This is a genomic window from Sphingomonas flavida, from assembly GCF_036663655.1.
Taxonomy (GTDB): Bacteria; Pseudomonadota; Alphaproteobacteria; order Sphingomonadales; family Sphingomonadaceae; genus Sphingomonas.
Genome location: NZ_JAXOJH010000002.1, coordinates 336,488 through 445,452 on the forward strand (window position 1 = coordinate 336,488; position 108,965 = coordinate 445,452).

Annotated in this window: 95 protein-coding genes, 2 tRNA genes, 1 pseudogene and 1 riboswitch (1 of these 99 cut by a window edge); of the genes and pseudogenes, 54 read left to right on the forward strand and 44 right to left on the reverse strand. The window is 66.4% G+C overall.

Going from position 1 to position 108,965, the window contains the following annotated elements; all coding sequences use genetic code 11:
• The 4 genes in view from U1703_RS03800 to U1703_RS03815 are tightly spaced (each overlapping or abutting the next) and all read left to right on the forward strand, a layout consistent with a single transcriptional unit that may run on beyond the window.
• Window positions 1-138, forward strand: partial view of an amidohydrolase family protein gene (locus U1703_RS03800; RefSeq protein ID WP_332784634.1) — the end only. The gene continues 750 nt to the left of window position 1, outside the view; 138 of the gene's 888 nt are visible here — the last part of the coding sequence; its start codon lies off the left edge, out of view; it ends in the stop codon at window positions 136-138.
• The gene (locus tag U1703_RS03805; RefSeq protein ID WP_332784635.1) at window positions 135-1,163 is read left to right on the forward strand and encodes an aldo/keto reductase; all 1,029 of its coding nucleotides are present in this window, start codon (window positions 135-137) and stop codon (window positions 1,161-1,163) included. The genes U1703_RS03800 and U1703_RS03805 overlap by 4 nt, the downstream gene beginning before the upstream one ends.
• Window positions 1,160-1,459: a UxaA family hydrolase gene (locus U1703_RS03810; protein WP_332784636.1), complete on the forward strand. Its 300-nt coding sequence runs from the start codon at window positions 1,160-1,162 to the stop codon at window positions 1,457-1,459. Before U1703_RS03805 ends, U1703_RS03810 begins: the two co-directional genes overlap by 4 nt.
• On the forward strand, window positions 1,456-2,667 hold the full coding sequence (locus U1703_RS03815) for a UxaA family hydrolase (protein ID WP_332784637.1): 1,212 nt from the start codon (window positions 1,456-1,458) through the stop codon (window positions 2,665-2,667). The genes U1703_RS03810 and U1703_RS03815 overlap by 4 nt, the downstream gene beginning before the upstream one ends.
• Window positions 2,668-2,974: 307 nt before the next feature.
• Here U1703_RS03815 and U1703_RS03820 read toward each other — a convergent pair whose 3' ends face one another.
• Both U1703_RS03820 and U1703_RS03825 read right to left on the reverse strand, forming a co-directional pair.
• Window positions 2,975-4,102, reverse strand: a complete 1,128-nt coding sequence (locus tag U1703_RS03820; RefSeq protein ID WP_332784638.1) for a mannitol dehydrogenase family protein — start codon at window positions 4,100-4,102, stop codon at window positions 2,975-2,977.
• A complete protein-coding gene (locus U1703_RS03825) occupies window positions 4,099-4,437 on the reverse strand; it encodes an L-rhamnose mutarotase (protein WP_332784639.1) in 339 nt (112 codons plus the stop codon). The genes U1703_RS03820 and U1703_RS03825 overlap by 4 nt, the downstream gene beginning before the upstream one ends.
• A 136-nt stretch (window positions 4,438-4,573) precedes the next feature.
• Here U1703_RS03825 and U1703_RS03830 point away from each other — a divergent pair, with 136 nt between their 5' ends.
• Both U1703_RS03830 and U1703_RS03835 read left to right on the forward strand, forming a co-directional pair.
• Window positions 4,574-5,590 carry a zinc-binding alcohol dehydrogenase family protein gene (locus U1703_RS03830; protein WP_332784640.1) on the forward strand — a complete coding sequence of 339 codons (1,017 nt, stop codon included), beginning with the start codon at window positions 4,574-4,576 and terminating at the stop codon, window positions 5,588-5,590.
• A gap of 84 nt (window positions 5,591-5,674) precedes the next feature.
• A complete protein-coding gene (locus U1703_RS03835; protein WP_332784641.1) occupies window positions 5,675-6,499 on the forward strand; it encodes an IclR family transcriptional regulator in 825 nt (274 codons plus the stop codon).
• A 15-nt stretch (window positions 6,500-6,514) separates the two neighbouring features.
• On the opposite strand, the gene U1703_RS03840 is transcribed toward U1703_RS03835, so the two are convergent.
• The 6 genes from U1703_RS03840 to U1703_RS03865 all read right to left on the reverse strand — a co-directional run bounded on the left by U1703_RS03840 (window position 6,515) and on the right by U1703_RS03865 (window position 22,717).
• Window positions 6,515-6,970 carry a winged helix DNA-binding protein gene (locus tag U1703_RS03840; RefSeq protein WP_332784642.1) on the reverse strand — a complete coding sequence of 152 codons (456 nt, stop codon included), beginning with the start codon at window positions 6,968-6,970 and terminating at the stop codon, window positions 6,515-6,517.
• Window positions 6,971-7,037: 67 nt separating this feature from the next.
• Window positions 7,038-8,225, reverse strand: coding sequence for a beta-barrel domain-containing protein (locus tag U1703_RS03845; protein WP_332784643.1), 1,188 nt, complete (start codon window positions 8,223-8,225; stop codon window positions 7,038-7,040).
• Entirely contained in the window at window positions 8,222-10,363 is a 2,142-nt protein-coding gene (locus U1703_RS03850) for a type I secretion system permease/ATPase (protein ID WP_332784644.1), read from the reverse strand. Before U1703_RS03850 ends, U1703_RS03845 begins: the two co-directional genes overlap by 4 nt.
• The gene (locus tag U1703_RS03855; RefSeq protein ID WP_332784645.1) at window positions 10,360-11,655 is read right to left on the reverse strand and encodes a TolC family protein; all 1,296 of its coding nucleotides are present in this window, start codon (window positions 11,653-11,655) and stop codon (window positions 10,360-10,362) included. Before U1703_RS03855 ends, U1703_RS03850 begins: the two co-directional genes overlap by 4 nt.
• Window positions 11,656-11,838: 183 nt before the next feature.
• Window positions 11,839-21,522: a BapA/Bap/LapF family large adhesin gene (locus U1703_RS03860; protein WP_332784646.1), complete on the reverse strand. Its 9,684-nt coding sequence runs from the start codon at window positions 21,520-21,522 to the stop codon at window positions 11,839-11,841.
• A 217-nt stretch (window positions 21,523-21,739) separates the two neighbouring features.
• Window positions 21,740-22,717: a family 43 glycosylhydrolase gene (locus U1703_RS03865; protein WP_332784647.1), complete on the reverse strand. Its 978-nt coding sequence runs from the start codon at window positions 22,715-22,717 to the stop codon at window positions 21,740-21,742.
• A gap of 151 nt (window positions 22,718-22,868) precedes the next feature.
• On the opposite strand from U1703_RS03865, the gene U1703_RS03870 reads away from it, so the two are divergent.
• Window positions 22,869-24,002, forward strand: coding sequence for a glycoside hydrolase 5 family protein (locus U1703_RS03870; RefSeq protein ID WP_332784648.1), 1,134 nt, complete (start codon window positions 22,869-22,871; stop codon window positions 24,000-24,002).
• 10 nt (window positions 24,003-24,012) lie between these two features.
• On the opposite strand, the gene U1703_RS03875 is transcribed toward U1703_RS03870, so the two are convergent.
• The gene (locus tag U1703_RS03875) at window positions 24,013-25,386 is read right to left on the reverse strand and encodes a glycoside hydrolase family 27 protein (protein ID WP_443025753.1); all 1,374 of its coding nucleotides are present in this window, start codon (window positions 25,384-25,386) and stop codon (window positions 24,013-24,015) included.
• A 158-nt stretch (window positions 25,387-25,544) separates the two neighbouring features.
• On the opposite strand from U1703_RS03875, the gene U1703_RS03880 reads away from it, so the two are divergent.
• Window positions 25,545-27,086 (forward strand): sensor histidine kinase, encoded by a 1,542-nt coding sequence (locus U1703_RS03880; RefSeq protein ID WP_332784649.1) that lies wholly within the window; start codon window positions 25,545-25,547, stop codon window positions 27,084-27,086.
• Between the two features lie 23 nt (window positions 27,087-27,109).
• Here the strand turns inward: U1703_RS03880 and U1703_RS03885 are convergent, their stop codons facing one another.
• Window positions 27,110-28,117, reverse strand: coding sequence for an SMP-30/gluconolactonase/LRE family protein (locus U1703_RS03885; protein WP_332784650.1), 1,008 nt, complete (start codon window positions 28,115-28,117; stop codon window positions 27,110-27,112).
• A 126-nt stretch (window positions 28,118-28,243) separates the two neighbouring features.
• Here U1703_RS03885 and U1703_RS03890 point away from each other — a divergent pair, with 126 nt between their 5' ends.
• On the forward strand, window positions 28,244-28,510 hold the full coding sequence (locus tag U1703_RS03890) for a glutaredoxin domain-containing protein (protein ID WP_332784651.1): 267 nt from the start codon (window positions 28,244-28,246) through the stop codon (window positions 28,508-28,510).
• 215 nt (window positions 28,511-28,725) lie between these two features.
• Here the strand turns inward: U1703_RS03890 and U1703_RS03895 are convergent, their stop codons facing one another.
• Window positions 28,726-29,643, reverse strand: a complete 918-nt coding sequence (locus tag U1703_RS03895) for a Gfo/Idh/MocA family protein (RefSeq protein ID WP_332784652.1) — start codon at window positions 29,641-29,643, stop codon at window positions 28,726-28,728.
• A gap of 173 nt (window positions 29,644-29,816) precedes the next feature.
• Window positions 29,817-30,041, forward strand: a riboswitch (cobalamin riboswitch).
• A gap of 175 nt (window positions 30,042-30,216) precedes the next feature.
• Between U1703_RS03895 and U1703_RS03900 the strand changes: the two genes are divergently transcribed.
• Window positions 30,217-32,376 (forward strand): TonB-dependent receptor, encoded by a 2,160-nt coding sequence (locus tag U1703_RS03900; RefSeq protein ID WP_332784653.1) that lies wholly within the window; start codon window positions 30,217-30,219, stop codon window positions 32,374-32,376.
• Between the two features lie 19 nt (window positions 32,377-32,395).
• The gene (locus tag U1703_RS03905) at window positions 32,396-33,796 is read left to right on the forward strand and encodes a PepSY-associated transmembrane domain-containing protein (protein WP_332784654.1); all 1,401 of its coding nucleotides are present in this window, start codon (window positions 32,396-32,398) and stop codon (window positions 33,794-33,796) included.
• Here the strand turns inward: U1703_RS03905 and U1703_RS03910 are convergent.
• Window positions 33,769-34,266, reverse strand: coding sequence for an Lrp/AsnC family transcriptional regulator (locus tag U1703_RS03910; RefSeq protein WP_332784655.1), 498 nt, complete (start codon window positions 34,264-34,266; stop codon window positions 33,769-33,771). The genes U1703_RS03905 and U1703_RS03910 overlap by 28 nt on opposite strands.
• A 105-nt stretch (window positions 34,267-34,371) precedes the next feature.
• Here U1703_RS03910 and U1703_RS03915 point away from each other — a divergent pair, with 105 nt between their 5' ends.
• From U1703_RS03915 to U1703_RS03925, 3 genes are read left to right on the forward strand one after another with little or no spacing between them, the layout of a single operon-like run.
• Window positions 34,372-35,181, forward strand: coding sequence for a tryptophan 2,3-dioxygenase (locus tag U1703_RS03915; RefSeq protein ID WP_332784656.1), 810 nt, complete (start codon window positions 34,372-34,374; stop codon window positions 35,179-35,181).
• A gap of 11 nt (window positions 35,182-35,192) precedes the next feature.
• Complete coding sequence (gene kynU, locus U1703_RS03920) at window positions 35,193-36,431, forward strand: kynureninase (protein ID WP_332784657.1); 1,239 nt, start codon at window positions 35,193-35,195, stop codon at window positions 36,429-36,431.
• A complete protein-coding gene (locus tag U1703_RS03925) occupies window positions 36,428-37,285 on the forward strand; it encodes an alpha/beta hydrolase family protein (protein WP_332784658.1) in 858 nt (285 codons plus the stop codon). The genes kynU and U1703_RS03925 overlap by 4 nt, the downstream gene beginning before the upstream one ends.
• 1,486 nt (window positions 37,286-38,771) lie before the next feature.
• On the opposite strand, the gene U1703_RS03930 is transcribed toward U1703_RS03925, so the two are convergent.
• The gene (locus tag U1703_RS03930; RefSeq protein ID WP_332784659.1) at window positions 38,772-39,374 is read right to left on the reverse strand and encodes a tyrosine-type recombinase/integrase; all 603 of its coding nucleotides are present in this window, start codon (window positions 39,372-39,374) and stop codon (window positions 38,772-38,774) included.
• Between the two features lie 153 nt (window positions 39,375-39,527).
• Here U1703_RS03930 and U1703_RS03935 point away from each other — a divergent pair, with 153 nt between their 5' ends.
• The 18 genes and pseudogenes from U1703_RS03935 to U1703_RS04020 all read left to right on the forward strand — a co-directional run.
• Complete coding sequence (locus tag U1703_RS03935; RefSeq protein WP_332784660.1) at window positions 39,528-40,850, forward strand: EAL domain-containing protein; 1,323 nt, start codon at window positions 39,528-39,530, stop codon at window positions 40,848-40,850.
• A 100-nt stretch (window positions 40,851-40,950) separates the two neighbouring features.
• Window positions 40,951-41,121 (forward strand): hypothetical protein, encoded by a 171-nt coding sequence (locus U1703_RS03940; RefSeq protein WP_332784661.1) that lies wholly within the window; start codon window positions 40,951-40,953, stop codon window positions 41,119-41,121.
• Window positions 41,122-41,185: 64 nt separating this feature from the next.
• A complete protein-coding gene (locus U1703_RS03945; protein ID WP_320452550.1) occupies window positions 41,186-41,464 on the forward strand; it encodes a hypothetical protein in 279 nt (92 codons plus the stop codon).
• A 107-nt stretch (window positions 41,465-41,571) separates the two neighbouring features.
• Window positions 41,572-42,975 (forward strand): sugar transferase, encoded by a 1,404-nt coding sequence (locus U1703_RS03950; RefSeq protein ID WP_332784662.1) that lies wholly within the window; start codon window positions 41,572-41,574, stop codon window positions 42,973-42,975.
• Between the two features lie 73 nt (window positions 42,976-43,048).
• Window positions 43,049-44,314: a nucleotide sugar dehydrogenase gene (locus U1703_RS03955; protein ID WP_320452548.1), complete on the forward strand. Its 1,266-nt coding sequence runs from the start codon at window positions 43,049-43,051 to the stop codon at window positions 44,312-44,314.
• The gene (locus tag U1703_RS03960) at window positions 44,314-45,654 is read left to right on the forward strand and encodes a glycosyltransferase (RefSeq protein ID WP_332784663.1); all 1,341 of its coding nucleotides are present in this window, start codon (window positions 44,314-44,316) and stop codon (window positions 45,652-45,654) included. The genes U1703_RS03955 and U1703_RS03960 overlap by 1 nt, the downstream gene beginning before the upstream one ends.
• Window positions 45,654-46,973: a hypothetical protein gene (locus tag U1703_RS03965; RefSeq protein WP_332784664.1), complete on the forward strand. Its 1,320-nt coding sequence runs from the start codon at window positions 45,654-45,656 to the stop codon at window positions 46,971-46,973. The genes U1703_RS03960 and U1703_RS03965 overlap by 1 nt, the downstream gene beginning before the upstream one ends.
• A complete protein-coding gene (locus tag U1703_RS03970) occupies window positions 46,970-48,049 on the forward strand; it encodes an acyltransferase family protein (RefSeq protein WP_332784665.1) in 1,080 nt (359 codons plus the stop codon). Before U1703_RS03965 ends, U1703_RS03970 begins: the two co-directional genes overlap by 4 nt.
• Before the next feature lie 79 nt (window positions 48,050-48,128).
• Window positions 48,129-48,779: a polysaccharide biosynthesis/export family protein gene (locus U1703_RS03975; protein ID WP_332784666.1), complete on the forward strand. Its 651-nt coding sequence runs from the start codon at window positions 48,129-48,131 to the stop codon at window positions 48,777-48,779.
• Window positions 48,780-48,887: 108 nt separating this feature from the next.
• Entirely contained in the window at window positions 48,888-51,044 is a 2,157-nt protein-coding gene (locus U1703_RS03980; RefSeq protein WP_332784667.1) for a GumC family protein, read from the forward strand.
• On the forward strand, window positions 51,041-52,165 hold the full coding sequence (locus U1703_RS03985; protein WP_332784668.1) for a hypothetical protein: 1,125 nt from the start codon (window positions 51,041-51,043) through the stop codon (window positions 52,163-52,165). Before U1703_RS03980 ends, U1703_RS03985 begins: the two co-directional genes overlap by 4 nt.
• On the forward strand, window positions 52,162-53,529 hold the full coding sequence (locus U1703_RS03990; protein WP_332784669.1) for an O-antigen ligase family protein: 1,368 nt from the start codon (window positions 52,162-52,164) through the stop codon (window positions 53,527-53,529). The genes U1703_RS03985 and U1703_RS03990 overlap by 4 nt, the downstream gene beginning before the upstream one ends.
• Window positions 53,526-55,313: a heparinase II/III domain-containing protein gene (locus U1703_RS03995; RefSeq protein WP_332784670.1), complete on the forward strand. Its 1,788-nt coding sequence runs from the start codon at window positions 53,526-53,528 to the stop codon at window positions 55,311-55,313. The genes U1703_RS03990 and U1703_RS03995 overlap by 4 nt, the downstream gene beginning before the upstream one ends.
• Window positions 55,310-55,690, forward strand: a complete 381-nt coding sequence (locus U1703_RS04000; protein WP_320452539.1) for a hypothetical protein — start codon at window positions 55,310-55,312, stop codon at window positions 55,688-55,690. Before U1703_RS03995 ends, U1703_RS04000 begins: the two co-directional genes overlap by 4 nt.
• On the forward strand, window positions 55,690-56,928 hold the full coding sequence (locus U1703_RS04005; RefSeq protein ID WP_332784671.1) for a lipopolysaccharide biosynthesis protein: 1,239 nt from the start codon (window positions 55,690-55,692) through the stop codon (window positions 56,926-56,928). Before U1703_RS04000 ends, U1703_RS04005 begins: the two co-directional genes overlap by 1 nt.
• A 4-nt stretch (window positions 56,929-56,932) precedes the next feature.
• A complete protein-coding gene (locus U1703_RS04010) occupies window positions 56,933-57,895 on the forward strand; it encodes a glycosyltransferase family 2 protein (protein WP_332784672.1) in 963 nt (320 codons plus the stop codon).
• A gap of 104 nt (window positions 57,896-57,999) precedes the next feature.
• A complete protein-coding gene (locus tag U1703_RS04015) occupies window positions 58,000-58,125 on the forward strand; it encodes a hypothetical protein (RefSeq protein ID WP_332784673.1) in 126 nt (41 codons plus the stop codon).
• 32 nt (window positions 58,126-58,157) lie between these two features.
• A pseudogene (locus tag U1703_RS04020) lies at window positions 58,158-58,358 on the forward strand (integrase core domain-containing protein); the annotation flags it as partial.
• Between the two features lie 184 nt (window positions 58,359-58,542).
• Here the strand turns inward: U1703_RS04020 and U1703_RS04025 are convergent.
• Both U1703_RS04025 and U1703_RS04030 read right to left on the reverse strand, forming a co-directional pair.
• A tRNA-Glu gene (locus U1703_RS04025) sits at window positions 58,543-58,617 on the reverse strand.
• Window positions 58,618-58,742: 125 nt separating this feature from the next.
• Entirely contained in the window at window positions 58,743-60,116 is a 1,374-nt protein-coding gene (locus U1703_RS04030; protein WP_320452535.1) for a class II 3-deoxy-7-phosphoheptulonate synthase, read from the reverse strand.
• A 195-nt stretch (window positions 60,117-60,311) separates the two neighbouring features.
• Between U1703_RS04030 and U1703_RS04035 the strand changes: the two genes are divergently transcribed.
• The 3 genes from U1703_RS04035 (at window position 60,312) to U1703_RS04045 (ending at window position 63,770) form a co-directional block, all read left to right on the forward strand.
• Entirely contained in the window at window positions 60,312-61,343 is a 1,032-nt protein-coding gene (locus tag U1703_RS04035) for a M48 family metalloprotease (RefSeq protein ID WP_332784674.1), read from the forward strand.
• A 151-nt stretch (window positions 61,344-61,494) separates the two neighbouring features.
• Entirely contained in the window at window positions 61,495-63,297 is a 1,803-nt protein-coding gene (locus U1703_RS04040; RefSeq protein WP_332784675.1) for a methyl-accepting chemotaxis protein, read from the forward strand.
• Window positions 63,298-63,455: 158 nt separating this feature from the next.
• On the forward strand, window positions 63,456-63,770 hold the full coding sequence (locus U1703_RS04045; RefSeq protein WP_320452532.1) for a hypothetical protein: 315 nt from the start codon (window positions 63,456-63,458) through the stop codon (window positions 63,768-63,770).
• Between the two features lie 179 nt (window positions 63,771-63,949).
• On the opposite strand, the gene cysS is transcribed toward U1703_RS04045, so the two are convergent.
• On the reverse strand, window positions 63,950-65,407 hold the full coding sequence (gene cysS, locus U1703_RS04050) for a cysteine--tRNA ligase (protein WP_332784676.1): 1,458 nt from the start codon (window positions 65,405-65,407) through the stop codon (window positions 63,950-63,952).
• 422 nt (window positions 65,408-65,829) lie between these two features.
• Here cysS and rpsU point away from each other — a divergent pair, with 422 nt between their 5' ends.
• A complete protein-coding gene (gene rpsU, locus U1703_RS04055) occupies window positions 65,830-66,036 on the forward strand; it encodes a 30S ribosomal protein S21 (protein WP_007404630.1) in 207 nt (68 codons plus the stop codon).
• A 163-nt stretch (window positions 66,037-66,199) separates the two neighbouring features.
• Window positions 66,200-66,769: an FKBP-type peptidyl-prolyl cis-trans isomerase gene (locus U1703_RS04060; RefSeq protein ID WP_332784677.1), complete on the forward strand. Its 570-nt coding sequence runs from the start codon at window positions 66,200-66,202 to the stop codon at window positions 66,767-66,769.
• Between the two features lie 817 nt (window positions 66,770-67,586).
• Here the strand turns inward: U1703_RS04060 and U1703_RS04065 are convergent.
• The 4 genes from U1703_RS04065 to wecB all read right to left on the reverse strand — a co-directional run bounded on the left by U1703_RS04065 (window position 67,587) and on the right by wecB (window position 71,229).
• Window positions 67,587-67,826 carry a hypothetical protein gene (locus U1703_RS04065; RefSeq protein WP_320452529.1) on the reverse strand — a complete coding sequence of 80 codons (240 nt, stop codon included), beginning with the start codon at window positions 67,824-67,826 and terminating at the stop codon, window positions 67,587-67,589.
• A 195-nt stretch (window positions 67,827-68,021) separates the two neighbouring features.
• Window positions 68,022-68,780, reverse strand: a complete 759-nt coding sequence (locus U1703_RS04070) for a metallophosphoesterase family protein (protein WP_332784678.1) — start codon at window positions 68,778-68,780, stop codon at window positions 68,022-68,024.
• A gap of 72 nt (window positions 68,781-68,852) precedes the next feature.
• Window positions 68,853-70,115 carry a UDP-N-acetyl-D-mannosamine dehydrogenase gene (gene wecC / locus U1703_RS04075; protein ID WP_332784679.1) on the reverse strand — a complete coding sequence of 421 codons (1,263 nt, stop codon included), beginning with the start codon at window positions 70,113-70,115 and terminating at the stop codon, window positions 68,853-68,855.
• Window positions 70,099-71,229, reverse strand: a complete 1,131-nt coding sequence (gene wecB, locus U1703_RS04080; RefSeq protein WP_332784680.1) for a non-hydrolyzing UDP-N-acetylglucosamine 2-epimerase — start codon at window positions 71,227-71,229, stop codon at window positions 70,099-70,101. Before wecB ends, wecC begins: the two co-directional genes overlap by 17 nt.
• A gap of 112 nt (window positions 71,230-71,341) precedes the next feature.
• On the opposite strand from wecB, the gene galU reads away from it, so the two are divergent.
• Entirely contained in the window at window positions 71,342-72,202 is an 861-nt protein-coding gene (gene galU / locus U1703_RS04085; RefSeq protein ID WP_320452525.1) for a UTP--glucose-1-phosphate uridylyltransferase GalU, read from the forward strand.
• Between the two features lie 228 nt (window positions 72,203-72,430).
• Here the strand turns inward: galU and U1703_RS04090 are convergent, their stop codons facing one another.
• The 8 genes from U1703_RS04090 to U1703_RS04125 are packed head-to-tail and all read right to left on the reverse strand — an operon-like array spanning window position 72,431 to window position 78,985.
• Entirely contained in the window at window positions 72,431-72,781 is a 351-nt protein-coding gene (locus tag U1703_RS04090; protein WP_332784681.1) for a hypothetical protein, read from the reverse strand.
• Window positions 72,778-73,545: a HesA/MoeB/ThiF family protein gene (locus tag U1703_RS04095; RefSeq protein ID WP_332784723.1), complete on the reverse strand. Its 768-nt coding sequence runs from the start codon at window positions 73,543-73,545 to the stop codon at window positions 72,778-72,780. Before U1703_RS04095 ends, U1703_RS04090 begins: the two co-directional genes overlap by 4 nt.
• The gene (locus U1703_RS04100; RefSeq protein ID WP_332784682.1) at window positions 73,542-73,940 is read right to left on the reverse strand and encodes a hypothetical protein; all 399 of its coding nucleotides are present in this window, start codon (window positions 73,938-73,940) and stop codon (window positions 73,542-73,544) included. The genes U1703_RS04095 and U1703_RS04100 overlap by 4 nt, the downstream gene beginning before the upstream one ends.
• Window positions 73,937-74,386 (reverse strand): dUTP diphosphatase, encoded by a 450-nt coding sequence (gene dut / locus U1703_RS04105; RefSeq protein ID WP_320452522.1) that lies wholly within the window; start codon window positions 74,384-74,386, stop codon window positions 73,937-73,939. The genes U1703_RS04100 and dut overlap by 4 nt, the downstream gene beginning before the upstream one ends.
• Window positions 74,383-75,570 carry a bifunctional phosphopantothenoylcysteine decarboxylase/phosphopantothenate--cysteine ligase CoaBC gene (gene coaBC, locus U1703_RS04110; protein WP_332784683.1) on the reverse strand — a complete coding sequence of 396 codons (1,188 nt, stop codon included), beginning with the start codon at window positions 75,568-75,570 and terminating at the stop codon, window positions 74,383-74,385. Before coaBC ends, dut begins: the two co-directional genes overlap by 4 nt.
• The gene (locus U1703_RS04115; RefSeq protein ID WP_332784684.1) at window positions 75,567-76,673 is read right to left on the reverse strand and encodes a hypothetical protein; all 1,107 of its coding nucleotides are present in this window, start codon (window positions 76,671-76,673) and stop codon (window positions 75,567-75,569) included. Before U1703_RS04115 ends, coaBC begins: the two co-directional genes overlap by 4 nt.
• 16 nt (window positions 76,674-76,689) lie before the next feature.
• Window positions 76,690-78,225 carry a 2-polyprenylphenol 6-hydroxylase gene (gene ubiB, locus U1703_RS04120; protein ID WP_332784685.1) on the reverse strand — a complete coding sequence of 512 codons (1,536 nt, stop codon included), beginning with the start codon at window positions 78,223-78,225 and terminating at the stop codon, window positions 76,690-76,692.
• A 28-nt stretch (window positions 78,226-78,253) separates the two neighbouring features.
• The gene (locus tag U1703_RS04125) at window positions 78,254-78,985 is read right to left on the reverse strand and encodes a class I SAM-dependent methyltransferase (RefSeq protein ID WP_332784686.1); all 732 of its coding nucleotides are present in this window, start codon (window positions 78,983-78,985) and stop codon (window positions 78,254-78,256) included.
• Between the two features lie 79 nt (window positions 78,986-79,064).
• On the opposite strand from U1703_RS04125, the gene mutM reads away from it, so the two are divergent.
• The 3 genes from mutM (at window position 79,065) to dnaA (ending at window position 82,234) form a co-directional block, all read left to right on the forward strand.
• Complete coding sequence (gene mutM, locus U1703_RS04130; RefSeq protein WP_332784687.1) at window positions 79,065-79,880, forward strand: bifunctional DNA-formamidopyrimidine glycosylase/DNA-(apurinic or apyrimidinic site) lyase; 816 nt, start codon at window positions 79,065-79,067, stop codon at window positions 79,878-79,880.
• Window positions 79,881-79,967: 87 nt separating this feature from the next.
• Entirely contained in the window at window positions 79,968-80,231 is a 264-nt protein-coding gene (gene rpsT, locus U1703_RS04135; protein ID WP_042490304.1) for a 30S ribosomal protein S20, read from the forward strand.
• A 479-nt stretch (window positions 80,232-80,710) separates the two neighbouring features.
• Entirely contained in the window at window positions 80,711-82,234 is a 1,524-nt protein-coding gene (gene dnaA / locus U1703_RS04140; protein ID WP_332784688.1) for a chromosomal replication initiator protein DnaA, read from the forward strand.
• 87 nt (window positions 82,235-82,321) lie between these two features.
• Here dnaA and U1703_RS04145 read toward each other — a convergent pair whose 3' ends face one another.
• From U1703_RS04145 to secB, 4 genes are read right to left on the reverse strand one after another with little or no spacing between them, the layout of a single operon-like run.
• Window positions 82,322-82,879 carry a P-loop NTPase family protein gene (locus U1703_RS04145; RefSeq protein WP_332784689.1) on the reverse strand — a complete coding sequence of 186 codons (558 nt, stop codon included), beginning with the start codon at window positions 82,877-82,879 and terminating at the stop codon, window positions 82,322-82,324.
• Window positions 82,879-83,886 (reverse strand): tryptophan--tRNA ligase, encoded by a 1,008-nt coding sequence (gene trpS / locus U1703_RS04150; protein ID WP_332784690.1) that lies wholly within the window; start codon window positions 83,884-83,886, stop codon window positions 82,879-82,881. The genes U1703_RS04145 and trpS overlap by 1 nt, the downstream gene beginning before the upstream one ends.
• Before the next feature lie 8 nt (window positions 83,887-83,894).
• Window positions 83,895-85,472, reverse strand: a complete 1,578-nt coding sequence (gene murJ / locus U1703_RS04155) for a murein biosynthesis integral membrane protein MurJ (RefSeq protein WP_332784691.1) — start codon at window positions 85,470-85,472, stop codon at window positions 83,895-83,897.
• A 13-nt stretch (window positions 85,473-85,485) separates the two neighbouring features.
• Window positions 85,486-86,001 (reverse strand): protein-export chaperone SecB, encoded by a 516-nt coding sequence (secB, locus tag U1703_RS04160; RefSeq protein WP_320452512.1) that lies wholly within the window; start codon window positions 85,999-86,001, stop codon window positions 85,486-85,488.
• A 464-nt stretch (window positions 86,002-86,465) separates the two neighbouring features.
• Here secB and U1703_RS04165 point away from each other — a divergent pair, with 464 nt between their 5' ends.
• Genes U1703_RS04165 through U1703_RS04175 form a run of 3 tightly spaced genes read left to right on the forward strand, consistent with a single transcriptional unit; the run spans window position 86,466 to window position 89,066 of the window.
• Window positions 86,466-87,116 carry a Tim44/TimA family putative adaptor protein gene (locus U1703_RS04165; RefSeq protein WP_320452780.1) on the forward strand — a complete coding sequence of 217 codons (651 nt, stop codon included), beginning with the start codon at window positions 86,466-86,468 and terminating at the stop codon, window positions 87,114-87,116.
• Window positions 87,117-87,133: 17 nt separating this feature from the next.
• Window positions 87,134-88,513: a murein transglycosylase A gene (gene mltA / locus U1703_RS04170; RefSeq protein WP_443025754.1), complete on the forward strand. Its 1,380-nt coding sequence runs from the start codon at window positions 87,134-87,136 to the stop codon at window positions 88,511-88,513.
• Window positions 88,514-88,538: 25 nt separating this feature from the next.
• Window positions 88,539-89,066, forward strand: coding sequence for a Smr/MutS family protein (locus U1703_RS04175; RefSeq protein ID WP_332784725.1), 528 nt, complete (start codon window positions 88,539-88,541; stop codon window positions 89,064-89,066).
• On the opposite strand, the gene dapE is transcribed toward U1703_RS04175, so the two are convergent.
• Entirely contained in the window at window positions 89,044-90,159 is a 1,116-nt protein-coding gene (gene dapE / locus U1703_RS04180) for a succinyl-diaminopimelate desuccinylase (RefSeq protein ID WP_332784692.1), read from the reverse strand. The genes U1703_RS04175 and dapE overlap by 23 nt on opposite strands.
• A 111-nt stretch (window positions 90,160-90,270) precedes the next feature.
• Between dapE and U1703_RS04185 the strand changes: the two genes are divergently transcribed.
• A complete protein-coding gene (locus U1703_RS04185; RefSeq protein ID WP_332784693.1) occupies window positions 90,271-90,441 on the forward strand; it encodes a hypothetical protein in 171 nt (56 codons plus the stop codon).
• Window positions 90,442-90,457: 16 nt separating this feature from the next.
• Here U1703_RS04185 and U1703_RS04190 read toward each other — a convergent pair whose 3' ends face one another.
• The 8 genes from U1703_RS04190 to rpmH all read right to left on the reverse strand — a co-directional run bounded on the left by U1703_RS04190 (window position 90,458) and on the right by rpmH (window position 97,842).
• Window positions 90,458-91,120 carry a glutathione S-transferase gene (locus U1703_RS04190; protein WP_332784694.1) on the reverse strand — a complete coding sequence of 221 codons (663 nt, stop codon included), beginning with the start codon at window positions 91,118-91,120 and terminating at the stop codon, window positions 90,458-90,460.
• Window positions 91,121-91,220: 100 nt separating this feature from the next.
• Window positions 91,221-93,110, reverse strand: coding sequence for a TonB-dependent receptor domain-containing protein (locus U1703_RS04195; RefSeq protein WP_332784695.1), 1,890 nt, complete (start codon window positions 93,108-93,110; stop codon window positions 91,221-91,223).
• Between the two features lie 87 nt (window positions 93,111-93,197).
• Entirely contained in the window at window positions 93,198-94,283 is a 1,086-nt protein-coding gene (locus tag U1703_RS04200) for a TonB-dependent receptor plug domain-containing protein (protein WP_332784696.1), read from the reverse strand.
• A gap of 337 nt (window positions 94,284-94,620) precedes the next feature.
• Complete coding sequence (gene yihA / locus U1703_RS04205) at window positions 94,621-95,238, reverse strand: ribosome biogenesis GTP-binding protein YihA/YsxC (protein WP_332784726.1); 618 nt, start codon at window positions 95,236-95,238, stop codon at window positions 94,621-94,623.
• A 68-nt stretch (window positions 95,239-95,306) separates the two neighbouring features.
• The gene (gene yidC, locus U1703_RS04210) at window positions 95,307-97,004 is read right to left on the reverse strand and encodes a membrane protein insertase YidC (RefSeq protein ID WP_332784697.1); all 1,698 of its coding nucleotides are present in this window, start codon (window positions 97,002-97,004) and stop codon (window positions 95,307-95,309) included.
• Between the two features lie 42 nt (window positions 97,005-97,046).
• Window positions 97,047-97,259 carry a membrane protein insertion efficiency factor YidD gene (gene yidD / locus U1703_RS04215; protein ID WP_332784727.1) on the reverse strand — a complete coding sequence of 71 codons (213 nt, stop codon included), beginning with the start codon at window positions 97,257-97,259 and terminating at the stop codon, window positions 97,047-97,049.
• Window positions 97,260-97,261: 2 nt separating this feature from the next.
• Window positions 97,262-97,648, reverse strand: coding sequence for a ribonuclease P protein component (gene rnpA, locus U1703_RS04220; protein ID WP_414712044.1), 387 nt, complete (start codon window positions 97,646-97,648; stop codon window positions 97,262-97,264).
• 59 nt (window positions 97,649-97,707) lie between these two features.
• Window positions 97,708-97,842: a 50S ribosomal protein L34 gene (gene rpmH / locus U1703_RS04225; protein WP_320452776.1), complete on the reverse strand. Its 135-nt coding sequence runs from the start codon at window positions 97,840-97,842 to the stop codon at window positions 97,708-97,710.
• A gap of 196 nt (window positions 97,843-98,038) precedes the next feature.
• Between rpmH and U1703_RS04230 the strand changes: the two genes are divergently transcribed.
• The 3 genes from U1703_RS04230 (at window position 98,039) to U1703_RS04240 (ending at window position 99,972) form a co-directional block, all read left to right on the forward strand.
• Window positions 98,039-99,553: a YifB family Mg chelatase-like AAA ATPase gene (locus U1703_RS04230; protein WP_332784698.1), complete on the forward strand. Its 1,515-nt coding sequence runs from the start codon at window positions 98,039-98,041 to the stop codon at window positions 99,551-99,553.
• A 3-nt stretch (window positions 99,554-99,556) separates the two neighbouring features.
• On the forward strand, window positions 99,557-99,796 hold the full coding sequence (locus U1703_RS04235) for a hypothetical protein (RefSeq protein ID WP_332784699.1): 240 nt from the start codon (window positions 99,557-99,559) through the stop codon (window positions 99,794-99,796).
• Between the two features lie 91 nt (window positions 99,797-99,887).
• Window positions 99,888-99,972 (forward strand) — tRNA-Leu (locus tag U1703_RS04240).
• Between the two features lie 206 nt (window positions 99,973-100,178).
• Here the strand turns inward: U1703_RS04240 and U1703_RS04245 are convergent.
• The 3 genes from U1703_RS04245 to U1703_RS04255 form a co-directional block, all read right to left on the reverse strand.
• On the reverse strand, window positions 100,179-102,164 hold the full coding sequence (locus tag U1703_RS04245) for a TonB-dependent receptor domain-containing protein (protein WP_332784700.1): 1,986 nt from the start codon (window positions 102,162-102,164) through the stop codon (window positions 100,179-100,181).
• Window positions 102,165-102,260: 96 nt separating this feature from the next.
• Window positions 102,261-103,193, reverse strand: a complete 933-nt coding sequence (locus U1703_RS04250) for a LysR family transcriptional regulator (RefSeq protein WP_332784729.1) — start codon at window positions 103,191-103,193, stop codon at window positions 102,261-102,263.
• Between the two features lie 235 nt (window positions 103,194-103,428).
• A complete protein-coding gene (locus U1703_RS04255; RefSeq protein WP_332784701.1) occupies window positions 103,429-104,334 on the reverse strand; it encodes a substrate binding domain-containing protein in 906 nt (301 codons plus the stop codon).
• Between the two features lie 92 nt (window positions 104,335-104,426).
• On the opposite strand from U1703_RS04255, the gene U1703_RS04260 reads away from it, so the two are divergent.
• The 6 genes from U1703_RS04260 to U1703_RS04285 all read left to right on the forward strand — a co-directional run bounded on the left by U1703_RS04260 (window position 104,427) and on the right by U1703_RS04285 (window position 108,768).
• Window positions 104,427-105,215: a DODA-type extradiol aromatic ring-opening family dioxygenase gene (locus tag U1703_RS04260; protein WP_332784702.1), complete on the forward strand. Its 789-nt coding sequence runs from the start codon at window positions 104,427-104,429 to the stop codon at window positions 105,213-105,215.
• Window positions 105,216-105,333: 118 nt separating this feature from the next.
• The gene (locus U1703_RS04265) at window positions 105,334-106,179 is read left to right on the forward strand and encodes an SDR family oxidoreductase (protein WP_332784703.1); all 846 of its coding nucleotides are present in this window, start codon (window positions 105,334-105,336) and stop codon (window positions 106,177-106,179) included.
• Window positions 106,180-106,245: 66 nt separating this feature from the next.
• Window positions 106,246-106,548 carry a DUF3861 domain-containing protein gene (locus U1703_RS04270; RefSeq protein WP_332784704.1) on the forward strand — a complete coding sequence of 101 codons (303 nt, stop codon included), beginning with the start codon at window positions 106,246-106,248 and terminating at the stop codon, window positions 106,546-106,548.
• A gap of 35 nt (window positions 106,549-106,583) precedes the next feature.
• Entirely contained in the window at window positions 106,584-107,111 is a 528-nt protein-coding gene (locus U1703_RS04275; RefSeq protein WP_309658643.1) for a phenolic acid decarboxylase, read from the forward strand.
• A gap of 11 nt (window positions 107,112-107,122) precedes the next feature.
• The gene (locus U1703_RS04280) at window positions 107,123-107,884 is read left to right on the forward strand and encodes a glucose 1-dehydrogenase (protein WP_332784705.1); all 762 of its coding nucleotides are present in this window, start codon (window positions 107,123-107,125) and stop codon (window positions 107,882-107,884) included.
• 20 nt (window positions 107,885-107,904) lie between these two features.
• Window positions 107,905-108,768 carry an MBL fold metallo-hydrolase gene (locus U1703_RS04285; RefSeq protein ID WP_332784706.1) on the forward strand — a complete coding sequence of 288 codons (864 nt, stop codon included), beginning with the start codon at window positions 107,905-107,907 and terminating at the stop codon, window positions 108,766-108,768.
• Window positions 108,769-108,965 lie beyond the last annotated feature (197 nt).

Sequence of the window (108,965 nt, forward strand, 5' to 3'; positions counted from 1 at the left end):
ACCGACCGGCTCGCCGCCGATCTCGACCGGACGCTGGGGGCCTATGAGGATCTGCTGACCGGCTTTTCTGACGATGAACGGCGCGACCTGTGGGGGCGCAACGCCAATCGTATCTATCGACTGGGGCTGAAGCTGTGACCGATATTCCACGACGCCGGGTCCGTGCGAGCGACTGGACGCTGCCCGAACTGGGTTTCGGGGCGGCGGCGATGGGCAATCTCTATGCCGCGATCGACGACACCCGTGCCGCCGCGACGCTGGACGCCGCGCTGGTCGCGGGTTTTCGCTATTTCGACACCGCGCCACATTATGGCCGGGGGCTGAGCGAGCGGCGGTTGGGCGATGCGCTGCGCGGGCGCGGGGACGTGATCGTCTCGACCAAGGTCGGGCGGCTGATGGACCCGGACGCGAGCATCACCGACGACCGAGAACGCGATGGCTTCCACACCGCCATGCCGTTCCGTGCGCGCTACGACTATACCCATGACGCTATCCTGCGCAGCCACGAGCATAGCCTGCAACGGCTGGGGCTGGCGCGGGTCGACCTGCTGTTCGTCCACGATATCGGCCGGGCCACGCATGGCGAGGCGGACGCGACGTACCGCGAGCAGTTGATCCAGGGCGGCGGGCTAAAGGCGCTGGAGCGGTTGCGCGACGAGGGGGCCATTCGGGGTTTCGGCCTGGGCGTGAACGAGGTCGAAGTCTGCCTGGACTTGATGGCGGTTGCGCGGTTCGATGTCATCCTGCTGGCCGGGCGCTATACGCTGCTGGAGCAGGAGGCGCTCGATGCGTTCTTCCCCGCCTGTGCGGCGGCGGATACGGCGGTCATCGTCGGGGGGCCGTATAACAGCGGCATACTGGCCACCGGCAGCGCCGCTGCCGGACATTATAACTACGCCCCCGCGCCAGAGGAGGTGCGTGGCAAGGTCCGCGCGCTGGAGGCGGTGACGGCGCGGCACGGCGTATCGCTGCCTGCCGCCGCGCTCGCCTTCGTTCTGGCCCATCCCCAGGTGGCCAGCGTCATTCCCGGTATCGCCGATCCGCAACAGGTATCCGACACGATGCGACTTTATGCCGAGCCTATTCCGCCCGCTTTCTGGGCAGACCTGCGCGCCGCAGGGCTGGTCCGCCCCGACGCGCCTTTGCCCGGAGAAGACGCATGAGCGTCGCCGCGATCCGGCTGACGCCGACCGACAATGTCGCCGTCTGTTGCCGCACGGTCGAGCCCGGCGAGGAGATCATGGTCGACGGCCACGCCCTGACCATCACCGAGCAGGTGGCGCTGGGCCACAAGCTGGCGGTGGTGCCGCTGGCGAGCGGGGACAAGGTCGTCAAATACGGCATGCCCATCGGTTCGATGACGCGATCCGCACCCGCCGGAGGCTGGGTCCATATGCACAATATGCAAAGCGACTATATCCCCGCGCATCTGCGCGACGCGCACGGAGATCATGCATGACCGGGCGGACGTGGCAGGCCTGGGCCCGGCCGGACGGGCGCAAGGGCATTCGCGATGCGATCGTCGTCGTCTATCTGGTCGAATGCGCGCATCATGTCGCGCGGCGCATCGTCGACAGGATGGACGACCCGCGCGTGCAGTTGATCGGCTTTCCCGGCTGCTACCCCAATGACTATGCGCTGGCGATGATGAAGGCGCTGACCACGCATCCCAATGTCGGCGGCGTGGTCCTGCTGTCGCTGGGGTGCGAGAGCTTCAACCGCGAGGCGCTGGCCGCCCATGCGCGCGAGCAGGGCCGCCCGGTCGAGACGATCGTCATCCAGCAGTCGGGCGGCACGCGCGGCGCGATGGAGGCGGGGATCGCCGCGGTCGGGCGCGTCCGTGCGGCGGCGGATGCGCAGGCCGTGCGCGTGCCGATGACCGTATCGGAATTGGTGATCGGCACGATCTGCGGCGGATCGGACGGGACCAGCGGCATCACCGGCAACCCGGCGGTCGGCCGCGCCTTCGACGCGCTGTATGATGCGGGCGCGATCTGCATCTTCGAGGAAACGGGCGAGATGATCGGGTGCGAGGGGCATATGGCGGAGCGCGCCGCGACGCCGGAAGTGGCGCAGGACCTGATCGCCTCGGTCGCGCAGGCCGAGCGTTATTACCGGGCGATGGGCTATGGCAGCTTCGCGCCCGGCAATGCGGAAGGCGGCCTGTCGAGCCAGGAGGAAAAGTCGGCGGGCGCCTATGCCAAGTCGGGCAGCCGTCCGATCACCGGCGTGATCCTGCCCGCCGAACAGGCGCCGGGTCCGGGATTATACCTGCTCGACGTGGTGCCTGCGGGCGACCCCAAGTTCGGCTTTCCCAATATCGTCGACAATGCCGAGATTGGGGAGTTGATCGCGTGCGGCGCGCATATCAACCTTTTCGTCACCGGGCGCGGCTCGGTCGTCGGCTCCGCCATCTCGCCGGTGATCAAGGTCGCCGCCAACCCGGAAATGTATGCCCGGATGGAAGGCGATATGGACGTGAATGCGGGCCGTATCCTGTACGGCGATGCGACGCTGGATGAGGTCGGGGCCGAGATCGTCGACCTGATCGTCGCGGTGTCGGCGGGCGCGGAAACCAAGTCCGAGGCGCTGGGGCACCAAGAGTTCATCCTGACCTACAAGGCGGCGGGCGCGAAGGGGCCTGCGTGCCTGCCGCAGGTGGCGTGACGGCGGGGCGTAGGGTTCGGCTTCTCCCAGCGTGAAAGGCGGCGGGACAGTGTTGCCGGGCCTGACTCGGCCTAAGTCACTCCATCCCTACCTTCGTTCAGCCTGAGTCCAGAGTTTGATCCAGCCAAGCTGAAGCACCACCCCGGCGGAGGCCGGGGTCGAGTTGGGGGTGCGGTTGTGATGATCCAGTGCGCTTCATCGCTGAAGCCTTCGCAACTGGACCCCGGCCTTCGCCGGGGTGGTGGGGCAAGAGTTCAGGGCAGGCGGATCACATTCTAGGCGAAGGCCACGCCCAGCGCTTGCCCCATCAGGCCACACCTGCCGCCAAGGCCCGTAGTTCTGGCATCGCCACCGTCACACCCGAACCATCCACCCAGCGCACGAAGCCGCCGATCCGCTTGTCGATCTTGGCCGGGTGGCCGCCGAAGATGTCCGCCAGCCGGTGGTCGAGGAACGGGTTGGCGAAGCGCTCCAGGGTAGTGGCGATATAGTCCTGCGCCGCTTCGGCCATGTCCCGCGCGGCAAAGCCCGGTAGCACTTCCTGCGCCATCACCCAGTCCAGCGCGGTGCGTGTCGCGGGATCGGCCAGCGCCGCGCGGACGGTTCGGTCCTTGGGCTCGCCATCGGCGGCCCAGCGGGCGGCCAGCCAGCTATGCCCGAGATTGAGGATGTGGAGCTTCAACCGCTCGAAGCGCTCCAGATCGTCGGTCAGAACGATGTCCGGATGGGTGAAGGGCAGGGTCAGGCCCGGCTGCCGCTCGATCGCCCAGAGCGCATAGGGCTCGGCGATCGCGCCTGCGGGGGCGAGCGGCTCGCTGACGATCCGGTCGACCAGCGTATTGGCCCAGACGCATTCGCGCTCCAGCCATGCGACGAACCCGGCGTCGCGGTGCTGATCGCGTGCCAGTCCGACGATCGCGGTGCGCAGGGTGTCGCCGTTGCGGGCGACCAGCTCGCACGGCAGCAGGGTGACGCCCGGACGATCCGCACGCCAACGTCGATGGAGCAGTTCGGTCAGCATCCCGCAAAAGCTGGCAGGCACCATGCCGTCACCGGGCGCGGCGCGATCCGGCTCGGCAATAGCGTAACCCATGTCGCCGGTATTGGAGACGATGTGCGTCACGGCGGTCGTCGCCAGCGTCACCAGCCGGTCCCAGTCGACAGCGGCGTTCAGCCCTTCGAGGACGCTGCGCACCTGCACCGTGCGTTCGTCGCGCTGGCCATTGCGCAGGCCGCGCAGGATGACCGGGAACCCCGCCGGGTTGGCAAAGCCCGCCAGGCGGAGGGCGCGCTCCGCGTTGTCGGTCGTCTGGACGATCACGATCGGCGGTACGTCCTGCCCGGCGGCACGCGCTTCATGGGCGAACAGGTCGACATGCGCCTGGAGAAAACGACTGGTGCCGAATTGCAGGATGACCGGCGCAGTCACGGTCATTTCGAGTCCAGCGTGAAGATACGGTCCATCGCGACCCATTTCTCACCCGGAGCGCCGTGCGGCAGCGGTTTCTGGAAACAGTCCATCGCCGCTTCCCATTTCGCATCCGTCGCGGCCAGGTAGGCCGGGATGGCGCGGGGCCAGTCGTCGGCGACTTCGGCCATCATGAACAGCCGGTCGCCGGTCCGCCATATCTCCATCGCGGTAAAGCCTTTCGCGCGGATGGCCTCCGTCACCTCGGGCCAGGCGGCACCGGGGGCGTGGGCGCGTTCATACTCGGCGATCAGCGCGGCATCGGCGACCAGATCCAGGGCGAAACAGACGCGGCGGGCCATGACGGGCCTCCTCTCTCATAACGGTTCGGCGGGTCTTCGGCCCGCTCGTTCGCTGGTCGTTTTAACGTTCCCTGCCAGGAGCATCAATGGCATATGTGAGAGTAAGATCGCATATAAGAATCTGGAGAGGGCAAGTATGAAGGCGCTGGTCTGTGTGCAGCCGGGGGAGATCCGGGTCGAGGAGCGCCCCCGGCCGGTGCGGGGCGCGGGCGAGGTGCTGCTGCGGATGCGCCGCGCCGGAATCTGCGGCACCGACTATCATATCTATGGCGGCAAGCATCCGTTCCTCGAATATCCCCGGCTGATCGGCCACGAACTGGCGGGTGAGGTCGCCGAGGCACCCGAGGACTCTGGGCTGGCGGTGGGGCAGGTGGTGACGGTGAACCCCTACATCGCCTGCGGAACGTGCCGGGCCTGTCGCCGGGGCAAGCCGAATTGCTGTGCGCGGATCAGCGTGCTGGGCGTCCATGCCGATGGCGGCATGAGCGAATGGCTGTCCGTCCCCGTCGGCGCGGTGGTCGATGCGACCGGCCTGTCGCTCGATCAGGCCGCGATGGTCGAGTTTCTGGCGATAGGCGCCCATGCCGTTCGGCGCTCCGGCCTGTCGGCGGGGGACGAGGCGGTGATCGTCGGGGCCGGGCCGATCGGCATCGCGGTCGCCCTGTTCGCGCGGATCGCGGGCGCCGGGCGCATCGTCCTGGCCGACACGCGCGGCCCGCGCCTGGCCTATGCGCGCGATCATCTGGGGCTGGGCGAGGCCGTGATGGCCGACGATGCGCTGGGCGAGACGCTGGCCGCGATGACCGGGGGGGAGATGTTCGACCACGTCTTCGACGCCACCGGCAACATCCATGCGATGCGCGCCGGGCTGAACTGGGTGGCGCATGGCGGCACCTATACGCTGGTCGGCGTATGCAAGGACGAGCTGGTCTTCGCCGATCCCGAATTCCACAAGCGCGAGACCACGCTGATCGCCAGCCGCAACGCGCTGTCGGTCGATTTCGACCATGTCATCGCCAGTATCCGATCGGGCGCCATCCCGACCGATGCGATCGCGACGCACCGCCTGCCGCTGGACGACGCGCCCCGGCGCCTGCCCGAATTGATCGCGCAAGCGGATTCGGTGCTGAAGGCGATCGTCACCATCGCCTGAGCGATCCTCATGGTTTGGGGCGTGGCGCAGCTTGCCCGATGTCCGGCGGCGTCCTAATCCGAGGGACGTGAACAGAGGGGCGATATGACGGCAGAGGGCGGCAAGACGGGCGAGGGGCGGGTCCGCAAGGGAAGTTACGCCGCGCCCGCGCTCGACAAGGCGTTCCTGATCATCGAACTGCTGGCCGGCCATCCCGAAGGTATGCTGGTCAGCGAGATGGCGACCGCGCTCGGCCGCTCGCTGGGCGAGTTGTTCCGCATCGTCGTCGTGATGGAGGAAGCGCGCTATCTGGAAAAGTCGCCGATCGACGACCGCTATCGCGTCACCTACAAATTCCTGGACATCGCCTATCGCGCGACGCCCGCGCGCCAGCTGACCGCCGCCGCGCTCCCCGAGATGCAGTCGCTGGCGCTGACCGTCGGCCAGTCCTGCCATCTGGTGGTGATCGAGGGCGGCGCGGGTCTGGTCATCGCGCGTGAGGAAAATCCAGGTACGCGTGGCTTCGCGCTGCGCATGGGGGCCTCGATCGACATCGTGACCAGTTGTTCGGGCAAGGTGCTGCTGGCGTTCACGGCGCCCGCGCAAATGGGGCGGATCGTCGACCGGGTCGAACTGGCGCAGGGGCGGCCGATCGGTCGGGCCCGCCTGGCCGAGGATCTGGAGCGGGTGCGGGCGCAAGGCTATGAACTGCGCGAAAGTCCGGTCACGCGCGGGGTGACCGATGTCAGTTATCCGGTGTTCGGCTTTGGCGGCGAATGCCTGGCGGCACTGACGATCCCGTTCCTGGAGACGATCGACGGCTCGCAATCGGTGACGATCGCCGAGGCGCGGTTGATCCTGGCCGAGGCCACCGCCCGCATCTCGCAGGCGCTGGGCTATCGCCCGGACGACGCCCGGGCGTTTTCGTAAGCCGCACCGCTCCGCTCAGGCGAGGCGTCCCTGTGTCGACCGGCCACCGCCCCGATCGTCACCGATGGTCAGGTACAGGTGGCGCAGCATCGCGGTCATCGCGTCGGTGCCCCGATGCGTCAGGGTGACGGCCAGCCGCCGATGGTCCGCCGGATCGGTCGCGCGCCGCAACAGCCCGGCGCTCTCCAACCGATCGATCCGCCTGAGCGCGCTGGTCGAGCTTTCGCCCGAGACCAGGATCAGCTCCTTCACGCACAGCGCCCGATCCAGCTGTTCGCAGATGAACAGCTCCAGCATCATGTCCCAGGCGGAATCGCGAAAAATGTCGCGTGGAAAGAACTGGGCAGTATTGGCGCGCATCGTCTTGGTCTGGCGCGCCAGGTCGAGCAGGCTGGGTTCGCGGTCGGTCCCGCGTGGTGCCAGGCTACTTCGAATTGCGGGTGGGTGATAGGCGGTGAGGTCCTTCGGCATCGATCTTATCCTTCGGCGTGGGGCGGCAGGGGATGGTCCAGGACCGGGGGGAGCAGGAAAGGGGGCATCATCGCTCTCGCATCGCTTCGCGCGCGCGGTTGAGCGGCTTGAGCAGATATTGCAGCACGGTCTTGCTGCCGGTGTGGATGTCGGCGGTGGCGATCATGCCGGGCACGATGGGAAAGCGCTTGCCCGCCTTGTTTACCAGCGAGTCCGCCGTCGTGCGCACGAAGACACGGTAATAATAGACGTCCGGATTCACCTCGTCGCGAATGGTGTCGGGCGAGATGCTGCTGACCTTGCCCTCCAGCCCGCCGAAGATCGCATAGTCATAGGCGGTGATCTTGACGCTGGCGCGCTGGCCGGGGCTGATGAAGGCGATGTCGCGCGGTGATATCCGCGCTTCGACCAGCAGGCGTTCGTCGAGCGGCACGATCTCCATGATCTTGCCGTTGGGGGGAACGACGCCGCCGATGGTCGACACCTCGATATTCTTGACCACGCCGCGCACCGGCGAGCGCAGGGTCAGGCGGCTCAGCGTATCCGATCGCCCGCGAACCACGGGGGCGAGCGCCTCGACCTCCTCGCTGACCTTGGCCAGATCTTGCCGCGCCTCGACGATATATTGCGAGCGCAGGTCGGATTTCTTCAGGTCCAGATCGGCGCGCTGGCGCTTCAGGCGCAGCACCTCGACATTGCTCGCCGCGCCGACCTGGATCAGCGATTCGCCGATGCTGACCTCGCGGCCGATCAGCGCGAGCGACTCGTCGATCAGCCCGATCGAACTGCCCAGGCTCTGGCGGCGTGCGGCGTAGAGCCGCTGCTGCTCGGCCCTCAGCGCGGGAAACGCGTTCAACTCGAGCGAGAAGGTCAGGGGCGTGCCGTTCACCTCCGCCTGCAACCGTCCCTGCGCGGCGAGCGCGGCGCGGTATTTGGCGGCGCTTTCCTCGACGGTCGATCCGGCCTGGGTCGGATCTAGCTGGGCGAGGATCTGGCCCGGCTTCACGATATCGTCCTGGCGGACCAGCATCCTGGTGAGGATGCCGCCCTCCAGCGATTGCAGAACCTGTTCGCGGCTGGTGGGCACGACCCGACCGGTGCCCGTCGCCACCTCGTCCAGCCTGGCGAAGAATGCCCAGACCAGCAGGGTGACGAACAGGGCGGTCAGTGCCCAGGTCATGCGTTTGGCCGCCAGCAAAGTCGCGGCGCCCTCGTCGGCGAAGGGCAGGTCGGCCGGGTGGGTCAGCGCGGTCATGCCGCCTGGCTCCGGCCCGCGCCCTGCATCGTGGCCAGCGCCGCCGCCTTGGGCTGGTCGAGCAATATCTGGCCCTGGTCGATGACGATGATCCGGTCGACCATCTCCAGAACCCGCATCCGGTGCGTCGCGACTACGACGGTGCGCCCCTGGCCCCAGGCGCGGATGCGGTCGATGAACAGCCGCTCGGACGATTCATCCATCGCGGCGGTGGGTTCGTCGAGCAGCAGGACCTGCGGCTGGCGGATCAGCAGCCGGGCGAGCAGCAGCGCCTGTTGCTGTCCGCCCGACAGGCCGAGCCCGCCCTCCAGCACCACATGCTCCAGCCCGTCGCGCAACCGCCGGATGAAGTCGACCGCGCCGACCATGTCGAGTGCGGCAAGGATCGTCTCGTTGCTCGCCGTCACCGCGCCCATGGTCAGGTTCTCGCGCAGCGTACCGTGGAAGAGGCGGCTGTTCTGGGTCAGCAGCGCGACGTCGCGGCGGACATCGGCGGGATCGATCTGGTGCAGCGTCAGGTCGTCGAGCAGGACTTCGCCCGACACCGGCTGCAACATGCCCGACATGCCTTGCAGCAGCGTCGACTTGCCCGCGCCGTTGCGGCCCAGCAGCGCGATCTTCTCGCCCGCCGCGATCTCCAGCCGGGGGACGGTCAATGCGGGCGGGGCGTTGGGATCGGCATAGGTGAACACCGCGCTGCGCAGGGCAAAGCGGCCATCGACCGAGGGCAGGGGGATGCGATGCTCGGTCTCGGGATTGTCGACGGGCAGCGCCATGATCTGGTCCAGGCTGTTCGCCGCGACCTTGGCATGTTGATAGCGGCCAAGCAGGTGCGAGACCTGTCCCATCGGGGCCATCATCCGGCTGGCCAGCATCGAGGTCGCGACCAGCGCACCGGTCGTGATGCTGCCGGCGATCACCATCGGCGCGCCGACGAAGATGACGGTGGCATAGACCGCGTTCTGCACGCTCTGCGCCCAGGTCGACAGGCTGGCGGTCAGGCCGCGCAGGCGCAACTGCGCCTCGCCCGCCACCGCGTTGCAGTGGTTCCACTGGCGCTGGAAGCGTTCCTCGGCCTGCAGCGTCTTGATGTCCTCGATCCCCTGCACCGCCTCGACCAGCAGGGCATTGCGCAGCGAGGTTTCGCGCATCGACTCGGTCGCATAGCCCCGCAAGCGACGCTGGGCGAGCAGGCTGGGCAGGAGCAGCGCGACCAGCGCCACCACCGGCACCAGCACCAGCCATCCGCCGATGAAGCCCAGGATGACGAGGAACAGCAGGAAGAAGGGCAGGTCCGCCACCGCCGCCACTGTGGTGGAGGTCAGCATGTCGCGCACCTGATCCAGATCGCGAAGCTGCGCGATGAAGGTGCCGGTCGAGGTCGGCCGCGCGCGGTTGCGCACGCGCAGCGCATGGCCAAACACCACGTCCGACAGGCGCAAATCGGCGCGCTTGCCCAGGATGTCAGTGATCCCGACGCGCAGGCGGCGGAGGACGAAGTCGAACCCCGTCGCCAGGATCACGCCGATGAACAGGATGTAGAGCGTCGGCATCGACTGGGCGGGGATGACGCGGTCATAGACCTGCATCGAGAACAGCACGCCCGCCAGCCCCAACAGGTTGGTGACGGCCGAGGCGGTGGCGACATGGCCATAGCCCTTCATGTCCTGCAACAGCAGGCGGCGGAGCCAATGGTCCTCGAACGGGCGGATATAGCTGTCGACGCGGATATCCGCCGCCGATCGCGCGGGGCGGGGGACGACGAACAACCGCGTCTGGTCGACCAGCATGGCCAGCGGCCGCTGCACACCCTGTTCTTCCTCCCCCGCGACCGAGAACAGCGCCTGGCCATCGGCGTCGATGCCGGTGATCAGCGCCAGCTCGCCATCGTTCAGCCAGGCGATGACCGGCAGCCGCCAGCTGGTCAGGCGGATCGCCCCCGGCGCGACGAAGCGTACCGTCAGGCCGCTCGCCCGCGCCAGGGCGCGCACCCGTGCCTCGTCATCGCCGCCGCCCTGCCACAGAGTGGTCAGGCGCGCGCGCTGCTCGGCGAAGGGCATGCGGTAATGCCGTGCGACCTGACCCATCATGTCGATCCAGGCGAGCGGATCGGGGGCGGTGGGGGCGCTTGCCGTCATAGCGTCACGCCCCCGACATCGGTGCCGGTCAGGCCGAAATCGTCGCGCGCCCGACCGGAATAATAAAGGCATTCGATCGCCAGCCGCCGCAGGTCGTGCGTGGTGTTCACCGCATCGAAGCGCGCCTGCTGCAACTCCTGTTCGGCGTTGAGCAGGTCGACCAGCGTGCGGGTCCCCATGTCGAGATATTGCAGGCGATAGAGCTTGCCCGTCTCGACCATATTGTCCTGGCGCGCCGCCAGTGTGTCGAGCAACTGCGACAGACCCGCCATCTGCGTCTGGGCGGCGGCCAGTTCCTGTCCGACCTCGTTGCGTGCGGCGCGCTCGGCCGCCTCGGCGGCACGGACGCCGTAATCGGCGCTGCGGATCCGGGCGCGCACCGCATTGCCGCCGAACACGTCGCTGCTGACGTTCAGCCCGAAATTATAGAGGCTGCGGTTCGAAAAGGGCGACGTGACGTCGGCCGATGCATCCCCCGCCAGCGCAACGGTGGGCAGGCGCGCGGCATGGACGCGGCGGCTTTCGGCGGTCGCCTGGTCGGACTGGGCGCGGGCGCGCATGATCGCGGGAATGTCGGTCCACTCGACGGTCGCGGCGCGGGTGCAGCTGGTCATCAGCCAGTCGGGAACGCCGGGATCGACCATGGGCGGCGTGTCGCGCCCCAGCAGATAGGTCAGGCCGGTGGTCCAGCGGCGCTGCTCCGCCTCGATCCGGGTCAGCGTGGCCTCGGCGGCGGCGACGCGCGACTGTGCCTGAAGCGCGTCGGAGCGGGTGGTCGCCCCCTTGGCGAAGCGTTTGTCGACCAGCGCGCTGATCTCGCGAATGCGTTCCAACTGTTCGCTGGCGATGGCGCGCAGCGCGGCGTTGCGCTGCACCTCTATCAGGGCATTGCCGGTATCACGGACCAGCCCGTCGACCGCGAGCAAAAGGTCGGCGCGGCCGATCCGCGTACCCGCGCGGGCGGACTCGACGGCCCCGGCGACCTTGCCGAAATCATACAGCATCTGCGACGCCGAAAGCTGCGGCCGGGGCCGCCAGACATTGCCGATCCGATTGTCATAGCCGCTGCCGACGCCCGCGCTGATCCGGGGCAGATATCCGGCGCGGGCGATCGACACATCCTCGCCGCGCGCCGACACCGTCGCGCTGGCCTGCGTGACCGAGGGGTGCCAGGCCAGCAGCTCGCGCATGGCGCTCTGCATCGTGACGGGAGCGCCGGGGATCGCCGACGCCGCCGCCTGGGGCGGGTTCACCGCCGCCGTCGCCAGCAGGCTCCCTAACGAGGCCGTCATGATCCCCATCCTCCCGTGCCGCCAATGGTAGCGTTCACGCCACTCTCGATACATTGCCGGCCTCTTTTCATCCGATATGGGAGAGCGTCTGGCTAAACTACGCCAGGAAAAGGAAAACGGCGCCGAAGGAAAACCCTTCGACGCCGTAAATCAACTCCGTTTCCGGATGGCTGCGCAAGATGGTCACATGATGTGCATGGTGACCGGCTTTTCATGCTCAGGATCGACCGAAACGGTCAGGTAGCCCAGCGGATCCTGTGGCAGGTCCGGCGTCGCGACCGGCTCCGAAGCGGTCGGTATGGCATGGAGGTCGTTGGCAACCGTGACAGAGTCGCTGGTCGGCGCATGGGCTTCCAGATAGCGCGACAGCACATCCTCGACGCTGCCCTGACCCTCCATCATCGACAGCGCCATCCGCGCGTCGCCGTGATCCGCCGTCGTCACAGCTTGGTGCTGCTCGGCGGTCGTCAGCATCATCGGCACCACATCGGCGGTAAACGACACCGAATGGTCCACCGACAGTGCGGCGACCGCCGCGCTCGGGAAGACCGGTGCCACGCCGTTGTTGGCGATGTCGATCGCGACATCCAGCCGCGCCGTCGAAACCTGCCCGTCGGGCTGCACGATCTGGTAGGTGAAGCTGTCGATCGGATCGGCGGCGGCATAGGCGACCGGGGTCGTCGGCTGGTAGGTGTAACGCCCCACCTCGTCGATGGTTAGCGAGCCATGTGCACCGGCCAGGGTCAGGCCCGCATCGCCGACATCGACGAAGCTGCCGCCGACCAGCAGCTTGATGCCTAGGAACGGCGTGCCCAGCGTGTCATTGGCCAGCACGTTGCCGCTGACCGGCGTCGCACCGGTGAAGGTGAACTGGTCGAGCCGGGTCACCGTCTCCCCGACAAAGACACTGGTCGTATAGGCGCCGCCCAGAGGGTTGGTGCTGCTGACGGTGTAGTTGTACGTGCCTGCCGCCAGGTTGGGGATCGTCACGCTGTAGCTTGCGCCGACCAGGCCACCGACCCCGGCGACCGCCGTCCCGTTGGCCGTGCCGACGACCGCCCCCGCCGAATTGGTGACGGTGAAGGCGACGCTGGGCAGGACCGACAGTCCGGGTGCGATTTCGGCACGTAGCGTGACGTTGGCCAGGCTGTTGGCATCGACCGTGAAGCTGTCGACGGTCTGCCCCGTCTGCGGTCCGCTGAGCAGGCTTGCAGTGGGGGTGCCGAAGGTCGTGTCGAGCACGGGCGGCAATGTCTGGACGACATTGACGAAGGTCGCGCTCGCCGTCGCCACGTCGTTCACCGCGACCGGCGAGCCCGTGACGTCCGGGCTGCCGATATTGATGGTCAGCGTGGCGCTTTCCCGCTCGTTATCGCTGGCGTCGAGCAGCGTGTAGGTGAAGCGGTCCGTCTGGCCCACCACATTGGCAAGGGCGTTCGGCGTATAGTTGTAGGTGCCGTCCCGGTCGATGATCAGCGTCCCCCACTGACCGGTGACGACCGTGTCGTCGGCCGTCACACTGGTGGTGACGCCGTTGACGGTGACGCTTTCGACGCGAGTCTGCGGGCTGACGACGTCGACCTGGCCGCCCGGGCCCGGATCGGAGATGACGTTGCCGTTCGTCACCGCCGGAACAACCTGGCCGACATCAGTGAAGTCGGAGTCGACCCCGGTGACGCGCAAGCCCCCGACCAGCCCGACCCCCGCCGTATTATCGAAGGTGACGAACGCCCGGTACTGGCCCGGATCCAGATCGGCGGCGGCGACCAGGTCGCCACCCAGCAGGCCGACCTGCAACAGCGTGGTGTTGCCGCCGCCATTGACCGCGACCCAGTTGGTCCCGTCGAAGCGCTGGAGCACCACCGAATAGCCGCTGGCGGCGCCCAGCGACAAGGTGGCGTCATAGGTGAAGGTGGTGGCCAGCGTATGACCCGGATCGACCGTGAACTGGACGTTCGGGATGGCCAGCACCTGCGCGTCCACATTGACCAGGCCCAGCGAGGCGAGCGCGGTATAGTTGGCGTTGCCCAGCGTCTCGTTGGTCTGGACGGGGACCAGGTCGACCGTGGCGGAGGCGACATTGTCGAACGCGCTGATGTCGAACGGCGCGGTGATCGCCACGCTGGTCGAGACGTTGCCCGCCCCGTCGCGAAGGCCGATAGCCAGCGTCTGGCCCGCCACCTGCGGGCTGAGCAAGGTGACGGCATAGACCCCGCCCGCCGCGACCGTGCCGGTGCCGATGACCGTGCCACCAGCGTTGCGAACCTCGACCGTCGTCCCGATTTCGCCGGTGCCGGTGACGATCGTTCCCGTGCCGTTGATCGCCGCAGTCGGGGCGGGGGGCTGCGTGATGTCGGGCGCGTTCGCGACGATCTGGGGCGAGGGGTTCCCCGCCGGATCGACCTGGGTCACGCTCAGCACCTGGCCATTGGCCTGCGCAGTGGTCAGCGCGGCGGTATAGGCACCGTTCGCGTCGATGACTGCGGTGCCGACAAGCTGACCCTGCGGATCGAGGATGCGCACCGTCGCGCCCGCCTCACCCGTGCCGGTCACCACCGTCCCGACGCCGTTGACCAGGGCGGTCGGCACGGCGGGCGGAGTGATGTCAGGCGCCGCCAGCGGGATGGGGGTGGATGTGTTGCCGGTCGCATCCGCCTGCACCACGCTCAGCGCCTGGCCATTGGCCTGCGGCGTGGTCAGCGTGACCGCATAGGTGCCATCGGTCGCCACCGTGCCCGTGCCGATGGCGTTGCCCAGCGTATCGCGGACCGTGACGGTCGCGCCAGCCTCGCCGGTGCCGCTGACGATCGTGCCGACGCCGTTGATGACGGTGGTCAGCCCGACCGGTGCGGTGATGTCGGGGGCCGGTGCTTGCGCCGCGGGCGAGACATTGCCTGTCGGATCGGCCTGGGTCAGGGTCAGGAGCTGCCCGTTGGCCTGGGCGGGGTTGAGCGGCGCGGTAAAGCTGCCGTCACCCGCCACCAATACGGTGGCGATGATCGTGCCTTCGGGCGCGCGGATGGTGACGGTGGCCCCCGCCTCGCCGGTGCCGGTCAGCGTCGTGCCGTCGCCCGACACGATGCCCGCCGGGGCAAGCGGTGCGGTGATATCCGGCGCGGTCAGCGGGATGGCGGGCGAAGTGTTGCCCGTCGCATCCGCCTGCGCGACGCTCAGGGCCTCGCCATTGGCCTGCGGGGTGGTCAGCGTGACCGCATAGGTCCCGCCCGCCGCGACGACGACGGTGCCGAGCGGATTGCCCAGCGCATCGCGGACCGTGACGGTCGCGCCCGCCTCGCCGGTGCCGCTGACGATGGTCCCCGCACCGTTGATCGCGGCGGTAAGGCCGGTCGGGGCGGTGATGTCGGGTGCCGGTGCCTGCGCAACGGGCGAGACATTGCCCGTCGGATCCGCCTGGGTCAGGGTCAGCAACTGGCCGTTCGCCTGGGCGGGGTTGAGTGGTGCGGTAAAGCTGCCGTCACCCGCCACCAATACGGTGGCGATGATCGTGCCGTCGGGCGCGCGGATGGTCACCGTGGCCCCCGCCTCGCCGGTGCCGGTCAGCGTCGTGCCGTCACCCGACACGGTGCCCGCCGGGGCAAGCGGTGCGGTCAGGTCCGGTGCGGTGACGGTGGCCGGGGCGGCGACATTGCCTGCCGCATCCGCCTGCGTCACCTGAAGTAACTGGGCGTTGAGCTGCGGCGTCGTCAGGATGGCGGTGTAGGTGCCATTCGCCGCAACGGTTGCGGTGCCGATGACGGCGGCGTTCGGATCGCGGATGGTGACGGTTGCCCCCGCTTCGCCCTGGCCGGTGACGATCGTGCCTGCGCCGTCGATCGCGGCGGTCAGGCCGACCGGTGCGGTGATGTCGGGCGCGGGTGCCTGTGCGACGGGCGAGACATTGCCGGTTGGATCGGCCTGGGTCAGGGTCAGGACTTGGCCGTTCGCCTGCGCCGGGGTGAGCGGTGCGGTAAAGCTGCCGTCCGCCGCGACCAGCGCGGTGCCGATGACCGCGCCGCCGGGCGCGCGGATGGTAACCGTGGCGCCTGCTTCGCCGGTGCCGGTCAGGGTCGTGCCGTCACCCGATACGATGCCCGCCGGAGCGAGCGGGGCGGTGATATCGGGCGCGGTCAACGCGATGGGGGCCGAGCCGTTGCCCGCCGCATCCGCCTGGACCGCCTGCAGCAACTGGCCATTGGCCTGCGGCGGGGTCAGAATCGCGGCATAGGTGCCGTCGGTCGCCACGGTCGCGGTGCCGACGATCGTGTTGGTCGCATCGCGGATGGTCACGGTCGTCCCCGCTTCGCCCTGGCCGGTAACGAGCGTTCCGGCGCTGTCGATCGCTGCGGTCAGGCCGACGGGCGCGGTGATGTCGGGTGCGGCGACGGCTGTCACCGGCGAGGTGTTGCCCGCCGGATCGGCCTGGGTCAGGGTGAGCGCCTGGCCATTGGCCTGGACGGGGGAGAGGGGGGCGGTGAAGCTGCCGTCACCGGCCACCTGCGCGGTGCCGATCACGGTGCCGACGGCATCGCGGATGGTGACGGTCGCGCCCGCCTCGCCGGTGCCGGTCACGCTCGTCCCGTCACCCGCCACCTGGCCGGTGGGGGCGAGCGGGGCGGTGATATCGGGCGCGGTCAGCGCCGCGCCGGGCGAGACATTGCCCGTCGCATCCGCCTGCACCACGGTCAGGGCCTGGTTGTTGACCTGGGGCGTGACCAGGACGACCGCATAGGCGCCCGTCGCACCGACCGTCGCCGTGCCCAGCACCGCGCCATTGGTGTCGAGGACCCGCACCGTCGCGCCGATCTCGCCGGTGCCGCTGACGACGGCGCCGGTGGCATTGATCGCCGCCACCGGAATGGCGGGCGGCGTCAGGTCGGGCGCGATCGCAACGGCGGGGGGTGAGACGTCGCCCTCGGCATCGGTCTGGGTCACGCGCACCGTTTCGCCATTCAACTGCGGCGTGGTCAGCGTCGCGCTGTAGCTGCCATCGGCGGCGACGGTGCCGGTGCCGATGACCGCGCCGCTGGCGTCGCGCACGGTGATCGCGGTGCCCGCCTGGCCGGTGCCGCTGACGCTGGCGCCGTCACCGGCGAACGTCGCGGTCGGGGCCAGCGGCGTGTCGTTGGGGATGAGGTCGGGCGCGGTGGCGTTGCCTGCTTGCGAGACATTGCCCGCCGCATCCGCCTGGGTCAGCGACAGGATCTGGCCGTTGGTCAGCGGCGGCGACAGCGTCACGCCGAAGCTGCCGTCCGCGCCGACCGGCACCGTGGCGATGACCTGGCCGACCGGGTCGGTGATCGTGACGACCGCGCCGACCTCGCCGGTGCCGGTCAGGGTCGCGCCATCGGCCGACACGCTGGCGACCGGCGGCGCGGGCGGGATGCGATCGAGCGCGGTGACAGTGGTCGAGGGCGACGAATTGCCCGCCGCATCGGCCTGGACGACGTTCAGCACCTGGCTGTTCAGCTGTGCGGCGGACAGGGCGACGGCATAGGCCCCCTGGCTGCCGACCACGCCGGTGCCTAGGATGGTGCCGTCGGCGGCCCGCACGGTCACGGTCGCGCCGACCTCGCCGGTGCCCGACACGATTCCTCCGGTTGCATCCAGCGCGGCGGCCGGCGCGGCGGGGGCCGTGATGTCGGGAGCCGGAGCATTGGCGACCGGCGAGACATTGCCCGCCGCATCGGTCAGCGTCGCGCCGACCGTCCCGCCATTGGCCTGGGCCGGGCTGAGGGCGACGGTGAAGCGGCCGTCCGCACCGATCGTGCCGGTGCCGATCACCGTTCCGCCCGCATCGCGCAGCGTGACCGCCGCACCGACCTCACCGGAGCCGCTGGCATTGGCGCCGTTCGCATCCAGGGCAAAGACGGGGGCTGCGGGTGCGGTGATGTCGGGCGCCGTCGCCGGCGTGGGGGGAGCGGTGTTTCCGGTCGTATCGGCCTGCGTCACCTGAAGCTGCTCGCCATCGACCTGCGGGGTGGTCAGCGCCACCGCATAGGCTCCGGTCGTGCCCGCCGTGCCGGTGCCGATCACCTGTCCCGCCGGATCGCGCACGGTCACGGTCGCGCCCGCCTCCGCCTGGCCGCTGACGACCGTGCCTGTGCCGTCGACCGAGGCGGTCAGCCCGATCGGCGCGGTCGTATCGGTGGCGGTCAGGGACAGGGCGGGCGAGACATTGCCAGCCGCATCCGCCTGCACGACGGCCAGCGTCTGGCCATTCGCCTGCGGCGCGGACAGCGCGACGGTGAAGGCCCCGCCCGCGTCGACGACGGCGGTGCCCAGCACGGTGCCGTCGGCGGCGCGGACGGAGACGGTTGCGCCCGCCTCACCGGTGCCGGTGACCTGCGCGCCGTCCGCCGACAGCGTGCCCACCGGGGCAAGCGGTGCGGTCAGGTCCGGTGCGGTGGTCGCGGCGGGGGCGGAGACATTGTTGGCCGCATCCGCCTGTGTCACCTGCAACACCTCGCCATTGCGCTGCGGCGTGGTGAGGATCGCGGCATAGCTGCCATTCTGGTCCACCGTGGCGGTGCCGATGATCGCGCCGCCGGGGTTGCGGATGGTGACGGTCGCCCCCGCTTCGCCCAGGCCGGTGACGATCGCGCCGTCGCCACTGATCGCGGCGGTCAGGCCGATCGGCGCGGTGATGTCGGGCGCGAGGACGCTGACGCTTGGCGAGGCATTGCCCGCCGCATCGCTCTGCGCGATCTGGAGGGTCTGGCCATTGGCCTGCACCGGGTTCAGCGTGACGGAGAAGTTGCCGTTGGCATCGACCAGTCCGCTGCCCAGCACGGTGCCGTCGGCGGCGCGTACGGTCAGCGTCGCGCCCGCCTCGCCGGTGCCCGCCAGCGTGGCGCCACTGTCGACGACCGATCCGGTCGGGGCGAGCGGCGCGGTGGTGTCGGGGGCAAGGACATTGGCGGGGGCCGAGACGTTGCCCGCGGCATCCGCCTGTGTCGCCTGGAGCGTCTGGCCATTGGTCTGCGCGGGGGTAAGCGCCGCCGAATAGCTGCCATTGGCGGTCACGGTGGCAGTGCCGATGATGGTCCCTGCGGGATCACGGATGGTGACGCTGGCGCCAGCCTCACCAGTGCCCGAGACGATCGCACCGTCGCCACTGATCGCGGCAGTCAGGCCGATGGGGGCGGTGATGTCGGGGGCGAGCACGGTGACGGACGCCGAAGTGTTGCCCGCCGCATCGCTCTGCGCGATCTGGACGGGCTCGCCGTTGGCTTGGGCCGGGTTCAGCGTGACCGCGAAATTGCCGTTGGCATCGACCAGTCCGCTGCCCAGCACGGTGCCGTCGGCGGCGCGCACGATCAGCGTCGCGCCCGCCTCGCCGGTGCCGACCAGTGTCGCGCCATTGTCGATGACCGATCCGGTCGGGGCAAGCGGCGGCGTGATATCGGGTGCGATGACGTTGGCGGGGGCCGAAACATTGCCCGCCGCGTCGGCCTGTGTCGCTTGTAGCGTCTGTCCATTGGCCTGTGCGGGGGTAAGCGTTGCCGAATAGCTGCCATTGGCGGCCACGGTGGCGGTGCCGATGATGGTGCCCGCGGGATCGCGGATCGTGACGCTGGCGCCAGCCTCGCCAGTGCCCGAGACGATCGCGCCGTCACCGCTGATCGCGGCGGTCAGGCCGGTGGGTGCGGTGATATCCGGCGCGAGCAGCCCGGTGTCGGGTGAGGCGTTGCCGCCACGGTCGGTCTGGTTCAGCGTCAGCGCCTCGCCATTGGCCTGGGTCGGGGTGAGGGTCGTCGAGAAGCTGCCGTCGGCCGCCACGGTCGCGGTGCCGATCACCGCGCCGCCGGGGTCGCGCACGGCGACCGTGGCGACGGGTTCGCCGGTGCCGGTGACGATGCTGCCATCCGCAGAGATCGTCGCGACGGGGGCACCCGGCGCGGTGACATCGGGTGCCGCGACATTGCTGGGAAGCGAGATGTTGCCCGCCGGGTCGGTCTGATTGGCGGACAGTTGCTGCCCATTGGTCTGCGGCGTGGCCAGTGTCACGGCATAGCTGCTGTCGGCGGCGACCACGGCCGTGCCCAGCAACGTGCCGTTGCCATCGACGATACGCACGGTCGCACCGGGCTCGCCATTCCCATAGACGGATGCGCCGTCGCTTGACAGCGTGGCGAGCGGAGGGGCGGGGGGCGTGATGTCGGGAGCGGTCAGCGCGACCGGGGGCGAGACATTGCCCGCCGCGTCGCTTTGCGTGACGCTCAGCGCCTGTCCATTGGCCTGCGCGGTGGCCAGCGGCGCGGTGTATCCGCTCTGGGCATCGACCGTGGCGGTGCCGATGACGGTGCCTGCCCCGTCGCGGACCTGGACGGTGGCGCCCGGCTCACCGGTGCCGGTGATGCTGGCGCCGTCGCTCGCGACGCTCGCGGTGGGCGCGCCTGGGGCGACCAGATCGGGGGTCGGCGCGGTCGCGGAGGGTGAGGTGTTGCCCGCCGCATCGCTCTGCGCGACGGACAGGGTCTGGCCGTTGGAGGTTCCGGCGGGCAGCGCGACGCTGAAGCTGCCATCGGCCGCCACCGTGGCGGTTCCGATCGGCTGGCCCGCCGCGTCACGGACCTGGACCGTCGCCCCTGCTTCACCGGTGCCGGTCAGCGTCGCCCCATCCGCGCTGACCACCACCACCGGGGCGGCGGGGGCGGTGGTGTCGGCGGCGGCAATAGTGGTCGCTGGCGAGGTGTTGCCCGCCGGGTCCGCCTGGGTGACGGTCAGCGTGCCGCCATTGGCCTGTGGCGTGGTCAGCGTCACGCTATAGCCGCCGTCGGCAGCGACCGGCGTCGTACCCAGGACCTGCCCGCCCGCATCGCGGACCGTGACGGTCGCCCCGGGCTCACCGGTGCCGGTGACGGTCGCACCGTTGCCCGTGATCGTCGCGGTTGGGGCGACCGGCGGCGTGGTGTCGGGGGCGTTGAAGGTGGCGGCCGGGGACACATTGCCCGCCGGGTCGGCCTGCGTCACCGTCACGGTGCCGCCATTGGCCTGCGGCGTGGTCAGCTGCAGCGTGTAGTTGCCGTTCGAGCCCACCGTCGTGGAACCCAGTGGTTGCCCGCTGGCGTCGCGAACTGTGACGGTCGCGCCGGGCTCGCCGGTGCCGGTGATCGTCGTGCCCTGGCCATTCACGGCGGCGGTTGGGGCGGAGGGGGCGGTCATATCGGGCGCGATGACGGTGGCGACGGGGGAGGTATTGCCCGCCGGGTCGGTTTGCGTGACGTTCGCGGGCTGGCCGTTGGTCTGGGGCGTCGTGACCGGGATGTTGAAGCTGCCGTCAGCACCGACGGTGCCGGTGCCGATTACATTGCCCTGTGGGTCGGTTACCCGGATCGTCGCGCCCGGCTCGCCCCGTCCGGTGACGCTGTCGCCGCGCGCGGTGAAGCCCGCGGTCGGCTGGCCCGGCGCCTGTGCATCGCCCTTGTCGGAATCGTTGCGACCCTTGCCGCCCGACACCGCCGCGATCAGGCCACCGATGCCCGCTGCACCAAGCACCGCAGGCAGGATGAAGCCGCCCCCCCGATCATGGGTGTCGTTCGCGGTCCCCATCAGGTCGTCGATGTCGCGGATTGCGGTGAAGCGGCCCGAGCCGCTGGACGAGGGGTGGGCCAGCCATTGCCCACCCTGCTGGTCGCGCAGCACCAGGTCGCTGTCGCCGCCCTTCTGCTCGCCATAGAAATGGTCGACGCGGATCGTCTGACCATCGGTCAGGCGGATGACCAGGTCGTCGCCTTCGCGCACCATCGTCGCGATCCGGGAACGGTCGAGGTCGAGCCGGACGACGCTGGGGGCGCCCAGTTCGATGAGGTCGCCATTGGCTGTCGTCGAGGCGCCGGTCGCCTTTGCGATGATCTGGGTCTGCATGGCCTGTTCCTCCCATTATCGTATCGATACGATCCGGCACGACGGCCGGGCGGGGGACCGCGCTCATGGTGATTCCATGCAACCGCAGGACGTCCCCCTTGTGACGATCGAAACGTCAGGATTTGGGAGGATGACGCCGAAATTCCGTTTTCGGAGCTGATACAGTTGGTTAGCGCATGATAACGACCCACCCGGCGTGCGGGTGGGCAGACGATCGTCAGCGGCGGGATGGACGCCCTGCCGTCAGGATCGGGGCCTCCGCGTCGGTCATGCGGATCGGGCGTATCGTGCCGTCGGGGGCATAGTCCACCCGGTCGATCGCCACGACCCGCTCGCCCTGGAAGGGCCCCGGACCGGGCCCGCGGTCCCAGCGGTGATAGACGATCAGGGTGCGACCGTCCGGCGTCGTCACGAAGCTGTGATGGCCCGGCCCCTGATGTGCCCCGTCGCTGGTCAGGATCGCCCCGCGATACCGCCAGGGCCCGACAGGCGACGGGGCTGTAGCGTAATGGACGGAATAATCCGGTCCGTTGAACCGCCCATGGCTATAGGACAGGTAATAGGTTCCGTTGCGTTCGTGCAGGAATGCACCCTCGGTGAATTGCGGCGGCGTGACGACCTTCACCTCGCGCGCGATCGAGATCATGTCGGACTTGAGTTCCCATACGCGCAGCGTCGCGCCTGCGCTGCCGCCTGCATAGAGATAGATTTTCCCCGACCGGCGATCCTGAAAGACCATCGGGTCGATCGCCTCGAACCCCTTGCCGCCGGTGACCAGCGGGCGGCCGCTGTCGCGGTAAGGACCCTCGGGCCGGTCGGCGATGGCGACGCCGATCCGGCTGGGCGTCGGGTTTTGCGGTCCGACCGAATAATAGAGATACCATCTGCCGCCCCGCGTCGCGACGCCGGGGGCCCAGAGGAAATGCTCGCGCGCGCCGTCGTCCTCGATCCACTTGATCTGGTCGCGCCGGATCAGCTCGCCGCGCGGCCGCCAAGTCTTGAGGTCGCGGCTGGAAAAGGCGCCGAAGCGATCGGCGGCCCAGCTTCCTCCCGGTCCGCCGGTCGGAAAGATCCACATCTCGTCGCCGATCATCACCGCATGCGGGTCTGCCCCCTGGAATTGCGGGTTCCGGGCCATGACCGATCCGGTCGCGGCGAGCGCCAGCGCGGCGGCGATACAGGAAAACGGCCTCATCCTCGTCCTCTCCTCGAAACGGGTGCTCTCATGTCCGGCCCCTGGTTCGGGGCAGACATCACTTGATAAGTCCGACTTTTTCAAGGACATTCCACCCCAGCGAGGAAATGGACCGGGACGAACCACCGGCCATTCAGCGGGAGAGACGGGGATGAGGACGCGGCTGTACCTGGGCGTGGCGATCGCCGCGATGCTGCCTGCGCTGCCCGCCGAGGCGCGGGGCCGCTGGACCGAGGCGCAGGCGCGCGCCTGGTATGATCGCCAGCCCTGGCTGGTCGGCGCGAACTATACCCCCGCCAGCGCGATCAACCAGTTGGAGATGTGGCAGGGCGAGACATGGGACCCCCGGCGCATCGACCATGAACTCGGCCTGGCGCAGGGGATCGGGATGAACACCATGCGGGTGTTCCTGCACGATCAGCTCTGGGCCCAGGACCCGGCGGGGTTCCAGCGCCGGATCGACCAGTTCCTGACGATCGCCAAGGCGCATGGTATCCGCCCGCTCTTCGTCCTCTTCGACAGTTGCTGGGACCCGGACGCGAAGCTGGGGCCGCAGCATCCGCCGATCCCCGGTGTCCACAATTCGGGATGGGTGCAGGGGCCCGGCATGGCGGGGCTGCGCGACCGGGCGAACTGGCCGAAGTACCGGACCTATGTCCAAGGCGTGATCGGCGCGTTCAAGGACGATCCGCGCATCCTGGGCTGGGACCTTTGGAACGAACCCGACAATGGCGCCGATCAATATAAGGGGCGGGAGGGCAAGGAGCCGCTGGTCCGCGCGATGCTGGCCCAGGTGTTCGACTGGGCCCGCGCGGCGGAACCGTCGCAGCCGCTGACCTCGGGTGTGTGGCAGGGGGACGACTGGACACCCGGCGGCAAGGGTTCGGCGATGGACAGGCTGCAACTGGCGCAGTCCGACGTGATCACCTTCCACGACTATAGCTGGCCCGAGACGTTCGAGCGGCGGGTGAAGCAGCTTCAGGGCTATAATCGCCCGATCCTGTGCACAGAGTATATGGCGCGCGGCAACGGATCGACCTTCGACGGCTCGCTGCCCATCGCCAAGCGGTACAATGTCGCGATGATGAACTGGGGCTTTGTCGATGGCAGGACGCAGACGCGGCTGCCCTGGGACAGTTGGAAACGGCCCTATGTGCTGGAGGAACCGACCATCTGGTTCCACGAGGTGTTTCGTGGTGATGGCACGCCGTACCGGCAGGCGGAGACGGATTTGATCCGGCGACTGGCGGCGGTGCCGAAGGGCGTGGTTCCGGCGGTGCGGTGAGGGCGAAGAGTTACCCCGCCCGCAGTCGGTACAGGCCCGCCCCGTGCGGCGGGAGCGTGCGCGCCATCCGGCCCGTAACCGGACCAAGGGTCTTGCCCTCCCACAAATCGGTCGCGGCGATCGCACCCGACAGGCCCAGCATGGCGAGCGGGATCGCCACTTCCTTCGGTTTGTCGGTGGTATTGAACAGCGCGAGATAGCGGTCGCCGGGTGCGCCCTCCGGCTTGGCCGACCAGATCCGCGCACCGTCCTCGACGAAATGCGGCTGGTTGTCGGTGGAGGCCTGGTTCACCGCCAGCACTGCGCGATTGGTCAGCAGCGCCAGCGTCGGCGCATCGAGATAGCGCAGGTCGCCGCCCATGATCAGCGGCGAGCGCGCGATCGACCACAGGGTCATCAGCGTGCGCTGCTCGTCGGGCGTGAACTTTGTATCGCGCTTGCCCAGTGCCAGGCGGCCGAGCGGCAGCATGTCGGCATCGGGCCAGCCGCCGGGGCCGCGATGCGGCGTCCAATTCTCCAGCCGGGTGAACTGCGCCTCCAGCATGGTCCACTCGTCCCAGAAATCGTCCGAGATGCGCCACATCTGGGCGAAGCGACGGACATGGGCCCCGCGGATGACCGGCGTCTCGCCCGGCGACAGGCTGAGCATGATCGGGCGTCCGCTCGCACCGATCGCCTTGTGTGCCGCCTCGATCTCGGGCGCGTGCGCGTCATAGGGGCGGCTCATATCGTCCATCTTGACGAAGTCGACGCCCCAGGAGGCATAGAGCGCGAACACGCTGTCATAATAGGCCTGCGCGCCGGGCTTGCTCATGTCGACGCCGTACATGTCCGGGTTCCATGGGCAGATGCTGGTCGTGTCGGCAATATCGGCGGCGCGGTAGCGAGTGCCCAGGATCGGCAGGTTCCGCTTGACCGCCAGGCGCGGGATGCCGCGCATCAGGTGGATGCCGAACTTCATGCCCATCGCATGGACGTCAGCCGCCAGCTTCGTGAAGCCCGATCCGTCGGCGCTCGAGGGAAAACGGTTGGGCGCGGGGATCAACCGGCCATGGCCGTCCATCGCGGGCATGGGCGCGCTGTTATAGGTATAGCTCGACGCCTCGGGCTCGTACCACTGGATGTCGACGGTGAAGATGTCATAACCGAAGGGCAGCAGCTTTTCGCGCATGATCGCCGCGGTTTCGCGCGCCTGCGCCTCGGTGATGGTGGTGGCGAAGCTGTTCCAGCTGTTCCAGCCCATTGGCGGGCGCGGGGCGAGCGGGGCGGGGGGTGTCGTGGCCGCACCCAGCGGGGCCGTCTGCGCCCCCAGCACCATGCCGCCGGTCAGCGCCGCGCCCGCCAGCGCCTGTCGGCGGCTGATCCCGCCTTTGTCGATCGTCATGCCGTCCACTCCCGTCGGTCTCTCGTTCTTTTTCTAGTCGTACATTTGTAGAGGTTGAACGGGCCGGGGCAAGCATCTTGGCTACGCTGTCGACCGAGCCGGTGGTGCATATGAAAAGTCGGACATTACCGAGCCTGGGCGCGCCGGACCGATCGAGCATGGCTACGCAATCGGCGCGGCTTGCTGTAACCAGCGCACGCGGATATCGGCGACAGGCGGGCGGACGGGTGGACGAACAGGAACGCGAACGACGGCGCGCCGCCGAGTTGCAGGCCAGCCACGAGCTGTTGCAGGCGACGATGGATGCCTCGACCGACATGATCCAGGTGTTCGTGGCGATCCGCGACGCGGCGGGGCGGATCGTCGATTTCCGCTGGGTGCTGAACAACCATACCTCGGAAACCAGATATGGCGAGGTGCGCGGCGAAAGCCTGTTGCAACGCAATCCGGGCGTGGTCGAGGAAGGGATATTCGACGCCTTTTGCCGCGTCACCGAAACCGGCCTGCCCGAACAGGCCGAGCGTCATTATGTCCATGAGCAGTTCGACGGCTGGTTCTATCAGACCGTGGTGAAGCTGGGCGACGGCGTGGCGACCACGACCCGCGACATCAGCGAGTGGAAGGCGACCCAGGCCGAAATCCTGCGGCTGCGCGAAGAGGTGGTGCAGGTGAGGCTGGCGGACAGCGAAAGCCAGCTGGCGGCGATCTTCGCCACCGCGCCGGTCGGACTGTCGGTGATCACGCCGGAGGGGCGGTTCCTGCGCGTCAACGACGAGCTTTGCCGGATCGTCGGCCGCCCGGCCGAGGCGCTGTTGAACGCCAGCGTGGCCGAGATCACCCATCCCGACGACATGGCCCCCAGCCTGATCGCGATCACGCAGGCGGCGGCCACCGGGCGTCCCAGCACCCTCGACAAACGCTACTTCCGGCCCGACGGTTCGCAGGTCTGGGCCAGCAGCACGATCTCGCTATTGCCGCCGACCGGGGGGCAGGGGAGCCGCTTCCTGGTCGTCACCGCCGACCTGACCGACCGCCGCAAGACCGAGGCGGCGCTGCGCCGGAGCGAGGCGTCGCAGCGCGTACTGATCGCCGAACTGCAACACCGGACCAGCAACCTGATGGGCGTCGTCCGTTCGATCGCCGACCATACCGCGCGGGGGACCGACGACCTGGCCGGTTTCCTGGCACATTTCGACGACCGTATGGCCGCCTTGTCGCGTGTGCAGGGGCTGTTGTCGCGGCTCAACGATCATGACCGGGTGTCGTTCGAGGATCTGATCCACACCGAATTGGCGGCGATGGGCGGCCGGGCGGGGCGGACCACGCTGGAGGGGCCGACGGGCGTCCGGTTGCGCTCGACGACGGTGCACACGCTGGCCATGGCGATCCACGAGCTGGCGACGAACGCGATCAAGCATGGCGCGCTGGGCCAGGCCGATGGGCGGCTGGCGATCCGCTGGTCGCTCGATCCGTGCGGGGCCGATGGCAAGCCGTGGCTGCACATCGACTGGCGCGAAAGCGGGGTGGCGATGCCGGAGCCTGATATACGGACGGATCGTCACGGCCAGGGGCGCGAACTGATCGAGCGAGCGCTGCCTTATCAGTTGAATGCGCGTACCACCTATGCGCTGGGGGCGGACGGGGTCCACTGCACGATCGCCATTCCCGTGTCGGCCAGCATGATCGAGGGCGTCGCCTAGGGTGTTCCGCCCGGGGGCCTCGATCAGCCCTGCCAGCCGGGGCGCAGCGCCACGCGCAGGATACGGTCATTGGCCGCCAGGAACAGCGCACGGCCGCCCTCGCCAAAGGCGCAGTTGGCGACCGGCGAGCCCTGTTCGATCAGGCCCAGCGGCTCGGCGTCGGGCGTCATCAGCATAATGCCGCCGGGCACCGAGCAGACGAGCGTACCGTCGCGCGCGACCTTCATGCCGTCGGGCAATCCCGCGCCGCCCGCCGCCCGCATCGCCCTGGCGTCGAGCAGCACGCGGCGGCCGCTCACCTGTCCGTGCGTATCCACGTCATAGACCATGATGCGCGGCGCGGCCTCGTCCGACACCGAGACGTAGAGTTTCCGCTCGTCGGGCGACATCGCAATGCCGTTCGGCTTGGTCAGCTCGCCGTCGATCAGGTCGATGCGACCATCGGGGCGGCGGCGATAGACGCCGTTGACCGGCTGTTCCTTCAGCGGTGACCGGTCGCCGTCCTGAAAGCCGTAGGGCGGGTCGGTGAACCAGATCGCCCCGTCGCGCGCGACATGCATGTCGTTGGGGCTGTTGAAGCGCTTGCCCGCATAACGATCGGCCAGCACAATGCGGCGGCCGGTGGCCAAGTCGACGCGGTCGAGGCTGCGCCCGCCGCTATTGGCGATCAACAGCGCACCACCGGCATCCAGCGCCAGGCCATTCGCGCCGGGTTCGCGGACCAGCTTGGGGTCGGTGCCGGGCGCGCCCGACGGGTTCAGCACGACGGAAAGGCCGCGTCCCCGCTGCCAGCGGCGCACCAGATTGGCGGGGGGATCGGAAAACAGCAGATACCCGCCGCGCGGCACCCAGACCGGCCCCTCGGCCCAGCGGATGCCAGTCGCGATCACCTCGGGCTCGGTGCCCGGCGCGATCATGCGGTCGAGCGCGGGGGACAGGCGACGAAGACGCGGCGCGCCCTGTGCCGCCGCGACGGGCGCGGCCATGAGCGCAAGGCCTGCGGCCAGGACGGAGCGGCGATCGGGTGTCATGTCCATGATGATGCGCGAAGCCTGGAAGCCGCGCAAGCCACTGATCCGCCTGCCGGTTTGGGTCATCGGGGCGGGGCGATGGAGGGGGTGGGCGGAACCCTTTGGACGGGCCGACGCTGTGGTCGCATGACCCAGAAGGAAAACGACATGGCGGAGCAGAAGACGGCGACCCTCTACCGCATGGTGCTGCCCAAACATACCTGCCCCTTCGGCGTGCGCGCCAAGGAGATGCTGGAGGGAGCAGGCTATGAGGTCGACGACCGCATCCTGTCCTCGCGCGACGAGGTCGAGGCGTTCAAGGCGGAGCAGGACGTCGCCACCACCCCGCAGATTTTCATCGATGGCGAGCGCATCGGCGGCAGCGACGCACTGGAGGCTTATCTCGCCGATTAGGCGCGATCGTTTCTGTTCTGCCGTTCAGGCGACAGCCGGGCGAAAACAGGCCTGCTCTCCCGAACCCCATACCACCCCGGCGAAGGCCGGGGTCCAGTTGGGAAACGGCAAGAGGGGCGTCCAATGATCGCCCAACTGGATCCCGGTCTTTGCCGGGACGGCGCTTGGGGGACATGGGAAACCTTCGCAGGGGAAGAGCGGATGGCCGAAACGCTTCAGGCGGATGGCGGCATCGCCCCCATGGCTTCCGCTGCTTCGGTCATCGCCTCGCACAGAGCATGGGTCGCCAGGATATTATCGGCATCCGTCGCCACCCCGTCGCGGGCGGCGCTCAGGAAGTCGAGGCACATCGCCTCGAACCCGCGCTGCCGGCCGACCGAGGTCCAGTCGCCGCGTCGTGTCCGGACCTCGCTTCCGGCCAGATGCACCTGGTCCGCCATGTTCAGCACCGACCGGCGGAGGCCGCCCCCCATCACGTCCAGCCGTTCCTCGTTCAACCCGCTGTCCCGGTGCATCATGCCGATCGCGGTGAAACCGTCGCCCGCCAGCATCAGTGTGATCGCGGTCAGCAGGCCGTCGACGACCCTGGGTTCGATCACGCGGCGGCGTATCGGCCCCGGCGCCATGAAGAGCAGCGTGTCGGCGACATGGATGAAGTCGTCGAAGATCACACGGCGCGCGACGTCCGGCTGGCGGTGGCGGTGCTTCTCCATGACGATCAGGTCCGCCGTTTCGTCGCGCAGCGTGGCGTAGCAGGGCGCGAACCGGCGGTTGAACCCGATCCGCAGCAAGGTGTCCTGCGCCGCCGCCAGCTCGACGAGCCGTTCGGCCTGTGCCAGCGTATCGGCCAGCGGCTTGTCAACGAAGGTCGCGATTCGCGCCTCGAGCAGTCGCCGGACCAGTGCGGGGTGCGCCTCGGTCGCGGCGTGGACGAAGGCGGCGTCGAACGCGCCGGTCGCCAGCGCCGCGTCCAGCGTGGCATGATGGCCCGCCACCCGCCAGGCGCGGGCGGTGTCGTGTCGCACCTGCGCATTGCGCGTGACGAGATGCAGGGCGATGTCGGGGCGGGACGCCAGGACGGGCAGATAGGCCTTGTGCGCGATATCGCCCAGACCGATGACCAGCACGCGCATGTCCGTCTCTCCTTCGACCCACCGCCATGGAACCGGGGAGGGCTTTCGATCCGTCCGGCTTTCCGCCGTCACGGGGCCGCGTGTCAAACGCCGATGGGACCGCCGTGCCGTCCTCCGCCGTCTTGTACCGCACGGCGCCTTCCCCTATCGATCGCAGCGGCGGTGCCGCGAGGTGCTGTCATGATCGCGTCGGTTCCTCCGGGAGGAGGATGAAAAGGGAATCCGGTGAAGGCGAGTGGTCGCCGAAATCCGGGGCTGTCCCTGCAACTGTAAGCGGCGAGCAAGGCGTGCACCGGCGGGATGATCGCATCCGGCCAGGCCACTGGGGCAACCTGGGAAGGCCGCACACCCGGCGACGACCCGCGAGCCAGGAGACCTGCCGACGTCTGGTCGCTCATGCCTGGTCCAGGGGATGGCCGAGGCACGGTGATGATCCGACGAGCGACGCCAAAGGTGCGGCGGGGGCCGCATGGATGGGTGTGCGCGTGGCCGGTGGCGTCCGGCGGGCATGGCCGTCGCCGCGTGTGCGGAGGGCCCCCGTCGATGTGCGTCAGACGCCCGAAGGACAAGACGATGTCGTGTATTTCCCTGAATGCCGCCGCCCCGGCGATATTGCTCGCGCTGGGTGCCGCCCCCGCGATCGGACAGGTGGCCGAGCCCCGTGCCAATGAGGGGGGCAGCGACAGTGCCACCATCCTCGTCATCGGCGAAAAGGACGGTGGCGTGCTGACCATGCCCAATGCGACGGCCAGCCGGTTGAACCTGACGCCGCTGGAAACGCCCGCCAGCATCGCGACGCTGGACGGCGACACCATCCGTGCGCGCGGGGACCAGTCGCTGGTCGATGCGCAGACCCGCGCACCGGGGATCACCAGCGTCGCCAATCTGGGCAATGGCGGCACCGCGCTCGCCGCGCGCGGCTTTGCGGGGCAGGGGTCGGTGCTGCAACTGATCGACGGCGTGCGGCTGTTTCCGGCGGCGGGGACGATCACCTTTCCGACCGACCCTTGGATGGTCGAGCGGGTCGACGTGCTGAGCGGCCCGGCCTCGGTCCTGTACGGGCAGGGCGCGCTGGGCGGTGCGGTGAACGTCGTGATGCGGCGGCCCGACGCCCGGCGCACCTCCGTGCAGGGTGAGATCGGCTATGGCGCGCAGGACAGCCTGCATGCCGCGGCCGGAATGGGCGGGCCGATCGGCGACACGCTGGCCTATCGGATCGACGGCAGCTGGCGGCGCTCGGACGGTTATGTCGATCGGGGATCGTCGCGCAGCCTGGCGCTGGCGGGGACACTGCGCTGGACGCCGCTTCCGACACTGGCGATCACGTTGCGCGGCGATCATGGCGACCAGCGGCCCATGGCCTATTTCGGAACGCCGCTGATCGCGGGGCAGCTCGATACGCGTAACCGGCGGGCGAACTACAATGTCGCCGATGCGCGGCTTCGCTTTCGGGACGATCGCGCCACGCTTCAGGTCGATTGGACGCCAAACGACTGGATCAGCTTCTCCAACACCACCTATCGCCTGACCAGCGACCGGTTCTGGCGCAATCTGGAAAGCTATGCCTGGGTCGCGCCCGTGGGAGCGGGGTCGGGCACGATCCAGCGCAGCGACAATTATGGCATCCGCCACGATCAGACGCAGTGGGGTAACCAGGCGGCCGTCACGCTGAAGACGCCGATCCGGGGCGCGGTGGGCAATGCGCTGGTCCTGGGCTTCGACGCCAATCTGGTCCGGTTCACGCACGAGAATAATTTCGGATCAGACGCGCAGGTCGACATGGTCGATCCCTTCCGCTTCGACCCCGGCCGGTTCCTGGATACGCAGGGGATCGCGCCGCGATACCGCACGCGGACCGGCGAATGGGCGATCTTCGCCGAGGACCGGGTGACGCTGGGCGGGGGAGTGTCGATCGTCGGCGGCGTGCGGCACGAACAGGACCGGGTGCAGCGCTGGTCGATCGCCTATCCGCAGGGAACACCGGCCGAGACCTTCGCCCTCGATCGCACCTATCGCAACACGACCTGGCGCATCGGCACGGTGTGGCAGCCGCAGGCGACGCTGTCGCTCTACGCGCAATATGCGACCGGGGTCGATCCGCTGGGCACGCTGACCACGGTCACCACGGGGCAGGTGGCATTCAGCAATGCGCGCGGCCACCAGGTCGAGGTCGGCGCGAAGGCGTTGTTCCTGGACGGGCGCGGCACCGCGACGCTGGCCGCCTATCGTATCGTCAAGACCGGGCTGCTGGCGCAGCGGACCCTGTCGAGCCCGATCGAACAGGTGGGGCAGCGATCCGCGCAGGGGATCGAGGCGGCGGTGACGCTCGACGTGACGCGCACGGTGGGCATCGACGCCAATGGATCGGTGCTGGATGCGCGGTTCGATGATTTCCTGTCGGGCGGCATCAGCTATGACGGCAACACGCCGCCCAACATCGCCGAGACGATGGCCAATGTCTGGCTGCGCTGGGATGCCACCCGGCGGGTCCAGGCGCGCGCCGGGCTGCGCTATGTCGGGCGACGTTTCTCGGACAATGCCAACCGTTTCCGCATCCCCGGCTATGCGACGGTGGATGCGACGATCGCCTATGCGCTGACCGATCATCTGGCGGTCGATCTGCGGGCCGCCAACCTGTTCGACAAAGCGTATGCGACCACCAGCTATGGCGACGAACAATGGCTGCTCGGCCGTCCGCGTTCGATCGACGTGGCGCTTCGTGCCGCTTTCTAAGGCGACGCGGCGGGCAATCTTGCGCTGGCTGTTCCTGACCCATCGCTGGGTCGGGATCGTCACCTGCCTGTTCTTCGCGATGTGGTTCGCCTCGGGGCTGGTCATGCTCTTCGTGCCCTATCCCGCGCTGTCGCCCGCCGCGCGCTGGCAGGGCGCGGCGGCGATCGACTGGGCCAGGGTCGACGTTGCGCCACCTCTGGCACCGGGCGCGGCGGGCCTGGTGCTGGAGATGCGTGGGGCAGAGCCGGTCTGGCGGATCGAGCAGGCGGACGGGACCATCCGGACCCGCGCCGCACGCCGCGCCGCCATACTCGCCCCGGTGGACGAGCAGCTGGCCCGCCAGGCCGCCGTCGCCTTTGCCGGAACGCCGGTCCGCTCCGCCGAGCGGCTGATGCGTGACCAATGGACGGTGGCGGGCGGTTTCGACCGGCATCGTCCGCTTTGGAAGGTGTCGCTCGCCGACGCGGCGGGTACGGTTCTCTATGTCTCGTCGGCCACCGGCCTGCCGGTACAGCGGACCACCGCGAGTCAGAGGATGTGGAACTGGCTCGGTTCGGTGCCGCACTGGCTGTACCCGACCATCCTGCGGCAGGATCAGCCGCTATGGCGGCAGGTCGTCCTGTGGGTGGCGGGGCCGGGTATCGCAGTGGCGCTGACAGGGTTGTGGATCGGCATCTTGCGTGCACGCTTCGGGCAACGGCGTTACCGGGCGGGGCGGATCAGTCCCTATCACGGCTGGATGCTCTGGCATCATGTCAGCGGCTTGGTCGGCGGGCTGTTCCTGCTCAGCTGGATCGTCAGCGGGTGGCTTTCCGTCGATCCGGGGCGGCTTTTCGCCGGGACCACGACCGCGCCAGCGGCTCTGGCGCGCTATCGTGCGCTGACGATGGCGCCGGGACTGACGCTCGCGCGGCTGGCGGCGGCGGCACCGCAGGCGCGGACGGTCGAGATCATCGGTAGCGCCGGGCAGATGCGGGTCGTGATCGACCGTGCGTCGGACCGGGCCCGCATCCTCGAGGCCGCGACCCTGGCCGCGCCGCATGGGGGTGACCGGATGTGGGGCCATGCGACGGCGGCGCTGGTCCCGGATGGTCGCCTCTGGCAGGTCGATCGACTGGGCGAGCGTGATGCCTATTGGCCCGCGACCGCAACGCTGCCGGTGCTGCGTCAGCGTTTCGACGATCCCGCACGGACCTGGCTCTATGTCGATCCGGCCACCGGCGAGGTCCTTGCGCGGCAGGACCGGGCGCGGCGGCTCTATCGCTGGGTCTTCGATCTGCTCCACTGCTGGGACTGGCCCTGGCTGCTCGAGCGGCGGGTGCTGCACGACGGAATGATCCTGATCCTTTCCGCCTTCGGGCTGATCCTGTCAGTCACCGGTATCCGGCTGGGTTATCGCCGGGTCATGAAGCGCGCCTGAGCCGCCTGCACCGCGCGGGCAAGCGGGGCGGGGGGCTTGATGACCTTCAGGCTGATCGTGGTGTGGGTGCGGGTGACGCCCGGCAACAGGGTCAGCTGGTCGCGCAGCAATCCGTCCAGCGCCTCGACGTCGCGACAGGCGATCTTGAACAGATAATCGGCCTCGCCCGCGATCGAGTGGCATTCCAGGATCGCGGGATCGTCCATCACCGCCGCCTCGAACGCATCGCGCTGGCTGGCGTCGATCGCGACCTGGACATGCGCGACGACGCTGAGGCCCAGCGCGGCGGGGTCGATCTCGGCGCGATAGCCGCGAATGACCCCCGCCTCCTCCATCGCCTGCACCCGGCTCCAGCACGGCGTCTTGGACAGGCCATGCTCGGCGGCCAGCGTCGCGAAGGACTGTCGGCCGTTCCGCTCCAGCGATTCCAGTAGGCCGAAGTCGACGGGGTTCAGCTTTGTGCGGGACATCGGTCTGCTATTTCCCTGTCGAACGGAACATCGTTCCGCCCATGCTATCACCCACCCGCGATTTTGCGAACAATGTCCCCGTATGGCCGGTATAAGGTCCGGGCCATGGAAGCACGCGATCCCCGGCCCGCCGACATGACCTATGGCGATTATCTGCAACTCGACCGGCTGCTCGCCTGTCAGGCGCCCCTGTCGGGAACGCATGACGAGTTGCTGTTCATCGTCATCCACCAAGCGTCCGAATTGTGGCTGAAGCTGTGCCTGCACGAGCTGGAGGCGGCGCGGCATGCGATCATCGCCGACCGGCTGGGGGTGGCGTTCAAGATGATGGCGCGGGTCGCGCGGGTGCAGGCCCAGCTGATCCAGAGCTGGGACGTGCTGGCGACCATCACCCCGGCGGATTATACCGCGATGCGCGGCAAGCTGGGTTCCAGCTCGGGCTTCCAGTCGGCGCAGTATCGCGCGCTGGAATTCATGATGGGCAACAAGAACCCGGCGATGATCGCCGTCCATGAGCTCGATGGGGCCGCCCATGCGATGCTGGCCGAAGCAGCGGCGCGGCCCAGCCTGTATGACGAGACGCTGCGCCTGCTCGACCGGCGTGGATTCGCGATCCCGGCCGACCGGCTCGAGCGCGATTTCACCCAGGGCTATGTCGCTTCGGATGCGGTCGAGGCGGCCTGGCGCGCGGTCTATGCCGAGGCGGACCGCTATTGGGACCTGTACGAACTGGCCGAAAAGCTGGTCGATCTGGAATATCGGGTGCAATTGTGGCGGTTCGGGCATTTGAAGACGATCGAACGGATCATCGGCTTCAAGCGGGGGACGGGCGGCACGGCGGGGGTGCCGTATCTGGCGCGGGTGATCGACCAGGTGTTCTTCCCCGAGTTGCTGACCGTGCGGGTCGCGTTGTGACGGAGAAAGCGATGACGGGCATGATCACTTTGGATGAGGCGCGGGCGCGCGATGCCGCCGATCCTCTGGCCGCCAGCCGTGCGCGGTTCGACCTGCCGGAGGGGGTGATCTATCTGGACGGCAACTCGCTGGGCGTGCTGCCCTCGGCGACGATGGCGCGCATGGAACGTGTGGTGCGCCACGAATGGGGCCGTGACCTGATCGGCAGCTGGAACACGGCGGACTGGATCGGTGCGCCAGCCCGCATCGGCGACCGGATCGCGCCGCTGATCGGCGCGGGGCCGGGGGAGGTGATCGTCGCGGATTCCACCTCGGCCAACTTGTTCAAGCTGCTCGCCGCCGCGCTGGCCGATCGGCCGGGACGCCGCACCATCCTGTCCGAGCCGGGCAATTTTCCCACCGACCTCTACATGGCCTCGGGCGTCGCCGAGTTCATGGGGGCGACGCTGAAGACGGTTCCGTCCGACCGGATCGTCGAGGAGATCGACGCGGATGTCGCGGTCGTCCTGCTGACCCATGTCCATTACAAGACCGCGCGCAAGCTCGACATGGCGGCGATCACCGCGGCGGCGCAGGCGGCCGGTGCGCTGACTTTGTGGGATCTCAGCCATAGCGTCGGGGCGGTTCCGGTCGACCTGAACGGCACCGGTGCCGACCTGGCGGTCGGGTGTGGATACAAATATCTGAACGGCGGGCCGGGGGCACCGGCGTTTCTTTATGTAGCAGAGCGACATCAGGCGCGTCTGCGTTCGCCTTTGTCGGGCTGGATGGGGCATGGCGCGCCGTTCGATTTCGACGACGCCTATCACCCCGCGCCGGGTATCGCCCGCTTCCTGTGCGGAACGCCGCCGATCCTGGGCCTGGCCGCGCTGGAGGAAGGCGTGGCGCTGTTCGATGACGTCGATTTCGCAGCGGTCGTCGAGAAATCGGTGGCGCTCTCGACCCTGTTGATCGAGCAGGTCGAGACGCGCTGTGCCGGGTTCGGCCTCGAACTCGCCACGCCGCGCGATCCGGCGGCGCGGGGCAGCCATGTCTCGTTCCGCCACCCCGAGGCCTTTGCCCTGTGCCAGGCGCTGATCGAACAGGGCGTGGTCGGCGATTTTCGCGCGCCCGACATCCTGCGCTTCGGCCTGACGCCGCTCTATCTCGGTTATGCCGATGTGTGGCAGGCGGTCGAGCGGCTGTACGATATCCTCGCCAACCGCCGGTGGCAGGACCCGCGCTTCCGTGTCGTCAAGCGGGTGACATGAGCGGCACCGGAACGGGCTATCAGCCGCTCGTCTGGGACGACCTGACCCGTCGGCCGCGTCCCGAGCCGGACGCGACGATCGCCTACGGCTCCGACTCGCTGCAAAAGGTCGATATTTGGCTCCCCGGAGGCGCGGGGCCGCATCGGACCGTGTTGATGGTGCATGGCGGCTGCTGGCAGACCGAAATCGCCGATCGCCGCCTGATGAACTGGGTCGCCGATGATCTGCGCCGGAACGGCTATGGCGTCTGGAACATCGACTATCGCGGTGTCGACCGGGCTGGAGGCGGCTATCCGGGCACGTTCCTCGATACCGCCGCCGCCGCCGATGCGCTCCTTGTCGAGGGCGCGCGGTTCGGGTTGGCGACCTCACCGGTCGTCGCAGTCGGCCATTCGGCGGGCGGCCATCTGGCGCTTTGGCTCTCCGGGCGGCCGCGCCTGCCGAGCGGCAGTCCGCTGGCCAGCACTGATCCACTGCCCATCGCGCACGTCATCAGCCTGGGCGGCCTGCCCGATCTGGAGGATGTGGCCGCCAGCCCCGACAATGGCTGCGGCACCGAGGTCGTGGCGCGCCTGATCGGTGCCGACCGCAGCGATCCCTATACCGACACCTCGGTCCCTCGATTGCTGCCGCTTGGCGTGCCGCAGGACCTGGTCAACGGCCGCGCGGACCGCATCATCCCGTTCCGCATGGCGACCGACTACATTACCCGCGCGCAAGCCGCCGGGGACAGGGTTATGTTGCATGAGGTGGCGGATACCGGCCATGTCGAATTGGTCACGCCGGACACATCGGCCTGGAACCTGACCAAGCGCCTGATCGCGCTGGCATTCGATAGCTTGGGCGGGGCCTGACGACGGCAGCCCGATGTGTCGGGTACTGTTCAGCGCGGTACAGAAATTTTCCGACCTGCCAGCCTGCCATTCTGGTGGCTGCCGGTGACCCTCGCCAGAGGCGTTGTTCCAACGGGACAAGCACGCAATTCTTGCAGGCTTCGTGAGGCTCTTACCCATCAGTTTGTACGCACGGCCTGTACCCGTGTGCGTGCTGATATGAGCCCTCTCTTCGTATCCGTAAAGGCAAAGCTGGTGGAAGCACGAGCCTATTGTGCGGTGTGAGGTGTGGAACGCAGGCGGAGCATCGGGACCCCCAGAAAAAGAGCCTTGCTATGACTACATTCATCCCGGGTATTGCCATCAGTCCACGACGCCAGCGCCTCATCGACAGGATGGACATACGGCGCTTCCAGATCGAACAGTATGACTTGGCAGTGCTGGCGCGGTCGTTGGCTGGGACCACGTGCCTGAATCATTAGGCTGCGTGTCCGTCGCGGGCCAGCGCGCAGCCCTGGTCGCCACCCGCGCGCTACGCAACGCCGCCAAGTCCGCTCGATTAGATTGCCATGGCCACCACAGAGCTAAGAATGTCCAGCGGCCGATGGGCATGGGTGCCACACCCGATGTCGATGAAATCTTGGGCACTACCAGTCCCGCCAACCAAGCCGCCTATGCAGCGCACTTGAACCTCCATCAGTTGAAGGTCATGTCGGCCACCGAACATTGCCGCACCGTCGTCAGGGGAGCAAATGTCGAGGCCTGCACCGACTGCGGGTTACTGGCGGGTCGTCTATAGCTCCTGTTGAAATAGGCACCGCTCGCAGTGCCAGGACACGGATGTACGCATATGGATCCGGACTGAAAGGGGGCGGCTCAGTTGTCGCAGCGCCCGCATCTCTGTCCTTTTCAGGCGAAAGCGAGGACAAGCAAGCTGTGATGCCGATCAAGTCGACTCTGCGGGTTCTCGTGATCTAGCGGTGACCCGGCCCCGGTTCTTCAGCTTGTTGAAGAGCCGTTCAACGCCACTGCGCGTTTAATTGCACCAGCCCCGCGCAGTTCAATCGAAACACGTCGCGTCGAGCAAATGCCTCTCCGATCATACGGGATAAGTCCATGTTTACCCTGCGACAATCGTCTGGTCCCAGCCCCGATGGATGGAACCTGCGGCGCACAGGGTCGTTGCCGAGCGTCGGTCAAATCAATCTGCCGACCGAGAAAAACTGGCCAAGACTAAACCCATGAAAAATAATGATAATAATAGTTACGCTTTATCCAAAAGTGTATCAGATGGCAAGCTGTTAATCGCCTTGGCCATTTTTCCGGGCCTCCCGTCTCATCCTTGACCTTGTCGCAGCCACTCTGAGTGCGCTTCCATTTATGATTATGGGGAAAAGTATCGTCAGATACTGTCGGCTTAAGCGTTTGCGGCGCGCTATCTGAAACGCATCCGATCGGTATCGGCCGCGCTTCGGTGGAAGAACTTTGCCGCTTACCGGACGTTTCATCACAGGTGATGTGCCGCGAAAGTGGGGGCTGCTCCCTCGTGCCGCCACATACGTGACGCGATTTCCCGCTCCTCTGGTCCGACAGCGCTAGTATAGATGGCCGTCGTCTTAATGTCCGCATGTCCCAGCCACCGCTGAACCAACGTCAGCGGTACGCTTGCCTGGATCGCCCGCACGCCAAAGCCGTGGCGCAATCCCTTGGGACTGGCATAGCTTCCTTGGACCATTGCATCGCTCATGACTTCGCAGATGCGGCGATATCCGGTCATGCGCGACCAAGGCCATAGACGATCATTCGTTCCATTAAGAGTTTGGAACCAGCATTGTAGGATTTTCAAATATGAGGCGGGAAGCGGTACAGCTCGATATACACATTTTCCCCGCTTCTTAAGGCAACGGATGACGACGTGCTTCGCTTCGAAGTCGATACTGTCCTTCGTCATAGCCAAGGCTTCCGATATACGGCAGCCAGTAAAGGCCATCATGCAGCAGAATGTCTTGATGTCGGTGCTGCACGATCGGGCGACACGGATAAACGCGTCTATTTCCTGCGAAGTCAGATACTTCCGTTGGCCATGCTGGTTGTAAATCGTCCCGGGCATTGGTTCTTTTCCTCGCGCTGGGCTGCTTTCTGAGGAACACGTTGAGTTCGTTTCGATATCATAACGACGCTCCCGGGCGACTGATACACTTTTGGATATACAGTAACAGACTCGGTGGTTCGATCCCGACCGCTGCCGAGCTGGGGGTTGCCGATGGCTTTGCGCGCGAGAAATAGGAGGCAATCGGCCATCGCATGCGGCGCGCTATGCTCGCCGATCCGGCCGGATCGTTACGCCGCACATTTTCAGTTCCGTATTGCGAATTATCAGCACCTTTCGTCCGCTTATGGCGGCGCGACGGCCGACGCCGTGGTGTCGGCGGTTTGCAGTCATCTGGTGCAGGTTGTGCGAGGTGCTGGTTCGGTCGAACGGGTCGCGGCCGAGCTGATAGAAATCCGCCTCGTGTCGCTGCCTGCGTTTGATGCCGAATCCGATGGGTTGGCCTGTCAGGCATGGGTCGACGGGGTGTGTGGTATCCTGCCGACCGTGCCGTTCGAAACCGGTGCTGGTCCGGTCCACTTGTGGCTGTCTGGGTGCTGGCGTTTGGCAATCGACGGGGCGGAGTTCGGCGAATGGTGCTTTCCCTTTGCCGGTGCGCCCCCCGGTGAAGGTGATTGGTGCGTCCAGTATCGTGGGGACATGGCGCTGGCGTCGCGTACGCTGGCTACGCTCGACCCGTCCGGCATCGGTGATGCGGATGGCAATGTGCAGTTGTGCTGGCAGGTCGTGTGTAATGCGGAAGACGGGCGTATCGCCTATTTCGAGGCATTGGCACGGCCGTCCGACCGTCATGGTGCATTTCCGGCTGCCGATGACTGGATCTTGGCCCTCGAACGGACGGGGATGGTGCGTCTGTTTGACCGCCATATGGTAAGACAGGTCCTGGCCGATCTGGAGCAGGCGCCGGACGATGTGAGCCTGGCGGTCAATCTGTCCGCGCTAAGCCTATGTACCGATCCCTGGTGGGCGGATGTCATGGAGCGGCTGTGCGCCCGACCGAATGTCGCTCGGCGACTATTGCTCGAGATTACCGAAACGGCTGCCGTGCCCGACTTTTCGCGGGCGATTGCGCTGGTCAACCGGCTGCGCCGACTGGGATGCCGGATCGTGATGGACGATTTCGGGGTCGGCCACGCTTCGATCCGTCAGCTGCTCGCCTTCGCTCCGGATATCGTAAAGGTGGATCGCATTTTCGTATGGCGGGCAGGCATGTCGTCGCGCGACCAGCTGCTATTTGCGCGACTCTCTGCGCTGGCGGCGTCGGTGGGTTCCATCGTGGTGGCGGAAGGCGTGGAAACGCCTGAACAGAGTCGAATTGCCCGGGATGCCGGTGCGCTTTGGCAACAGGGTTATTTCTGGGGGCGGCCATTCTATTCTCGCCCTTGGAAAGAAGTAAGGCGTCATTCGTCAATAGTCCCTGACCGGCCGATCGGCCGGTACCGTCCGGTTAGCTCACGTCTGGCGGTCGGGCGATGACGATTGCACATGTTCCGGATCGCCGGGTGGTGCGATGGCTTTCGCCGCTCAAGGTTGTATCATTGCCATATAGAAAAGTAATTGATGTGGGAGGTCAATCGTGACTGATTCCAAGCATCGATACGCCATAGAAAAAGATAGAATGCTGCGTGAAGAATTTTTTCGCATTGATGACGATGTCGAAAATACTTCGTTATTTTTTCGCGGAGTGGTTTTTGCGGCATCTTTGTCGGTTCCGTTCTGGGCTGTCGTTGCATTTTGGCTGATATGAATCGCAAGCTCCATGGCTGCGATGACGATAGCCACTTGTCCAACACGCATCGAAAGGAAAGGCTATGTTGGTATCGACAACCAAGTCGTTAATCGCGGCGTCCGCCATCATCTCGCTGGCGGCCGCTGCGCCGCCCACGGCAAGGAAGGCGGCGCGCGTTGGCGCCAGGGTCGGCGCGCAGTCGGGAGGGGCGGCTGGCACGGCGGGGGCAACCGGTGCGGCGGGCGGCGGCCTGCTGACCAACACGCTGTTCCTTGCCGCCCTGGGGGGTGTGGTAGCGACAGGCGCGATCGTTGCGGCGGCGGCCGGAGACAACGAGCAGTCGGTCAGCCCGGCATCGTGATCCGCCCCTAACGGGGGACCGTAGAACATTTCGAATGACGTAGTCCCAGATCCGCAGCGTCGGTTCTGGGGAGGGGGACGCACGTGCTAAATCCGGCTCAACGCCCAATGGGCTATATAGAGGAACCGGCGATCGTCGATGCGCCGGGATGGGGGGGCGCCATGTTCTCCGGCAAGCCCATTCGCTTCGTGTTTCTGGGGGGGCAGTTGTGCCTGGCGGATGCCATCGCCTTCATTGCGACCGCCAGCCTGTCCGCGACCCTTGGCATGACGATCGGCGGGACGGTCCATCCGCAGCTGCTGTGGATGCTGGGCGCTATCTACTTCGCCGTCGCGGTCTATGGAGCGGCTTATTCCCCGGCGATCGCCGCCGACGCAGTACGCAGCGTGCAGCGGGCTTGGCTTGCGCTGCTCATCACCTTCTGCGCCGCGGCGACCTTCGCAGTCCTGGAGGGGCGGTCGATGGACCACGTGTCCACGGCTTTGCTCCCCTCCTTGACCGGTCTTGCCTTCACCCTGGGGGGAGCGCGTAGCGCGCTGGCGTTGCTGTTGGGGTCTGCCTGGTGGAGTGAACGATCGGGGCGGCACCGCACCATCCTGATCGTCGATGGCGAGGCAAGCCTGGTTGCCCCGATGGACGGTTTGGTGATCGATGCCGTCCGCCACGGTCTGCGCGCCGATGTCCATGACCCCGGCGTTCTGGAGCGGCTCGGCGCACTGGCAGGCAGGGCCGACCGCCTGGTCGTTTCCTGCCCGCAGGATCGTCGCGCCGCCTGGGCAGCTGCATTGCGCGGCGCCAATGTCCCGGTGGAATTGCTGGTCGAGGAAGTCGCGTCGCTGGCTCCCACGGGCGCAGGTAGCTTCCATGGACAGGCGACGCTGAAGGTGGCGGGCGAGCCGCTGTCGTTGAGCGACCGCATCACCAAGCGGCTGTTCGATATCGTGGTGGCTGGGATCGGCCTGCTTCTGCTGACCCCGTTCCTGCTGTTCACTGCGCTGGCGATCCGGCTCGATAGTCCCGGCCCGGCATTGTTCCGTCAGCCGCGGATCGGCCGGGGTAACCGACAGTTTCGGATGCACAAGTTTCGCAGCATGCGCGTCGAGACGCAGGATCTTTCGGGCAGCCGGCTGACCCAGGGACGCAGCGACGATCGCGTGACGCGGATTGGTCGGATCATCCGATCCACGAGCATCGACGAATTGCCGCAGCTGATCGACGTGCTGCGTGGGGACATGAGTATCGTCGGGCCCCGGCCTCATGCGTTGGGCGCGAAGGCTGGCGACAAGCTCTATTGGGAAGTCGATACCGCTTATTGGCACCGCCATGCCGTCAAGCCCGGCATGACCGGACTGGCGCAAGTCCGCGGGTTCCGTGGCACCACCTTTGTCGACGCGGACTTACAGAACCGGCTCGACGCAGACCTCGAATATCTTCGCGACTGGTCGCTGGGGAAAGACATCAAGATCGTCTTCCGCACCGTCATGGCTCTGGCCGGTCGATCGGTCTTCTGACCGCCTCATTCAACGCCCGCCCGGCGCACCGGGCAAGCTTTCGCGCGCAAATCACGAGCAGGGGTTTCTTGTAATGCATATTGCTGTTTTCGGTCTGGGCTATGTCGGCCTTACGGCGACGGCTTGTCTCGCCAGGGACGGCCACAGGGTGAGCGGTATCGAGGTCAACGAGGCCAAGGTTGCCGAGCTCAATGCGGGCGGATGTCCGATCACCGAACCGGGACTGCACGAACTGCTTCGCAAGGGGCGGGAAGACGGCCTTCTGAGCTATTCGCAGAGCGCGGACGGCGTCATCAACGAATGCGACATCGCCATCGTCTGCGTCGGCACGCCGAGTGGCCCCGACGGATCGCACAACATGACCTATATCAGCGAGGTCAGCCGTCAGATCGCCAACGCCGTCACGTCGAACCGCGCAAATCCCCTGACCGTTGTGTATCGCTCGACGATCCGCCCCGGAACGCTCGATACGCTTATCAGCCCCATCTTCGAGGCCGAGTTGGGCGACCGGCTGAACGACGCCGTCGAGCTGGTCTACAATCCCGAATTCCTGCGTGAAGCGACCGCGATCGAGGATTATTTCCACCCCCCGAAGATCGTCATCGGCACGGTCGACGGCAAGCCCTCGGCCAATATGACGGCGTTGTACCGGGGGATCGACGCGCCCTTGTTCGTGACGCGGTTTCGGGAAGCCGAATTCACCAAGTTCGTCGACAATACGTGGCACGCGGTCAAGGTGACCTTCGCCAACGAAGTCGGGCGCACCGCGGTCAAGCTCGGCATCAGCGCGCGCAAGGTCCACGAAATCTTCGTGTCGGACACCAAGCTGAACATCTCGCCCTATTATACCAGGCCCGGTGGCGCGTTCGGCGGTTCCTGTCTTCCCAAGGATGTACGCGCGCTGCAATATATCGCGGCGGATGTCGGATCGCATACCGCGATGATCGATTCCGTCATCCGGTCGAACGAAAGCCACAAATATTTCCTGTTCGAATATGTGCAGGAACATGTCCGGCCAGGCGGCAAGGTTCTACTCGTCGGGCTGTCGTTCAAGGCGGAAAGCGACGATCTGCGCGAGAGCGCCAATGTCGACCTTGCACGCAAGCTGCTGGAGGCGGGCTACCAGCTTTCGGTCTATGACCCGGTGGTCGTCCCTGCCAAGCTGATCGGGCAGAATCTGGGCTATGCCTATAGCCAGCTTCCGGCCCTCAACAGACTGTTCGTTCCCCGCGATGTTGCGGAAACAGAGGATTGGGATCTCGCCATCGATACGGTCGGGCTGATCGCCGATCTGAACGTCAATGCGCGCCAGCATGTCAGCACCAATCGGCTGCCGTGATGGTCGACGCACTTCCCAAGATCATGGACTGTCTTCCGAGCGACCGGCCATTGCGGGTGGCGTTCGTCTATAGCCGATTGCCCTTTCCCATGATGCGCGGCGACCAACTGACCGTCGCGCATCTCCTCAGTTTCCTTGCCGCAAGGGGGCATCAGGTCGATTTCTACACCCTGGCGAAGCATGGCGAGGTTTCGCCGGTCCAGCGGGACTGGTTGAACAGTGCGTGCCGCCATGTCCGCATTCATTCGCACGGGATCGGTCAGATCGCGTGCGGGCTGATCAAGGGGCTGTTCCACCGCGAGCCCGTGCAGGTGGCCATGTTTCGCAACCGGTCGCTGGCACGGGAAGTGAAGGCGAGGGTGCAGGCGGGCGAGTATGACGTCGTCTACAGCTATTACATCCGTAGTGCGCATGCGGTGCCCCATGCGCTGACCCGTGTCGGTCGACCAGATGATGCGCGTGCGCCGGTTTCGTTCCTGGCGATGCAATTGTCGCAGTCGCTCAATTCCCGGCGCATATTCGAGAATGAGCGTCATGCCTTAAAGCGACTCTTGTATCGCATCGAGACGGCGCTGTGCGAACGCTATGAGGCGCGCGTTTGGCAGCGCTTCAATCGAGCGGTGCTGATCGGTCCCGCCGACGTCGCCAAGGTCGAGGCGGTCTGTACCGCGCAGAAGCAGCGTCCGATCGACAATTGGGTCTATGGCGCACACGGCACCGACCTGACCCGGTATCGCCCGGCGATAGCGGCGGAGGTGGTTGCCGGTCGCGTCGTCTTCTCCGGGTCCATGCTCTATCAGCCCAATGTCCAGGCGGTGCTGTGGTTCGTCGATCATTGCTGGCCGATCGTTCGTGCCGCCGTTCCAGGTGCCACGCTGATCATCCAGGGGCGCGATCCGACGGCGGCCATTCGCGATCTCGACGGTCGCAATGGGATCACCGTCACCGGTACGGTGCAGGACGTGGGGCATTTCATCCGTTCGGCAACCGTCTGCATCAATCCGATGCGTGCAGCCGGCGGCATGCAGAACAAGCTGATCGAATATATGGCTTGTGCCAAGGCGACGGTGGCCACCTCGATCGCGAACGAGGGTATCATGGCGCCGGACGACACGCTGCGCATCGCCGACGATGCCGATGGCTTTGCCGCGGCCGTAATCGCGCTGCTGTGCGATCCGAACCAGGCAATGGCGCTGGGGGCCGCCGCGCGTGCCTATGTCGAGCAGCACTGGACGTGGGAAGCCCATTTCCTCAAGCTCGAACAGGCCTTTTACGACAGCCTGCGCCCTGAAGTGACAGCGGGCGCGCCGATCCTGTCCGGCGCGGGGATCGCGGCTTGATGTCGCAAGCCATGGGGACGGCGTGGGACGGACGTGCGGCCATGTCGGTGGCCGCGCCCGATATGCTGGGGCGCATCGCGCTCGCGGTGGCGCTGGTGCTTTGCTGCCTGCCTTATCTCGTCTTTGGGCCCATCGCCGCGCCATCGCAGGTGCAGCCTTGGGCGGCGCTGCTGTGCTGGGCGTTCCTCGTGCACCGGCTTTTGACCGCGACGTTGCGCGTCACCGGATTCCACCTGCTCGTGCTGTGCTTCGCCTTGTGGTTCATGCTCTATGTTTCCGAACCCGGCTCGGTCGGTCTCGACTATTATCTCCGCCGCTCGGCCAGTTTCGTCATCTGCTGGGCGATCCTGGTCGCCGCCACCTATGTGTCGCCATCCTTGTTGTGGCGGGTGCTGGCGTTCACCTTGCCGTTGTGGACCATGTTCGCGCTGCTGGGATTTGTCAGCAAGGGGGCTTATCTGGCCGTCACGCGCCCGCTGGTTCCGACTGCTAGCGGCATCATTGGAGGACGTGGCGCCACCAGCCTGGCGCCGGAAGCCACCGATTTCGGCTTTACCATGGCGTTCATGCTGTTGCTGACGCTGGTAACGCGCAAGGCGCTGTCGCGCGACGGGGCGGTTGTGCCGGTCTGGCCGGTGGGTCTCGCGCTGTTCAACGTGCTGCTGTCCCAGTCCGGCTCGGGCTTCTTCGCGGTGATGGTGCTGGGCGGGCTATGGTATCTCACCCAGCGCACGGCGGGGCGGGGGCGCCTGTGGCCGCGCTATCTGGTCGTTGGCCTGATGGTCCTGGCCGCATTGTTCCTGATCGGCACCATTCCCGAAACGGGCGTTCGTGGCGTTGACCTGATCTTGCTGACTCTGCGCTCGCCGACGGGCTTGTTGGACACGACATTGTCCTATCGCATCGTTCAGAATGCCGTCGGCATCCTCGGCATGATGGACTCGCACGGGCTTGGCTATGGGGCGGGCGCGTTCCTCAAGCTGGGGGGGGCAATCTATGCGCGGCACGACCTTGGCACCTTCTTCGGACTGACCGGCTATTACGCGACCAGCGTTCCGCTGAGCTTCGACGGATCGCCGCTGGCTTATTTCCCGGTGCTGTTCCTCGAATATGGCCTGATCGGCCTGACATTCGCGGTGCTCCTGTTCCGCACGGTCGCCCTGTCGGGCATATCGTTTCGGCCGCTCTGCCTCGCGATGATGTTCATGACGTGGGTGCAGAGCTTTCCGGCGGCCTATCCGCCCTTCTGGCTGCTGATCGGACTGGCGCTGAACCCCGACTTCTGGATCGCTCCGGTCCGGCAAGGCGGTGTGGCATGAGCGGCGTATCCACCAGCGCGACGGCGCGCTTCGGTTATGTCGCCGGTCTGGACGGGTTGCGGCTGCTCGCCGTCGCGATCGTCATTGTTGCACATTACCAACTGCTGCCGAGTGTTCCGGGCGGATTTGGCGTTTCGATCTTCTTCTTCATCAGCGGTTTCCTGATCTCGCGCCTGTTGTTGGCCGAGGAAAAGACCTATGGTCGGATCGCGCTCGGCCGGTTCTATGTCCGACGGCTCATCCGGCTGTTGCCGCCGCTGCTGTTGATGGGCGTGGTCGCCGTTCCACTGCTCGTGTGGATCGACCCTGTCGGTTTTTCCTGGTCACAACTGCTCCTGTCCTTCGCCTATCTCGGCAATGTCCAGAAGATCGGTGCGCGACTATTGGGATGGGATGCCGGCTATGACGCGCTGGAGCCGCTGTGGAGCCTGGCGGTCGAGGAACATTTCTACCTGCTCCTGCCGCCGGTATTGCTGTTCGTACGCAGGCGGACAAGCCGGATCATCCTGCTGGCGGCGATACTGGGTGGAGCGCTGGCGTTGCGCATGGCCGTCTGGTCGATGGCACCGCAGCAGGCCGACAGCATCAACTACAACTTCACCCTGACCCGCATCGACGCGATCGGCTGGGGCGTATTGTTGACGCTGTTGCTCGATGCTGGTGTGCTGCGCGTTTCCTGCTTCGAACGACGTGCTTACTGGCTGCTGTGGGGCGGATCGGCCGCCATGATCGCGTCTTTGGTCCACTGGGCCAATTGGTATGAGGTCGCGTTCAAATATACGCCGCAGAGTGTCGCGATCGGCGTGGCTTTCTGCGGGCTGATCTTCCCTGAGCGAACGCTATGGGTGCGTCGGATCGCCGAATGGTCGACCGTCCGCTACCTCGGACGGATCAGCTACGAGCTCTATCTCTGGCATTTTTCGATCTATTTCATCGTGGGGCATTTTCTTCCCGCGCCCTATCCACGGGCTCTCCTGTCCCTGGTCCTCACCGCAGCCGTTTCGGCATTGGCCTATTCGGTCACGACGCAGCGACTGGGCCCTCTTAGGAAACGTTATGGTAGTCATCCCGTTTGATGCCGGGCGGCGGCAATCGCCCGGCATCGCCGCCCTTGCTCGCGCTGTCGCGTCGGCGCTTCCGCTGGGATGCGGCGCGGTGCTGGCGCTGTTGAGCGGCTGCGCCCGGCCCGACATGCCCCGCGACGGTGCGGCCTATCGGGTGATCCCGGTCGTCGCGCCGGAAGCCGGGCGGGAATATGTGCTCGGCGCTGCCGATGTCATCAGCCTGACGGTGCTCAACGAACCCGATCTGAGCTTGAAGGAGGTGCAGATCACCAGCGGCGGCAACATCTCGTTGCCGCTGATTGGGCAGGTTAAGGCCAGTGGCCTGACGACCGACGGACTCGCTCATGCGATTGCCCGCCGGCTGGGACAGCACATGCTGATCAATCCCGATGTGGCCGTCAACCTGTCGACCGCCGCGTCGCTGAAGCTGGTTGTCGAGGGCGCCGTCAACAAGCCGGGCATCTACCCGTTGCAGGGCAAGACCAGCCTCTTGGGCGCGATCGCGATGGCCGAGGGAACGACGCGCGTATCGGCATTGGGAGAGGTCGTCATATTGCGCACCATCGACGGCCAGCCGATGGGCGCAGTGTTCGATGTGGGGAAGATCCGCCGGGGCAAGATGCCTGACCCGGAAATGCAGCCCGGCGACACGGTGGTGGTCGGTTTTTCCGCGCTCAAGGCGGCGTGGCGCGATGTGTTGAGCACCGCGCCGCTGGTCGCCGTTTTTCGGCCCTATCGATAAGCGCGGCACGGCCACGCGCCTGTGCCGATCGCACCCTGATCGGATCTGTCATTGATGCCCACATTCTCAAAGGCTACTCCAGTAACTGCGGCCGGCAGCGATGCGGCCGTGGAAGAATCCTGGCTCTTCTCCGGCACGCAGATCGACCTGGAGGGCGTGCGGCTCGCGCTGATGCGCAATCGCTGGTTCGTCTTGGCCATCTGCTGCGCAGGGCTTTTGCTGGGGTTGAGCGTGACATTGCTCACCACGCCGACCTATCGCGCCGAAGCCAGCCTGCAAATTGACCAGCAGGCGTCGCGCGTGCTCGACGCGCCCGATGTCGAACCCGTGCAGGCGGTGCAGGACGCAGACCGCTTCCTCCAGACCCAGACCGAAATCCTGGGCAGCCGCACGCTGGCGATCCGCGTTGCCGAGACGCTGGGTCTGTTCAAGAATAGAGCGTTTCTCGACGCCATGCGCGTCAAATGGGATGACCGCGCCCCGGGGCGGGGGGATGCCGACGCTGCGCTGCGCGAACGGGTCTTGGCGACCTTGCGCGAGCATCTGAACGTGACGCTGCCCGATGGGTCCCGCATCGCCAGGGTGACGTTCGACAGCCCCGATCCCGCCCTGGCCGCAAGGATCGCCAACGCCTTTGCCGATGCGATGATCGCCAGCAACCTGTCCCGCCGGTTCGACACATCAGGCTATGCCCGGCAATTCCTGCGCGAGCAGCTTCAGCAGGCGAAGGAGCGTCTGGAGGAATCCGAGCGGAGCATGGTGGCCTATGCTCGATCGACCGGCATCATTGATACCGACGCGATCAAATCGGCGAACCAGCAGACGAACGGCACCCCGTCGCTCGTCGGGGCGAGCCTAGTCGAGGCCAACAACGCCTTGTCGCAGGCACGGGCAAGGCGGATCGATGCGGAACAGTTTTGGCGTAACACCCAGGCGGCTCCGGTGATGAGCCTGCCCGACGTGCTCTCCAATCCTGTCATGCAGACGATGATGGAACGGCGCGCCGAACTGGATGCGAGCTATGCCGAGCAGAGTCAGCGCCGGCAGAGTGATCACCCCGACCTGATCCGCCTTCGGGGCCAGATCGCCGCGCTCGACCAGCGACTGGCAAGGCTTGCGGGGAACATCCGTGACTCGATCCGCAACCGCTTCCTGACCGCCGAATTGCAGGAACGGCAGATGCAGGCGGAAGTCGATCGGCTGAAAGGTGCGACGTTGACCGAACAGGATCGGTCGATCCGCTACACGATCCTGCGGCGCGAGGTGCGCACCAACCGCGAACTCTATGACGGCCTGCTCCAGCGGTTCCGACAGGTAAGCACGGCGGCGGGCGTATCGTCCAACAACATCGCCATTGTCGACCCTGCATCGGTGCCCGAACGGCCGGTCGTGCCGCAACTGGGCGTCAATCTGGGGTTGGCGCTGTTGGGATCGCTGATCGTCGCGCTGGGCTTTGTCTATCTACGTGAGAATCTGGATGATGCCGTGGGTTCCGTCGAGCAAACAGAACGCAAGCTCGGCGTCACCGGTTTGGGCATGGTACCGCGACTGGAGGCTGGGCTGGTGTTCCGTGAGGAACTGGAAAAGCCCAATTCGGCCCTGACCGAAGCGATCCACACGATCCGCTCGACGGTCGAGTTGTCGGACAGTGCCGGACCCCCACGGACGACCTTTGTCACCAGTTGCGGCAAGAGCGAGGGCAAGACCAGCATCACCTATGCCTTGGCACGGGACTTCGCGCAGACCGGTCGTCGGGTGCTGCTGGTCGATGCCGATATGCGCCGCCCTTCGATGCACAAGCTCTTCGGGCTGGAAAACCGGAATGGACTGGTCGACCTGCTCCGGCGCGATGCGGAGATCGCCGATGTCGTGCACTCCACGACGATTCCCAATCTCGCGTTCATCGCCACCGGCGGATCAGCGGCCAACCCGGCCGAGTTGCTTGCGCTGGGCACGCTGCCCTGGCTGATGGGCCAGTTTGAGGAGCGGTACGACCTGGTGCTGCTCGATGGTCCGCCCGTGCTGGGGCTTGCCGATGCGCCCAGCATCGCCGCCCATGTCGATGCCACGCTATTCGTCGTGGATAGCAGCAAGGCCAATCGCCGCACCATCCGCGCCGCGCTGCGCCGCCTGCATCTGAGCCGCGCGGTCCTGCGGGGCATCATCCTCAATCGGGTCGAGGTGCAGGCGTTCGGCTATGGCTATGCCTATTATAATTACAGTCATGACGACGCCCCTCGAAAGCGTTCTTGGTGGCGTCGATGATGCGATCGCCCCCAGCCTCTCGCGCCGATCCGTTGCGCGTGGCGATCATGCTGACGGTATTGGCGGGGGCGGTGCTGATCCTCGTTCGGATCATGGGCTTGCTGTCCGATCGCACGGACCCGGGGCAGCGGCTGGCGGTCTCGCTCTATGACCAGGCGGCGCTGCGGGACCTTGCGCTCGCCGAACGCGCGACCGGGCACGGGGACTCGGCCGACGCGCTGGCCGAACTGAGCGGGAAGCTGGGCTGGCGAGACGGGGAGACGCAGCGACTATTGATCGATGCGGCGATCCGACGCGGCGACGATGGAGACGCGATGCGCCATGTCGATGCGCTGCTGCGACGCAGGCCCGCGCTCGAACCCGCCTTGCTGCCAGCGCTGCATGCGGCCGCGGTGGACGGCCCCGGGCGAACCGCCCTGCTGCAGCGTCTGATGGCCCGGCCGGCATGGCGCACCGCGTTCTTCCAGCGGATCGACGGCATCCCGCCTGCTTTGCGCGACGCGCACGAGGCCTTGCTCGAGCTGTTGGCACGGCAGGGACAACTCGACCGGAAAGGCGAACTGGTGTCCTATGTCCAGGCGCTTGCCGCGACAGGAGAGGCGGCGCGCGCGCGCAATCTTTGGCTGCGGTTGACCGCGGCGGAGCAAGGGGCGGTGCTCGATCCGGATTTCCAACGGCTCCGTCTGGACAGAACGGCGGACCGGATCGCGCCGTTCGAATGGACGACGCGGCGCCAGCCGGGCGCGGACATGCAACTGGTTTCGCGGGCGGGGGGGCGTTCACTCATTGTCGGTGTCGACCGATCGGCTTTCGGCGCGCTGCTGCTTCAACAACTGGTGCTTGGGCCGCGGCGATATCGGTTGATGACTGTCACCCCATCCTATCAGGCGATGGGACTTGGCGTGCTCCGCTGGACACTGCGGTGCCTGCCCGGCGGCACGATGGTCGCCATGGCGGGGGCACCGGAGACGTTTGGCTGGCGCGAGGATTTCGCGGTGCCGGTGGACGGCTGCACGACGCAGATCCTGGCGCTGGAAGCGCGGCGTGCCGATGGTCCGTCATACAGCGAGGCACGCTTCGACCGTGTCACGATCATGCCGGTCGGGGAGGAGGGTCGGTGACGTTCCACGACCGTTCGGCCGGTAGCGGTCGACTCGTCCTGCGCGCGGCGGTGATCCTAGTGGTCGCGTTCGTGCTCGGTGGTGGAGGCAGCGGCCATCCGGTTGCGGAACTGCTCATCGAGGCGGTGGCCCTGACCATACTGGCATCGCTCGTGCTGCGGCCGTTGCCGTCGCGTTCGCCGGGGGCTGTCATGCCCCTGGTACTGCTGCTGCTCGTCGCGGTGCTGATCGTCGCACAACTCGTGCCTTTGCCGCCCGGTTGGTGGCGCGCTCTGCCGGGGCGGTCGCTGGCCGCCGTCATCGCCGATCACGTGGGATTGGGAGATAGCGCCTATCCGATCAGCCTTGATCCCGCTGCGACGCGACGATCGTTGGTCGCGTTGTTGCCCTCCGCTGCGATGCTGACGCTGGTCATCCATATGGACCTGCGCCAGCGGACCCTGCTCGCCTGCACCGTGATTGGCTGTGCGCTGGCCAGTCTGATGCTGGCCGTGGTGCAGCTTGCGACGGCAGGGGCATGGGGGACCATCTATCCCGAAGGGCATGTCGGCTATGCCACCGGCCTGTTCGCCAATCGCAATCATCAGGCGGCGTTCCTGCTGGTCGCGACCGCTCTGACCGGCGCATTGCCACAATCGCGTTCGATGGGGGCCTTTCTGCTGCTATCGCTGGCGGTGGCGCTTGGGGCGGGGGTGATCGCCACCACGTCGCGCGCCGGATTCGTGTTGCTGCCGATCGCGCTGTTGCCGGTGTTACTGGGCCAGTGGCGCGTCCGCTGGTGGTGGATGGCGCCGCTATGGTGCCTGGCAGTGACCGCCGCGGTATCGCTCGCACGGCATAATACGGTCATCGCGCTGGTGGTCGAGCGCTTGCACAGCGGCAATCTCGAGCGTTTCCGCTTCTGGGGCGATAGCTGGACGGCGATCACGCGCTTTTGGCCGGTCGGGTCTGGCTTTGGCACATTCGAGACCATTTTTCGGTCGGTCGAGCCGCTTGATCATGTGGGTCCGCATTACGTCAATCACGCGCATAATGAATATCTCGAACTGATGCTCGAGGGCGGTTTGCCAGCCATGCTGCTGCTGCTGCTTGCCGTTGTCTGGGCGATCAGGCGCTGCGTCGCCATTCCCCGGCTTGGCCGGGATGCCAGGCGGCTAGCCTGGGCTTCGGCAGCCGGATTGCTGGCGCTGCTGCTCCATTCGCTGGTCGATTATCCGACGCGGATTCTCGCGATCCAGTTGCTGGCCGCGATGCTGGCCGGCTTCCTTACCGAGCCTGCGCCGTCACTGTCCATGATCGGCCAGTCCATCCCTCGGCTTCGGGCGAGCTTCCTTCCATCGATCGACAAGGCCGGTATCCGATGATCTCTCACCCGATGGCGCATGCGCTGCGTCGTATTCCCTTGCCCGTGCTGGCGCACCAACTGCGCCGCAAGCTGCGCGATCATGTCGTGCCCGTGGCGCCCCGCCATTATGCCCGTCGGCTCGCGCGATGGACCCATGCCACGCCGGAATTGCCACAACCATGCGTGTTGGATGCAGGCCTCGCCGACCTGATCGGTCGCTACTATCGGGTCGATGCCGCAGCTCGCGCCGAAGCGGCGCGCGGCACCTTTCGGCTGATGGGGCGGCAGGTCGATTTCGGCGGCATGACCGACATCGACTGGCGGTACTGCCTGCCCGAGGAGAAGGATCATCATCTCTGGCGCATGAAGCTGTGCCAGCTCGAAGTGATGCATTCTCTACTGGCGGAGGGCGATGCCGACGACGCGCAGACCGCGCTTACCCTGCTCGACGCATTTGAACGGGCGACGGGGTTCGATCTTCCGGCACCGTTCCAGACGATCTGGTCGCCCTATGGCGCATCGCACCGCATTCTGGCCCTATTGAGCGGCCTCGCCTTGGCACAAGCGCGGGGCAAGAGCGATCCGCAGCTCCATGACCGGGTCGCCGGGCTGCTGCGCCGCGACGCGGCATTCGTCCGCGCCAATGTCGAACATGATCTGCGCAACAACCATACCGAGCGCAACCTGGCGGCACTGTGTCTCTATGGCATGGCATGCGGCGGCTATGGCGGGGCGGCAAACCGGCGTCTCGATCGCGAGGTCGCGGCGATCATTGCCCAGACCATTTTGCCCGACGGCATGCAGATCGAACGATCGGCGATGTATCAGGGACTGAGCGTGATGGCGTTGCGCATTTTTGCGGCGACGCCTTTTCTGCAAGCGGAAACAAGGGCTTTAGCGCGAGATCGTGGCGACGCGGCGGCTCGCGCCTGGGCGTTGCTTTCGCATCGGGATGGGCAGATCGCGCTGTTCAACGACGCGTGGATGGGCGAGGTGCCGCCGGTGGCGAGCGTGCTGGCCGACGTTTTGCGAACGGATGGCAGTTCGTCGTTACCCGATGCGGGCTATGCGCACCTTGCCCATGGTGTGATCGATGTGTGGATGGATGCCGGGGCGATCGGGCCAGTGTGGAACCCGGGGCATGGTCATGCCGATTTCCTTGCGCTCGAACTGGATGTCGCGGGGGAGCGCCTGTTCGTCGATCCGGGTACGTCGCAATATTCGACCGGTCCGCGCCGTACCCATGAGCGGTCGGCCGCCAGCCATAATGGTCCTTGTTTCGACGGAGCTGAACCCGTCGACTATCTGGGCTGTTTCAAGGTCGGTCGCCTCGCCGCGGCGCGGCCGCTCGACCGGCGCGAACTGGCGGGTCTGCCCGATCACACGATCGGCGGCGTATTGCGGACCGGGGCAGGCAAGGTCCGTCGGCTGGTCACGCCATTGCCAGACGGTGCGCTGCTGATTGCAGACGGTTGGTCGTCCGGACCTGCCCCGACCCGATCACGGTTCCTCATTCCCGCCGATTGGCAGATCATGATGGAGAACGCCTCGCTATTTCGTCTGTGCAAAGGCGCGACCGTGGTCTGGCTGGATATTCTGGAGGGAGCGGCCGTACTCACGCGGCCGGATCATTGGTCCCGCCACTATATGACGCTTGAGCGGGCGCACGTGCTGGACATCCTGCCGGTAAGCCATGACGATTGGCGGTTCGGCATCATGCGGCTTCGCACCACGCCGTCTGCTTCGGCAGAACGGATCGAGACGCTGCAACTGCTACGCGAACGGGTGCGTGAGGGGCTATGACCATCAACGCTGCTTTCGCATGGACATCGCTCAAACTGTGGATCGAGCGCGCCGTCGGGATTGCGCCGGATGCCCTTCATGCCTTTGTCGGCGTGCTGCTGCTCATGCTGTTCCATCTGCTCGTGCGGCGGCCGTCGCTGGGCTGGCCGTGGTTCTGTGTGCTGATCTTTGAACTGATCAACGAAGCGCTCGACATGTCTCGTCCGGCCGGAGCGACGGAAAGCGATATGGCTGCGTCGCTGCATGACCTGTGCATCACTCTGTTTCTGCCGAGCGTCCTGTCGCTGCTTTGGCCGCTACTGGTGCGGGCCAGTCTGGGCGAACCGGTGGAACGCCCGCTGCCCTCCGCCAAGGCGGATCGAGAGGAGGGGGCGTGATGAGGCTGGCCGCGACCTTCATCCTTCACGCGTTCCAGATCGGCTATCCGGCGTTCATCACTTGGCTGGCCGCGGCGATGGCCAGCCAGGCGACCGGGTCGGAAGTCGTCTTCTATCTCGGGCTGGGATCGCTGATCCTGGTCGGGCTGGAATATGGCTTTCGCTATTCGGGCGCGCGGGAAATATCGCTGGCGCTGGGCGATGCCCCGCGCATCGCGGCACTGATCGCCGCCATCCTGCTGATCCAGACGGTGCTGCTGCTGGTCACGCTGCTGGTCGCCGGAGGGGTGATGAGCATTTCCGTGCCGGCGATCGGCGTTGGCCCGGCAATGTGCGTGCTGGTGTTCATGATCATGAACGGCATCATCCCGACCTGGATATTTATCGCACTGTCCTTGCAGAAGGAGTTTCTGCTCTACACCGCGCCGGTGCGGCTGATCGGCCTCGCCGCCGCGGTGACGGCGGGGCATTTCCATAGTCTGGACGGCCTGTTTCTGTCGCAATGCGTCGCCATGTTCGCAATCCACGTCGCCGGGCTGACGCTCTTGTGGCGCAAGGGCTATCTGGAGCGTGTATTGCCGCTTCGCCTCGCCACCGCGCTGCTGCGCGACGGGCGCGACGTTTTCGTGATGAAGCTGGGCGTGTTCTCCTACACCAGCGCCGGCGTGCTGGTCCTGGGGATCGTCCAGTCCCCCGAAATGGTCGGCGCGTTCGGGCTTTGCCAGCGGCTGGTGACGGCGTTGCAGCAGGCGTCGGCGCCGTTGTTCATGTCGGCCTATCCCTTAAGCGTTCGCCATGTGGCGGGAGAAAAGGGGCTGGCGAACAGCCTTTTGCGGTTGAACGGCGGGGCGCTGCTGTCCTCCCTGGCGATGAGCCTGGGGATCGCGATCGGCGGTACGTCGCTGTTGCGGTTGATCCAGCTCGACCATTATGCCGGTATTCTCGACTGCATCCGCATCATGGCACCCTTGCCCATGTTGCTGGGAATATCGACCTTCCTCGTCAACAATGCCGTCCTGGCCGCCAAGCGCGATGACATCGTTCGCACGGTCACGCTGGTGTGCGGCGGCATCGGCATTCCTGCCTATTTCATGATGTCGCAACATTATGGCCTGATCGGCACGGCAATCACGCTGACCGCGATCGAGGGCTGCGTGGCGCTGACCTATTCGATCATCTGCCTGCGGGCGGGTCTCCTTCCCCCCTTGCTTTACTGGAGGTGCCGCCATGAAAATTAGCGTCGTGACGCCGACCCTCGCGCTGGATGATTTCCTGACCGAAGCCCGGCAATCCGTCGCGCGGCAGGATTGCGATTGCGAGATCGAGCATCTGATTGCCGTCGATGACCGCCATGTCGTGCTTCCCCCCGACGAGATCACGGGGCGGTTGATGACCCGCTTTGTCTACAATCGGCGGGGGAAGGGCCCCGGCGGCGCGCGGAACAGCGCGCTGGATCATGCGACCGGTGCGATCATATTCTTCCTCGACGCCGATGATCTATGGCCCGTCGACTATATCCGGCGTGTCGTTGCGGTTTATGCGGCTCATTCTGCGGTCGATTGCGTCTCGGTCGCGGGTCTGAGCTTCGGCGAGGCAATCGAACGGCCAAAGCTGACCATCCCCGCGCTGCCAAGCGGGATCATTCCCCGTACGACGATGGCATGGAACCCGATCGGTGGGCCCAGTGGGTTCAGTTATCGCCGCAATGCCGCGACCGGATCGGTCCGCTTCCAGGACGCGATCTACTTCCAGGATATTCTCTTCTATCTCGACCTGTTGCGGCAGGGGAGCGTCTTCTGGCGCGAAACGGGCGTATATTACTGGTACAGGCGTTCACCGGGGCAACTGATCTCCACCATCGCCATCGACAAGGTGCGCGCGTCGAGGATCCTGGTCGAGCAGTCGATCGCAAGGTGGTGCAACGCCGGCCTGACGCGGTGGGAGGCGGGAGTGGCCCATGTCCAGATCCAGCGCCTGAGCGCCAATCGCGAACGCCGCCGGGACTGGCGCAATACGTTGCTTCTGGTGGCGATGGCACCGGGCTGGGCCATCGCACAAGTTCGACGGCAGGCGCAGAATCGGCGTCTGGCCCAATGTCAATTGCGGGGGGCGTTGACCATGCCCGGCCGACATGCGGCATCCAGACCGGTCGGGTCGACTCCTTGCCACGGCAAGCAGCAGGACACGATCGACCAACGAGATTAGCGCCGCTGCCGATCCTATAGCGTGACGTCCACCCCCTTTTTTGCCCGATATGAGCGTGAGTTTTCTGGCGCCCTGAAGCTTGCTGGCAAGGAACTGAGACACGAATGAAGGAAGAGCAGATCGCCTTTGCGCTGAAGCAGCGTGAGGAGGAGAACCGCAAGCTGAAACAGCTGGTCGCTGACCTGAGTGTCGACAAGGCATCAAGTATGAGCAGGTTGCCGCCGCGATGACGCGGACCTCGTCATTCGGCAGCGCATCCGGGACCATTCACGTGAACACTGGTCTAGAATTCATCTTGAGGGCGCTCTACCGCTGGGCATATGAGAACGGCGTCACGCTGGACTCCAGTTGGCCGAGCAAACCAACGGACAATGCCTTTGTTGAGTCGTTCAACGGCCGTCTGCGTGACGAGTGGCTGAACCCCCACGGTTTCCTGTCGCTCGCAGACGCCGCGGCCAAAATCGCCGCCGAATGAACGCCGGATGCTCGCCTTCGGACTGGGTGATAGATCGGGGGGGGCTCAAGGCGATCATGCACTGACGATCACGCTAATCGACCCTATGAGGACGAAGGGCCTTTATGAACAAGGATGGGTGAAGCGTCCATCAGGACGAGAAGCCGAGCAAATCGGCCAATCTGCCGAATGCTGGTGACCCCTACGAGAATCGAACTCGTGTTTTCGCCGTGAGAGGGCGACGTCCTAACCGCTAGACGAAGGGGCCGTTTGCAGTGGAGGCGCGCAATTAGCGGGGGTGGGGTTGGGCGTCAAGCGGTTCCCGGCCGAATTATACCGAAATGTGAAAAGCGCGGGGCGACGGTCTCTGCCGCCCCGCGCTTTTCATGTCGATCAGGCGGCGTCCTTGCGGCGCTCCGCCATTTCCTCGTTCAGCATCTCGGCCAGCAGGAAGGCCAGTTCCAGGCTCTGGCCCGCATTCAGGCGCGGGTCGCAATGCGTATGGTAACGATCGGCCAGCGACTGTTCGGTCACGTCGATCGCGCCGCCGGTGCATTCGGTGACGTTCTGGCCGGTCATCTCGGCATGGATGCCGCCCGCATGGGTGCCCTCGGCACGGTGGACGGCGAAGAAGCCACGCACCTCGGCCAGGATGCGGTCGAAGGGGCGCGTCTTGTAACCGGTCGCCGCCTTGATCGTGTTGCCGTGCATCGGATCGCACGACCAGACGACCGGATGGCCCTCACGCGTGACGGCGCGGACGAGCTTGGGCAGATGCGCCTCGATCTTGTCATGGCCGTAACGGGTGATCAGCGTCATGCGCCCCGGCACGCGACCGGGGTTCAGCGTGTCGAGCATCCGCAGCAGCGCTTCGGGCTCCAGGCTGGGGCCGCACTTCACGCCGATCGGGTTGCCGATGCCGCGCAGGAACTCGACATGCGACGACCCCTCGAAACGGGTGCGGTCGCCGATCCACAGGAAATGAGCCGAGGTGTCGTACCAGTCGCCGGTCAGCGAATCCTGCCGGGTCAGCGCCTGCTCATAGGGGAGCAGCAGCGCCTCGTGGCTGGTGTAGAAGCTGGTCTGCGCCAGTTGCGGCACCGAAGCCGGGTCGATGCCGCACGCCGCCATGAAGTCGAGCGCCTCACCGATGCGGTCGGCCATCTCGCTATATTTCTGCGCCCAGGGGCTGCGGCCCATGAAGTCGTGGGTCCAGCGGTGTACCTGGTGCAGGTTCGCATAGCCGCCCTGCGCAAAGGCCCGCAGCAGGTTCAACGTGGCGGCCGATTGCGCGTAAGAGCGCAGCATCCGCTGGGGATCGGGAATGCGCGCCTCGGGGGTGAAGGCGATGTCGTTGACATTGTCACCACGATAGCTGGGCAGTTCGACGCCGCCGACGACCTCGGTATCGGCCGAGCGCGGCTTGGCGAACTGGCCCGCCATGCGGCCCAGCTTCACCACCGGCAGCTTGGAGGCGAAGGTCAGGACGACCGCCATCTGCAGGATGACGCGGAAGGTGTCGCGGATGTTGTTGGCGCTATGCTCGGCAAAGCTCTCCGCGCAGTCACCGCCCTGGAGCAGGAAACCCCGGCCCGCGGCCACCTCGGCCAGCTCGGCGGTCAGGCTGCGCGCCTCGCCCGCAAAGACCAGCGGCGGATAGGTCGCGAGCGTCTTGGTCGCGGCGTCCAGCGCATTCTGGTCGGGATAGCGGGGAAGCTGGCGCGCTTCGGCGTTGGTCCAGCTTTCGGGGGCCCAGTTCGCGGCCATGATCGTCCTGCTCTTTCGTCTTCTTGGTATGAGGGATCGCCCATGCGCCGAATCCGGCCCATACGCAACGAAGTTGGCGTTTGGGGCCCCCAAGTCACGCCCTTTGTTGCGCCTGATACGAGTTTGCGCCCAGCCGTGGCGGATTGCGGCGGCCCGCTTTGCGGATCACCGAGAGAAGGATTAGCAGGGGGCACCATGTCGCGTAGCTCCATCCTGTCGTCGGCGGTCGTCGCCCTGTCCGCCCTGCTGCTGTCGGTGCCGGATCGGGCGCCTGCCGCGCCCCTGGTGTCGATCGCGAAATCCGACGACACCGCGCTGTTCGGGGCGATGCGCGATGCCGATCTGCGGCTGGGCGCGATCGCGTGGCGGCTGGCGACGGCCAATGCCGCCATCTGTCCCGACCGTGCGCCGACCCCGGGCCTGCTGATCCATGCGATCGACCAATATGATCCGGCGGTGCGCCGCGACCTGCCCGCGATCTTCGGCTTTGAAGGGCCCGTCGCGGTCGAGGCGGTGGTGCCGGGCAGCGCTGCGGCCAGGGCGGGCATCCTCGCCAACGACACGATCGCGGCGATCGACGGAAAGCCGCTGCTCCCCAATCCAGCGGGTGTCGCACAGGCGAACACGGCGACCCGCGACGGGGCACAGCGCCAGCTGGCGGCAGAGCCCGCCGACCGGCCGCTGCGACTGACCATCATCCGCCAGGGGCAGAAGCGGGAGGTGACGGTGGCCGCGCAGCCGGGATGCCGGTCGCGTTTCGAGATGCTGATGGGGCCGGGCCTGACCGCCTCGGCGGACGGCGATATCGTGCAGATCGGTTCGCGCTTCTTCGAGAGGTTCGACGACCGGATGATCGCGGTCGTCGTCGCGCACGAATTCTCGCACAATATCCTGCATCACCGCGACCGTCTGGATGCGGCGGGGGTGAAGCGGGGCATCCTTTCCGAGTTCGGGCGCAACGGGCGGATGTTTCGCCAGACCGAGACCGAGGCGGATCGGCTGGGCGTCGTCCTGATGCGCAACGCGGGTTACGATCCGCAGGATGCGGTGCGCTTCTGGCGCGAGCATGGCGGCGAGGTCGATGGCGGTATCTTCCGCAGCCGGACCCATCCGTCCTCGTCGGCGCGCGCCGAGCTGGTGGCGGCGGAGATCGCCGCGATCCCTCCGGGTGCGCCGACGCCTTATCGCCCGCCGTTGCTCGACCAGTCGGGTAAAGCGCTCGATTGATCCGCGTGCGCGCCAAGCGCCTGCACGATCAGGCGTTTAACCAACTATTTGGAGTCGGCGGTTAGAGTTGGGGGCAATCGGGAGCGTCAGGGCTTTCGACCTGCCGGGATTTCACATGCTCTCTTCCATGCCCATACCCAAGAAAATCGGTTTGGCCTTCGCCGTTGTCCTGCTGTCCGTCCTGGTGATGATGGGCACCTTGTGGTGGGTGCTGTCACGGATCGAATCGACCAGTGCGCAGAGTGTGGCTGCGCAAGATGCCTATACCGCCACGCTGAACATGGAGGGCGGCGTCCAGCGCGAGAACAGTCAGATGCGCGGCTTCCTGATCACCGGGGACGAAGACTATCTGAAGCAATATTACGAATCGCGCGCCAGCGAGGGTGAGGCGGCGGCGATATTGGCCAAGTTCCTCGCCAGCAATCCACAGGCGCAGGCGCAGGCGGCGGACTCGCATGCCAGGATCCAGGAATGGCGGCGTGACATCTCCGACCCGCTGATCGCACGCAGCCGCACCGACCGCGAAGGGGCCCAGGCCTGGCTTCGCGCCAATAGCGAGCGGGTGCGCGTCACCTCGATCCTGCAGCCGTTGCGTGATCTGCGCACCGTGATGAAGGTCACGATGACGGCCGCGCGCGCCGATCGCAAGGCGACGCTGCGGGCGGGGCAATGGAGCCTGGTCATCGGTGGCCTGGTCATGATCAGCGTGGCGATCGCGATGGCGATGATGCTGTCGCGTGCGCTGGGCCGTCCCATCGTCCGGCTGACCGAGGTGATGGATACGCTGGCACGCGGTCGCAACGACATTGTCGTCCCGGATGCCGAGCGAGGCGATGAGCTGGGCAGCATGTCGCGCGCCGTGGTCGTGTTCCGCGACGCCGCCGTCGCCAAGGCACGCGCGGACGCCGAACAGAATGAGATGGTCGACCGTATCGGCCATGCGCTTGGCCGCCTGGCCGACTCGGACCTGACGACCCGGCTGTCGGGCTTCCCGCCCTCCTATGCGGCGATCGAACGCGACTTCAACACGGCGGTGTCGCGCCTGTCGGGTTCGCTGGGGGCGGTGCGGGTCAATGTCTCCGGGATCAACAGCGGCGTGATCGAGATGAACGAGGCCGCCGACGATCTGGCCCGCCGTGCCGAACAGCAAGCGGCCAGCATCGAGGAAACCTCGGCCGCGATGAACGAGATCGCGCAGTCGGTGACGGTGGCGGCGAACAAGGCGCAGTCGGCCGAAGTCATCGTCCGCAAGGCCAGCAGCGATGTCGCGCACAGCGAAGAGATCGTTCGCCGCACCGTTTCCGCGATCGGCGACATCGAACGTTCGTCCAACGAAATCGCCGACATCATCGCGGTGATCGATGGCCTGTCCTTCCAGACCAACCTGCTGGCGCTGAACGCGGGCGTCGAGGCGGCGCGCGCGGGTGACGCCGGCAAGGGCTTTGCCGTCGTCGCCTCCGAAGTCCGCGCACTTGCCGAACGCTCGGCCGAGGCGGCCCGCGATATCAGCGCGCGGATCACCACCACGGTCGACCGGGTGCGCAGCGGCGTGGAACTGGCCAACCGGACCGACGAGTCGCTGCGCCTGATCGCGAGCGGGATGCACGAGATCAGCGGGCTGGTCGAATCGATCGCGGGCGGCGCGTCGGAACAGGCGACCAGCATCCAGCAGGTCAATCTGGCGATCAACGACATGGACGGCGTGACCCAGGCCAATGCCGCCATGGTCGAGGAGGTGACCGCCGCCGTCCGCGCATTGTCCGCCGAAACCCATGCGCTGGACGATCAGATCAACCGCTTCCGCATCGACGAGATGGCCGCCGCGCCGTCCGCCCCGATCGTGCCAATGCGTCGCGCCGCCAGCCCGGCCCCCGCTCCGGTTCGGCGCGCGGCCGCGCCGGTGCAGGGCAATCTGGCCGTGAAGCCGAGCGATGACGACTGGAGCAGCTTCTGATCGTGTCCTGACGCCGCCCTCTGGTTCTGGAAGGCCCGTGATCCCATCCGGCGGATTGCGGGCCTTTTCCATGTCCGTGCGCTTCGTCGCGGTGCGGGTGCGGCGGGGGGAAGGGGGCGGGGATTGAAAGTCGCGGGCGGTCGGGGCAAGCCGCTGCCATGGATATTCCTCAACGCTACGCCGATTTCATCCAGTGGATCGGCGACGGTACCGGCATGGCCGACAGCCTGTTGCACGTTCATGCGGGCATGGCGGTGCTGTTCCTGGCGCGCATCCTGACCCGCAAGTCGCTGGCCACGCCGATCCCGCTCGCCTGCGTCGCCTTGGCCGAGGCGGGCAACGAGATTCTCGACCGGCTGCATTACGGGTCGTGGCGCTGGGCCGATACGCTGGGCGATATCGCCAACACGATGTTCTGGCCGACCGTGCTGTTCATCGGCCTGAGAATGCGATCCCCACGCGGGCGCCGCTGACCGGTTTCTCCTGCCAAGTTCCAATCGATGTTCGACGAGCAGGGGTTTCATTCCTCTCCTGCAAAGGGAGGGGGACCATCCGCAGGATGGTGGAGGGGTGTCCCCGCCATCGATAGCATAGTACCCCTCCGTCAGACCTGACGGCCTGCCACCTCCCCTGCGAGGGGGAGGGGTGCGGATCAGCCCTCCGGCAGCACCGGTTTCCAGTCCCAGCCCAGCGGATCGCCGTCCATCACCTCGACGCCAGCCGCGAGCAGCGTGTCGCGGATCGCGTCGGAGCGGGCGAAATCCTTGTCCGCCCGCGCGGCACGGCGATCGGCCAGATGCGACTCGATCGTCGCCTCGTCCAGCGTCGCCGCCTTGGGCCGAAGGCGAAGGTCGGCGCGAGTCAGTGTCGCCAACTGCAACCCCAGCGTGGCGTCGAAACCGCCCAGCGCCGCGAGCCGCACCCCCGGCGACAGCTTCTTATCGGCCAGCATCTCGTCCAGCACCGGCAGCGCGCGCGGGGTCGCGAGATCGTCGGACAGCGCGGCGTCCAGCCGTTCGCGATAGGTGGCCGCGTCGCCCTTTTCGGGGGCATCGGCACGGGTGCGCAGTCCCTCGACCGTCTGGACCAGCCGCTTGAGGCGGACCTGTGCCGCGGCCAGGCCGTCCCAGCCGAACTCCATTTCCGACCGATACTGCGCCTGCAGGCACATCAGGCGATAGGCGAGCGGGTGGAAGCCACGGTCCATCAGCGCCTGGAGCGTCAGGAACTCGCCCGACGACTTGGACATCTTGCCGGTCCGGTCGACCAGGAAGTTGTTGTGCATCCAGATATTGGCGCCGCTGTCCGCCGTGCAGCTATGTGCCTGATTCTGCGCGATCTCGTTGGGGTGATGGATTTCGCGGTGGTCGATGCCGCCGGTATGGATGTCGAACTGCGCACCCAGATATTGTTTGCTCATCACCGAGCATTCCAGATGCCAGCCGGGCGCGCCGGGACCCCATGGGCTGTCCCATTCCATCTGGCGCTGCTCGCCCGGCGCGGAGGCGCGCCAGATCGCGAAGTCGGCCGGATGCCGCTTGCCCGCGACCGGATCGATCCGGCTCTCGCCCTCATCCTCCTGATGCCGCGCCAGACGGCCATAGTCGGGCACCGTCGTCACGTCGAAATACAGGCCGTCGGGCAGGCGGTAGCAGTGCTTGTCCTCGATCGCCCTGGCGAAGTCGATCATCTGCGGCACATGCTCGGTTGCCAGCGGGAAGCGGGTCGGCTCGGCGATACCCAGGTCGCTCAGGTTTCGCTTGAAGGCATCGGTGTAATGCCTGGCGATCGCCCAGATATCCTGGCCGCTCTTCTTCGCGGCGGCCTCCATCTTGTCGTCGCCTGCATCGGCGTCGGAGGTCAGGTGGCCGACATCGGTAATGTTGATGATGTGGGTCAGCGGCCAGCCCTTCCACCGCAGCACGCGCGACAGCGTGTCGGTGAAGACATAGGCGCGCAAATTGCCGATATGCGCGTAGTTATAGACCGTCGGACCGCAGGAATAGACGCGGACATTGGCCGGATCGATCGGCCGGAACGTCTCGGGCTGGCGGGTCAGGCTGTTGTACAGAGTCAGCGGGATGCTGGACGAAGAAGCGGTCGCGGTCATGCCGCCTGCCTTAGCCATGTCGGATGCGGCCCGAAAGAGGGCCCCGGTCCGGTTGAAGGCGGACCGGGGCTGGCGCGATGACAGGGGAGGCACCGCGCCGTTTCGTTCCTGCACCCGATAAAGCACAGAAACATGTCAGGGTGTCCGACATACGGGAGTTAGCCGGACAGGCGTGCTTATAGGCGGGTCAGCCTCTCCACGGCATGACCGCTGGATGACAATGGCATTCATTTCAGGGCGTATTTCAGGAGGCTGGCATTGTGTCGGGCCGACGTGTTCGCCAGGGCGCTCACCAATCGGGCGGCGCAATTCGCGATCCAACGGGTTGTAATCGCCCTACCGCGCTGCTAGGAGCGCCCGACGATGCGGCCACAGTTGTTCTGCGGCCGCTTTATCCTGTTTTGCCGGAGCAATTCGTTTTTATGCAGATCATCGTTCGCGACAACAATGTGGATCAGGCCCTTCGCGCGCTCAAGAAGAAGCTGCAGCGGGAAGGCGTGTATCGCGAAATGAAGCTCCGTCGCCACTACGAGAAGCCGTCGGAAAAGCGCGCTCGTGAGCGTGCGGCGGCGGTGCGTCGTGCTCGCAAGCTGGAGCGCAAGCGCGCCGAGCGCGACGGCGCCCGGTAATAGACCGAGCGATTGAGGTCTCCCGCCCGATGGCCATGCCGGCCCGGGCGGGGCCTCGATCCGATCGGTGGCCGGTTCCCGATAGAGCGAATCGGCCCCTTGCCTTAAGGGTTGCCGCTTAGGGTGATCCGTTGAACGCCCACGCACAAAGCGAGAAGCAGGCATGTCCGTAACCGCTGTTCCCATTCGTCCCGTCCGGCGTTCCTATCTGGTCTGGATATGGGTGGCGGTGGCCGTCGCTCTCGTCGTGGCCGCGCTCTTGGCGCGTCAGGGCGATGCCGCCCTGCTGCGTGAAGCGCGTGGTGCGGGCGTGGTGACGACCGCTTCGGGTCTTCAGTACAAGGTGATCGAGCCCGGTCAGGGTGGCGCGCACCCGACCGCGACCGACGTGGCGCTGGTCAACTATACCGGCCGTCTGATCGACGGCACGGTCTTCGACGCTTCCAAGCAGCCGACGCCGATGCCGCTTTCGAGTGTGCTGCCAGGCTTCGCGGAAGCGCTGAAGCTGATGCCCAAGGGTTCGAAGTACCGGTTCTGGCTGCCCGCCAAGCTCGGTTATGGTGATCGTGCCAACGGCCCGATCCCGGCGAATTCGATGCTCGTCTTCGATGTCGAGTTGATCGACTTCATCCCCGAGTCGGTGCTGCGGCAGATGCAGGCACAGCAGTCGATGATGGGCAGTATGCCCGGTGGGGCACCCGGCGGCGCTCCCGGCGCGCCGTCGCCCCGCTGATCGACCAGCCTCACATCCTGCCTTGATCGAACCGAGATCGCCGGAGCCCGCAAGGGTCCCGGCGATTTTGTTATGTGCGGCGTTCATCAACCAGCCTTGTGTCACATTCTTGAGGCAGCGCCGTGCAGTGGCCACTGCGGCTATACCCTGCGATCCGTCACCCCTTATTCCATGTCCTCCCGCCAAGGAGAGGGCATCAGCCGTCTGACGAAGGGGGGTATCTACCGAATATGTGCCCGTCGACAGCACTGAGCAAACCTTATTCGCCCTTTGAAGGCGAGGAGTGAATATAGCGCGCCGGGACTGTCGCCCCCGTTCTGAGGGGCACTTATACTGCGCTGCAAGACGAAGTGGGGCAGGCTGCGCCTAACCGCAAACGCTCGCCAACGGCCTGTGAGCATCGGTTTTGCGACATTGCTTTGCAGAGGGTGGGGGGGAGGCCCCGGTCGCGCTGGAGAAGGCAAGAGGTCAGCGGTGATGCATCGGCCGAAGCATCAAAATCTGCGGACCAAGCTCTACAAGCACGCTTCAGGGCGGACGGCAATACGGTCGACTTGGCCTCTGCCACCAAGTCGTCGCTAGAATTTGATCCACCTGATCTGAAATATTGTCCCGCCGTCCCGGCTTCCCGTCGGAGCGGTGCTTCAGCTTGACTGGATCAAAATCCCAAATTCATGTCGGAGGCGTCAGTTGATACGTAGGTCTCGCCAACACATCACAAGAGCAAGGCGACGGCATCAGTACTATGATCTTCACTAGACAAAAAAAATAGCGGCCCGAAGGCCGCTATTCCTCTCAGCCGTAAGGCTGAAGCAACTTAGTTGCTGTCCGGCGAGTCGTCCGAATCGGCGACCACGACGATGCCCGCAACAACGGCAGCAGCTGCGAGAACCGCAACCAGGATGCCACCGCCGGCCAGGCCGTTCTTCTTAGCAGCCGGGGCCGAAGCGCGAACCGACTTCGAAACCGAAAGGCTGGCAGCCGGATTCGCAGCCATTGCCGGAGCAACGGTCATCGAAACGGCGGCAGCGGCGACGAGAAACTTCCCAAGACGCATGTCGAACTCCCTTAAAATTGTCAGTGGGCACATGGCACGTCGACCGCGACATGGCAACCCTACCAACGTGTGTAGGGCAGTTATGCTCCCACACCGATGCGGCAATGCAACATTACTTCGCCGCACAACGGCTTATAGTGCGCTTTACCGCTAAACGGAATGCCCCGGCAAACGTTTCGCCTCGGTAAAGAGCCGTCAGGTGGAAAAAACATGACGCGTGGCATCTTCCAGCATCAGCGCGGTCAGGCGATCGCTGTGATAGGCGCCGGTATCTATACCAATTCGATGAGGCAGCATCTCCGCCTCTTCGGCCACGGTGTGACCATGGACGACCATCTTTTCCAACGGTGCGCGGTGGTCGAGAAAGGGGTCGCGAATCCAGCGGGTTTCGGCCAGCTTCTGCTCGGACAGCGGCACGCCGGGGCGGATGCCCGCATGGACGAAGACATAGTCGCCCATGATCAGGATTTCCTGCAATCCCGCCATGAAATCGCGATGCGCCACGGGCACCCGCGCGTTCAGGCGGTCGGCGACTTCGGCATAGTCCAGCCGCTCATAGTCTTCCGCGCTCACGCCATAGCTTATCAGCGTCTCTCGACCGCCGATCCGGCAGAACAGGCGTAGCGCCTTGTCGTCGCCATCGATCGCACGAAGGAAGATCTCTTCATGATTGCCCATCAGGCAATGGACATGCGGATCGGCAGCGGCGAGCAGGCGGACGCGCTCGACCACGCCCGCGGAATCGGGCCCCCGATCGACCAGATCGCCCAGGAACACCAGATGGCGCTCGGCAGGCGGCCGGGCCGCGTGATCGGCGTCGATTCTCGCCAGAATGTCATCGAGCAGATCGAGGCGACCATGAATGTCGCCGACCGCATAGACGCGCCGCCCCGGTGCCATGACCGGCACGAAGGCCGGCGCGCGCTTTCGTAGATTCAGTAACTTGGCAAGCATGAAGGGTCTGGTTTCCGCAACTCGCGGTTGTCCTTAGGCTTCCCCGCTTCCCCGTGCAATGCGGCGTGACGGTCAGGCCTGGTCGGGCCAGAGCCCCCGCGTATCCAAGACCGCCTTGCCTCGCCGCTCGTCCAGGGGCACGGATCGGAAAATATCGTGATCGACCAGAACGACCATCGCCTCGCAAGTTTCCAGCGCGGTGTCGATATCGATCAGCCGGGCTCCGGTGCCGTCAAAGGCGCGGGGCAGGGTGGTGGCATAGGGTTCGACGATATGAATGCGCTCGCCGAACCGGGCCGCCAGCGCCGCAGCGACCTTCAGCGCCGGGCTTTCGCGGAAATCGTCGATATTGGCCTTGAAGGCGAGGCCCAGACAGGCGACCGGCCCGTCCTGCGCCTCGACCATCGCGGCGGCGGTGGCGATGACATGCTCGGTCTTGCCATCGTTCACTTCGCGCGCGGTGCGGATCAGCGGCGTGTTGGCGGGGTCGGCTGCCACCAGGAACCACGGGTCGACCGCGATGCAGTGCCCGCCGACGCCGGGGCCGGGCGACAGGATGTTGACGCGCGGATGGCGATTGGCCAGCCGGATCACCTCCCACACATCGACGCCCAGCGTATCGGCGACCAGGCTCAATTCGTTGGCAAAGGCGATGTTGACGTCGCGAAAGGCGTTTTCGGTCAGCTTCGTCATCTCCGCCGCGCGCGCGGTGGTGGTGACGCAGGCGCCGCGCACGAAGCGCCGGTAAAAGGCCAAGGCCTTGCGGGCGCAACGCGGCGTGATGCCGCCGATCACCCGGTCATTGTCGATCAACTCGACCAGGATGCGACCCGGCAACACGCGTTCGGGGCAATAGGCGATGGCGATATCGGCCTGTTCGCCCGGCCGCGCCGCGCCCGGCATCCGCAGGTCGGCGCGCAGCTCCGCAATCAGGTCGCGGACCTTTTCGGTGGTGCCCACCGGCGAGGTCGATTCGAGGATGACCGTGTCCCCGGTCTTCAGCACCGGTGCGACGGCGCGCGCGGCATCGAGGACATAGGTGATGTCGGGCTGGCGATCCTGGGTGAAGGGCGTGGGCACCGCGATGACGAAGACATCGGCGGGCGCGACGGACAGCGACGCCTTCAGGCTGCCGCGCGCGACGACGCCGGACACCAGGCCGTCAAGGTCGACCTCCTCGATATGCACGCGGCCCGAATTGATCGTCTCGACGACCGAGGGAGTAACGTCGACGCCAGTCACCATGGCACCGGTGCGGGCGATGACGGCGGCGGTGGGCAGGCCGATATAGCCCAGGCCCATCACCGTGACCGAAAGCTCAGAGTCCAAGGGCATGCGCGATGATCCTGCTGATCTGCCGGGCGGTATCGCCGCGGCCATAAGGGTTGTGGGCCTTGGCCATGGCGGCATGGCGGGCGGGCTGGTCGAGCAGCGCCAGCACTTCATCGACGATGCGGTCCTCGTCGGTGCCGATCAGCCGCGCCGTGCCCGCCGCCACGCCTTCGGGGCGTTCGGTGGTTTCGCGCATCACGAGGACCGGTTTGCCGAGTGCGGGCGCCTCTTCCTGTACTCCACCCGAGTCGGTCAGGACGATATGCGCGGCGTCGAGCGCGCGGACGAAATGCGGATAGTCGAGCGGGGCGATGCGCGCGATCGCCGGGTGATCGCCCAGCACCGCGTCCATGACCGCGACGACATTGGGGTTGGGATGGACGGGAAAGAGGATGCCGACATCGGGCCGATCGGCGATCCGGCGCAGCGCGCGGGCGATCGCGGCCATGCCGTCGCCGAAATTCTCCCGCCGGTGGGTCGTAACCAGGACGATCCGCTTGCCCGCCAGTCGGTCCAGCACGGCGTCGAGCCCCCCGGCCAGGGCGGGGTCGGCGGCGATCCGTTCCTTCGTCCAGTGCAGTGCATCGATCACGCTGTTGCCGGTGACGTGGATCCGCGCCGGGTCGATCCCCTCGGCCTTCAACGCACCCGCCGCCGTGTCAGTGGGCGCGAAATGCAGCGCGGCGATCGGCGCGATCATCCGCCGGTTCACCTCTTCGGGCCAGGGCTGGTAGATGTCGCCCGAGCGCAGCCCGGCCTCGACATGCGCCACCGGGACCTTGCGATAATAGGCCGCCAGCGCACCCGCCATGGCGGTGGCGGTATCGCCCTGCACGACGACCATCGCAGGCCGTTCGGCATCCATGACCTCACCAAGGCCGGTGAGCAGCCGTGCGGTCAGCCGGTCGAGCGACTGGCCCGGCTCCATGAGGTCCAGATCGTGATCGGGCTTCAGTCCGGCGATATCGAGCACCTGATCCAGCATGCCGCGATGCTGCGCCGTGACGCAGATTCGCACCGGTGCCGCGCCGCTTTGCGCCAGGTCATTGATTACCGGGAACAGTTTGATCGCTTCGGGCCTTGTGCCGAAAACGATGAGGATCGGTGCAGCTGTCATCGGCCGATTCATAACCTGTCGTTTTTAAGGACACCCTAACCGCATAGGCCCCGCAATGGGCTATGTCGCTACGCAACATATGGTTAAGGACGAAATGATTCAGGGAGGTTTCATGACGATCAAGAAGGTTCGCAAGGCGGTATTTCCGGTGGCGGGTCTGGGCACGCGGTTCCTGCCGGCGACCAAGTCTATGCCCAAGGAGATGTTGACGGTCGTCGACAAGCCGCTGATCCAGTACGCGGTCGAGGAAGCGCTGGAGGCAGGGATCGAGCAGATCATCTTCGTCACCGGGCGCGGCAAGGGCGCGCTGGAGGATCATTTCGACATCTCCTACGAGCTGGAAGCGACGATGAAGGCGCGCGGCAAGAGCCTGTCCGTCATCGAGTCCATCCGCCAGAAGCCCGGCTCGCCCGTCTATGTCCGTCAGCAGGAACCGCTGGGCCTGGGCCATGCGGTGTGGTGCGCGCGCGAGATCGTCGGCGACGAGCCGTTCGCGGTGCTGCTGCCCGACGAGTTGATGGTCGGCGGCTTCATGAAGCAGATGGTCGAGGCCTATGATCAGGTCGGCGGCAACGTCATCGGCGCACTCGAAGTGCCCGACAGCGAGACCGACAAGTACGGCATCATCTCGCCCGGCAAGCAGGACGGTCGCCTGACCGAAGTGACCGCGCTGGTCGAAAAGCCCAAGGGCAAGGCGCCGTCGAACCTCATGATCCCCGGCCGCTACATCCTGCAGCCCGAGGTGATGCAGATCCTCGACGCGCAGGAACCGGGCGCGGGCGGCGAGATCCAGCTGACCGACGCGATGGCCAAGCTGATCGGCAACCAGCCTTTCCACGGCTTTACCTTTGATGGTCAGCGTTACGACTGCGGCGACAAGGCGGGCTGGCTGACCGCGAACCTGGCGCTGGGCCTAGCACGCGACGACATCGGTCCCGTGGTGCGGGAGTTCGCCAAGACCTTGCTCGGCTGATCCGGGTTTATCGGGTCGTGGAAGAGGGGCGGGGCCGAAAGGCCACCGCCCCTTCTTATTCCTCTCCAAGCTTGCTTGGGGAGGGGGACCGCCCGGCAAAGCCGGGTGGTGGAGGGGCAGAGCTGCCTTGGCGACGGTGTTTCGGCCCGTATGGGGTCTGCCCCTCCACCCCCGGGCTGACGCCCGGCGGTCCCCCTCCCCATCGGAGATGGGGAGGATTGGGTCTCCCTATGGCCGTTCCCCCCGCCGGGCGAGCCAGCCGAAGGTCAGCAGGATCACCGTCGGGCACAGCATCGTATTCCAGACGTCGAACCAGCTCGCAGGCAGATTGCCCTCGTCGGTGGCGTAGAAGGGTTGGAGCAGGTCATAGGCTTCGTTGATCGTCTCGATGATCAGCACGGTTAGCCAGCAGCGCCAGTCCCAGGGCTTGCGCCGCAGGATCAGCGCCGACAGGGTCAGGATCGCCATGCCCGCATAGGCGTGCAGCGTGCTGTCGGGCAGGCCGGTGATCTGGCCGATCCAGCCCTTGTCACCAGTCCAGTCGAACCAGCCGGGCGGTGGCGCGGGGCGGGCGCTCATGCCGCCACCGCATGAGGTTGCGCACAGCGACAGCCGGGGTCCTTGGGTAGGGCAAGCGTGCGGAAGCGCAGACCGAGCAGGTCGGCGATCAGGATGCTGCCCGCCGTATCGCGCCCGAACGGCGCAATAGCGCGTAGCGTTTCCAGTGCGGCCAGGCTGCCCATGATGCCTGTCACCGGCCCCAGCACACCGTCATCGGCACAGGTCAGCCCGTCCTGGTCCGCCGTGTCCCCTACGAAACAGCGGTAACAGGGCTTGTCCGCCTCCCACCCGCGATAGAGCGCCAACTGCCCCTCGAACTGTCCGACCGCAGCGGACACCAGCGGAATGCGCAGCGCCAGTGCGGTGTCCGCCACCGCCAGCCGGGTGGCGAAATTGTCGCATCCGTCGAGGACCACGTCGGCCCCCTCGATCAGTGAGGCGACGTTTTGGGGCGTGACGCGCGTGCGGTGCACCGTCACCGCGACATGCGGGTTCAGTCGCGCGACCCGCGCGGCGGCGGCGTCCACCTTGGGGGTGCCGCAATCGTCGGTGGTGAAGATCGTCTGGCGCTGCAGATTGGACGGCTCGACCACGTCGTCGTCGATCAGGGTCAGCGCACCGACCCCGGCGGCGGCGAGATACTGCATTGCGGGCGAGCCGATGCCGCCTGCACCGATCACCGCGACCCGGCCCTGTTTCAACCGGATCTGCCCACTTCCGCCAAATTCACGCAGCACCATGTGGCGGGCATAGCGGGCCAGTTCGTCGTCGGTCAGGATCATCCCGGCCATGTATAGGTGATGACGGTGCGATACCAGCGATCGCCCTCCATCATCGTGCGGTGCGCCAGGTGACGGATCATCCGCTGGGTCACGCCCGCGCTATATTGCTCGACCGTGGGGCAGCCGATCGCCAGCGGCACCACGTTCTCGGCGCCAGCGTCGGCGGCACTGATCCGTACGGCCAGCGGCACGACCAGGACATTCTGGCCATCGACCTGCCGCGACCGGGGACAGCGGCCCGCCGCCACCTCGCCCCGAACGAAGCGGACCATGTCGGGCTCGGCCGGGGGCAGGGTGATGGCTGTCAGCGTCGACCAGTCGTGCGGCGGCTCGGTTGCGGCGGCGGGGGGCAGCGTCACCTGGACGAGCGCAGCGAGCAGCAGCGGAGCGATCATCGACCGGTCGATCCGAAGCCGCCGTCACCCCGCTGCGTCGAGTCGAGCTGGTCGACTTCCACCAGCGTGGCGCGCTGGACCGGGGCGGGGACCAGCTGGGCGATACGCTCGCCGCGCACGACTTCGAACGGCTGCTCGCCCAGATTGGCGAGGATCACCTTCACCTCGCCGCGATAATCCTCGTCGATGGTGCCGGGGGTGTTGAGGCAGGTGATGCCGTTCTTCAGCGCAAGGCCCGAGCGCGGGCGCACCTGCACCTCGTAACCGGGCGGAATCGCGATGGAGAAACCAGTCGCCACGGCGACCCGTTTGCCGGGTTCCAGCGTCAGCGACTCGGCGGCGACCACGTCCATGCCCGCCGCGCCGGGCGTCGCATAAGCGGGGAGCGGAAGCCCTTCGCCATGGGGCAAGCGTTTGAGGGCAATGGAAATCGGTGCAAGCGTCATGGTCGCCCTTGTAGCGCATCCGCGATGCGTTGCGCGAGCCCCCTGGCGACGTCGCCTTTGGCCATCCGCTCCCAGCTTTCCACGCCATCGGCGGTGACCAGGTGGACCCGGTTCGCCTCGCCGCCGAACACGTCGCCCGACACGTCGTTGGCGACGATCCAATCGGCGCGCTTGCGCAGGCGCTTGGCGACGGCGTGTTCGATGACGTTCTCGGTCTCGGCGGCAAAGCCCACCACCAGTTCCGGCCGGTCGGGCGAGGCCGCGACGGTGGCGAGGATGTCGGGATTCTCGACCAGCGCCAGCGCGGGTGTCGCGCCGCCGTCCTTCTTCACCTTCTGCCCCGCCGCCTCGACCCGCCAATCGGCAACGGCGGCAACCATCACGGCGGCATCGGCGGGCAGCGCGGCCGCCACCGCATCGGCCATCTGGCGTGCGGTTTCGACATCGACGCGGGTGACGCCCGCCGGGGTCGGCAAGGTCACCGGCCCGGCGACCAGCGTGACGCGTGCACCCAGATCGGCGAGCGCGCCCGCCACCGCAAAGCCCTGTCGCCCCGACGAGCGGTTGGCGATGTAGCGGACCGGGTCGATCGGTTCGTGGGTCGGACCCGCCGTGACCAGTATGTGGCGTCCCGCCAGCGGACGGTGTGCGGGGGCCAGCTTCGCGGCGATTGCGGCCATGATGGCGGACGGCTCGGGCAGGCGGCCGGGGCCGAATTCGCCGCAGGCCATCATGCCCTCGTCCGGGGTCATCACGTCGATGCCGTCGGCGCGAAGCTGTGCGACGTTGCGCTGCGTCGCAGGGTGCAGCCACATACGTACGTTCATCGCGGGCGCGACCAGCACCGGCGTGTCGGTCGCCAGCAGCAACGTCGTCGCCAGGTCATCGGCATGGCCGCCCGCCATGCGTGCCATCAGGTCGGCGGTGCCGGGGGCGACGACGATCAGGTCGGCCTCGCGGCTGAGCTTGATATGTCCCATCTCGGCCTCGTCCTTCAGGTCCCACAAAGTGGTGAAAACCTGGTTTTCGGACAGCGCGGCCAGCGTCATCGGCGTGACGAAATGGCTGCCCCCCTCGGTCAGGACGCAGCGGACGCCATGCCCCGCCTTGCGAAGCAGGCGGATCAGTTCGCAGGACTTATAGGCGGCGATGCCACCGCCGACGATCAACAGGATATGGCTCATCGCACGACTCGCGTTACGGTGATGCGCCGCCGGTCGCGTGCGGCCAGGACCAGGTCCCGTATGCCGTCGGGCGCGAAGACGATGCCAAGGAAGAACAGGGGCGACAGGCCCAGCACCATGGCGGGCGATCCGGTTACCGCTGCCAGCAATGCATAGACGATCATCGTCGCCCCTACCCGCCGCGCCACCGGTTGCCGCCAATGCACCCAGCCCAGTGCGGCCAGCACCGCCAGCGGCACGACGACCGCCATCGGCAGGAAATCGACCGCATGGGTCGCGGCAATCGACGCGATCAGCGTGCCGGGTGCGATGGGATGGAAGGGGCCGTCCATCGCCGGATCGATCGCCGACACCAGCCCGGACAGGGCCTGGCCATGCGCCGCCAGCACCAGCAGCGCGATGGCCAGCGCGACGACCCAGCCGATCGCCTCACGCCGTGCACCCGCCCGCGCCGCGAGCACCAGCATGACGATCGCATGGGGCAGCGCCATCGGGGTCAGGATCATCGCGGCCAGACCCAACGCCGCCGCGCTGGTGCCGCCCTCCGGCCGTCGCTGGACGAGTGAGAGGGCGATCAGAATCCCGGCCCAGCTTTCGGGTACGGTCACCATCGGCAGGTCCGCGAGCGGAACCAGCCCCGCGATCAGCAGGACGGCCAGCAGCGCGGTGGCCATCTGCCCTTCCAGAACGGGCACCACCCGCCGCAGCCAGCCCGCAATCACCATCAGGCCCAACAGTAGCATCGCACCGCGCCACACCAAAGGCGGCAGTGCGGCGAGCGTGACGAACAGGGCGGGCAGCGGCACCGCGAACAGATCGGGCCGCAGCGCCCGCTCATTGTCGCGCAACGCATCCAGGGCGGCGGGATAATAGGACTGGCCATGCCGGACATGGTCCAGGATCGTGGTCGTCACCGGGGCCAGGCGCTCGGCCACCGGCTCGAACGCCCCTTGCGTGGCATAGCCGATCGCGACCAGCAGGATCAGCAGCGCCAGGACGCCCCGCGCCAGCATCGGCGACAGGCCCGTCAAACGTCCCGGCTGGCTCAACCAGAGCGGCCGGATCGTGCGGCGGAGCGGGGCGGGGGGCGCTGTGCCCTGCATCCTGACCCCTGTGGCCTTACCGGAGCACGGCCAGCGTCGCCGCCACGCCCGCCGCCGCCGACAGCATCGACAACAGCGCGTAGCGCCAGCCGCCGCCGATCCGCACGACCTCGATCTGCTTGAGCGGCGGGGCGGGAGGCTCGCCACCGGGCGCGGGGTAGCGCGCCTCGATCCGGCGGACCAGTTCGGGCAGGCGGGCCAGCGTCTGCACATCCTCGATCAGCCGGTCGGCGATCTTGGCCTCGGGGCCCAGCTCGGTGCGGATCCATTCGCGGACGAAGGGAGCCGCCGAGTCCCACAGGTTGATGTTCGGGTCGAGGCTGGTCGCCACGCCCTCGACCATCACCATCGTCTTTTGCAGCAGCAGCAGGTGCGGCTGCGTCACCATGTCGAAGTCGCGCGTGATCGAGAACAGGCCGTCGAGCATCATGCCGATCGACATGTCCTTGACCGGCAACCCGCGCATCGGCTCGCCCACCGCACGCAGCGCGGTGGCGAACTCGGCGACATTGTGATGGGCGGGGACGTACCCCGCCTCGAAATGAATCTCGGCGACGCGCTTGTAGTTGCCGGTGATCAGGCCATAGAGGATCTCGGCCAGCCAGACCCGTGCACGCCGGTCGATCCGGCCCATGATGCCGAAGTCGATCGCGGCGATCTTGTTGCCGGGCAGGGCGAACAGATTGCCCTGGTGCATGTCGGCGTGGAAGAATCCTTCCGCGATCGCCTGGCGCAGAAAGGCGCGGACCAGCGTCTGGGCCAGGTGCGGCAGGTCGTATCCCGCCTCGACCAGCGCCGGGCGGTTGGACAGCTTGATACCGTCGACCCACTCGACCGTCAGCACCTTCGCTGTCGAGCGCTGCCAGTCGATCTTCGGAACCATGAAATCGGGCTCGGCGGTCATCGCTTCGGCCAGTTCGGAGGCCGAGGCCGCCTCGCGCCGGAAGTTCAGCTCGCGCAGCGTCCAGCGCCGGAAATTCTCGACCGTCAGGCGCGGGCGCAGGCGCGCCGCCTCGCCGCTCATCCCTTCCACCTGGGCGGCGGCCCATTGATAGGTGTCGATGGCGCGGGCGAAGTCTTCCTCGACGCCGGGGCGCAGCACCTTGACCGCGACGGTGCGGCCATCGGTGGTGACGGCACGATGCACCTGCGCGATCGAGGCGGCGCCGACCGGGGTTTCCTCGATCGAGGCGAAGAAGTGCGAGGGCGGGCGGCCCATGCTGGCTTCCATCGCGGCGCAGATCGTCGCGAAGGGCACCGGGGGCAGCTGGTCCTGAAGCCGCAGCAGGTCGTGCGCGGCGTCGTCGCCGACCAGGTCGGGGCGGGTCGCCAACGTCTGGCCCAGCTTGATCGCCGCCGGGCCGATCGCCTGGAACGCATCGGCATAGGCGGGCTTGGCGGGCTGGCGCGTGCCGAAGCGGGCGACGCGGGCCAGCCGCCGCACGGGCGCAGGCGTATGGGGATCGCGCTCGATCCCGCGCAGCGCGCCATGCCGCGCCAGCGTCCGCCCCCATTTGAGCAGACGCCACAGATGCACCACCGGCTGGGTCACAGGGCGAATCCGCCCGCGCGTCCCTGCATCAAATCTTCCACCCCGAATGGATCGCGACCAGGCCGCCCATGATCGGCTCGACCTTGGTCTCGACGAAGCCCGCCTCGCGGATCATCCGCTCGAAGGTCGGCATGTCGGGGAAGCGGCGGATCGATTCGATCAGATAGCGATAGCTGTCCGCGTCGCCCGCCAGCATCTGGCCCAGCTTGGGCACCAGCTTGTGCGAATAGGCGTCATAGACTTCCGAAAAGCCCGGCCAGACGGTGGTCGAGAATTCCAGGCAGAAGAACCGCCCGCCCCGCCGCAGTACCCGGTGCGCCTCCTTCAGCGCCGCCGGGATGTCGGTGACGTTGCGGATGCCGAACGCGATCGTATAGGCGTCGAAGAACCTGTCTGGGAAGGTCAGCACCTCGGCATTGGCCTCGGTCCAGACCAGCCCGTCGAACCCGCGATCCGCCGCGCGCTTCATGCCGACTTCCAGCATCGCCGGATTGATGTCGGCCACCGTGATGCTGGCCCCCGACTCGGCCAGGCGGAAGGCGATGTCGCCGGTGCCGCCCGCCATGTCGAGGATCTGGTCGCTGGCGCGCGGTTTCACCCGGCGCACGAAACGGTCCTTCCACAGGCGGTGCATACCGCCCGACATGGCATCGTTCATCAGGTCGTATTTGGCGGCGACGTTGGTAAACACGCTGCCGACACGGGCGACCTTTTCGTCGCGGGGTACATCTTCATAGCCGAAGGACACGGTATCGCTCATGGCTTTGCCCTAGCCCGGCCTTGCTGGCGGGGCAAACGCTACCTAGCTGTCAGGCGCACGAAAGCCATTCAGAGAGAAAATGCCCGAACTTCCCGAGGTCGAAACCACGGTCCGCGGCCTGACCCCGGTGCTGGCGGACGCGCGGCTGACCCTGGTCGAGCCGCGCCGACCCGACCTGCGCCATCCCTTTCCCGCCGACCTGCGCCAGCGGATGACGGGGGCGGTCGTCACGTCGCTGGGGCGTCGCGCCAAATATGGCCTGATCGACACCGACCGCGGCGACACCATGATCTTCCATCTCGGCATGTCGGGGCGCTGGCGGATCGATCCGGGCGAGCCGCTGGCGCATGATCACCTGCTGCTGGAGACGGGGGCGGGGCGGCGGCTGGCGCTGAACGATCCACGCCGATTCGGTTTTGTCGATCTGTGGCCGACGACGGAGCTGGTCAGCTATCCACCGTTCCTGGCGATGGGGCCCGAGCCGCTGGGGCCGGACTTCACCGCTACCTATCTGGCGGCGGCGCTGGAGGGGCGGGCCGCGCCGATCAAGGCGATGCTGCTCGACCAGCGGATCGTGGCGGGTCTGGGCAACATCTATGTGTGCGAGGCGCTGCACATGGCCCGGATCACGCCGGGGCGGGCCGGGGGCCAGATTTCGAAGGTGCGACTCGCCCGGCTGGTCGATTCGATCCGCACGGTGCTGGAGGCCGCGATCCTGGCGGGCGGTTCGTCGCTGCGCGATTATGTGCGGCCGGACGGCGAACTGGGCTATTTCTCGAAGGAGTGGCGGGTCTATGGCCGCGAGGGCGATCCTTGCGAATGCGGTGCGATCGTGCGGCGGCGAACCGATTCGGGGCGCTCGACTTTCTGGTGCTCCAACTGCCAGCGCAGTTGACGGCATCGCCGCTAACCGGTAAGGGCCCCGGCTTCAAAGCTGGTGCGTCGCGCCGCTATCCCTTTTGATCGAGATTTAGAGGTTTTCATGGCGAACACGCCGCAGGCCAAAAAGCGTATCCGTCGCAACGAGCGTCGCGCCGTCATCAACGGCAACCGCGTCAGCCGCATCCGTACCTTCGTGAAGAAGGTCGAGGCCGCCCTGGCCGCCGGTGACAAGGAAACCGCGACGGTCGCTCTGGCCGCGGCGCAGCCGGAAATGGCCCGTGGCGTTGCCAAGGGTGTGCTGCACAAGAACACCGTCTCGCGCAAGTTCTCGCGCCTGACCAAGCGTATCGCCGCACTGGCCTAACAGCCTCTCGGTTTTCGCGACGAACGAAACCCGCCGGGGGCGGTCCCCGGCGGGTTTTTTCGTGCGTCCGTCATCCAATCCTTAACGTGTCGGGCAACGTGATCCGCGGGAACCATTCCGCGTTTCGCGCAACGCCAGCTTTCACCGCGATTCGAGTAATTCGGGTTTCGGGTCGATGACGCGCGTCCTGGTTAAAATGCAGCGATTTCAAGTGTTTGTGAGATAGTTGGACGGGTTTCTGCGGGCTTTTGGCTGTCAATCCGGTTTATTTCAGATTTATGGCCGGAGATGGTCTTGATCCGACCCCCTCATCGCTCATAATCGGTTTCCCAGCGGCGGTGCATCGTGCCCCGCGTCATGGACATAGCGAAGTGACAGACCGGGTCGAATCCGTTTGATTCGCCGATGGGTATCGTGTCGCCAAGTGGTTTAGAGGCCCGATCGCCCATCATGGGCGTCGGCAGAAGTGGAGTGCGCGGGTGACGAATTGGCAGGCGACGCGACCGACGACGGACCAGGCTCGTGCCTGGGCGCGCGTCCGCGCGAACCTGCGCGAATCGGCAGGCGCCCGCCTGTTCGACCAGTGGCTCAAGCCCATGGAGCTGATCGAGGGGGACGAGCTCGATACGGTTCGCCTCGCGCTCCCCTCGGCCTTCGCGACCAACTGGGTGCGCAGCCACTATGCCGACCGCCTGCACCTGGAATTCAAGGCGGTGCTGCCCGAGGTCCGGTCGGTCACGATCGAGACCCGTGCGCCGTCCAAGGTCGCGCGGCTGACCAGCGTCGAGACGTTCGACGCCGCGCCGCGCGCGGCGACCGCCGCCCCGACCGCACCCGTCGAGGTGGACGAGCAGCCCTCGCTGTTCGGCATGCCCGCCCCGGCACCGACACCCGCAGCGGCGCCGCGTCCGGCTCCCCGCGCCAAGGCCGCCGCGCCGGTGGTGGTCGCGCCTGCCCCGGTGGTGCGCGTGCCCAGCGACCGGCCGCCGCTCGATCCGCGCCTGACCTTCGACCGGTTCGTGGTCGATTCGTCGAATCGGGTCGCGTTCAACGCCGCGCTCTCGCTCGCCGAGCCGGGTCCGCCGCGTTTCAGCCCGCTGTTCCTTCATGGCGGCACCGGGCAGGGCAAGACCCACCTGATGCACGCCATCGCCCATGCCTTTCTCGAGTCGCATCCCGATGCGGTCGTGCTGTGCATGTCGGCCGAGCGTTTCATGTTCGACTTCGTCGCGGCGATGCGCGCCCGTGACACGCACAGCTTCAAGTCGCGGCTGCGTTCGGCCGATCTGCTGCTGATCGACGATCTTCAGTTCATCGCGGGCAAGGATTCCACCCAGGAGGAGTTCTTCCACACGGTCAACGAACTGGTCGGCGCGGGCAAGCGGCTGGTCATCTCGGCCGACCGCTCGCCCCAGTCGCTGGACGGGGTCGAGCCGCGAATCATCGGCCGTCTGGGTGCCGGGCTCGTCGCCGACATCAAGGCGCCCGACCTGACGCTGCGTCGCACGATCCTGAACCGCAAGGTCGCCGACCTTCCCGAGATCGTGGTGCCGACCGATGTGCTCGACATGCTGGCCTCGCGGATTCGCGGCAATATCCGCGAGCTGGAAGGCGCGTTGAACCGCGTCGTCGCCTATGCGCAGCTGACCGGCGACAAGATCGACATGGAATTCGCCGTCGCCACGCTGGGCGAGGTGCTGCGCGGGGCGCAGCGGCGGATCACCATCGACGAGATCCAGAAGCTGGTCAGCCGCCATTTCGAGCTGAAGCCGCTCGACCTGGTGTCGGCCCGCCGTGCGCGCGCCATCGCCCGCCCGCGCCAGATCGCCATGTACCTCGCCAAGCGCCTGACCACCCGCTCGCTGCCCGAGATCGGCCGCAAGTTCGGTGGGCGGGATCACTCGACGGTGATCTATGCGGTGCGCAAGATCGAGGAACTGCGCGACACCGACCGCGATATCGACAATGCGGTGCGCGTGCTGATGAAGGAACTGGAGGGCTGATGTCCTTCCGGGCGGGGTCGGGGCGTGGGCTTCGACTTCGCTCAGCCTGAACGGGGTTTTGGATAGAAGCCCGTTCCCTCCCGCGGTTCAGCCTGAGCGAAGTCGAAGGCCAGGGGGATCCATATCCGCCAACACCCGGTCCAGCCCCGGCGACCGGCGAAACCGGATCACCCGATCCTCCATCCCCGCCAGCACTCGCAAGATCCCCGGCCGCACCGCGCGTCGCCATTGCCAGCAATAGGCCAGGAACGCCCAGTCCAGCCGCTCCGGACATCCCGCCGCGCTGTCGGGGCGCTGCTTCCCATGATGGCGTGCCACACGCCGGAGGATGCGGGGGATCGTCACGCGGCGCGGCAGGTCGAGCAGGATAATCCGCTCGGCGCGCGCGAGCCTGTCGGCGATCGCGGGGCCATAATGCGCACCGGAATAATTGCCGTCGATCACCCACGCGGGCTGCGCGGCGATGGCGACCATGTCGGCGATGAAGTCCTCTCGCGGTCGCGCGACCCAGCCGGGATCGTGGAACAGCGCATCGGCGTGATGGACGGGCAGGCCCAGCCGTTCGCCGAGCATCCGGGCCAGCGTCGACTTGCCGCTGCCCGGCGGCCCCATCACCATGATACGGGTGATGGGGCCGGGGGGCATCAGACTTGAAGGCCCATGGTCCGCTGCACCTCGAGCAGCAGCGGCGCGGCCAGATGGCGGGCCTTCTCGGCGCCACGCTCCAGGATGCGGCCCACCTCGCCGCGATCGTCGAGCAGGCGGGTCAGCCGCTCGCGGATCGGGCCCAGCGTGGCGACCGCGAGGTCGGCCAGCTCGGGCTTGAACGCACCGAAGCCCTGGCCCGCAAACTGCGCCAGCACATCGGCGGGTGTGCGGTCGGACAGCGCGGCATAGATGGTGATCAGGTTGCGCGCCTCGGGCCGCCCCTCCAGGCCGTCCATCGTCTCGGGCAGCACGTCCGGGTCGGTCTTGGCCTTGCGGAATTTCTCGGCGATCTGGTCGTCGGTGTCGATCAGCTTGACCAGCGACATTTCCGACGGGTTCGACTTGGACATCTTCGACGCCCCGTCGCGCAACGACATGATGCGCGGCGCGGCGGCGCTGATCAGCGGTTCGGGGAGGGTGAAGACCTCGCGGCCATAATCGTTGTTGAACTTGGTCGCGATGTCGCGGGCCAGCTCCAGATGCTGTTTCTGGTCCTCGCCCACCGGCACGTGCGTGGCGTTGTAGAGCAGCACGTCGGCGGCCATCAGAACGGGATAGTCGTACAGGCCGACGCTGGCGCCCTCGCGGTTCTTGCCCGCCTTGTCCTTGAACTGGGTCATGCGATTCAGCCAGCCGACGCGCGCGACATTGTTCAGCAGCCAGCTCAGCTCGCTATGCTGGGGCACGCGGGTCTGGTTGAACAGGATCGAGCGTTCGGGGTCGATCCCGGCCGCGATCAGCGTCGCGGTCATCTCGATGGTGTTGGCCGCCATCGCATCGGGCGCGATCCATTCGGTCAGGCCGTGCAGGTCGGCGATGAAGTACATCGTCTCGCCACCCTGGGCCTGGATGTCGTCCTGCATCGCGACCCACTGCTTCACGGCGCCCAGATAATTGCCGAGGTGGAGATTGCCCGTGGGCTTGATGCCGGAAACGACGCGCATGATGGTCCTCAGTTCTTGCGGCGAACGAGCCGCTTGATGTCCGCAAGCCGGAATGCCCCGGTCGCGAAGGTGGCCACCGCATAGACGAGCATACCCGTGGCGACCAGTATGATGAGCGCACCCCAGCGTTCGATGTTGGAGCCGGTGACATAGGGCTGGAATCGTTCGTTCAGCAGCGCCATCGCCACGCCCATCAGCAGGGCGGCGACCCCCATCCGCCACGCCCGCCGGCGAAGCTGTGTGTCGGCGACGAAATGCCCGCGCTTCGCCAGGGTGCGATACAGAAGCGCGACGTTGACGGTCGAGGCGATCGCGGTGGCCAGCGGCGGACCCATATGCTGGAGCGGCCAGATCAGGATCAGGTTCAGCACCAGATTGACCAGCATCGACCAGGTGGCGAACCGGACGGGCGTCCGGGTGTCGGCGCGCGCGTAGAAGCCCGGCGTCAGCACCTTGACCAGGATATAGCTGGGCAGTCCGATCGAAAAGGCGGCGAGGGCCTGCGCGGTATAGAAGCTGTTGGTGGCGGTGAACTTGCCATGCTGGAACAGCGCAGCGGCGATCGGCTGGCCACATACGATCAGCGCGACGGTGGCGGGCAGGGTGAGCAGCAGGGCCAGCTCCATGCCGCGATTCTGCGTCTCCATCGCCTCGGCCTCGCGGCCCGCGCCCAGCATCCGCGAGATGGTGGGGAGCAGCACGGTGCCCAGGCCGATGCCGATCAGCCCCAGCGGCAACTGGTTCAGCCGGTCGGCGGCATAGATGTACGACACCGACCCCGCAGGCAGGAAGCGCGCGGCGAGGCCGGTGGAGATCAGGAGGTTGATCTGCACCGCGCCTGCACCTGCGGCGGCGGGCAGGATCAGCTTCATTAGCCGCTTCACGTCGTCGTTGATGACCGGGCGCTTCAACCGCAGGCGGACACCGGCGCGACGGCACGACCACCAGAGCCACAGGAACTGCAGTATCCCGGCCACCGACACCGCGATCGCCTGGTTGCGCGCGGTCGGCAGCGGGTTGTGGTCATGGAACAGCAGAAGCGCGGCGATCAGCGTCAGGTTGAGCAGGATCGGCGCGGCCGCATTCACCCAGAAGCGATTGAGCGAATTCAGGATACCGCCCAGCAGCGACACCAGGCTGATGAACAGCAGATAGGGGAAGGTCAGGCGGTTGAGCAGCACGATATAGTCGAACTGCGCGGCCGTCCCCTTGCCGTAGCCGAAGGTCTGGATCCAGGTGACGGGCCAGGCCGCCAGCTCGACCAGCACGGTCAGCACGATCAGGACGGGCAGCAGGACCGACATCGCGTTTTCGGCGAAGGCCAGGCCCTGGGCCAGTCCCGACCCCGACGCCGCCTTGTCCCCCTCTGCCACCTTGCGGTTGAACATCGGGATGAAGGCGGCGGAAAAGGCCCCCTCGGCAAAGAGGGCGCGGAACAGGTTGGGCAGGCGAAACGCGATCTGGAAGGCATCGGAGGCGAAGTTGGCGCCCACGAAGCGGAAGAACAGCGAATCGCGAACCAGACCAAGCACGCGGCTCGCCAGAGTCAGCCCGCCGACCGAGCCCAGCGCCTTGGTCAGGTTCATATGTCAGTCCCGATCAGGCGTGGCCGGTTTCCGGCGTGTTCGGCTGCGCGGTGCCCGCCTGGGCCTCGGCCTGCTGCAGATACAGCTGCGCGAAGTCGATCGGCTCGAGCATCAGGGGCGGGAAGCCGCCGTCACGCACCGCATCGGCCAGCACGCGGCGGGCGAAGGGGAACAGCAGGCGCGGCGCTTCGCCCAGCATGAACGGCTGGATCTGATCGACCGGCACGTTGCGGAAGCCGAAGAGACCGGCATAGCTGAGGTCGACGATGAAGGCGGTCTTGCCCTCGGACTCGGCGCGGACCTCGATCTTCAGGGTCAGCTCATGGACGTCCTCGCCGACCTGGACGGCCGAGATGTTGAACTGCACGTCGATGCCCGGTGCGGCCTGCGCCTGATAGATGGCGGGCGCGTTCGGATTCTCGAACGACAGGTCCTTCACATATTGCGAGATCATGCCCGCGGCAGGACCGGCATCCTCACCATCGGCGATCGGCGCCTCGAAGCCCTGCGGCAAACCCTGTTCGTCCATCGTCAATACCTTCTTGCGTAAGATCAAGGGGGTTAGGGTCTATACCCAATCAGGACGGGGATCGTGATCGCCCGCCGAAAGGCGCTGGCAAGGAGTGTGGCGCAGCAGGTAGCGGCGCTACCTGCAAGCAAGCGACGCCGTCCAGCGCCTTTCGGCGGGCGACCGCCAAAGCGGCGGGCCGATTTGGATCCAGGGCAGCGTCGCTCGTCGGTCACGATGCGATCGCATCGCTCCGCTCCTCGCTCCTTGCCCTGAACCCAAATCGGCTCCGTCACGACCCCGTCCTGATTGAGTATAGACCCTAAGGGAACCGAAAGGGCGGGTTCGCGCGTTCGGCCTTATGGCCGCTTCGCGTAGCAGCGGGTCGACATGGTTTCAACCTTGCCAGCCCCCGTTCGGGGTGGCCGGGTTTTCATCTGCCGGCCTTGCGCCTATATCGGCCTTGATAGTGAAAGGCGCCTGTGTTGTTATTCTACGTCGTTCTTCTCGCGATGGTCGCGCTCTTCCTCGCGCTGAGGCTCTACAGCGTGCTCGGCAAGCGTACCGGCCATGAACAGCAGCCTTTGGCGCGCAGTGCCGATGATCGGCCGGTGGCGGTGACGCTGCCCCGCACGGCCGAACCCGCACAGGGTGCCGCTCCAGTGGTGAACCGCAACATCGAGCCGCGCGCCGAACCGGGCCTGCGCGCCGTGATCGCGGGCGAGCCGGGTTTCGACGTGGCGCAGTTCCTGAACGGCGCACAGAGCGCCTATCGCATGACGCTGGAAGCCTTCTGGAAGGGTGACGAGGACGCGCTTTCCGAATTGGTCGAACGCGACGTGCTGGCCGCCTTTGCCGAGGCGATCGAGCATCGGCGCGAAACCGGCCAGACGCTCGATAATCGCCTAATCCGCGTGGAAAGCGCCAAGATCGTCGACGCCGCGGTCGAGGGGCGCGAGGCGCGGGTCACCGTCCGCTTCGACGCCGATATCGCCGCCGTCACGCGCGACGCAGAGGGCAATGTCATCGCCGGTTCGCTGAGCGATGCGGTCGAGACGCACGACGTGTGGACCTTCGCCCGGACGCTGAAGAGCGGCGATCCGAACTGGAAGCTCGTCGACACCGACGAAGCCTGAACCGGTCTGACGGGGGAATGTCCGCGATGAGGGGGTATCGCGTCGCGGCCATGGTCGCGCTTTCGATCGGCCTGTCGGCCTGCGCCGGACGGATCGTGCCGCCCGGCGCATCGGAGTATCCGACGCCGCCGCGCGGCCAGACGCCGCCACGCACCGATCATCGCCCGCGACCCGGCACGATCGCAATGTTGCCCGGCGGTGTGCAGCCGGGCGGGCCCAGTGTCTCTCGCGTGCCCGCTGGACCGGCGCGCATCGTGGGCGCGACCCCCTTGCCCGCTACCCCGGTCGTCGGGGTCCCCGGATCGGCGACGGCGGCGCAGGCGGGCATCCTGGCCGGACCGCCGGTCGCGACCCTGCCGATCACCGAGGAGCAGGCCGAGGCTGCCCGCGCCGCCTTCGCTCTGTCCTGCCCCGGATTGATGCGCCGCACCGACACCAGCGGGTTGACGCAGGGCTCCGACTGGCAAGCCGCCTGTCAGGCGGCGGGCAGCGTGCCGCGCGGCGGTGCCCGTAACTTCTTCATCCGTTATTTCGAAGCGGTTCAGGTCGGTGACGGCCGCTCGCTGGCCACCGGCTATTACGAGCCCGAGATTGCGGGCTCGCGCGATCGGCGTGTCGGTTATGAGGTGCCGATCTATGCCCGCCCGCGCGATCTGGTCGATGTCGACCTGGGTGCCTTCACCGCCGACCTGAAGGGCAAGAAGGTGCGCGGCAAGGTGCAGGGCACCAATCTCGTCCCCTATGACGATCGTACCGCGATCGAACAGGGATCGCTGGAGGGCCGTGCACCCATATTGGCGTGGGGCGCGGACCCGATCGAGGTGTTCTTCCTTCAAATCCAGGGCTCGGGGCGGCTTCGACTGCCCGATGGCGGGATCATGCGGGTCGGCTATGACAGCCAGAACGGCCGAGACTATACCGGTATCGGGGCGCTGATGAAGTCGCGCGGGCTGCTGGGGCCGGGGCAGACGTCGATGCAGGGGATCGTCGCCTGGTTGCATGACCATCCCGAGGAAGGCCGCGCGATCATGCGCGAGAATAAGAGCTTCGTGTTCTTCCGCGAACTGAACGGCGCGCCGCAGGGTGCGATGGGCTATGCCGTGACCGGGCAGGTGAGCGCGGCGGCGGACCCGAAATTCGTGCCGCTGGGCGCGCCCGTCTTCCTGTCGATGGACCGCCAGGACGTGACCGGGCTGTGGGTGGCGCAAGACACCGGCGGCGCGATCAAGGGCTCCAACCGCTTTGACACTTTCTGGGGCGCGGGCGAGACGGCGCGGAGCGTCGCGGGCGGCATGTCGGCGCGCGGCACCGCCTTCCTGCTGCTGCCGGTCGGTACGCTGGCGCGGGCGGGTATCACGGCTCCTGGCGGGACGGCCGGTGCGCCCCCTCAATTCTGACGAGGCGCAGCTCTGGGCGCGGGTGATGGAGACGGTGCGGCCCTTGCGCGCCGCCGTCGTCCCCGCCCGACCCGCGCCACCGCCGCCCACCATGGAGGCGGTGTTCCAGGAAACACCGGGCGCGCCGAAGGTGCGGGTGAAGGGGCGCGTGCCGCCGCTGCGCCAGCCCGCACCACCACCGCCCGCGCCCAAGAAGGGGCCGGGCGAGACGCTCGACGGCGGTTGGGACAAAAGGCTGTTGCGGGGCAGCGTGATGCCCGACAGCTCGCTCGACCTGCATGGCCATACGCTGGCGTCGGCCCATGCCATGCTCGACCAGGGGCTGGGCCGGGCAATCGGGCGGGGCGACCGGGTGCTGCTGCTGGTGACGGGCAAGCCGCCACGCCCCGAAAGCGAGCGGCCCCATGCGCGCGGCGCGATCCGCGCGGCGATCAGCGACTGGCTGGGCGCGTCGCGCCATGCCGATTCGATCGCGGCGATCCGCAATGCCCATCCGCGCCATGGCGGGCAGGGCGCGCTCTACATCGTGTTCAGGCGCCCGCGCGAGCGATGATGCCCGCATAGATGCGGGTCAGCGCATAGAGATCGTCGACCGCTACCGCCTCGTCGACCTTGTGCATGGTCGCATTGAGCAGCCCGAACTCGACCGTCGGGCACAGCTTCGACAGGAAGCGGGCATCGGACGTGCCGCCGGTGGTCGACAGTTCGGCGTCGATCCCCGTTTCGGCACGAATGGCCTCGGCGATCATCGCGGAGAAGGTGCCGGGCTGGGTCAGGAACGCCTCGCCCGAAATACGGCCCGTGACCTGAGCGGACGGAGCATGGCGGCGAGCGATCTCGGTGAGCCGCGCGACCAGCGCCTCGCCGCTATGTTCGTCGTTGAAGCGGATCGACAGCCGCGCCTGCGCCGATCCGGGAATGACGTTGGTAGCCGGGTTGCCGACGTGCAGGTCGGTGATCTCGATATTGGACGGCTGGAACCAGGCATTGCCGGTGTCGAGCGTCACCGCCTCGATCTCGGCCAGCATCGCTACCAGTGGGGTGATCGGATTGTCGGCGAGGTGGGGATAGGCGACATGTCCCTGCCGCCCCGGCACGGTGATCCAGATATTGACCGAGCCGCGCCGCCCGATCTTCATCATGTCGCCCAATCGATGCGCCGAGGTCGGCTCGCCGACCAGGCAGAGGTCGGGGGCGACGCCAAGCTCGGCCATATGGTCGATCAGCGCGCGGGTGCCATAGACGGCCGGGCCTTCCTCGTCGCCGGTGACGATCAGCGACAGCGGGATGGTCGGCTCGGTCGGGATCGCCGCGACGAAGGCGGCGACCGCGCCCTTCATGTCGACCGCACCACGCCCGTAGAGCAGGCCGTCACGCACCTCGCCGGAGAAGGGCGAGCCCTGCCATCCATCGCCGGCGGGCACCACGTCGACATGGCCAGCAAAGGCCAGGTGCGTGCCGCTGCCGCCGCGCGTCGCGAGCAGGTTTTCGACCGGGCCGTCGGGCTCCTCACCCACCGTGAACCGGTCCACGGTGAAGCCGAGCGGGGTCAGCGCGGCCTCCAGCACGTCGAACACGGAGCCACGCGCGGGCGTGACGCTGTCGGCCCGGATCAGGGCCTGGGCAAGGGTAAGGGCGTCGGTCATGCCGCGCGGCATAGGCAGCGCGCACGCGGACGGCAATGTTCGGATTGATGACGGCGACGGACCCGATACGGCCCGGCATCGTTCGTGCACCCGACTGACAGGAGTGATGCAATGAACGATCCCGATCCCAATGGCCACAAGGCCGGCAAGCGGCTGTTGCTCTGGCTGGTGATCGCGCTGGGGATCGCCGGGGTATTGCTCTACGCCTTTACCTCGCGGGTCGCCGAACCGGCGGGTGAGCAGCGCGCGCCATTGAACGAGGTGCCGCCAGCGGCGCGGTAGGGGGAGCGTCCGGCCCTCACCCCACCGGCTGCTCGAACCGCTCGATCACCCATTCCTCTTCCTGCGCAGCGGCGATCCAGTCCTGCATGAAGGGATGGCGCAGCACCGCGTCCATATAGGGCACGGCAAAGCGCGCGACGGGCAACTGATAGGTGACGATCCGCGTCACCACCGGCGCGAACATGATGTCGACCGCACCGAATTCGCCGAACAGGAAATCGCCACCGCCGCCAAAGCGGGCGCGCGCCTGGGCCCAGAGTTTCATGATCCGCTTGAGGTCGACGATCACGTCCTCGTCGGGCATCTGCGAAGGATAGACCTGGCGGATGTTCATGCTGTGCTTGCGGCGCAGCGCCACGAAGCTGGAATGCATCTCCGCCGCCATCGAGCGGGCCATGGCGCGCGCGGCGTCGTCGGCGGGCCAGAAACGGTCACGCCCGACCTTGTCGGCCAGGAAGTCGATGATGGCCAGGCTGTCCCAGACCACCGCGTCGCCATCCCACAGGATCGGCACCTTGCCCGAGGACGGCGCGAACTCCGCCCCCTCGCGCCGCTTGTCCCAGTCGGCGTCGTACAGCGGCACGACCACCTCCTCGAAGGAAAGGCCCGACTGGCGACAGGCGAGCCAGCCGCGCAGGGACCAGGAGGAATAGGCCTTGTTGCCGATGATGAGCTTCATGGTGACAGGCGTAACCGCCCCACCGGATCCTCGCAACCGAACAAAAAAGGGCCCGCCCGGGGAACCGGACGGGCCCTTTCGATCGCATCCGCGAATGCGATCAGAAGCGCGCGGTCGCTGCCACCCGGAAGAAGCGGCCGATCAGCCCCGAGAAATAGGGCTGGGTGCCGCCCGCCGACAGCGCGGGGAAGGGCGCGGTGGCGTTGAACACGTTGTCGACGATGAAGCGCAGATTGAACTGCTCGTTCACCTTCACGCCCACCGTGGTGTTGAACACCATCCAGTCGCCGACGCCCGAGATGTTGCGGGCGTTGGGCGCCTCGTCCAGGTTGAACTTCACCTTGCCGGTATATTGCCCCTGGAACAGGACGTTGAAGACCGGGCCCTCATAGGTCAGGTTCGCGGTGCCCGAGTGGCGTGGATAGCCGATCTCGCCCGCGGCATGGTTGATGTCGCCGGTGCCGACTTGGGTCTCCAGCTTGTCGCGGTAGAAATAGTTGACCGACAGGCCGACCGTCCCCGCATTCTCCAGCCCGACGCGGCTGAGCGGCAGGCGATAGGAGATGGTCGACTGAAGCCCGGCCATCTCATAGGCGGCGGCGTTGTAGTAACCCTGGCGAATGGTGGTCAGCTGGCCGTCCGCGCCCCGGTTGAACAGGCCGCAGAACTGGTTCGGATAGTTGGCCGAGTCGTAGCAGGCGTTCAGGATGTCCGTGCCGTTCAGCGAGGTGATCGCATCCTTCAGCTTGATGTTCACCCAGTCGACCGCGACCGACAGGCCGGGGATGAAGCGCGGCTGGGCGATCGCACCCACGGTCCAGCTGTTCGCCTTTTCGTTGCGCAGATCGGGGTTGCCCGCGATCGTCACCGGAATGGTGAAGTTGCTGAAGTTCGAATCGAACGTCGCGGGGTTGATCCCGGCTGCGACGCAGTTGGCGCGACGCACGGTCGGGTTGGGGCCGCTGTCGACATAGCGGGAATCGCAGGGATCGTTGCCCGAGTTGAACGCACGCGAGGTCGGATTGAACACCTCGGTGATCGCAGGCGAGCGGATCGAGCGGGTGAAGTTGCCGCGGAAGGTCAGCCCCTGGAAGAAGCCGACCCGGCCGCCCGCCGTCCAGGTGACGTCGCCGCCCGACAGCGAGTTGTCGACGTACCGCGCCGCGCCGTCGAACTCGAGCGTCTTGAGCCAGCTCAGCTCGTTCCTGCTCGACACGAACGGAACGACGACCTCGCCGAACACCTCGTTGGTGTGGAACTTGCCCCGGATCGGGTCGATCGGGATGGTGCGGCCATATTGCTGGCGGCTGCCGTCCGCCTGGGGCTCGCCATAATAGAAGGCGCCCGGATCGAACTGGGTCCGCTCCTCGCGATGTTCGTAGCCGAGCGACAGCGACACGTCGTTGCCGAACAGCTGGAACACGGGGCCGTTGATGTTGGCGTTGAACACCAGCTGCTCATTGGCCGAACGCGGCGTGGCGACGGCGAAGATATAATCGCGCGCGGCCTGGCTGGCCTGGCCGATGCCCAGGATGTTGAGCGGTGCGCAGGCCCCGCCGCCGATCGACGGGATCGTCGCGTTCACCACGCCCGGACGGCAGGTGATGTTGCCGGAGGCGTCTCGCACGGCGTCGATCGCGTTGGCGAAGTTCTGCTGGATCAGCTCGAAATTGCGGCCGTTGGTGACCGACTTGCCATAGACGGCCGAGGCTTCCCATTTGAAGTCGCGGCCCAGCAGCGGCACCGTGCCGTCGAACCCGCCGACGAAGCGATAGGTCTCGACCGTGGCTTCGGCGCGGCCCGTGGTCAGGTCGGCAAGGGCACGGCCCAGATAGAACTGGTTCTGGCCCGCGGGCAGGTTGGCGGCGATGGTCGCGCGATCGGTGGCCGACAGATAGGGATTGTTCAGGCTGACCAGGATGTTGCCATCGGCCGTCCCCGCATCGTCGAACAGCGCCGTGTTGTAGTTGGGCTGATCGATCAGGTTCACGCCCTTGCTGCGGATATACCACGCCTCGCCGAAGAAGCGGATACGGTCGCTGAACTGATAGCTGGCCTGGGCGCTGGCGATATAGCGTTACGAGGTGGTCAGCAGGTTCGACTGGAGCGGCAGGTTATAGCCGTTGCCGCCGCTGCTGATGTAACCCTGACGCATCGGCGTGCCGAGGTCGAGCGGGATCAGCGTGCCGTTCGGGCCGAACTGCTGCAACTGGCCCGCCGCATTGCGGATGCCCGAACGGCTGGCAAGGAAGTCGTCGGCGCTGAATGGCACGCCGCCGATGGTGAACGCGCTGTAGCGCTGGTTCGGATAGAGGACGCGCTGGAACTCTCCGGCGGTGGCGGGCGTGCCGAAGAAATAGCCCGAGGCGGTGATGTCGCGGTCGGCGGCGGTCAGGCCGGTGACGCGGTTATACTCGCCCGAGAGGGTGATGTTGCCACGCCCGTCGGCGAAGTTCTTGCCCGCCAACAGGCTCAGCCGCTGGTCGGGGGCATCGCCCTTTTGCGAGACGCCTGCCTGCGCCTGGAGCTGAAGCCCCTCGTAATTGCGCTTCAGGATGATGTTGACGGTGCCCGCGATCGCGTCCGAGCCATAGATCGGCGCGCCGCCGATCGCGACCGTCTCGACCCGCTCGACCAGGCTGGTCGGGATGTTGTTCAGGTCGACCTGCGTACCGGCCGAGACGGGGCCGAAGATGCTGGCACTGTTGGACGACACGAAGCGGCGGCCATTGACCAGCACCAGCGTACGCTGCGTGCCCAGGCCGAAGAAGTCGACAAAGGTCTGTGCCGGGCCGAAGGACGACTGCGCGCCGACGCCGCTATTGCCCGGAGGACCGAAAGCGGGAATCTCGCTCAGCACCTGGCCGACATTGGTGTAGCCGCCATTGGCGATCTGCGCCGCGCCGACGACCTGGGTCGGCTGCAACGTCTCGAACTCGGGCCGGGCGATGCGCGAACCGGTGACGACGACATCCTGGCCACTAGTGGCATTCTGGTCGGCCGGGGCGCCCTGTGCGGTGGTGGTTTCGGGCGCGGTGGCGGTTTCTGGCGCGGCGGGCGGAACGGTCTGGGCAAAGGCCGGGCTGGCGATGACGGTCAGCAACGCAGCGACGCTGACCTCGCGCAGGGCGCGAGACCGAAGATTGAGTGATATGATACGCATACCCCAATTTTTCTGTTTATGCACAAGGGGCTAAGTCCGCTGATGACGGACGGTCAATAAATGCGTCACGATTGCTGGCGTTTCTTAACCAGTGTCACGTCTTTGCAACAATTTCAGTTAGTTGTGTGCCTCGGCGCTAGGCAAGCAAAGAGGTCGCGGCCAGGCCGTTTCAGCCTGCCCGATGCCTGATTTGACTCTACCAGAACCCGCACCGGGATGGCCCGTTCCATCCCGATCAGTCGCTGGGACATGAGAGCGCCCCGCGCGAATCACTCGCTCCTCGCGCGGTAAAGGCGGCACCGGAAACAGGGCGTCGCCTTTACCGCATCGGATCGGCTCAGCCGATCGCTTCGAGCACCGCGGCACGGAGTTGGGGGATACCCATGCCGCCTTCGCTGGAGGTGGCCAGGATCTCCGGGTGGGCGGCCGCGCGCTTGCGGGCCTCGTCCTCGGTCTGCGCGACGACGGCGGCGAGTTCGCTTGCCTTCACCTTGTCCGCCTTGGTCAGGACGATGCGATAGCTGACCGCCGCACGGTCGAGCATCTCCAGGATCTCGCGATCGACATCCTTGATGCCGTGCCGCGAGTCGATCAGCACCAGCGCGCGCTTCAGCGCCTGACGCCCGCGCAGGAAGTCGTTCACCAAGAACCGCCACTGCTTGACCATGTCCTTGGGCGCCTTGGCAAAGCCATAGCCCGGCATGTCGACCAGCCGCAGCGTCGGGGGGGTGCCGACGTCGAAGAAATTCAGCTCCTGCGTACGCCCCGGCGTGTTCGACGTGCGTGCCAGGCCGTTGCGGTTGGTCATGGCGTTCAGCAGCGACGACTTGCCGACGTTCGACCGTCCCGCCACCGCGACTTCCGGCACGATCGGATCGGGCAGATACTGCAGCGCGGGCGCGGACTTCAGGAAGGTGACCGGCCCGGCGAACAGCTTGCGCGCGGACTCGACCAGTTCCTCCGAAAAACCACCAACCTTGTCGGCGGTCTCGTCGGAGGGGGCGGGGGAGGGGGGAAGCTCGCTCACTTGGCGACCGGCTGCTTCAGGCCCGGATGACGGGCGTAGAGCAGGCGCTGCTGCAGGATAGAGATGCAGTTGGTCGTGATCCAGTAGACCTGAAGGCCGACCGCGAACGGCGCCATCACGAACATCAGCACCCAGGGCAGGATCGCGAAGACCTGCTTTTGCGCATCGTCCATCGGCTGCGGGTTCATCTTGAACTGGAAGTACATCGAGATGCCCAGCAGGATCGGCACGACGCCGATCGCGATGAAGTGCGGCGGCACGAAGGGCAGCAGGCCGAACAGGTTGACCGGGGTCAGCGGATCGGGCGCGGACAGATCCTTGATCCACAGCACGAAATGCTGGTGGCGCATTTCGATCGTCAGCATCAGGACCTTGTAGAGCGAGTAGAAGATCGGAATCTGGATCAGCGTGGGCAGGCAGCCCGCCAGCGGATTGACCTTTTCCTGCTTGTAGAGGGCCATGACCTCTTGCTGCATCCGGACCTTGTCGTCCTTGAACCGCTCCTGCAGCGCCTTCATCTTGGGCTGTACCGCGCGCATCGCCGCCATCGAGGCGAACTGGCGCTGCGCGATCGGGAACATCAGCGCACGGATGGTGACGGTCAGCAGGATGATCGCGACGCCGAAATTGCCGACCAGGCGGAACAGCCAGTCGAGATAATAGAAGATCGGCTTTTCAAGGACGCGCAAATACCCCCAGTCGAGCGCGTAATCGAGCTTCGTCGCGCCTTCCTTGTCGGTGTAGCGGTCGAGCAGCGCGACTTCCTTGGCGCCCGCGAAGAAGCGGGTCGTCTGGGTGATCTGCTTGCCCGGCGCCAGCGTCTGCGGCTGAAGCGTATAGTCGGCCTGATAGGTCCCGCCCGCACCTGCGCGGAACTGGCCGTCGAACGCCTTGGCCTGATCGGGGATCAGCGTGGCCAGCCAGTATTTGTCGGTGAAGCCCAGCCAGCCACCGGTGGTGGTGAAGCGGGTCGGGGCCTTGTCCAGGTCCTTCCAGTTCGGGCCATACTGCGCCGAGCCGTTGTTGACCGACATCGGCCCGACATGGATCGTCCATGTGTCGGGATCGGCCGAGATGCCGCGATTGACATAGCCATAGGCAGCGACCGGCACCGCCGCGCCGCCGCCATTGGCGACCGTCTGCTGGACGGTGAACATGTAATCCTTGTCGACCGACAGCGCGATCTGGAAGCGCTGGCCCGTCGCATTGGCGGCGCTCAGCGTGACCGGCTGGCCGGGGCGCAGCACCGGCGCGCTGGCGGTCCAGACGGCGTCAGCGGCGGGCGGGTTCAGCCCGTCGGTGCGCCAGCCGAAACCGGCGAAATACGCGCCTTCCGCACCGGCTGGCGACAGCAGGCGGATCGGGGCGGAGTTCTTGTCGACCGTCTGCTTGTAATCCAGCAGGACCAGGTCATCGATCCGTGCGCCCTTCAGGTTGATCGATCCCTTCAGGCGCGGCGTCTCGATCGCCACGCGCGGGGTTTCGGCCAGGACGACCCGGCGATCGCGAATCGCGCTGGGCGTCGTGACGGTCGGGTTGGCGGTGGAATTGACAACCGGCACCTGCTTGCCGTCGACGATCTTGGTCGCGGGCGGATTGCTGGGGAAGAACCTGTTCTGGATGAGCGGCCATCCGAACAGGATCAGCGCCGCGATCACCGCGAACACGACAAAATTCTTGCGGTCTTCCTTCACGTCGAAACCCCAGTTGTGACGTTGGTTACGTCAGGCGTTACGTCAGGGTACCGGGTCGGGTCCGTGCCCGCCCCAGGGATGGCACCGCGCAATGCGCTTGAGCGCCAACCAGCCCCCTTTGACCGCGCCATAGCGGCCAATGGCCTGTATTGCATAGGCCGAACACGATGGATGATAGCGACAAGTGGGCGGCAAGATCAGCGAAGGCCCCAGTTGCCAGCCCCGCGCGATCAGAATCAAGGCCCGCGCGAACAGGGTCACGCGGGCTCTTGGGAGGATGGGGTGGGCTGGCGCTGGGCGCCGCCACGGGGGCCACGCCCCTTGCCACGGCCATGGTGCACGCGCGGTTCGCGCGGGCGATCATGGCCGCCGGTATCGGGCGAGGCGGCGCGGGTCAGCGCCTTGGACAGTTCGGCGGTGAGCGCCGCATAGTCGCGCTCGATCCCGCCTTGCCGTCCGATCAGGACATGGTCCGCGCCCGCAATGCCCTTGACCGGCAACAAATCACGCGCGAGCGCCCGCAACCGGCGTTTCATCCGGTTGCGAACGACCGCGTTTCCGATCTTCTTGGTGACGGTGAAGCCGATTCGAATCGTCGCTTCACCGTCATCCCGCGGGCGCACCTGCAGCACGAAGCCGGGCATCGCCACGCGTCGCCCGCCATTGGCCGCGAGGAAATCGCGGCGGCGGGTCAGCGTCGTGATTACGCCGACAGCTTCTTGCGACCGCGCGCGCGACGCGCCCGGATCACCGCACGGCCGCCGGGCGTCGCCATCCGCGCACGATAGCCGTGACGGCGAGCGCGCACCAGATTGCTCGGCTGAAAGGTCCGCTTCATCGTTCATTCCTTGGATACGTCTGAATAAAAACGGCCGCCACGAGGACGGCCTTGGTGGCAAGCCGCTTACGCAAAGCGGACTTTCAAGTCAATCGGGTGGACGCTTTTGCCGTTCGGCCATCTGCCTCTTGCGGGGCGGGGGCATCCTTTGCAGGAAAGGCGCGCGGGCAGGGAGAGCCCGTACGGGGGGAATGTAATGGCGACGATCGTGTCCACGGTGGCCTATCTGGGGCTGGAGGCGCGCGCCGTCGAGGTGCAGGTGCAAGTGATCGCGGGGCTGCCCGCCTTCAATCTGGTCGGTCTGGCCGACAAGGCGGTGGGGGAGAGCCGCGAGCGGGTGCGCGCCGCCATCGCCGCCATGGGCCTGGCGCTCCCGCCCAAGCGAATCGCGGTGAACCTGTCGCCCGCCGACCTGCCCAAGGAAGGGTCGCATTTCGACCTGCCCATCGCACTGGCGCTGCTGGCCGCCATGGGGGTGGTCGATGCCGAACTGCTGGCCGATCATGTCGTGGTGGGCGAACTGGCGCTGGACGGGCGCATCGGACCGTCGCCGGGCGTGCTGCTGGCCGCGATCCATGCCGGGTCGCTCGACAAGGGGCTGATCTGCCCCGCCGCGCAAGGGGCGGAGGCGAGCTGGGCCGGGAGTGGGTCGGTCATCGCCGCGCCCGACCTGTTGTCGCTGATCAACCACCTGAAGGGGCATTCGGTCCTGCCGACACCCGAGGGCGGACTGGTCGAGCAGGGGGTGTCGGGCCCCGACCTGGCCCAGGTCAAGGGTCAGGAGAATGCCAGACGCGCACTCGAGATCGCGGCGGCAGGGGGGCACAATTTGCTGATGAGTGGCCCGCCGGGGTCGGGCAAGTCGCTGATGGCCGCTTGCCTGCCGGGTATCCTGCCGCCGCTCGATGCCACCGAGGCGCTGGAGGTCTCGATGGTGCAGTCCGTTGCGGGGACCCTGGCGGGTGGGCGGCTGACCCGCGCGCGTCCATTTCGAGCGCCGCATCACTCCGCGTCGATGGCGGCGCTGACCGGCGGCGGGCTGAAGGCGAAGCCGGGCGAGGTCAGCCTTGCCCATCTGGGCGTCCTGTTCCTCGACGAACTGCCCGAGTTTCAGCGTGCGGTCCTCGATTCGCTGCGCCAGCCGCTGGAAACCGGCACGGTCAGCATCGCGCGGGCGAACGCGCACGTGACCTTTCCTGCACGGGTGCAACTGGTCGCCGCGATGAACCCGTGCCGTTGCGGGCATCTGGGCGACGCCGCGCTCGCCTGCGCGCGGGCACCGCGATGCGCGGCCGACTATCAGGCGAAGATTTCCGGGCCGCTGCTCGACCGAATCGACCTGTCGGTCGAGGTCCAGCCGGTCCGGGCCGTCGATCTCTTCGCGCCTGCCGCCGCCGAATCGTCGGCCACGGTCGCCGCACGGGTGGCGGCGGCGCGGGCGCAGCAGACCGAGCGCTATCGCGAGTCCCCGGTGACCGTCCGCACCAATGCGGAGGCCGACGGCGCGCTTCTGGAGCGTTGGGCGACACCCGACGAGGCTGGCCGCACCTTGCTGGTCGAAGCCGCCGAGCGGATGCGTTTGACCGCGCGTGGCTATACCCGCGTCCTGCGGGTCGCCCGGACGATCGCCGATCTGGCGGGGGCCGAGCAGGTCGGACGCATCCACATCGCCGAGGCGCTCAGCTATCGCCAGCGGCCGCCGGTGAATTGACGCATGTCGAATCGCTTAGGCAAATTTGTTGCCGTCACCCTTGTCGTCGCTGCAACCGCTTACACGCTCGTCATGGAGTGGCTGGTCTACTTTACGATCGCGTTTTTCGGTTTTGCGGATTTTGGCACCGATCCGTTCGGCTTCGCCGCCCTGTTCCTCATGGCGGTCTCTCCCCTGCCGATATGGTGGTATTGCTTGAAGCGCGCCGCCGTATGGCTTCGCGGTGAGCGGCGTCCCCTCTGACCGAATCAGGCAATAGGCGGGGATTGTCCATTGGCTTGAGCAATCGGCGCTTGCGTGACGCATCACCCTCGTCTAGCAGCGCGGCTTCGCTGCCCCTGTGGCGAAATTGGTAGACGCATTCGACTCAAAATCGAACGCCGCAAGGCATGCTGGTTCGAGTCCGGCCAGGGGCACCATCCTACGGGGTGCAAGGTGTTGAAATTGCGCTAGTGTTGCGCTTTTTGCTCCATGCCATACCACCTTTCGTTCCCTCACTATGCGATTGTCATAGGCGTTCAAGCGCGAGCGGTGACGGTCAAGCGCCATGCCTCACGCCTCCTGATCCACCCTCCAGTGGATCAGGAAAACCATCATCCCTCAAGATGCTGATCGGGTTTGAATCCTAGAACCGCGTGCCGATCCCTAGCCAGATGCGTGCCGGGTCGATGACGTACCCGAATCGATCATAGCTCAAGCGCTTGTCCAGCACGTTCTGCACGCCGCCATGCAGCGTGAACCGAGGTGAGACCTTGTACGATGCGCCGATATCGACTGTTGTGTAGGATGGTGCGACGGTGGCATTGCCGCTGATCTGTGCTTCGGTGATCGCCTCTTGGCCACGGAATATACCGCGAATATAGCCGCTCAGCCGAGTCGTTGGCTTCCAGTTGAGCGAGGCGCTTGCCTGTTGCTTGGGCGTATCGTTCAACGCTGCACCGATATTGGCACCACTCAGTTGCTTCGAGTCCGTGAGCGTACCGGTCGCATTGACCCTCAGCGTCGCGGTCAGCGGCATGTCGATCGTTGCCTCGATCCCGCGGACCTTCGCCTTGTCGACGTTGACATAGGTGGTCGGTGGCCGCCCGATGGAGCTTAGCGGCTCACCGCTGCACCAGGCCGCGGCTGCGACACAGGTCACGCGCGTGATCTTGTCGTCAAACCGCGTGTCATAGGCCGTCAGGCTGGCCTGGAACGTGCCGCCATCAAACAGCAGTCCAGCCTCGATCGTTCGCGATGTCTCCGCGTTTAGATCAGGATTGCCATAGATCGTACCCCCGCGGCTCGACTGGCCCCAGTCCGGGAGCGTCTGGCGCAGGTTCGGCGCGCGAAAGCCTTGCGAATAGCCACCCTTCAGCGTGAAAGCCCGGTCGATGTTCCACACGGCATAGACCCGCGGCGTCCAGTGCGTCCCATATTGCTGGTCGTCGTCCATCCGCAGGCCGCCGGTCAGACGCAGTCCGGTCATCACTGTCAGTTCGTTTTCCGCAAACACCGCTACTTGCCGTCGGCTTGCGCCGTCGCGCGTCGATCCCGCCAAGAGATTGCCGACCGTGTCCGTCAGGTCCTCGTTGCGGTAATAGGCACCTACGCTCAAGGAATTGGCGGGCAGCGGCACCATCCAGATCGACTGCGCGATCGTGTTCTTGATCCGTTTGCCGTCCTGCAGGCTTTTCGCGTCCTCGAGCTGCAGATAGCTCTCCGACGTTGCAAAGCCCCAGCGGCCGGAATGACTGATCGAGCCGACATAACGTCGTTGTGCCTGAACGTTTTCCATACCCGTCGGCACCGTCGCGCTGGTCGCGACCGTTTTGCCCGCTGTCGCGGTCACGGTTTGGCGGTAATAGCCCAGTTCGGCGAGGAAGCTGTGGTCGGGCCCTGCGTTCCACCCGAGCTTGCCAGCCAAGCTCTCGTCCCGGCGTTCCGGTGTGCCGCCGATGACATGATCCTCGCCGCGTCGGGTCGCAGCCCCCTGAACCTGAACACCGACCGAGCCGGCGATCGGACCGGACAAGTAGAAGTTGCCGTCGGCGACGTTGCCGTAATCGGAGCCTAACTGCATCGTGCCATTGGCCCGAGTGCTGCCGCGCCATGTCTTGGAGATGCGCCGCGTGATTATGTTGACGACACCGCCCATCGCATCGGACCCATATAAGGACGACATCGGGCCGCGTACCACCTCAATCCGCTCGATCGCCTCCAGCGGCGGCAATTGCCCGCCCTCCGATATGTTGCCACCGTTGGTTCGCGTCTCGCGGCTCGACAAGCGCTTACCGTCCACTAGGATCAGCGTATATTGCGGCGCCATGCCGCGGATCGAGATGTCGCGACTGTTACCCTCGCCCGGCGTCACGGTGACGCCTGGAATCTCGAGCAAGGCATCGGTCACTTCGCGATAGGGCAGGCGATCCAGATCCTTGCGTGTCAGCACGCTGATCGATGCCGGTGCGTCCTTGACCTGCTGTTCGCGACCGCCCGAAGCCGTGACGACGATCTCATCGGCACGGGTCGTCTGGCCTTGCGTATCCGGCATGCGGTCCGACGCGAGCGCGGATGTGGAGCAAGCGAGCGCGATGAGCGCCGCCGAGGAGCGGTTTAGGATGGTCGACATGAAGGTTCCCGTTATCGCTTGCTATTGCAAGTCGGTCGCAACCCTATGCGGGGGGATGCGGCAACGGGCCAGCCCCCAAATTTGAATAAGCCTTATTCAGCTTGCGGATGCACAATGCCGGGTCAGCATATCCGCCAGCCAGATCACCGCGCGGTCGCGCGCACTGCGGTCGTGCCACAGCAACCGATAGTCGAGATTGTCGATTGCGACAGGAGCGGGCCGGGTTGCCAAGCCATAGCTGGCGGCAAACCGCGTGGCGGCGCGGGTCGGAAGGGTCATCAGCACGTCGCTGCTCGCGATAAGGGAAGATGCCGCATGAAAATACGGAAGCCGTACGGTGACGCGGCGCTCGCCGCTGCGCACGCCCAGCCGCACCTCGACCCCGTCTACCGCAAGGTCGCTGACTACGATGCCGACATGCGGCCATGCGAAGAACGCATCCAGCGTCAGCGCATCGTCCGATGTGGCAAGATCATGCTCTGCCCGCATGATGCAGGTATAGGTATCGGTAAACAGCGATCGAGTGTGCACCGCCGGATGGTCGGACTCGAGGCCGGAGATGATGAGGTCGATCTCTCCCGACGCCATCTTCTTCATCATATCCGCGCTGAATGGTACGATATCGACCGTCAGCGATGGAGCGGCGGTGGTGATGGCCTCGAGTGCTGGCGCAACCACCGTGAGCACCCCGTAATCCGTCGATGCGATACGAAAACAACGATCGAGTGTAGCAGGATCGAATGTCGGCGGATGAAGCAGCGCAGAGGTTGATGCGAGCCATTGTTCGATGGGGGCGACCAGTTCGTCCGCCCGGCGCGTCCGCTGCATTCCGCCGTCTGTTCTGACCAGGAGCGGATCTCCGAGGATGTATCGGAGCTCGGCGAGCGAGCGGCTGATCGTGGGCTGGCTCATTCCAAGCCTGCGTGCCGTTCCGGTTACGCTCTTCGTCTGAAGAAGTACGGCCAGGGTGGCGAGCAGGTTGAGATCGATATGCCCGGGAAGGATACGGCAACTCGCTTTATATCGAATAACTAATGCGAGCTATTATCAACGCTTCTTGCCATTTTCAACTCTAGCGATGTCGCGCCCACTCACCGTTTCAGAGTGACACCGTGGCGCAACGCCGCACCATCCGGGGTTCGATGGCGCGACTGTGGATAGGTGATCTATCTGTTGCCCAGCGCATCGAAGGCGAGATTGCATGAGCGCGGCAAGGTGGAATCCAGCGTGCGCCAGCGGCTTAACAACAAAATGGACATCAACCTCACCATCTGGTGGCGAGCACGGGAATTTCGCGGGCAAGAAAGTCGATCCAGGCGCGTGTCTTCGCCAGCGGATGGCGGGTTGGATGGGTCACCGCGAAAACACCGCCCAAGTCGACCAGCGGCTCGGTCAGCGTCACTTCGACGAGATCGCCGCGTTCGAGCGCCGCTTGCGCGATGAAGCGGGGTCCATAGACCAGCCCCTGTCCCGCCACGGCAGCGGCGACGAGAGCCTCGCCATTATTGGCGCACAGCGATCCGTGGACTGCCACGCGCTTGCCGCCGTCGGGACCGAAGCCCCAGGAGGCCGAGCCGGTCGCCTCGTTCAGTGTAAACCCCAGGCAGACATGATGGGCGAGGTCATCGGCCCGCTCGGGCGTGCCGTATCGCGCCAGATAGGCGGGAGCGGCGCAAATCGCGAGCCGCATGGTGGCGAGCCGGCGTGCCACCAGGCTGCTGTCCGAAAGGCGACCGATACGGATCGCCATGTCCCAGCGCTCTTCGAGCAGGTCGACATAGCGGTCGCTAAGCCCCAATTCGATCGTGACGCCGGGGTTCTGCTCGTGAAACGTGGCGGCGAGCCGGGCGACGTGCAGCGTGCCGAACGTCATCGGCGAACTGACCCTGAGCAGCCCCTCGACCTTGTGCGAAACGGCGGACGCATCGGCGTCGGCTTCCCCCAGCTCGGACAGGATGCGCTCGGCGCGCTCGAGATACGCGGCTCCCGCCTCGGTCAGCACGAGCCGTCGCGTGGTACGCGTGACGAGCGTCGTGCCGAGACGCGCCTCCAGCGCGTCGAGATGCCGTCCCGCCATCGTGGGCGACAGGCGCATCTGCCGCCCGGCCGCCGACAGGCCGCCACTGCGGATGGCGCGGACGAAGACTTCGATACCGGTCAGGCGATCCATGATCTTATACCATGAGTAGATAGTGATTCGACGAATCCGATCATTATCATCGATGATGGCGAGCGCCATCTGGTGGTTCGAAAGGACACACCATGCGACAGCCCAGCCTCTTCATTCCCCACGGTGGCGGTCCGTGCTTCTTCATGGACGACCCCGCCGGTGTCTGGACCAATATGGCAAAGTTCCTGCGGGACCTGCCCAACCGGCTGTCCGAGGCGCCACGAGCCATTCTGGTGGTCTCCGGGCATTGGGAAACGAACGGCTTCGCCTTCACCGGCGCGGCGCGGCCATCGCTGATTTACGACTATTACAACTTCCCGCCCCATACATATCGGCTCGGCTACGATGCGCCGGGCGACCCGGCTTTGGCGGAGCGGGCGGCGGGGCTGCTTCGCGATGCCGGGTTCGTTGCGTCGGTCGATCCCGACCGTGGCCTCGATCACGGCGTGTTCGTACCGCTGAAGGTGATGCTGCCCGACGCCGCGATTCCGGTGGTGGAGATGTCGATCGACCATAGGCTCGATCCCGCTCGGGCGGTCGAAGCCGGCCGCGTTCTCGCGCCGCTGCGCGATGAAGGCGTGCTCATCATCGGTTCGGGCATGAGCTTTCACAACATGCGCGGTTATGGTGACCCGCGCTCGACCGTCCCGTCGGAGGCGTTCGACGCCTGGCTCAACGGCGCGATCCGCCAGCCCGGACCTGCCCGAGCGCAGGCGCTCGTGGCGTGGGAAAACGCCCCCGCCGCTCGGTTCGCCCATCCGAAGGAGGAGCATCTGCTGCCGCTGATGGTGGCGGCCGGTGCGGGGGGCGATGCACCCGGCGAGCGGATCTATAGCGAGCACGTGCTGGAAACCGCCATTTCCGGTTTCCGCTTCGGCTGATCGCAACGAGGAGACGTGAGATGATCCCGACGATCGCCAAAGGGCGCGATGCCGGTTCGCTCGGGCCTCGATCGTCACATCTCCCGCCCATTGCCTGTTATGACTGGAGGAGCAAATCATGACCATTGCCGTCACCGGCGCGACCGGACAATTGGGTCGCCTCGTCATTGCCGCACTCAAGCAGCGGGTCGCGATCGACGATATCGTCGCGCTGGCACGATCGCCGGACAAGGCCGGCAAGCTCGGCGTTTCCGTGCGGCCATTCGACTATGCCACGCCCGATGGGCTTGCCGATGCGTTGTCGGGCATCGGGACGCTGTTGCTGATTTCGTCGAGTGAAGTCGGACAGCGCAGCGCCCAGCATCGCAACGTGATTGCCGCGGCGAAACGGGCCGGCGTCGGACGGATCGTCTATACCAGCCTGCTCCATGCGGACACATCGTCGCTCGACTTGGCGGGCGAGCATCGGGACACCGAAGCCGCGCTTGCCGCGTCCGGCATCCCCGTCACCCTGCTACGCAACGGATGGTATACCGAGAATTACACGGGTGCGATCCCGGGTGCGCTCGCGGTGGGTGCCTTGATCGGCAGTGCCGGACAAGGCCGGATTTCGTCGGCCTCCCGCGCCGATTATGCCGAGGCGGCGGCCATCGCCGCCAGCGTCCCGGATCATGTCGGCAAGACCTATGAACTGGCTGGCGACCATGGGTGGACGCTGGCGGATCTCGCCGCCGAGGTTACCCGTCAGACGGGGCGGGATATCGCCTATGACGATCTGCCGCCGAACGACTATGCGCATCGGTTGCAGGATGCGGGCCTTCCCGCCGGAGTGGCACAGGCGATCGCGGGATATGACGTCGCCGCCTCGAAGGGCGCGCTGTTCGACAATGGTCGCCAGCTTTCCAGGTTGATCGGCAGGCCGACCACCCCGCTGGCCGACGCCGTGCGGGCTTCGCTGGCCTGATCGCCGAGCGGGTCGGGCATCACCCGATCGGTTCGATTCTGCAACGACTTTCCGAGAGCCAGAGCCATGCCGCATGCCTTTCGCGTTACGCTGGAGGCGCTTGACGAAGCGTCAGGCGCGCCCACCGGCCGCCGGGTCCACACCGACATCGTCAATCACGATGACTTGTTCGACATCATCGAAAAAATATCCGCGCGCGGTGTCGTCCCCGCCGATGAAGCGACCGAATTCGCGATCGGGTTGAAGCTCTTCACCGAAGTGCTGCTCCGCCACCGCAAGGACGCGCCGTTCGCTGAGCTTCAACCGCATATCGGCGCTTTCATGAAACGGCTGAAATCCGCGCCCGCTGCGGCGCAGAGCCGCGCCTGATCCTCTCGAAACATCAAACCACAAGGAGAACCGACATGAATACCGACCTCGGCCTCGACCTGCCCAACGATCTCGCCGCCTTTATCGGCAACCATTTCATCTACACCTACGCCAATGGCTGGCGGTACGAATGGTATGCCCGCAACGCGACCACCTGCGACTATCGCATCCACCAGGGTCTGGTCGGCGGTCGCTGGGTGACGAACCAGACGATGGATCTCGTCCAGCTTGCGCCCGGCATGTACAAGGCGGACTGGCATGAGCCGACCGGCACCTGCGTCAGCCTGTATTTCGATATCGAACGGCGCCTGATCCACGGCACGATCTTTTTCCCGCAATGGATCGCGGGCGAAGGCCAGCATCCCGAAAAGACGATCTGCTACCAGAACGACTTCATCCCCGACATGAACCGCTTCCGCGACGAGGGTCCTGCCTACCCGTACGTCATCATCGGCGAGTTCGCGAAGATCACCTTCATGGAGCAGCGCGGCCCCGACAATGACGACGTGATCAATGCCGCGCCGGGACAGCTTCCCGACGGCTTCCTCGATCGCACGAACTGAGGGAGGTCGCCATGTCCCACCAGTCCCGTTTCGCGGATAAGGTCGTGATCGTCACCGGGGCGAGCACCGGCATCGGCCGCGCCACCGCGATCGCCTTTGCCCGTGAGGGTGCCAGGGTCGTCATCGGCGACTTCGACGATGCCGCTGCCGATACGGCCTCGGCCATTACCGACGCCGGTGGATCGGCGATGTTCGTCAAGACCGACGTCAGCCAGGACGCGTCGGTCCAGGGGCTGGTGCAGGCGGCCATCGACACCCATGGCCGCCTCGACATCGGCTTCAACAATGCGGGGCTTCTGCCCCGCACCGCCGATCTTGCCGATATGAGCGTCGAGGATTTCGACCGCACGATCGCTGTCGATCTGCGCGGCGTCTTCCTGTGCATGAAATATCAGATCGCCCAGATGTTGCGCAATGGCGGCGGAGCGATCGTCAACACGGCATCGGTGGCGGGGCTGGTCGCCGATCCCGGCATGGCCCCCTATGTCGCCGCCAAACATGGTGTGGTGGGGATCACGAAGGCGGCCGCCCTCGACTATGCGACCCGCAACATCCGCGTCAATGCCGTCGCACCAGGCCTCGTCGCGACCCCGATGACCGAACGCTGGCTGGCCGATCCCGCCTTTAAGGAGAAGCTTCTCCAGAATTCCCCGATCGGTCGCGCTGCCCGGCCCGAGGAGATAGCGACGACTGTTCTATATCTGAGCTCCGATGCCGCGTCCTTCGTCACCGGCCAGACCTATGTGGTCGATGGTGGCCAGACCTCCCACTGATTTCCATAGGAGACAAGACCATGGCGTCTTCCCTGCAAACCAAAGTCTTCGTCAGCAGCGATCAGCATAACGGTTTCGGCGTGTCATCGACCATCGTGTATGGGCCGACCGAGGCACTGCTGGTCGATTCCCAGTTCAGCCTGTCGAAAGCGCATCGCCTCGTCGCCGAGATACTCGAGGTGGACCGCGACCTGACACAAATCTTCATCACCCATATGCACCCCGATCATTATCTCGGGCTGGAAGTGGTGAAGGCCGCGTTTCCTGGCGCGCGCGTGATGGCGTACAAAGACGCCGCTGATGAGGTGAACGACGCGTTCGGCTTCAAGATCGAGCATTGGCGCGATACCGTCCTCGGCCGCAACGGTGCGACGACGGCGGTGCCGGTCGAGCGCATCGACCAGACGACCCTGACGGTGGATGGCGAGGCGATCGAGATTCTGGGGTTGATGCGCGGCGATTGTGCCCATGCGGCCGCGCTGTGGATTCCGACGATCAAGACGCTGATCGCCGCGGATACCGTCTTCTCGGACGCACATGTCTGGGTCGCCGATGCCCGAACGCCCGAGGAGCGACAGGCGTGGTTCGAAACGCTCGATCGGCTCGAGGCATTGGGCGCCACCACGATCATTCCCGGACATGCGCCCAATACCCGCCCCTATGATCCCGACGGCATCGGCTTCACCCGCCGGTATCTGACGGATTTCATCCGCGAACTGGAACGCTGCACAGATGCCGCCGACCTCGTTGCACGGATGGACAGGCTTTACCCAGACCTGCCGGTGCGGATCTGCCTCGAATATAGCGCCCGCATCCTCAAGGATCATTACCGCTGGGACGGCGACTGGCCGGAGTCCTTGCGTGATCGCGAGGCGGTGATCTGACGCACGCCCGTGATGGACGCCCTCTTATCTTTCCAAAACTCATTTGGGAGGGATATTGCGACGTAGAAGGCTTTCCCGTTCTAGGTCGGATCGACATTCAGGATTCCCAAACGCCCTGACCGGTGATTCATAATCATCCATGTTGTGGCGCGGAGTGGATAATGGGGATCGGGCGGTACGAGTTGAGCGAGGCGCAA

Bases quoted from the DNA above. Each gene is read 5' to 3' on its own strand.
- U1703_RS03810 (WP_332784636.1), top strand. From the start codon at position 1,160: ATGAGCGTCGCCGCGATCCGGCTGACGCCGACCGACAATGTCGCCGTC.
- U1703_RS03815 (WP_332784637.1), top strand. From the start codon at position 1,456: ATGACCGGGCGGACGTGGCAGGCCTGGGCCCGGCCGGACGGGCGCAAG.
- U1703_RS03820 (WP_332784638.1), bottom strand. From the start codon at position 4,102: ATGACCGTGACTGCGCCGGTCATCCTGCAATTCGGCACCAGTCGTTTT.
- U1703_RS03825 (WP_332784639.1), bottom strand. From the start codon at position 4,437: ATGGCCCGCCGCGTCTGTTTCGCCCTGGATCTGGTCGCCGATGCCGCG.
- U1703_RS03830 (WP_332784640.1), top strand. From the start codon at position 4,574: ATGAAGGCGCTGGTCTGTGTGCAGCCGGGGGAGATCCGGGTCGAGGAG.
- U1703_RS03835 (WP_332784641.1), top strand. From the start codon at position 5,675: ATGACGGCAGAGGGCGGCAAGACGGGCGAGGGGCGGGTCCGCAAGGGA.
- U1703_RS03840 (WP_332784642.1), bottom strand. From the start codon at position 6,970: ATGCCGAAGGACCTCACCGCCTATCACCCACCCGCAATTCGAAGTAGC.
- U1703_RS03845 (WP_332784643.1), bottom strand. From the start codon at position 8,225: ATGACCGCGCTGACCCACCCGGCCGACCTGCCCTTCGCCGACGAGGGC.
- U1703_RS03850 (WP_332784644.1), bottom strand. From the start codon at position 10,363: ATGACGGCAAGCGCCCCCACCGCCCCCGATCCGCTCGCCTGGATCGAC.
- U1703_RS03855 (WP_332784645.1), bottom strand. From the start codon at position 11,655: ATGACGGCCTCGTTAGGGAGCCTGCTGGCGACGGCGGCGGTGAACCCG.
- U1703_RS03860 (WP_332784646.1), bottom strand. From the start codon at position 21,522: ATGCAGACCCAGATCATCGCAAAGGCGACCGGCGCCTCGACGACAGCC.
- U1703_RS03865 (WP_332784647.1), bottom strand. From the start codon at position 22,717: ATGAGGCCGTTTTCCTGTATCGCCGCCGCGCTGGCGCTCGCCGCGACC.
- U1703_RS03870 (WP_332784648.1), top strand. From the start codon at position 22,869: ATGAGGACGCGGCTGTACCTGGGCGTGGCGATCGCCGCGATGCTGCCT.
- U1703_RS03875 (WP_443025753.1), bottom strand. From the start codon at position 25,386: ATGACGATCGACAAAGGCGGGATCAGCCGCCGACAGGCGCTGGCGGGC.
- U1703_RS03880 (WP_332784649.1), top strand. From the start codon at position 25,545: ATGGCTACGCAATCGGCGCGGCTTGCTGTAACCAGCGCACGCGGATAT.
- U1703_RS03885 (WP_332784650.1), bottom strand. From the start codon at position 28,117: ATGACACCCGATCGCCGCTCCGTCCTGGCCGCAGGCCTTGCGCTCATG.
- U1703_RS03890 (WP_332784651.1), top strand. From the start codon at position 28,244: ATGACCCAGAAGGAAAACGACATGGCGGAGCAGAAGACGGCGACCCTC.
- U1703_RS03895 (WP_332784652.1), bottom strand. From the start codon at position 29,643: ATGCGCGTGCTGGTCATCGGTCTGGGCGATATCGCGCACAAGGCCTAT.
- U1703_RS03900 (WP_332784653.1), top strand. From the start codon at position 30,217: ATGTCGTGTATTTCCCTGAATGCCGCCGCCCCGGCGATATTGCTCGCG.
- U1703_RS03910 (WP_332784655.1), bottom strand. From the start codon at position 34,266: ATGTCCCGCACAAAGCTGAACCCCGTCGACTTCGGCCTACTGGAATCG.
- U1703_RS03915 (WP_332784656.1), top strand. From the start codon at position 34,372: ATGGAAGCACGCGATCCCCGGCCCGCCGACATGACCTATGGCGATTAT.
- kynU (WP_332784657.1), top strand. From the start codon at position 35,193: ATGACGGGCATGATCACTTTGGATGAGGCGCGGGCGCGCGATGCCGCC.
- U1703_RS03925 (WP_332784658.1), top strand. From the start codon at position 36,428: ATGAGCGGCACCGGAACGGGCTATCAGCCGCTCGTCTGGGACGACCTG.
- U1703_RS03930 (WP_332784659.1), bottom strand. From the start codon at position 39,374: ATGCCCGGGACGATTTACAACCAGCATGGCCAACGGAAGTATCTGACT.
- U1703_RS03935 (WP_332784660.1), top strand. From the start codon at position 39,528: ATGGCTTTGCGCGCGAGAAATAGGAGGCAATCGGCCATCGCATGCGGC.
- U1703_RS03945 (WP_320452550.1), top strand. From the start codon at position 41,186: ATGTTGGTATCGACAACCAAGTCGTTAATCGCGGCGTCCGCCATCATC.
- U1703_RS03950 (WP_332784662.1), top strand. From the start codon at position 41,572: ATGGGCTATATAGAGGAACCGGCGATCGTCGATGCGCCGGGATGGGGG.
- U1703_RS03955 (WP_320452548.1), top strand. From the start codon at position 43,049: ATGCATATTGCTGTTTTCGGTCTGGGCTATGTCGGCCTTACGGCGACG.
- U1703_RS03960 (WP_332784663.1), top strand. From the start codon at position 44,314: ATGGTCGACGCACTTCCCAAGATCATGGACTGTCTTCCGAGCGACCGG.
- U1703_RS03965 (WP_332784664.1), top strand. From the start codon at position 45,654: ATGTCGCAAGCCATGGGGACGGCGTGGGACGGACGTGCGGCCATGTCG.
- U1703_RS03970 (WP_332784665.1), top strand. From the start codon at position 46,970: ATGAGCGGCGTATCCACCAGCGCGACGGCGCGCTTCGGTTATGTCGCC.
- U1703_RS03985 (WP_332784668.1), top strand. From the start codon at position 51,041: ATGATGCGATCGCCCCCAGCCTCTCGCGCCGATCCGTTGCGCGTGGCG.
- U1703_RS03995 (WP_332784670.1), top strand. From the start codon at position 53,526: ATGATCTCTCACCCGATGGCGCATGCGCTGCGTCGTATTCCCTTGCCC.
- U1703_RS04000 (WP_320452539.1), top strand. From the start codon at position 55,310: ATGACCATCAACGCTGCTTTCGCATGGACATCGCTCAAACTGTGGATC.
- U1703_RS04005 (WP_332784671.1), top strand. From the start codon at position 55,690: ATGAGGCTGGCCGCGACCTTCATCCTTCACGCGTTCCAGATCGGCTAT.
- U1703_RS04015 (WP_332784673.1), top strand. From the start codon at position 58,000: ATGAAGGAAGAGCAGATCGCCTTTGCGCTGAAGCAGCGTGAGGAGGAG.
- U1703_RS04030 (WP_320452535.1), bottom strand. From the start codon at position 60,116: ATGGCCGCGAACTGGGCCCCCGAAAGCTGGACCAACGCCGAAGCGCGC.
- U1703_RS04035 (WP_332784674.1), top strand. From the start codon at position 60,312: ATGTCGCGTAGCTCCATCCTGTCGTCGGCGGTCGTCGCCCTGTCCGCC.
- U1703_RS04045 (WP_320452532.1), top strand. From the start codon at position 63,456: ATGGATATTCCTCAACGCTACGCCGATTTCATCCAGTGGATCGGCGAC.
- cysS (WP_332784676.1), bottom strand. From the start codon at position 65,407: ATGACCGCGACCGCTTCTTCGTCCAGCATCCCGCTGACTCTGTACAAC.
- rpsU (WP_007404630.1), top strand. From the start codon at position 65,830: ATGCAGATCATCGTTCGCGACAACAATGTGGATCAGGCCCTTCGCGCG.
- U1703_RS04060 (WP_332784677.1), top strand. From the start codon at position 66,200: ATGTCCGTAACCGCTGTTCCCATTCGTCCCGTCCGGCGTTCCTATCTG.
- U1703_RS04065 (WP_320452529.1), bottom strand. From the start codon at position 67,826: ATGCGTCTTGGGAAGTTTCTCGTCGCCGCTGCCGCCGTTTCGATGACC.
- U1703_RS04070 (WP_332784678.1), bottom strand. From the start codon at position 68,780: ATGCTTGCCAAGTTACTGAATCTACGAAAGCGCGCGCCGGCCTTCGTG.
- wecC (WP_332784679.1), bottom strand. From the start codon at position 70,115: ATGCCCTTGGACTCTGAGCTTTCGGTCACGGTGATGGGCCTGGGCTAT.
- wecB (WP_332784680.1), bottom strand. From the start codon at position 71,229: ATGACAGCTGCACCGATCCTCATCGTTTTCGGCACAAGGCCCGAAGCG.
- galU (WP_320452525.1), top strand. From the start codon at position 71,342: ATGACGATCAAGAAGGTTCGCAAGGCGGTATTTCCGGTGGCGGGTCTG.
- U1703_RS04090 (WP_332784681.1), bottom strand. From the start codon at position 72,781: ATGAGCGCCCGCCCCGCGCCACCGCCCGGCTGGTTCGACTGGACTGGT.
- U1703_RS04095 (WP_332784723.1), bottom strand. From the start codon at position 73,545: ATGATCCTGACCGACGACGAACTGGCCCGCTATGCCCGCCACATGGTG.
- U1703_RS04100 (WP_332784682.1), bottom strand. From the start codon at position 73,940: ATGATCGCTCCGCTGCTGCTCGCTGCGCTCGTCCAGGTGACGCTGCCC.
- dut (WP_320452522.1), bottom strand. From the start codon at position 74,386: ATGACGCTTGCACCGATTTCCATTGCCCTCAAACGCTTGCCCCATGGC.
- coaBC (WP_332784683.1), bottom strand. From the start codon at position 75,570: ATGAGCCATATCCTGTTGATCGTCGGCGGTGGCATCGCCGCCTATAAG.
- U1703_RS04115 (WP_332784684.1), bottom strand. From the start codon at position 76,673: ATGCAGGGCACAGCGCCCCCCGCCCCGCTCCGCCGCACGATCCGGCCG.
- U1703_RS04125 (WP_332784686.1), bottom strand. From the start codon at position 78,985: ATGAGCGATACCGTGTCCTTCGGCTATGAAGATGTACCCCGCGACGAA.
- mutM (WP_332784687.1), top strand. From the start codon at position 79,065: ATGCCCGAACTTCCCGAGGTCGAAACCACGGTCCGCGGCCTGACCCCG.
- rpsT (WP_042490304.1), top strand. From the start codon at position 79,968: ATGGCGAACACGCCGCAGGCCAAAAAGCGTATCCGTCGCAACGAGCGT.
- U1703_RS04145 (WP_332784689.1), bottom strand. From the start codon at position 82,879: ATGCCCCCCGGCCCCATCACCCGTATCATGGTGATGGGGCCGCCGGGC.
- trpS (WP_332784690.1), bottom strand. From the start codon at position 83,886: ATGCGCGTCGTTTCCGGCATCAAGCCCACGGGCAATCTCCACCTCGGC.
- murJ (WP_332784691.1), bottom strand. From the start codon at position 85,472: ATGAACCTGACCAAGGCGCTGGGCTCGGTCGGCGGGCTGACTCTGGCG.
- secB (WP_320452512.1), bottom strand. From the start codon at position 86,001: ATGGACGAACAGGGTTTGCCGCAGGGCTTCGAGGCGCCGATCGCCGAT.
- mltA (WP_443025754.1), top strand. From the start codon at position 87,134: ATGTCCGCGATGAGGGGGTATCGCGTCGCGGCCATGGTCGCGCTTTCG.
- U1703_RS04175 (WP_332784725.1), top strand. From the start codon at position 88,539: ATGGAGACGGTGCGGCCCTTGCGCGCCGCCGTCGTCCCCGCCCGACCC.
- dapE (WP_332784692.1), bottom strand. From the start codon at position 90,159: ATGACCGACGCCCTTACCCTTGCCCAGGCCCTGATCCGGGCCGACAGC.
- U1703_RS04185 (WP_332784693.1), top strand. From the start codon at position 90,271: ATGAACGATCCCGATCCCAATGGCCACAAGGCCGGCAAGCGGCTGTTG.
- U1703_RS04190 (WP_332784694.1), bottom strand. From the start codon at position 91,120: ATGAAGCTCATCATCGGCAACAAGGCCTATTCCTCCTGGTCCCTGCGC.
- U1703_RS04200 (WP_332784696.1), bottom strand. From the start codon at position 94,283: ATGCGTATCATATCACTCAATCTTCGGTCTCGCGCCCTGCGCGAGGTC.
- rnpA (WP_414712044.1), bottom strand. From the start codon at position 97,648: ATGCCCGGCTTCGTGCTGCAGGTGCGCCCGCGGGATGACGGTGAAGCG.
- rpmH (WP_320452776.1), bottom strand. From the start codon at position 97,842: ATGAAGCGGACCTTTCAGCCGAGCAATCTGGTGCGCGCTCGCCGTCAC.
- U1703_RS04230 (WP_332784698.1), top strand. From the start codon at position 98,039: ATGGCGACGATCGTGTCCACGGTGGCCTATCTGGGGCTGGAGGCGCGC.
- U1703_RS04235 (WP_332784699.1), top strand. From the start codon at position 99,557: ATGTCGAATCGCTTAGGCAAATTTGTTGCCGTCACCCTTGTCGTCGCT.
- U1703_RS04245 (WP_332784700.1), bottom strand. From the start codon at position 102,164: ATGTCGACCATCCTAAACCGCTCCTCGGCGGCGCTCATCGCGCTCGCT.
- U1703_RS04255 (WP_332784701.1), bottom strand. From the start codon at position 104,334: ATGGATCGCCTGACCGGTATCGAAGTCTTCGTCCGCGCCATCCGCAGT.
- U1703_RS04260 (WP_332784702.1), top strand. From the start codon at position 104,427: ATGCGACAGCCCAGCCTCTTCATTCCCCACGGTGGCGGTCCGTGCTTC.
- U1703_RS04265 (WP_332784703.1), top strand. From the start codon at position 105,334: ATGACCATTGCCGTCACCGGCGCGACCGGACAATTGGGTCGCCTCGTC.
- U1703_RS04270 (WP_332784704.1), top strand. From the start codon at position 106,246: ATGCCGCATGCCTTTCGCGTTACGCTGGAGGCGCTTGACGAAGCGTCA.
- U1703_RS04275 (WP_309658643.1), top strand. From the start codon at position 106,584: ATGAATACCGACCTCGGCCTCGACCTGCCCAACGATCTCGCCGCCTTT.
- U1703_RS04280 (WP_332784705.1), top strand. From the start codon at position 107,123: ATGTCCCACCAGTCCCGTTTCGCGGATAAGGTCGTGATCGTCACCGGG.
- U1703_RS04285 (WP_332784706.1), top strand. From the start codon at position 107,905: ATGGCGTCTTCCCTGCAAACCAAAGTCTTCGTCAGCAGCGATCAGCAT.